This window comes from Citrobacter sp. TBCS-15, from assembly GCF_005280815.1.
Taxonomy (GTDB): Bacteria; Pseudomonadota; Gammaproteobacteria; order Enterobacterales; family Enterobacteriaceae; genus Citrobacter; species Citrobacter werkmanii.
The window spans coordinates 1-115,343 of sequence record NZ_SZWK01000313.1 but is presented as its reverse complement, the minus strand read 5'-3'; the positions used below and the strand labels follow the sequence as shown (position 1 = coordinate 115,343).

At 53.8% G+C, this 115,343-nt stretch carries 99 protein-coding genes and 2 pseudogenes (1 of these 101 running past the window's edge); 38 read left to right on the top strand and 63 right to left on the bottom strand.

The features are described 5' to 3' along the window. Positions 1-269, top strand: partial view of a beta-barrel assembly-enhancing protease gene (gene bepA / locus FDW96_RS23285; protein ID WP_137366381.1) — the final stretch only. Its footprint begins 1,195 nt before the window's first position; only the last 269 of its 1,464 coding nucleotides appear in the window; its start codon lies beyond the left edge, outside the window; its stop codon occupies positions 267-269. 11 nt (positions 270-280) lie between these two features. Beyond that, positions 281-640 (top strand): arsenate reductase (glutaredoxin), encoded by a 360-nt coding sequence (gene arsC / locus FDW96_RS23280; RefSeq protein WP_042306866.1) that lies wholly within the window; start codon positions 281-283, stop codon positions 638-640. 35 nt (positions 641-675) lie between these two features. Here arsC and FDW96_RS23275 read toward each other — a convergent pair whose 3' ends face one another. From FDW96_RS23275 to upp, 3 genes are all read right to left on the bottom strand, one after another. After that, positions 676-1,377 (bottom strand): DnaA inactivator Hda, encoded by a 702-nt coding sequence (locus FDW96_RS23275; RefSeq protein WP_211924219.1) that lies wholly within the window; start codon positions 1,375-1,377, stop codon positions 676-678. A 95-nt stretch (positions 1,378-1,472) separates the two neighbouring features. Beyond that, complete coding sequence (uraA, locus tag FDW96_RS23270; RefSeq protein ID WP_042306864.1) at positions 1,473-2,762, bottom strand: uracil permease; 1,290 nt, start codon at positions 2,760-2,762, stop codon at positions 1,473-1,475. Positions 2,763-2,858: 96 nt separating this feature from the next. Beyond that, positions 2,859-3,485 carry a uracil phosphoribosyltransferase gene (gene upp / locus FDW96_RS23265; protein WP_003835110.1) on the bottom strand — a complete coding sequence of 209 codons (627 nt, stop codon included), beginning with the start codon at positions 3,483-3,485 and terminating at the stop codon, positions 2,859-2,861. Between the two features lie 521 nt (positions 3,486-4,006). Between upp and purM the strand changes: the two genes are divergently transcribed. The 4 genes from purM (at position 4,007) to ppx (ending at position 9,474) form a co-directional block, all read left to right on the top strand. Beyond that, positions 4,007-5,044 carry a phosphoribosylformylglycinamidine cyclo-ligase gene (gene purM, locus FDW96_RS23260; protein ID WP_061382236.1) on the top strand — a complete coding sequence of 346 codons (1,038 nt, stop codon included), beginning with the start codon at positions 4,007-4,009 and terminating at the stop codon, positions 5,042-5,044. Next, positions 5,041-5,682, top strand: a complete 642-nt coding sequence (gene purN, locus FDW96_RS23255) for a phosphoribosylglycinamide formyltransferase (protein ID WP_042306860.1) — start codon at positions 5,041-5,043, stop codon at positions 5,680-5,682. The genes purM and purN overlap by 4 nt, the downstream gene beginning before the upstream one ends. A 179-nt stretch (positions 5,683-5,861) precedes the next feature. Further along, a complete protein-coding gene (ppk1, locus tag FDW96_RS23250) occupies positions 5,862-7,928 on the top strand; it encodes a polyphosphate kinase 1 (RefSeq protein WP_042306859.1) in 2,067 nt (688 codons plus the stop codon). 4 nt (positions 7,929-7,932) lie between these two features. After that, positions 7,933-9,474, top strand: coding sequence for an exopolyphosphatase (ppx, locus tag FDW96_RS23245; RefSeq protein WP_061382182.1), 1,542 nt, complete (start codon positions 7,933-7,935; stop codon positions 9,472-9,474). Here ppx and FDW96_RS23240 read toward each other — a convergent pair. Beyond that, on the bottom strand, positions 9,454-11,724 hold the full coding sequence (locus FDW96_RS23240; RefSeq protein ID WP_042306853.1) for a sensor domain-containing phosphodiesterase: 2,271 nt from the start codon (positions 11,722-11,724) through the stop codon (positions 9,454-9,456). The genes ppx and FDW96_RS23240 overlap by 21 nt on opposite strands. Before the next feature lie 350 nt (positions 11,725-12,074). Between FDW96_RS23240 and FDW96_RS23235 the strand changes: the two genes are divergently transcribed. Beyond that, on the top strand, positions 12,075-12,278 hold the full coding sequence (locus FDW96_RS23235) for a YfgG family protein (protein ID WP_032939486.1): 204 nt from the start codon (positions 12,075-12,077) through the stop codon (positions 12,276-12,278). Positions 12,279-12,646: 368 nt separating this feature from the next. Continuing rightward, positions 12,647-13,525: a small-conductance mechanosensitive channel MscS gene (mscS, locus tag FDW96_RS23230; RefSeq protein ID WP_137349343.1), complete on the top strand. Its 879-nt coding sequence runs from the start codon at positions 12,647-12,649 to the stop codon at positions 13,523-13,525. Positions 13,526-13,633: 108 nt separating this feature from the next. On the opposite strand, the gene guaA is transcribed toward mscS, so the two are convergent. Next, the gene (gene guaA, locus FDW96_RS23225) at positions 13,634-15,211 is read right to left on the bottom strand and encodes a glutamine-hydrolyzing GMP synthase (protein ID WP_137366380.1); all 1,578 of its coding nucleotides are present in this window, start codon (positions 15,209-15,211) and stop codon (positions 13,634-13,636) included. Between the two features lie 69 nt (positions 15,212-15,280). Further along, a complete protein-coding gene (gene guaB / locus FDW96_RS23220; RefSeq protein WP_061382184.1) occupies positions 15,281-16,747 on the bottom strand; it encodes an IMP dehydrogenase in 1,467 nt (488 codons plus the stop codon). 160 nt (positions 16,748-16,907) lie between these two features. On the opposite strand from guaB, the gene xseA reads away from it, so the two are divergent. Next, on the top strand, positions 16,908-18,281 hold the full coding sequence (gene xseA, locus FDW96_RS23215; RefSeq protein WP_137349344.1) for an exodeoxyribonuclease VII large subunit: 1,374 nt from the start codon (positions 16,908-16,910) through the stop codon (positions 18,279-18,281). Here the strand turns inward: xseA and FDW96_RS23210 are convergent. From FDW96_RS23210 to FDW96_RS23155, 12 genes are all read right to left on the bottom strand, one after another. Then, positions 18,278-18,493, bottom strand: coding sequence for a zinc ribbon domain-containing protein (locus FDW96_RS23210; RefSeq protein WP_072276969.1), 216 nt, complete (start codon positions 18,491-18,493; stop codon positions 18,278-18,280). The genes xseA and FDW96_RS23210 overlap by 4 nt on opposite strands. 139 nt (positions 18,494-18,632) lie before the next feature. After that, positions 18,633-20,174, bottom strand: coding sequence for a peptide MFS transporter (locus tag FDW96_RS23205; RefSeq protein WP_042306756.1), 1,542 nt, complete (start codon positions 20,172-20,174; stop codon positions 18,633-18,635). A 300-nt stretch (positions 20,175-20,474) separates the two neighbouring features. Then, the gene (gene der / locus FDW96_RS23200) at positions 20,475-21,947 is read right to left on the bottom strand and encodes a ribosome biogenesis GTPase Der (protein ID WP_038642605.1); all 1,473 of its coding nucleotides are present in this window, start codon (positions 21,945-21,947) and stop codon (positions 20,475-20,477) included. A gap of 116 nt (positions 21,948-22,063) precedes the next feature. Beyond that, a complete protein-coding gene (gene bamB / locus FDW96_RS23195) occupies positions 22,064-23,242 on the bottom strand; it encodes an outer membrane protein assembly factor BamB (protein ID WP_137366379.1) in 1,179 nt (392 codons plus the stop codon). Between the two features lie 10 nt (positions 23,243-23,252). Beyond that, positions 23,253-23,873: a YfgM family protein gene (locus FDW96_RS23190; protein WP_042306752.1), complete on the bottom strand. Its 621-nt coding sequence runs from the start codon at positions 23,871-23,873 to the stop codon at positions 23,253-23,255. 13 nt (positions 23,874-23,886) lie between these two features. Next, a complete protein-coding gene (gene hisS / locus FDW96_RS23185; protein ID WP_042306750.1) occupies positions 23,887-25,161 on the bottom strand; it encodes a histidine--tRNA ligase in 1,275 nt (424 codons plus the stop codon). Between the two features lie 110 nt (positions 25,162-25,271). After that, complete coding sequence (gene ispG / locus FDW96_RS23180) at positions 25,272-26,390, bottom strand: flavodoxin-dependent (E)-4-hydroxy-3-methylbut-2-enyl-diphosphate synthase (RefSeq protein WP_016154000.1); 1,119 nt, start codon at positions 26,388-26,390, stop codon at positions 25,272-25,274. 26 nt (positions 26,391-26,416) lie between these two features. Further along, positions 26,417-27,415 (bottom strand): cytoskeleton protein RodZ, encoded by a 999-nt coding sequence (rodZ, locus tag FDW96_RS23175; protein WP_137366378.1) that lies wholly within the window; start codon positions 27,413-27,415, stop codon positions 26,417-26,419. A 285-nt stretch (positions 27,416-27,700) separates the two neighbouring features. Continuing rightward, a complete protein-coding gene (locus tag FDW96_RS23170) occupies positions 27,701-28,867 on the bottom strand; it encodes a bifunctional tRNA (adenosine(37)-C2)-methyltransferase TrmG/ribosomal RNA large subunit methyltransferase RlmN (protein WP_003037713.1) in 1,167 nt (388 codons plus the stop codon). Positions 28,868-29,061: 194 nt separating this feature from the next. Next, positions 29,062-29,493, bottom strand: coding sequence for a nucleoside-diphosphate kinase (gene ndk, locus FDW96_RS23165; protein WP_003037710.1), 432 nt, complete (start codon positions 29,491-29,493; stop codon positions 29,062-29,064). 149 nt (positions 29,494-29,642) lie between these two features. Then, complete coding sequence (pbpC, locus tag FDW96_RS23160) at positions 29,643-31,955, bottom strand: peptidoglycan glycosyltransferase PbpC (RefSeq protein ID WP_137366377.1); 2,313 nt, start codon at positions 31,953-31,955, stop codon at positions 29,643-29,645. Then, positions 31,956-36,890: an alpha-2-macroglobulin gene (locus FDW96_RS23155; protein ID WP_137366376.1), complete on the bottom strand. Its 4,935-nt coding sequence runs from the start codon at positions 36,888-36,890 to the stop codon at positions 31,956-31,958. It lies immediately after the preceding gene. 206 nt (positions 36,891-37,096) lie between these two features. Between FDW96_RS23155 and sseA the strand changes: the two genes are divergently transcribed. Next, positions 37,097-37,948 carry a 3-mercaptopyruvate sulfurtransferase gene (gene sseA, locus FDW96_RS23150; protein ID WP_042306741.1) on the top strand — a complete coding sequence of 284 codons (852 nt, stop codon included), beginning with the start codon at positions 37,097-37,099 and terminating at the stop codon, positions 37,946-37,948. A 233-nt stretch (positions 37,949-38,181) separates the two neighbouring features. On the opposite strand, the gene sseB is transcribed toward sseA, so the two are convergent. The 11 genes from sseB to trmJ all read right to left on the bottom strand — a co-directional run bounded on the left by sseB (position 38,182) and on the right by trmJ (position 46,989). Further along, on the bottom strand, positions 38,182-38,958 hold the full coding sequence (sseB, locus tag FDW96_RS23145; RefSeq protein WP_042307197.1) for an enhanced serine sensitivity protein SseB: 777 nt from the start codon (positions 38,956-38,958) through the stop codon (positions 38,182-38,184). Between the two features lie 70 nt (positions 38,959-39,028). Then, on the bottom strand, positions 39,029-40,312 hold the full coding sequence (gene pepB, locus FDW96_RS23140) for an aminopeptidase PepB (RefSeq protein ID WP_137366375.1): 1,284 nt from the start codon (positions 40,310-40,312) through the stop codon (positions 39,029-39,031). 61 nt (positions 40,313-40,373) lie between these two features. Continuing rightward, positions 40,374-40,574, bottom strand: coding sequence for a Fe-S cluster assembly protein IscX (gene iscX / locus FDW96_RS23135; protein WP_003037694.1), 201 nt, complete (start codon positions 40,572-40,574; stop codon positions 40,374-40,376). A gap of 11 nt (positions 40,575-40,585) precedes the next feature. Beyond that, positions 40,586-40,921 (bottom strand): ISC system 2Fe-2S type ferredoxin, encoded by a 336-nt coding sequence (gene fdx, locus FDW96_RS23130; RefSeq protein ID WP_003037690.1) that lies wholly within the window; start codon positions 40,919-40,921, stop codon positions 40,586-40,588. A 1-nt stretch (position 40,922) separates the two neighbouring features. Next, a complete protein-coding gene (gene hscA, locus FDW96_RS23125) occupies positions 40,923-42,773 on the bottom strand; it encodes a Fe-S protein assembly chaperone HscA (RefSeq protein WP_042306737.1) in 1,851 nt (616 codons plus the stop codon). Positions 42,774-42,788: 15 nt separating this feature from the next. Then, entirely contained in the window at positions 42,789-43,304 is a 516-nt protein-coding gene (gene hscB / locus FDW96_RS23120) for a co-chaperone HscB (protein WP_042306735.1), read from the bottom strand. A gap of 74 nt (positions 43,305-43,378) precedes the next feature. Beyond that, on the bottom strand, positions 43,379-43,702 hold the full coding sequence (gene iscA, locus FDW96_RS23115; protein ID WP_003037681.1) for an iron-sulfur cluster assembly protein IscA: 324 nt from the start codon (positions 43,700-43,702) through the stop codon (positions 43,379-43,381). A 20-nt stretch (positions 43,703-43,722) separates the two neighbouring features. Then, positions 43,723-44,109, bottom strand: coding sequence for a Fe-S cluster assembly scaffold IscU (gene iscU / locus FDW96_RS23110; RefSeq protein WP_002913991.1), 387 nt, complete (start codon positions 44,107-44,109; stop codon positions 43,723-43,725). 26 nt (positions 44,110-44,135) lie between these two features. Further along, a complete protein-coding gene (gene iscS / locus FDW96_RS23105; RefSeq protein WP_003835233.1) occupies positions 44,136-45,350 on the bottom strand; it encodes a cysteine desulfurase in 1,215 nt (404 codons plus the stop codon). 242 nt (positions 45,351-45,592) lie between these two features. After that, positions 45,593-46,084 carry a Fe-S cluster assembly transcriptional regulator IscR gene (gene iscR / locus FDW96_RS23100; protein WP_003037674.1) on the bottom strand — a complete coding sequence of 164 codons (492 nt, stop codon included), beginning with the start codon at positions 46,082-46,084 and terminating at the stop codon, positions 45,593-45,595. A 173-nt stretch (positions 46,085-46,257) separates the two neighbouring features. Beyond that, positions 46,258-46,989, bottom strand: coding sequence for a tRNA (cytosine(32)/uridine(32)-2'-O)-methyltransferase TrmJ (gene trmJ, locus FDW96_RS23095; protein WP_042306733.1), 732 nt, complete (start codon positions 46,987-46,989; stop codon positions 46,258-46,260). A gap of 118 nt (positions 46,990-47,107) precedes the next feature. Between trmJ and suhB the strand changes: the two genes are divergently transcribed. Continuing rightward, positions 47,108-47,911: an inositol-1-monophosphatase gene (suhB, locus tag FDW96_RS23090; RefSeq protein ID WP_003835237.1), complete on the top strand. Its 804-nt coding sequence runs from the start codon at positions 47,108-47,110 to the stop codon at positions 47,909-47,911. A gap of 67 nt (positions 47,912-47,978) precedes the next feature. Here suhB and FDW96_RS23085 read toward each other — a convergent pair whose 3' ends face one another. Both FDW96_RS23085 and FDW96_RS23080 read right to left on the bottom strand, forming a co-directional pair. Next, positions 47,979-48,959, bottom strand: coding sequence for a nickel/cobalt transporter (locus tag FDW96_RS23085; protein ID WP_042306731.1), 981 nt, complete (start codon positions 48,957-48,959; stop codon positions 47,979-47,981). Further along, positions 48,950-49,588 (bottom strand): DUF1007 family protein, encoded by a 639-nt coding sequence (locus tag FDW96_RS23080; RefSeq protein ID WP_042306729.1) that lies wholly within the window; start codon positions 49,586-49,588, stop codon positions 48,950-48,952. Before FDW96_RS23080 ends, FDW96_RS23085 begins: the two co-directional genes overlap by 10 nt. Positions 49,589-50,005: 417 nt before the next feature. On the opposite strand from FDW96_RS23080, the gene FDW96_RS23075 reads away from it, so the two are divergent. The 7 genes from FDW96_RS23075 to csiE all read left to right on the top strand — a co-directional run bounded on the left by FDW96_RS23075 (position 50,006) and on the right by csiE (position 58,687). Then, complete coding sequence (locus FDW96_RS23075) at positions 50,006-50,989, top strand: autoinducer 2 ABC transporter substrate-binding protein (RefSeq protein WP_003037665.1); 984 nt, start codon at positions 50,006-50,008, stop codon at positions 50,987-50,989. Between the two features lie 103 nt (positions 50,990-51,092). Next, positions 51,093-52,601 carry a sugar ABC transporter ATP-binding protein gene (locus FDW96_RS23070; protein ID WP_042306726.1) on the top strand — a complete coding sequence of 503 codons (1,509 nt, stop codon included), beginning with the start codon at positions 51,093-51,095 and terminating at the stop codon, positions 52,599-52,601. Then, positions 52,594-53,583 (top strand): ABC transporter permease, encoded by a 990-nt coding sequence (locus tag FDW96_RS23065; protein ID WP_042306725.1) that lies wholly within the window; start codon positions 52,594-52,596, stop codon positions 53,581-53,583. Before FDW96_RS23070 ends, FDW96_RS23065 begins: the two co-directional genes overlap by 8 nt. Before the next feature lies 1 nt (position 53,584). Then, positions 53,585-54,538: an ABC transporter permease gene (locus FDW96_RS23060; RefSeq protein ID WP_061382195.1), complete on the top strand. Its 954-nt coding sequence runs from the start codon at positions 53,585-53,587 to the stop codon at positions 54,536-54,538. 17 nt (positions 54,539-54,555) lie between these two features. After that, positions 54,556-56,193 carry an FGGY-family carbohydrate kinase gene (locus tag FDW96_RS23055; protein ID WP_137366374.1) on the top strand — a complete coding sequence of 546 codons (1,638 nt, stop codon included), beginning with the start codon at positions 54,556-54,558 and terminating at the stop codon, positions 56,191-56,193. Next, entirely contained in the window at positions 56,190-56,792 is a 603-nt protein-coding gene (locus tag FDW96_RS23050) for an SIS domain-containing protein (RefSeq protein WP_137366373.1), read from the top strand. The genes FDW96_RS23055 and FDW96_RS23050 overlap by 4 nt, the downstream gene beginning before the upstream one ends. 617 nt (positions 56,793-57,409) lie before the next feature. Further along, entirely contained in the window at positions 57,410-58,687 is a 1,278-nt protein-coding gene (gene csiE / locus FDW96_RS23045) for a stationary phase inducible protein CsiE (protein WP_137366372.1), read from the top strand. On the opposite strand, the gene FDW96_RS23040 is transcribed toward csiE, so the two are convergent. The 4 genes from FDW96_RS23040 to FDW96_RS23025 form a co-directional block, all read right to left on the bottom strand. Continuing rightward, positions 58,682-59,830 carry a 3-phenylpropionate MFS transporter gene (locus FDW96_RS23040; RefSeq protein WP_137366371.1) on the bottom strand — a complete coding sequence of 383 codons (1,149 nt, stop codon included), beginning with the start codon at positions 59,828-59,830 and terminating at the stop codon, positions 58,682-58,684. The two genes, csiE and FDW96_RS23040, sit on opposite strands and share 6 nt — an antisense overlap. 88 nt (positions 59,831-59,918) lie before the next feature. Then, complete coding sequence (locus FDW96_RS23035) at positions 59,919-60,761, bottom strand: aldose 1-epimerase (protein ID WP_137366370.1); 843 nt, start codon at positions 60,759-60,761, stop codon at positions 59,919-59,921. Beyond that, positions 60,761-62,200 (bottom strand): sugar porter family MFS transporter, encoded by a 1,440-nt coding sequence (locus FDW96_RS23030; RefSeq protein WP_042306711.1) that lies wholly within the window; start codon positions 62,198-62,200, stop codon positions 60,761-60,763. The genes FDW96_RS23035 and FDW96_RS23030 overlap by 1 nt, the downstream gene beginning before the upstream one ends. Before the next feature lie 72 nt (positions 62,201-62,272). Then, positions 62,273-65,539: a DUF5107 domain-containing protein gene (locus FDW96_RS23025; protein WP_137366369.1), complete on the bottom strand. Its 3,267-nt coding sequence runs from the start codon at positions 65,537-65,539 to the stop codon at positions 62,273-62,275. Between the two features lie 114 nt (positions 65,540-65,653). On the opposite strand from FDW96_RS23025, the gene FDW96_RS23020 reads away from it, so the two are divergent. Beyond that, entirely contained in the window at positions 65,654-66,847 is a 1,194-nt protein-coding gene (locus FDW96_RS23020) for an ROK family transcriptional regulator (RefSeq protein ID WP_061382201.1), read from the top strand. Between the two features lie 3 nt (positions 66,848-66,850). On the opposite strand, the gene hcaR is transcribed toward FDW96_RS23020, so the two are convergent. Then, positions 66,851-67,744 (bottom strand): DNA-binding transcriptional regulator HcaR, encoded by an 894-nt coding sequence (hcaR, locus tag FDW96_RS23015; protein WP_061382202.1) that lies wholly within the window; start codon positions 67,742-67,744, stop codon positions 66,851-66,853. A 135-nt stretch (positions 67,745-67,879) separates the two neighbouring features. Here hcaR and hcaE point away from each other — a divergent pair, with 135 nt between their 5' ends. The 5 genes from hcaE to hcaD are packed head-to-tail and all read left to right on the top strand — an operon-like array spanning position 67,880 to position 72,097. Next, positions 67,880-69,241: a 3-phenylpropionate/cinnamic acid dioxygenase subunit alpha gene (gene hcaE / locus FDW96_RS23010; RefSeq protein WP_137366368.1), complete on the top strand. Its 1,362-nt coding sequence runs from the start codon at positions 67,880-67,882 to the stop codon at positions 69,239-69,241. Then, on the top strand, positions 69,238-69,756 hold the full coding sequence (hcaF, locus tag FDW96_RS23005) for a 3-phenylpropionate/cinnamic acid dioxygenase subunit beta (RefSeq protein ID WP_042306702.1): 519 nt from the start codon (positions 69,238-69,240) through the stop codon (positions 69,754-69,756). The genes hcaE and hcaF overlap by 4 nt, the downstream gene beginning before the upstream one ends. Continuing rightward, positions 69,756-70,073 (top strand): 3-phenylpropionate/cinnamic acid dioxygenase ferredoxin subunit, encoded by a 318-nt coding sequence (gene hcaC, locus FDW96_RS23000; RefSeq protein ID WP_079223117.1) that lies wholly within the window; start codon positions 69,756-69,758, stop codon positions 70,071-70,073. The genes hcaF and hcaC overlap by 1 nt, the downstream gene beginning before the upstream one ends. Continuing rightward, complete coding sequence (gene hcaB, locus FDW96_RS22995; protein WP_061382205.1) at positions 70,073-70,885, top strand: 3-phenylpropionate-dihydrodiol/cinnamic acid-dihydrodiol dehydrogenase; 813 nt, start codon at positions 70,073-70,075, stop codon at positions 70,883-70,885. The genes hcaC and hcaB overlap by 1 nt, the downstream gene beginning before the upstream one ends. A gap of 9 nt (positions 70,886-70,894) precedes the next feature. Continuing rightward, positions 70,895-72,097 carry a phenylpropionate dioxygenase ferredoxin reductase subunit gene (gene hcaD / locus FDW96_RS22990; RefSeq protein ID WP_137366367.1) on the top strand — a complete coding sequence of 401 codons (1,203 nt, stop codon included), beginning with the start codon at positions 70,895-70,897 and terminating at the stop codon, positions 72,095-72,097. 78 nt (positions 72,098-72,175) lie between these two features. Here the strand turns inward: hcaD and glyA are convergent, their stop codons facing one another. After that, positions 72,176-73,429, bottom strand: a complete 1,254-nt coding sequence (gene glyA, locus FDW96_RS22985) for a serine hydroxymethyltransferase (RefSeq protein WP_032939458.1) — start codon at positions 73,427-73,429, stop codon at positions 72,176-72,178. Positions 73,430-73,755: 326 nt separating this feature from the next. Between glyA and hmpA the strand changes: the two genes are divergently transcribed. Both hmpA and FDW96_RS26345 read left to right on the top strand, forming a co-directional pair. Next, the gene (gene hmpA, locus FDW96_RS22980) at positions 73,756-74,946 is read left to right on the top strand and encodes an NO-inducible flavohemoprotein (RefSeq protein WP_137366366.1); all 1,191 of its coding nucleotides are present in this window, start codon (positions 73,756-73,758) and stop codon (positions 74,944-74,946) included. 4 nt (positions 74,947-74,950) lie between these two features. Continuing rightward, a pseudogene (locus FDW96_RS26345) lies at positions 74,951-75,046 on the top strand (hypothetical protein); the annotation flags it as partial. On the opposite strand, the gene glnB reads toward FDW96_RS26345, so the two are convergent. The 5 genes from glnB to purL form a co-directional block, all read right to left on the bottom strand. Further along, entirely contained in the window at positions 75,043-75,381 is a 339-nt protein-coding gene (glnB, locus tag FDW96_RS22975; protein ID WP_000717694.1) for a nitrogen regulatory protein P-II, read from the bottom strand. The pseudogene FDW96_RS26345 and the gene glnB sit on opposite strands and share 4 nt — an antisense overlap. A gap of 60 nt (positions 75,382-75,441) precedes the next feature. Continuing rightward, positions 75,442-76,776: a two-component system response regulator GlrR gene (gene glrR / locus FDW96_RS22970; RefSeq protein WP_305764176.1), complete on the bottom strand. Its 1,335-nt coding sequence runs from the start codon at positions 76,774-76,776 to the stop codon at positions 75,442-75,444. Further along, positions 76,776-77,519: a two-component system QseEF-associated lipoprotein QseG gene (gene qseG / locus FDW96_RS22965; RefSeq protein ID WP_079223109.1), complete on the bottom strand. Its 744-nt coding sequence runs from the start codon at positions 77,517-77,519 to the stop codon at positions 76,776-76,778. The genes glrR and qseG overlap by 1 nt, the downstream gene beginning before the upstream one ends. Before the next feature lie 22 nt (positions 77,520-77,541). Beyond that, a complete protein-coding gene (gene qseE, locus FDW96_RS22960; RefSeq protein ID WP_137349370.1) occupies positions 77,542-78,972 on the bottom strand; it encodes a two component system sensor histidine kinase QseE/GlrK in 1,431 nt (476 codons plus the stop codon). A gap of 579 nt (positions 78,973-79,551) precedes the next feature. After that, positions 79,552-83,439 carry a phosphoribosylformylglycinamidine synthase gene (gene purL / locus FDW96_RS22955; protein ID WP_137366364.1) on the bottom strand — a complete coding sequence of 1,296 codons (3,888 nt, stop codon included), beginning with the start codon at positions 83,437-83,439 and terminating at the stop codon, positions 79,552-79,554. A gap of 257 nt (positions 83,440-83,696) precedes the next feature. Here purL and mltF point away from each other — a divergent pair, with 257 nt between their 5' ends. After that, entirely contained in the window at positions 83,697-85,247 is a 1,551-nt protein-coding gene (gene mltF, locus FDW96_RS22945; RefSeq protein ID WP_061382211.1) for a membrane-bound lytic murein transglycosylase MltF, read from the top strand. Positions 85,248-85,287: 40 nt separating this feature from the next. Here the strand turns inward: mltF and tadA are convergent, their stop codons facing one another. Genes tadA through murQ form a run of 4 tightly spaced genes read right to left on the bottom strand, consistent with a single transcriptional unit; the run spans position 85,288 to position 88,749 of the window. Beyond that, the gene (gene tadA, locus FDW96_RS22940) at positions 85,288-85,785 is read right to left on the bottom strand and encodes a tRNA adenosine(34) deaminase TadA (protein ID WP_061382212.1); all 498 of its coding nucleotides are present in this window, start codon (positions 85,783-85,785) and stop codon (positions 85,288-85,290) included. Positions 85,786-85,842: 57 nt separating this feature from the next. Then, on the bottom strand, positions 85,843-86,478 hold the full coding sequence (yfhb, locus tag FDW96_RS22935; protein ID WP_038642689.1) for a phosphatidylglycerophosphatase C: 636 nt from the start codon (positions 86,476-86,478) through the stop codon (positions 85,843-85,845). Between the two features lie 3 nt (positions 86,479-86,481). Next, positions 86,482-87,846, bottom strand: a complete 1,365-nt coding sequence (locus FDW96_RS22930) for a PTS transporter subunit EIIC (RefSeq protein WP_137349366.1) — start codon at positions 87,844-87,846, stop codon at positions 86,482-86,484. 9 nt (positions 87,847-87,855) lie between these two features. Further along, the gene (gene murQ, locus FDW96_RS22925; protein WP_137366363.1) at positions 87,856-88,749 is read right to left on the bottom strand and encodes an N-acetylmuramic acid 6-phosphate etherase; all 894 of its coding nucleotides are present in this window, start codon (positions 88,747-88,749) and stop codon (positions 87,856-87,858) included. Between the two features lie 117 nt (positions 88,750-88,866). Between murQ and FDW96_RS22920 the strand changes: the two genes are divergently transcribed. Both FDW96_RS22920 and FDW96_RS22915 read left to right on the top strand, forming a co-directional pair. Beyond that, positions 88,867-89,715: a MurR/RpiR family transcriptional regulator gene (locus tag FDW96_RS22920; RefSeq protein WP_042306662.1), complete on the top strand. Its 849-nt coding sequence runs from the start codon at positions 88,867-88,869 to the stop codon at positions 89,713-89,715. Positions 89,716-89,770: 55 nt separating this feature from the next. Then, entirely contained in the window at positions 89,771-90,031 is a 261-nt protein-coding gene (locus FDW96_RS22915) for a YfhL family 4Fe-4S dicluster ferredoxin (protein ID WP_038642696.1), read from the top strand. Here FDW96_RS22915 and acpS read toward each other — a convergent pair. From acpS to rseD, 12 genes and pseudogenes are all read right to left on the bottom strand, one after another. After that, the gene (gene acpS, locus FDW96_RS22910; RefSeq protein WP_137360552.1) at positions 90,028-90,408 is read right to left on the bottom strand and encodes a holo-ACP synthase; all 381 of its coding nucleotides are present in this window, start codon (positions 90,406-90,408) and stop codon (positions 90,028-90,030) included. The two genes, FDW96_RS22915 and acpS, sit on opposite strands and share 4 nt — an antisense overlap. Then, positions 90,408-91,139 (bottom strand): pyridoxine 5'-phosphate synthase, encoded by a 732-nt coding sequence (pdxJ, locus tag FDW96_RS22905; protein ID WP_137366362.1) that lies wholly within the window; start codon positions 91,137-91,139, stop codon positions 90,408-90,410. Before pdxJ ends, acpS begins: the two co-directional genes overlap by 1 nt. Before the next feature lie 11 nt (positions 91,140-91,150). Then, positions 91,151-91,879 (bottom strand): DNA repair protein RecO, encoded by a 729-nt coding sequence (recO, locus tag FDW96_RS22900; protein ID WP_042306658.1) that lies wholly within the window; start codon positions 91,877-91,879, stop codon positions 91,151-91,153. An 11-nt stretch (positions 91,880-91,890) separates the two neighbouring features. Then, positions 91,891-92,796 (bottom strand): GTPase Era, encoded by a 906-nt coding sequence (era, locus tag FDW96_RS22895; RefSeq protein WP_042306656.1) that lies wholly within the window; start codon positions 92,794-92,796, stop codon positions 91,891-91,893. Then, positions 92,793-93,473 (bottom strand): ribonuclease III, encoded by a 681-nt coding sequence (rnc, locus tag FDW96_RS22890; RefSeq protein WP_003037579.1) that lies wholly within the window; start codon positions 93,471-93,473, stop codon positions 92,793-92,795. Before rnc ends, era begins: the two co-directional genes overlap by 4 nt. A gap of 269 nt (positions 93,474-93,742) precedes the next feature. Further along, a complete protein-coding gene (gene lepB, locus FDW96_RS22885) occupies positions 93,743-94,717 on the bottom strand; it encodes a signal peptidase I (protein ID WP_038642704.1) in 975 nt (324 codons plus the stop codon). A 15-nt stretch (positions 94,718-94,732) separates the two neighbouring features. Next, positions 94,733-96,532 (bottom strand): translation elongation factor 4, encoded by a 1,800-nt coding sequence (gene lepA, locus FDW96_RS22880; RefSeq protein ID WP_042306650.1) that lies wholly within the window; start codon positions 96,530-96,532, stop codon positions 94,733-94,735. Positions 96,533-96,802: 270 nt separating this feature from the next. Further along, a complete protein-coding gene (gene rseC, locus FDW96_RS22870; protein WP_042306646.1) occupies positions 96,803-97,267 on the bottom strand; it encodes a SoxR-reducing system protein RseC in 465 nt (154 codons plus the stop codon). Further along, a complete protein-coding gene (gene rseB / locus FDW96_RS22865) occupies positions 97,264-98,220 on the bottom strand; it encodes a sigma-E factor regulatory protein RseB (RefSeq protein ID WP_042306644.1) in 957 nt (318 codons plus the stop codon). The genes rseC and rseB overlap by 4 nt, the downstream gene beginning before the upstream one ends. Continuing rightward, positions 98,220-98,870: an anti-sigma-E factor RseA gene (rseA, locus tag FDW96_RS22860; protein WP_008785497.1), complete on the bottom strand. Its 651-nt coding sequence runs from the start codon at positions 98,868-98,870 to the stop codon at positions 98,220-98,222. The genes rseB and rseA overlap by 1 nt, the downstream gene beginning before the upstream one ends. A 31-nt stretch (positions 98,871-98,901) precedes the next feature. Beyond that, on the bottom strand, positions 98,902-99,477 hold the full coding sequence (gene rpoE, locus FDW96_RS22855; RefSeq protein WP_003037573.1) for an RNA polymerase sigma factor RpoE: 576 nt from the start codon (positions 99,475-99,477) through the stop codon (positions 98,902-98,904). Continuing rightward, positions 99,474-99,639, bottom strand: a pseudogene (gene rseD, locus FDW96_RS22850) (rpoE leader peptide RseD). The gene rpoE and the pseudogene rseD overlap by 4 nt, the downstream one beginning before the upstream one ends. A gap of 262 nt (positions 99,640-99,901) precedes the next feature. Here rseD and nadB point away from each other — a divergent pair. Beyond that, complete coding sequence (gene nadB / locus FDW96_RS22845) at positions 99,902-101,524, top strand: L-aspartate oxidase (RefSeq protein WP_137366361.1); 1,623 nt, start codon at positions 99,902-99,904, stop codon at positions 101,522-101,524. On the opposite strand, the gene trmN is transcribed toward nadB, so the two are convergent. Next, positions 101,509-102,246 (bottom strand): tRNA(1)(Val) (adenine(37)-N(6))-methyltransferase TrmN, encoded by a 738-nt coding sequence (gene trmN, locus FDW96_RS22840; protein ID WP_137366360.1) that lies wholly within the window; start codon positions 102,244-102,246, stop codon positions 101,509-101,511. The genes nadB and trmN overlap by 16 nt on opposite strands. A 130-nt stretch (positions 102,247-102,376) precedes the next feature. Here trmN and srmB point away from each other — a divergent pair, with 130 nt between their 5' ends. After that, a complete protein-coding gene (gene srmB, locus FDW96_RS22835) occupies positions 102,377-103,705 on the top strand; it encodes an ATP-dependent RNA helicase SrmB (protein ID WP_137366359.1) in 1,329 nt (442 codons plus the stop codon). 18 nt (positions 103,706-103,723) lie between these two features. Here the strand turns inward: srmB and FDW96_RS22830 are convergent, their stop codons facing one another. After that, entirely contained in the window at positions 103,724-104,620 is an 897-nt protein-coding gene (locus FDW96_RS22830) for a LysR family transcriptional regulator (RefSeq protein WP_137360549.1), read from the bottom strand. A gap of 102 nt (positions 104,621-104,722) precedes the next feature. On the opposite strand from FDW96_RS22830, the gene eamB reads away from it, so the two are divergent. Further along, positions 104,723-105,310 (top strand): cysteine/O-acetylserine transporter, encoded by a 588-nt coding sequence (gene eamB, locus FDW96_RS22825; protein ID WP_137366358.1) that lies wholly within the window; start codon positions 104,723-104,725, stop codon positions 105,308-105,310. A 78-nt stretch (positions 105,311-105,388) separates the two neighbouring features. Here eamB and grcA read toward each other — a convergent pair whose 3' ends face one another. Further along, positions 105,389-105,772, bottom strand: coding sequence for an autonomous glycyl radical cofactor GrcA (grcA, locus tag FDW96_RS22820; protein ID WP_005121223.1), 384 nt, complete (start codon positions 105,770-105,772; stop codon positions 105,389-105,391). 317 nt (positions 105,773-106,089) lie between these two features. On the opposite strand from grcA, the gene ung reads away from it, so the two are divergent. Further along, the gene (ung, locus tag FDW96_RS22815) at positions 106,090-106,779 is read left to right on the top strand and encodes a uracil-DNA glycosylase (protein WP_042306632.1); all 690 of its coding nucleotides are present in this window, start codon (positions 106,090-106,092) and stop codon (positions 106,777-106,779) included. A 33-nt stretch (positions 106,780-106,812) separates the two neighbouring features. Here ung and FDW96_RS22810 read toward each other — a convergent pair whose 3' ends face one another. Further along, complete coding sequence (locus tag FDW96_RS22810; RefSeq protein ID WP_137366357.1) at positions 106,813-107,892, bottom strand: tRNA/rRNA methyltransferase; 1,080 nt, start codon at positions 107,890-107,892, stop codon at positions 106,813-106,815. A gap of 207 nt (positions 107,893-108,099) precedes the next feature. Here FDW96_RS22810 and trxC point away from each other — a divergent pair, with 207 nt between their 5' ends. From trxC to FDW96_RS22785, 5 genes are all read left to right on the top strand, one after another. After that, on the top strand, positions 108,100-108,519 hold the full coding sequence (gene trxC / locus FDW96_RS22805; protein WP_003037559.1) for a thioredoxin TrxC: 420 nt from the start codon (positions 108,100-108,102) through the stop codon (positions 108,517-108,519). 69 nt (positions 108,520-108,588) lie between these two features. Next, positions 108,589-109,287 (top strand): tRNA-uridine aminocarboxypropyltransferase, encoded by a 699-nt coding sequence (gene tapT, locus FDW96_RS22800; protein WP_137366356.1) that lies wholly within the window; start codon positions 108,589-108,591, stop codon positions 109,285-109,287. A gap of 36 nt (positions 109,288-109,323) precedes the next feature. After that, on the top strand, positions 109,324-111,984 hold the full coding sequence (pat, locus tag FDW96_RS22795; RefSeq protein WP_042306626.1) for a protein lysine acetyltransferase: 2,661 nt from the start codon (positions 109,324-109,326) through the stop codon (positions 111,982-111,984). A 114-nt stretch (positions 111,985-112,098) separates the two neighbouring features. Beyond that, on the top strand, positions 112,099-113,454 hold the full coding sequence (pssA, locus tag FDW96_RS22790; protein ID WP_038642732.1) for a CDP-diacylglycerol--serine O-phosphatidyltransferase: 1,356 nt from the start codon (positions 112,099-112,101) through the stop codon (positions 113,452-113,454). 32 nt (positions 113,455-113,486) lie between these two features. Continuing rightward, positions 113,487-113,822: a YfiM family lipoprotein gene (locus FDW96_RS22785; protein WP_373562177.1), complete on the top strand. Its 336-nt coding sequence runs from the start codon at positions 113,487-113,489 to the stop codon at positions 113,820-113,822. Here the strand turns inward: FDW96_RS22785 and FDW96_RS22780 are convergent. Further along, a complete protein-coding gene (locus FDW96_RS22780) occupies positions 113,819-115,117 on the bottom strand; it encodes an MFS transporter (protein WP_137366355.1) in 1,299 nt (432 codons plus the stop codon). The two genes, FDW96_RS22785 and FDW96_RS22780, sit on opposite strands and share 4 nt — an antisense overlap. Positions 115,118-115,343: the final 226 nt, after the last annotated feature.

Below are 115,343 nucleotides of genomic sequence, written 5' to 3'. Positions count from 1 at the left end.
TGAATCGTTATACGTTTAACCACAAGGATGACCCTAACGGCTGGGATTTGTTAGCGCAAACGGAGGCCGGTCTCGGTAACCGCGATCAGGAACTGGCGGCTCGCGCGGAAGGGTATGCCCTTGCAGGGCGTCTGGATCAGGCGATTTCGATGCTCAGCAGCGCAAGTTCGCAGGTTAAACTAGGAAGCCAGCAGCAGGCCAGATACGATGCCCGTATTGACCAGCTACGCCAGTTGCAAGAGCGCTTTAAACCGTATACGAAAATGTAACAGGAAAAAAAATGTCAGACGCGATTAAAATCTACCATAACCCACGTTGTTCCAAGAGCCGCGAAACGCTGGAATTACTGAAATCCAACGGCGTGGACCCGGAAGTGGTGCTGTATCTGGACACTCCGGCTGACGCCGCAACCCTGCGTGAACTGCTGCAGATGCTGGGGATGTCCAGCGCGCGTGAACTGATGCGCCAGAAAGAAGATCTCTACAAGTCGCTTAACCTGGCGGACAAAAATTTGAGTGAAGATGCGCTGATTCAGGCCATGGTAGACAACCCGAAACTGATGGAGCGCCCAATTGTGGTGGCCAAAGGCCAGGCGCGGATTGGACGTCCGCCGGAGCAGGTACTGGAAATCGTCGGTTAAGCTGAAGCCAGCCGCAGTCTTTTCGGCTGCGGCGTTTACAGTTTCAAAATCTCTTTTACGAACGGAATGGTCAGCTTACGCTGGGCGGTGATCGATGCGTGATCAAGCTGATCCAACGTCATAAACAGCGTACGCATTTCCCGATCCAAACGTTTAAGCAGGAAACGTCCCACATCTTCCGGCAGTTCAAACCCACGAAGTCTGGCGCGTAATTGTAACGCCTGCAGCTTATCTTCATCAGAAAGCGGCTGCAGCTTGTAGATTTGTCCCCAGTCCAGGCGCGAAGCGAGATCCGGTAACCCCAGATTGAGCTGCCTGGGTGGGCGATCGCCGGTGATCAGCAATCGCGTTTTTCCCGACTCCAGAATACGGTTATAGAGATCAAAGATCGCCATTTCCCACAGCGAATCACCGGCCACACATTCGATGTTATCGATGCATACCAGCGATAAATGCTCCATACCGTCGAGCACCTCGGGAACAAACCAGGTGCGCTTATCGAGCGGCACGTAGCCTACCGCGTCGCCGCGTGCAGACAGTTCCGCACAGGCTGCATGCAGCAAATGACTACGGCCAGCGCCTTCACGCGACCAGAGATAAATATACCCGCTATGTTCCTGACGCAGCACGTTTTGCAGTGCAGCCAGTAAAGAGGAGTTATCCCCCGGCCAGAAACTTGCAAACGTTTCGTCGTCAGGAAGATAAAGTGGCAGAGAGAGCTGTGCCGGTGTGTTCAGAGATACCTCAACCCAGGATTTCATAAAATCGCGTTGAGTTTAACACAGAAATACGTCGCGATAGAACCGGGCAGCGATGCCACCCGGTCAGAGACTCACTGTTGCGGGCTGTCTGCATCTTTTGCGTCGAGCACCACTTCTTCCGGACGCAGCAGGCTGATGACTTTGAAAATCAGGCTCAGGCAGACGCCGACAATGGTCGCCAGCGCCATACCTTTCAGCTCTGCGGCACCGATATGAACTTTCGCCCCACTCACACCAATGATCAAAATGACAGAGGTCAGGATCAGGTTCTGAGCTTTGTTGTAGTCAACTTTTGATTCGATCAGTACGCGAATACCGGAAGCGCCAATCACGCCGTACAGTAACAGCGATACGCCGCCCATGACCGGCAGTGGGATGATCTGAATCGCCGCCGCCAGTTTGCCCACACAGGAGAGCAGGATGGCAAAAATCGCGGCGCCGCCAATAACCCAGGTACTGTATACGCGGGTAATCGCCATGACGCCGATATTTTCGCCATACGTGGTGTTCGGCGTAGAGCCGAAGAAACCGGAGATCACCGTAGACAGACCGTTGGCGAACATGGAACGATGCAGGCCAGGATCGCGAACCAAATCTTTTTTCACGATATTTGCCGTCACCACCAGGTGTCCGACGTGTTCAGCAATAACCACCAGCGCAGCAGGCAGGATGGTCAGAATGGCAACCCATTCAAAACGCGGCGTGTAGAAAGTCGGCAGCGCAAACCAGTGCGCCTGGGCAATCGGCGTAGTGTCCACGACGCCCATCACAAAAGAAAGTGCATAACCGGCTAACACCCCAATCAGAATCGGGATAATCGCCATAAAACCGCGGAATAGTACGGAGCCAAATACCGTCACCGCCAGCGTCACCATTGAGATGATGATGGTTTTCGAATCCGGTAATTGCCCTTCGGCAGGCAGTAACCCCGCCATGCCTGCGGCGACGCCCGCCAGTTCCAGGCCGATGACGGCAACGATTGCGCCCATCGCCGCCGGAGGGAACATCACATCCAGCCAGCCGGTGCCTGCTTTCTTAACGATGAAAGAAACCAGGCAGAACAGCACGCCGCACATAATGAAACCGCCCAGCGCCACTTCATAACCTAACGGCAACAGCAGCAGCACCGGAGAAATAAACGCAAAGCTGGAACCGAGGTACGCGGGGATTTTACCCTTACAGATAAAGAGATACAGCAACGTACCAATGCCGTTAAACAGCAAAACGGTAGCCGGGTTGATGTGGAACAGGACTGGCACCAGTACCGTTGCGCCAAACATGGCGAACAGGTGCTGTAAACTAAGCGGGATTGTCTGTAAAAGCGGCGGTCTTTCACTTACCCCGATAGCACGGCGCGTCATAGTGTTTTCCTCTGAGTGTTGTTTGTTATTAGCGATTAGGTTGTTGTATTCAAAAAAAAGCCGACTCTTAAAGTCGGCTTCTTTTCACTTATTCGTTTACTTGGTACCAAAAATCTTATCGCCGGCATCGCCAAGCCCCGGAATAATGTATCCGTGCTCGTTCAGCCCCTGATCGATGGAGGCCGTGTACAGCTCAACATCCGGGTGCGCTTTTTCCAGCGCCGCGATACCTTCCGGCGCCGCAACCAGCACCAACACTTTGATGCTGGTGCAGCCTGCATTTTTCAGCAGGTCAATAGTGGCGATAACGGAACCGCCGGTCGCCAGCATCGGGTCAACGATCAGCGCCATACGCTCATCGATGTTAGAAACCAGCTTCTGGAAATACGGAACCGGCTCCAGCGTTTCTTCGTTACGGTACATACCGACAACGCTGATACGCGCGCTCGGAACGTTTTCCAGTACACCTTCCATCATACCCAGACCGGCACGCAGGATTGGCACAACGGTGATTTTTTTACCTTTGATTTGGTCTACTTCAACCGGACCGTTCCAGCCTTCAATGGTCACCTTTTCGGTTTCCAGGCCTGCGGTTGCTTCATAAGTCAGCAGGCTGCCAACTTCCGAGGCGAGTTCACGAAAGCGTTTAGTGCTGATATCGTTTTCACGCATCAGTCCCAGCTTGTGTTTGACGAGTGGGTGTTTGACTTCCACGATCTTCATACTCTTCTCCTTTCCTCAGACGAGTGGCAACCACAAAAAAAATCGCCGGATTATACCGCTTTTCGTCTCTGGCGCAACACTGCATCCGCTTGATATGGATCAACCAAAGTCGTTTACGTCTGGATGATGAGTATAAAACAAGGTCCGAGCTAATGGCGGACCCTGCATTCAATACCATGAATTTTAAAGATATTAAGCATTATTCTGGATGACGTGTTGATACCATGAAAAAGATTTCTTAGGCGAGCGTGCTAAGTCCCACTACCGTCATTATTTTTATCGATGAAGATAAGCCCGCAGCTTGCTCTGTGCAAAACACTCTCCGTGAGGTCCGTAACAGAAAAAAGAAACCGGTTTCATTTTCGTGGCGTGATTCAAACAAATAGATAAATGACTGTAAAATGCTGAAAAAATCAGCAGATAAAACTTGATGCAGAGCACGCTCGCAAACGTTTGCTTTCCCTGTTAGAATTGCGCCGAATTTAACTTTTACTGCAAGTAAACATGTGGGGAAGCAGGCAGTGACCGATAAAACCTCTCTTAGCTACAAAGATGCCGGTGTTGATATTGATGCAGGTAATGCTCTGGTTGATCGAATCAAAGGCGTAGTAAAGAAAACGCGTCGCCCGGAAGTGATGGGTGGTCTGGGTGGCTTCGGTGCGCTGTGCGCATTGCCGCAAAAATATCGTGAACCGGTGCTGGTTTCCGGGACGGATGGCGTTGGCACAAAACTGCGTCTGGCGATGGACCTGAAACGTCACGACACTATTGGCATCGATCTGGTCGCAATGTGCGTCAACGACCTCGTGGTTCAGGGCGCTGAGCCGCTGTTTTTCCTCGACTACTATGCGACAGGCAAACTGGATGTGGATACCGCAGCCAGCGTCATTAATGGTATTGCCGAAGGCTGTCTGCAGTCAGGCTGTGCGCTGGTGGGCGGTGAAACGGCTGAAATGCCGGGAATGTACCACGGTGAAGATTACGACGTGGCTGGCTTCTGCGTTGGCGTCGTCGAAAAATCCGAGATTATCGACGGTTCAAAAGTGGCTGACGGCGACGTGCTGATTGCGCTCGGCTCCAGTGGTCCACACTCCAACGGCTATTCCCTGGTGCGTAAAATCGTTGAAGTCAGCGGTTGCAATCCGGAAACCACTGAGCTTGACGGTAAACCGCTGGCCGATCACTTACTGGCCCCGACCCGCATTTACGTTAAATCCATTCTGGAACTGATCGAGAAGGTGGATGTGCATGCCATTGCTCACCTGACCGGCGGCGGCTTCTGGGAAAATATTCCGCGCGTCCTGCCAGACAACACGCAGGCAGTGATCGACGAATCCTCATGGCAGTGGCCAGCCGTCTTTAACTGGCTGCAAACGGCGGGTAACGTCAGCCAGCACGAGATGTATCGCACCTTTAACTGCGGCGTCGGCATGGTCATCGCCCTGCCAGCTTCGGAAGTTGACAACGCCCTCGCTTTGCTCAATGAGAAAGGTGAAAACGCATGGAAAATCGGTATTATCAAAGCCTCTGATTCCGAACAGCGTGTGGTCATTGAATGAAAAACATTGTGGTGCTCATTTCCGGTAACGGAAGCAATTTGCAGGCGATCATCAACGCCTGCGAACAGAAAAAAATCAATGGCACCATACGTGCAGTATTCAGTAACAAGGCCGATGCGTTCGGCCTTGAACGTGCACGAGAAGCGAATATTCCGGCACATTCGCTGGAAGCCGCTCAGTTTGCCAGCCGCGAAGCATTTGACCGCCAACTGATACAAGAGATTGACGCCTACGGCCCCGATGTCGTGGTGTTGGCCGGTTATATGCGCATCCTCAGCCCAGCGTTTGTCGCTCACTATTCTGAACGATTGTTGAATATCCACCCTTCGTTGTTGCCAAAGTATCCCGGCCTGCATACACACCGTCAGGTACTGGAAAACGGCGATGAACAGCATGGAACCTCAGTCCATTTCGTAACGGATGAACTGGACGGCGGACCGGTTATTCTCCAGGCGACAGTACCGGTATTTGAAGGCGACAGCGAAGATGATGTCACTGCCCGGGTTCAGGCGCAGGAACATGATATTTACCCGCTGGTGATTAGCTGGTTTGCCGACGGCCGACTGAAAATGCGCGATAACGCCGCGTGGCTGGACGGTAATCGCCTGCCACCACAAGGTTATGCCGCCGACGAATAATCACATCCTCCGGTAGGCCTGAGGGCGCTTCGCTTATCGGGCCTACTCTTCTTCCCCTCTTTCTCTTTGCTATCAGACAGTTTATTGTCATATTTTTCTGGCACAGTTGGACATCTGAGAGCAATGCTCGCCATAATAAATCGGTAGTGTCCCGTGAATGAAACGGAGTAAAAGTGGTAATGGGTCAGGAAAAGCTATATATCGAGAAAGAACTCAGCTGGTTAGCGTTCAACGAACGTGTACTCCAGGAAGCTGCTGATAAATCAAACCCGTTGATCGAACGGATGCGTTTTTTAGGCATCTATTCCAATAACCTCGACGAGTTTTACAAGGTTCGTTTTGCCGAACTGAAGCGCCGAATCATCATTAGCGAAGAACAGGGTTCAAACTCTCACTCCCGCCATTTACTCGGCAAAATCCAGGCCCGCGTATTAAAAGCCGATCAGGAATTTGACGGCCTGTACAACGAATTACTGCTGGAGATGGCGCGCAACCAGATTTTCTTAATCAACGAACGCCAATTGTCGGTGAATCAGCAGAGCTGGTTACGCCATTACTTCAAGCAGTATCTTCGCCAGCACATTACGCCGATCCTGATTAACCGCGAGACGGATTTAGTCCAGTTTCTGAAAGATGACTATACCTATCTGGCGGTGGAGATTATCCGTGGTGATACGATCCGCTATGCGCTACTGGAAATCCCTTCTGACAAGGTTCCCCGTTTTGTGAATTTGCCGCCGGAGACCCCGCGCCGTCGTAAGCCGATGATCCTGTTGGACAACATTTTACGTTATTGCCTTGACGATATTTTCAAAGGGTTCTTTGATTACGATGCGCTGAACGCCTATTCGATGAAAATGACCCGCGACGCCGAATACGATTTAGTGCACGAGATGGAATCCAGCCTGATGGAGCTGATGTCATCCAGCCTGAAACAGCGTCTGACCGCCGAACCTGTGCGCTTTGTTTATCAGCGAGATATGCCTAATGCGCTGGTCGAGGTGCTGCGTGAAAAACTGACCATTTCTCGCTACGACTCCATCGTTCCCGGCGGGCGTTACCATAACTTCAAAGACTTTATTAACTTCCCCAACGTTGGCAAAGCTAACCTGGTGAATAAACCGCTGCCCCGTCTGCGTCATATCTGGTTCGATAACGAGAAATTCCGTAACGGATTTGATGCAATCCGCGAGCGTGATGTACTGCTTTATTATCCGTATCACACCTTTGAGCATGTGCTGGAACTGCTGCGTCAGGCTTCTTTCGACCCAAGCGTGCTGGCGATAAAAATCAACATCTACCGTGTGGCAAAAGACTCGCGCATCATCGATGCGATGATCCATGCCGCGCATAACAGTAAGAAAGTCACTGTCGTCGTGGAACTGCAGGCACGCTTCGATGAAGAAGCTAACATTCACTGGGCCAAACGTCTTACCGAAGCGGGCGTGCACGTCATCTTCTCCGCCCCAGGCCTGAAAATTCACGCCAAGCTGTTTCTTATCTCACGTAAAGAAGGCGATGAAGTCGTGCGCTATGCGCATATCGGGACCGGGAACTTCAACGAAAAAACGGCGCGACTGTATACCGACTACTCATTGCTTACCGCCGATTCGCGCATTACCAACGAAGTTCGTCGGGTATTCAACTTCATTGAAAACCCATATCGTCCGGTCACGTTTGATTATCTGCTGGTTTCTCCGCAGAACTCACGTCGCCTGCTGTACGCCATGATCGACAAAGAGATCGCCAACGCACAGCAAGGGTTACCTTCAGGTATTACGTTAAAACTGAATAACCTGGTCGATAAAGGTCTGGTGGATCGTCTCTATGCGGCCTCAGGCTCGGGCGTGCCGGTCAATTTATTGATTCGCGGTATGTGTTCTCTGATCCCGAACCTTGAAGGCATCAGCGATAATATTCGCGTTATCAGCATTGTTGACCGCTACCTCGAACATGACCGGGTCTATATTTTTGAGAACGGCGGCGATAAGCAGGTGTATCTCTCCTCGGCTGACTGGATGACAAGAAATATCGACTATCGTATCGAAGTCGCTACCCCGCTACTTGACCCACGCCTCAAGCAACGCGTGCTGGATATCATTGATATCCTGTTTAGCGATACGGTGAAGGCTCGCTTCATCGATAAAGAACTGAGTAATCGCTACGTGCCACGTGGAAACCGCCGTAAGGTTCAGTCACAATTGGCGATTTACGACTACATCAAATCACTCGAGCAACCTGACTAACGATATGCCAATACACGACAAGTCACCGCGACCGCAGGAATTTGCTGCGGTCGACCTGGGTTCAAACAGTTTTCATATGGTCATTGCCCGCGTGGTTGATGGTGCAATGCAAATTATCGGACGACTGAAACAACGCGTACATCTGGCGGATGGGCTCGGCGCAGACAACAAGCTGAGCGAAGAAGCAATGGAGCGCGGATTAAGCTGTTTGTCACTTTTCGCCGAACGACTGCAAGGCTTTCCCCCATCGAGCGTATGTATCGTGGGAACCCATACTCTACGTCAGGCGCTGAATGCGACCGATTTTCTCAAGCGCGCAGAAAAAGTCATCCCCTACCCGATTGAGATTATTTCCGGTAACGAAGAAGCCCGACTGATTTTTATGGGCGTTGAACACACCCAGCCGGAAAAAGGCCGCAAGCTGGTTATCGATATCGGCGGCGGCTCAACGGAACTGGTGATCGGCGAAGATTTCGAACCCAAACTGGTTGAAAGCCGCCGTATGGGCTGCGTTAGTTTTGCTCAGATGTATTTCCCGGGCGGCGCCATTAGCCGGGAAAACTTCCAGCGCGCCCGCATGGCGGCAGCGCAGAAACTTGAAACGCTAACCTGGCAGTTTCGCATTCAGGGCTGGAACGTTGCGCTGGGCGCGTCGGGGACCATTAAAGCGGCACACGAGGTGCTGCTGGAGATGGGTGAAAAAGATGGTTTTATCACCCCCGAACGTCTGCAAAAACTGACCGCTGAAGTGCTGAAGCACACGTCATTCGATGCGCTCAGTTTGCCGGGACTGTCAGAAGAACGAAAAGCGGTGTTTGTACCTGGGCTAGCTATTTTGTGTGGCGTTTTTGATGCGCTGGCTATTCGCGAACTTCGACTGTCCGATGGCGCGCTACGTGAAGGCGTGCTGTATGAGATGGAAGGCCGTTTTCGCCATCAGGATGTACGCAGCCGCACCGCCAGCAGCCTGGCTAATCAGTACAACATCGACAGTGAGCAAGCCCGCCGTGTGCTGGAAACCACCATGCAGATGTATGACCAGTGGCATAACCAGCAACCAAAACTGGCCAATCCGCAGCTGGAAGCATTACTGCGCTGGGCTGCGATGCTGCATGAGGTTGGGCTGAACATCAACCACAGCGGTCTGCATCGCCATTCTGCTTACATTCTACAAAATAGCGATTTACCTGGATTTAATCAGGAACAACAGCTGATGATGGCAACACTAGTTCGTTACCATCGTAAAGCGGTGAAACTTGATGATTTACCCCGCTTTACGCTGTTTAAGAAAAAACAGTTTCTGCCGTTAATCCAGCTGTTGCGTCTGGGGGTATTGCTAAATAATCAGCGTCAGGCGACAACTACGCCGCCGACTCTGACCCTGTTAACCGAAGACAACCACTGGACCTTACGCTTCCCGCATGACTGGTTCAGCCAAAATGCGCTGGTCCTGCTCGATCTGGAAAAAGAGCAGCAATACTGGGACGCAGTAACCGGCTGGCGTCTCAAAATTGAAGAAGAAAGCTCACCCGATCTCGCCGCATAAGCTCTCAACAGGTGCCGGCTCGTCTGGCACCTGCTCCTCCAGAGTTTCATGCAGCGGCTGCGGTTTGCCAATCAAATACCCCTGCAAGTAATCAATCCCCAGCGAAACCACTGCACTGCGTATTTCTTCGCTTTCGACGTACTCCGCAACCACCAGCATTCTTTTCATCCGCGCCAAATGACAAATGGAGGCCACGATTTGGTAATCGAGGCTGTTCGAAACGATATTACGAATAAAACTGCCGTCAATTTTCAGGATATCGGCATTCACATTTTTCAGTCGCGCATAGCTGGCATATCCGGTCCCAAAATCATCAATCGCAATCTGACAACCCAAAGCCTGCAGCTGTAGTAACGTCGCCTGCGCCTGGTCCGCATTGGTTAAGGCATTGCTTTCCGTCACCTCAAAGATGAGTTGCCAGGCTTCAACTTTGTATTTCGTCAGTAACTGATTGATGTCATGCGGAAGCCGGGCGCGGCATACCGATGTAGGTGATAAGTTAATAGCAAACCGACGGGCAGGCATTTGTTCCCGATTCTGCGCCATAAATTTCAGCGTATTTTCAATCACCCACATGTCGATGCTGGATGACAAGCCAAACTCGTGCGCTACTGGCAAGAAATTATCCGGGGCGATAATTTCACCGTCATCCCCATGAAGTCGCAGCAGAATTTCGTGATAGACATCGCCACGCACGCCAGCGATCGGCTGCGCCATCAGGAAAAAACGATTGTGCTCCAGTGCCTGCTGCAGACGGTTCATCATCGCAACCTTATCTTTCAGGTCACGTTGTAAGTGCATCACGCCGCGCCGCTGCATATTTTCTGGAGAATTGGTCGCCAGGGAGATCTCAGCAATGGTGCTTAACTCACCGAGCAACAAATAAATGTGGTTAACCGGAGCACGAACATAGCAAAAGCTGATGCCTACCTGCGGCTGTAAAGGCATGCCATCCCAGATAAAGCGGAATTGCTTAATATGCCTGTCCAGTGCTTCAATACGTTCCTGATGAGCCTCTGTGTTAAAACGTAAAACGAGATCATTGCCCGATAATTGATAGACATGCTCATCCAGTTCTAACAGAGGTGTTATCCACTGAGCGAGTTTTTGCTTGTACTGGATACGCAGCATAATACCGTAATTTTTCACCAGCAGTTCCATGCCGGGAACCCGCAAAAAACAAAGCACTGACCAGGGCGCTTTTTTCAAATCCCGATTCAACGCGCGCAGGTTAGGAATATGTACCATCGGATCAAAGTATGCCAGACGATGGTTCCGTCGGGTAACGAACCGCTGTCGCGTTGCCAGTACGGCAATGAAATTCACTATAAAGGAGAAAACCAGATAGCTCGATGAGGTAATGGCAAGCTGGGTGTCATAGCCCGAATACCAGGGCATATAGCGCTGATAATAATGAATTGCAGTAATAAGTACGACTGACCATACCAACGAAATAAACCTGTACCCGTAACGCATTGCGCCCCAAAGCATAACGGGCAGTAACAGCGACAAGGTGTAATTCGTGCTAAATATTGAGCTTTGTTCATTTAACGGCATGCATAACATAGACATCAGTGCCATTAATATAATCGACCAGACTGCAAGCTCTGTCTTGGTGACTTTGCTATCAAACTGCTGCTTTAATTGAGAAAAATAGCCTCTAAGGTGCAAAGGATTACGTATCGTTCGAATAATAAGATAGCACAGTGGAACCCCAACAAGATTCCCTACCAGCAAGGCCTGATAATTAATCAACGTACCAGTATTGAAGGGCATTACGCCCACCATGCCTGATTTGCTCTCATAGACGCCCACAAAGGCGGCAAACTGGAAGAGAATCAGAAACAGCGTTGCCGGGCAGAACACCTGCCAGAACATTCGCTGAAACATCAAGTGAGAATCGCCGTGCGAAACATTATTGCGTCGGGGAGTAAATACCTTATACCCGCCCCAGCTAAGCACTAACGTAACTATAAAGTGCGAAATTATTGAGAGTGTTTCAAATAGGCCAACCTGCGGATATTTATACCAGATAATGGAAATGATAATTCCTGGCAATGCCGCCCAGCCAAAAAAAAGCATCAGACTAATCATCAGCGCCAATGGCAGATAGAAAAGTACTACGGTCCCTGTACTAATATGGGCATAGGTGTTGGCGGTGCTCAATATAGGCAACAGTAAAGAAGGTAAGATGAGAGGTAACGCCCACCATCTATCTCTAATACCAATATATTTTTTATTGAGTTTCATAGATGCTCAGTAGAATCCCACACATCCTGTAGGGGGTATTCAGACAGGCATCCCACCTGACTTTAAAACGATAAAGTAAAATACATCATAAGGGCTCATCAATTTTAGTTATTAGCAAAGGGTGGCGTTTGATACATATCAAAAAAAACACCCCTCATTAATCAATTATTACTCTTTTCATTGTTTTTTATCGTTAATTCATTATTCATGTAAATAATAATATTAATTTTCATAACATAAGAGGATAAAACAACTGAAGCAATTTTACATAACGAAGAATTGACCATTCCCTCACAGTATGCCTTAATGTAAGTATCGCCCCTCGTCGGGTACACAACAAGGAACCTTTTGTGAGCCAGGTTACCAGCCTACGCAAACGACACCGATTTAACAGTCGCATGATCCGGATCGTACTGCTTATTAGCTTTCTCTTCTTCTTCGGACGCTTCGTCTACTCCGCCATTGGTGCGTGGCATCACCACCAGGACAAAAAAGAATCTCAGCAGTTAACCCAGCCGCAACAGACATCGCCAACGCAAACCGACGTACGTTGATCGCGCTTGCCTGCAATCCCCCAGCATTAAGATTCCTTACCGGATGGCTAATCGCCTGACAATTAACCATCCGGTAAGGGATTTGAGTGACGGCACTACTCATCATCTTGCCCTCGACACGCATTGAAAATACAGATAATCATCCCCTGCTTTTCGCACAAATACACAATCTTTTAATCCGGCTTCACCGCACCATTCGCGCTAATTTCTTACGCTCCCGTTTACTGGACATAAACAAGACAAAGTCAGTTCAAATAGTCTTTAATTAATATCACCAGAAAATATCACTGGCGATAACATTAATATTTCGTATGAAATTAAGACCTTATTTGAACTGTTAACATTTTTAAATACTACAGAGCAATACTATGAATGGTTTTTCATTATTCCCGAAAATAAGAAACGGAATTGAGTGGATCGCCGGTCACAGCGATGCCGTTATGCAATTCGGCTGGAATATCGTTGCTGCCGTGATTTTACTTTTTATCGGTAAATTTATCTCTCGACTGCTCTCCCGTGGACTGGAAAAGTTGCTGTTAAAACGTAAAGTTGACCGGACCATCATTCAGTTCTTCACCGCCCTGGTACGTTACATCACGATCGCCTTTTTCGTGGTCGCTGCGTTGGGGAGAGTCGGTATTGAAACATCCTCCATTATTGCCGTCATTGGCGCCGCCGGACTGGCTATTGGCCTCGCGCTACAAGGATCGCTCTCCAACTTCGCCGCTGGTGTACTGTTGGTTTCCCTGCGACCTTTCCGCGCCGGAGAAATCGTGCAGATTGGCGCAGTCACCGGGACAGTTGAAAAGGTGCACATTTTCTCTACCACCCTACTCACCGCTGACAGCAAAGAAGTGGTGATCCCAAACGGCAAGATCATCGCAGATAATATTATTAACTATTCCCGCCACCCTTTTCGTCGTATCGATCTTGTGATTGGCGTGGGTTATCAGAGTCGGATCGCAGATGTTAAGCGCGTGATTAACCATATCATCGAGCAGGACAGTCGCATCGATAAGCAACGAGGGGTAACCGTTCGTCTGGGTGAGTTAGGTGCCTCTGCGCTCAATTTTTACGTCCGCGTGTGGGTGCCTAATATTGAGTACTGGAACACCTATTACGATTTGCTGGAAAACATTAAAGAGGCCCTGGATGCTAATCATATTGACCTGCCGTATCCGCAGATGGATATTCGCGTGGAGAACGTGGCATCCCACTCTCAACCTCAGCTTCAACTGGTTGATTAGAACATCATCCATCAGAATTTCCTTCTGAAATGAGAGCAATAAAAAACCCTCTATAATCAGAGGGTTTTTTGATATTACGAATTCAGAAACCGCTTACAGAGAGGGATATTATTCCCACTCAATGGTAGCCGGCGGCTTACCGCTGATGTCATACACCACACGGGAAATACCGTTCACTTCATTGATGATGCGGTTAGACACGCGGCCTAAGAAATCATACGGCAGGTGCGCCCAGTGTGCGGTCATAAAGTCGATGGTTTCAACCGCGCGCAGGGAAACAACCCAGTCGTACTTGCGGCCATCGCCCATTACGCCAACGGAGCGAACCGGCAGGAATACGGTGAACGCCTGGCTCACTTTGTTGTACAGGTCAGCTTTGTGCAGCTCTTCGATGAAGATAGCGTCCGCGCGACGCAGCAGGTCGCAGTACTCTTTCTTCACTTCGCCCAGCACGCGAACGCCCAGACCCGGACCCGGGAACGGGTGACGGTACAGCATGTCGTACGGCAGACCCAGTTCCAGACCAATTTTACGCACTTCGTCTTTAAACAACTCACGCAGCGGCTCAACCAGACCCATCTTCATCTCTTTCGGCAAGCCGCCCACGTTGTGGTGAGATTTGATGACGTGTGCTTTACCGGTCGCGGAAGCGGCAGATTCAATTACGTCTGGGTAGATAGTCCCCTGCGCCAGCCACTTCACATCTTCCAGCTTCAGCGCTTCTTCGTCGAACACTTCCACGAACACACGACCGATGATCTTACGTTTGGCTTCCGGATCGTTCTCGCCTTTCAGCGCGTCGAGGAAGCGCTGCTCGCCTTCCACGTGAACAATGTTCAGGCCAAAGTGGTCGCCGAACATGTCCATCACCTGCTGGGCTTCGTTCAGACGCAGCAGACCGTTGTCTACGAACACACAGGTCAGGTTTTTACCGATTGCGCGGTGCAGCAGCATGGCGGTTACGGAAGAGTCCACGCCGCCGGAAAGGCCGAGGATCACTTTGTCGTCGCCAACCTGCTCGCGAATACGGACAACGGCATCGTCGATGATTTTCGCCGGAGTCCACAGGGCTTCACACTGGCAGATATCGCGTACGAAGCGCTCCAGCATGCGCATGCCCTGACGGGTGTGGGTCACTTCCGGGTGGAACTGCACGCCGTAGAAGCGTTTTTCTTCGTGCGCCATAATGGCGAACGGGCAGGTCTCGGTGCTGGCAACGGTAACGAAGCCTTCCGGGATCGCGGTCACTTTGTCGCCGTGGCTCATCCATACGTCAAGCAGCGGTTTGCCGTCGGCGGTCAGAGAATCTTCGATACCGCGAATCAGTGCGCTGTCGGTCTGTACCTCAACCTGGGCGTAGCCGAATTCACGCTCGTTAGAACCTTCAACGTGGCCACCCAGCTGCATTGCCATGGTCTGCATACCGTAGCAGACGCCGAAGACCGGCACACCTGCGTTGAAGACGTACTCAGGCGCACGCGGGCTGTTTGCTTCGGTGGTGCTTTCCGGGCCACCGGAGAGGATGATGCCGCTCGGGTTGAACTCACGGATTTGTGCTTCAGTAACATCCCATGCCCACAGTTCACAGTAGACGCCCAGTTCACGTACGCGACGTGCAACCAGTTGGGTGTACTGCGATCCGAAATCGAGGATGAGAATGCGATGTTTATGAATATTGTCTGTCATTTGACGATAATTCCGAGGCAAGTGAAACAATAACAAAACGCCCGGTTTAAAACCGGGCGCGGAAACTTATCAGGAGCCCAAGCGGTAGTTCGGGGACTCTTTGGTAATGGTCACGTCATGAACGTGGCTTTCCTGGATACCCGCACCGCTGATACGCACGAATTCAGCCTTCGTACGCAGCAGGTCGATGGTACCACAACCGGTCAGACCCATACAGGAGCGCAGGCCGCCCATCTGCTGGTGAATGATCTCTTTCAGGCGGCCTTTATACGCTACGCGACCTTCGATACCTTCCGGCACCAGTTTGTCAGCGGCGTTGTCGCTCTGGAAGTAACGGTCGGAAGAACCTTTGGACATCGCACCCAGAGAGCCCATACCGCGGTAAGATTTGTAAGAACGGCCCTGGTACAGTTCGATTTCGCCCGGGGATTCTTCGGTACCGGCCAGCATCGAGCCAACCATGACGGCAGCGGCGCCAGCGGCAATCGCTTTGGCTATGTCGCCGGAGAAACGGATACCGCCGTCAGCGATAACCGGAATACCGGTACCTTCCAGCGCTTCAACCGCGTCAGAAACGGCAGTGATCTGCGGAACGCCCACGCCAGTAACGATACGAGTCGTACAGATGGAGCCAGGGCCGATACCGACTTTCACCGCGCTGCAACCGGCTTCCGCCAGTGCGCGAGCGCCAGCGCCAGTGGCGACGTTACCGCCGATGATTTGCAGGTCAGGATATTTAGCACGGGTTTCACGGATACGTTGCAGCACGCCTTCAGAGTGACCGTGAGAGGAGTCGATCAACAGCACGTCAACGCCCGCAGCAACCAGCGCGTCAACACGTTCTTCGTTACCTGCACCAGCGCCTACAGCTGCACCGACGCGCAGACGACCATGCTCGTCTTTACATGAGTTCGGTTTACGTTCCGCTTTCTGGAAATCTTTAACGGTGATCATGCCGAGCAGATGGAAGCTGTCATCAACAACCAGCGCTTTCTCTACACGCTTTTCGTGCATTTTGGCCAGCACGACATCACGTGCTTCACCTTCACGCACAGTCACCAGACGCTCTTTTGGCGTCATGTATACGCTAACCGGCTGGTTCAGGTCAGTCACAAAGCGCACGTCACGGCCGGTGACGATGCCAACCAGTTCGTTGTCTTCAGTCACTACCGGGTAGCCCGCAAAACCGTTACGTTCAGTCAGTTCTTTCACTTCACGCAGGGTAGTGGTTGGCAGTACGGTCTGTGGGTCAGTTACCACGCCGGATTCGTGTTTTTTCACGCGGCGAACTTCTTCAGCCTGGCGCTCGATAGACATGTTCTTGTGGATAAAACCGATGCCGCCTTCCTGTGCCAGGGCAATTGCCAGGCGCGCTTCCGTCACGGTATCCATTGCTGCGGAGAGCATAGGAATGTTCAGGCGAATGGTTTTCGTCAACTGGGTGCTGAGGTCAGCAGTATTCGGCAGAACGGTAGAATGAGCGGGAACGAGGAGGACGTCGTCAAACGTCAGGGCTTCTTTTGCGATACGTAGCATGGGCAATATCTCACCTGGGAGGTTATTAAATATTGCCGCGGCATTATACAGAGCGTAACCGATTGCATCCACACTTTTTTGCAAAAAAACCTTGCGCTCCTCTGTGAGCATGTTACTTTCGACTGAATAACCTGCTGATTTAGAATTTGATCCCGCTCACATGTTATCCTCTCAGACCACCTCAATTTTTACCGTAAGCCGCCTGAACCAGACGGTTCGTTTGCTGCTTGAGCAGGAGATGGGACAAGTGTGGATCAGCGGTGAAATCTCGAATTTCACTCAGCCGTCCTCCGGTCACTGGTATTTCACGCTCAAAGATGACACCGCCCAGGTACGCTGCGCGATGTTTCGCAACAGCAACCGTCGGGTAACATTCCGCCCGCAGCACGGGCAACAGGTGCTGGTGCGCGCCAACATCACGCTGTATGAGCCACGCGGCGACTACCAGATTATCGTCGAGAGTATGCAGCCTGCGGGCGAAGGGCTATTGCAGCAAAAATATGAGCAGTTGAAAGCCAAACTGCAGGCGGAAGGATTGTTCGATCAGCAATATAAGCAGCCTCTGCCCTCCCCGGCCCACTGTGTCGGGGTGATTACCTCGAAAACCGGTGCGGCACTGCACGATATTCTCCACGTTCTAAAACGCCGCGACCCATCGCTGCCGGTGGTGATTTACCCCACCGCGGTACAGGGCGACGATGCGCCGGGGCAGATCGTGCGCGCGATTGAACTGGCCAACGCCCGCGGAGAGTGCGACGTGTTAATTGTCGGGCGCGGCGGCGGCTCGCTGGAAGATTTATGGAGTTTTAACGACGAACGCGTGGCGCGGGCAATCTTTGCCAGCCGCATTCCGGTGGTTAGCGCCGTCGGCCACGAAACCGACGTCACTATCGCTGATTTTGTCGGCGACCTGCGTGCGCCGACGCCTTCGGCAGCGGCAGAAATTGTCAGCCGCAACCAGCAGGAGTTGTTGCGTCAGATCCAGTCCATCCAGCAGCGTTTGGGCATGGCGATGGACTACTACCTCGCCAACCGTACTCGTCGATTTACCCAGCTTCATCACCGTTTGCAACAGCAACATCCGCAACTGCGTCTGGCCCGTCAGCAAACGTCGCTGGAGCGGTTGCGCCAGCGGATGGGATTTGCGCTTGAAAATAAGATTAAACAGGCAAATCAGCGTCAGCAACGCATGCTGCAACGTCTCAATCAGCAAAACCCGCAGCCACGCATTTATCGCGCACAAACCCGTATCCAGCAACTGGAATATCGCCTGGCCGAATCCATTCGCGCGCGCCTCAGCGAACAGCGCGAACGTTTTGGTAATGCGGTTACTCATCTCGAAGCGGTCAGTCCGCTGGCGACCCTGGCGCGCGGCTATAGCGTTTCTACCACCACTGGCGGCGGCGTACTGAAACAGATCAAACAGGTCAGCGCAGGCGATGTCATCACCACCCGACTAGCAGATGGCTGGGTGGAAAGCGAAGTTAGGGGCGTAACGGCGGCGAAAAAAACGCGGAAGAAAAAGCCGGTTTAAACCGGCACATACTCCACGCGTTTTTTCGAAATAAGCCCATGGCCATGCTGACAGAAATAATCTATCGCGCCACAGGCCTTTAGTACTTCGAGTGGTTGATGGCACTCTGGGCAACGTGCTTCCAGTTGAAGATCTTTTTGACAACTCTCACAGTGCGCCGCACCGTTGTGTGGTTCCAGTTCAGCGTGGCAATCCGGGCAAATGATAGACATAACAACTCCAGTACAGGGCTCCATTCTTGTGTTGAGTTTAACACGCTACGCTGAATGTCGCCCAGGCCCAACAAAACGTCATACCTCATCAATTGAATGACCGGGGCATAGCCTCTGCCCCGGCACAATCGAGGTGTTATCAGGCGCTGGTTGCCGGTTTAGTTTGCGTATTCTCCAGCATGCGACGAATCGGCACAATGAGGACGATCAGGACCGCGGCGCAGATCAGCAGCGCAATCGAGCAGCGAGCGAAGAGATCCGGCAGCATATCCAGTTGGTCAGCCTTCACATGACCGCCAATCAGACCTGCGGCCAGGTTACCCAGCGCACTGGCACAGAACCACAGGCCCATCATTTGCCCACGCATTCTTTCCGGTGCCAGCAGCGTCATGGTCGCCAGACCGATCGGGCTCAGACACAGCTCGCCGAGCGTCAGCATCAGGATACTGCCCACCAGCCAGAATGGAGAAACGCCCGCCCCGCCGTTGCTGAGAACGTTTTGCGCCGCCAGCATCATCAAGCCAAAGCCTGCCGCCGCACACAAAATGCCGATAACGAACTTAGTGATACTGCTCGGGCGAATGTTCATGCTCGCCAGCTTCGGCCACGCCCAGCTGAATACCGGCGCCAGCAGGATGATAAACAGGGCGTTTATCGACTGGAACCAGACCGCCGGAATTTCAAAATCACCGATCATACGGTTAGTGTAGTCGTTGGCGAACAGGTTGAACGAGGTTGGCTTTTGCTCAAACGCCGACCAGAAGAATGCGGCGGAAACCAGCAGGATAAAGCAAACCAGCAGTCTGGCGCGCTCTTTGCGATTCAGGCCGGCAAAGATGAACAGGTAGATAAAGTAGAGCGCAACAGAGGCGGCAATCACGTACACCAGTATGCTGGCAACCGCGACCGGATTAATCACAATCACGCCCTGCGCAATCAGCGTAACGATAACCGCCACACCGACAGCCAGCGCGAGTAGCCATGCGCCCACACCGTTACGCTTCACTACCGGGCTGTTCCAGGTCGAGTCCAGTCCCACTTCGCTGTCGTAGCGTTTCATCGACGGAACGGCAAACACACGGAAGATGATTAACGCCACCAGCATGCCGATACCACCGATACCAAAGCCCCAATGCCAGCCATGGGTTTTAATCAACCAACCGGAGATCAAGGGGGCGATGAATGATCCCATATTGATGCCCATGTAAAACAGCGAGAAACCGCCATCACGACGCGCATCGCCTTTTTTATACAATGTGCCAACCATGACCGAAATACAGGTCTTAAACAGACCGGAACCGAGCACGATAAACATCAGGCCGATAAAGAACAGGTTGTTACCCATAATGGCCGAAAGCGCAATCGACAGATGACCAAGCGCAATCAGGATGGAGCCGTACCATACCGCTTTCTGTTGGCCGAGCCAGTTATCCGCCAGCCAACCACCCGGCAGCGCAGCGAGATACATCGTACCGGCAAAGATACCCACAATCGCCGAGGCGTTTTCACGCGCCAGCCCCATGCCGCCGTCATAGACGGTAGCCGCCATAAACAGGATCAGTAATGGGCGAATGCCATAAAACGAGAAACGCTCCCACATCTCTGTGAAGAACAGCGAGCCGAGCGGATAAGGATGACCGAAGAAAGTTCGGCTTTCTTTTTGATTAACAGAGGATTGCATAATTCTCCCGAAAGTTATGTCGTCGTGCGTGTAAACACCGCGATGTACGCCAGCCAGTTACGTATCTGACCGATTTTTTACATGCGGCGAAAAGTTATTTAACCATTTGATAACTTAAGGCTAGTTTTGTCTAGTACCAGCCCCCGGACTTTAAGATGAAAACTCGACAAATGTCTACTTTCTTAGATTTAAACTTGGTAAAAAACGAATAGTGATTGACATCGCACGGGCTGAAGCTGGCGATGGAATACCGAAAAAAAACCCGCGACAAGCGCGGGTTTTTATCAACATCAGCAACGATTATTTGCTTTTTTTAATGTGCTTAATCAAACGCTTACGTTTACGCATCTGGGTCGGCGTCAGCGTATTACGTTTATTCGCAAACGGGTTTTCCCCTTCTTTGAACTGAATGCGAATCGGTGTCCCCATCACGTCCAGAGTTTTGCGGAAGTAGTTCATCAGATAGCGCTTATATGAATCCGGCAGATCTTTCACCTGATTACCATGAATCACCACAATCGGCGGGTTATAACCGCCGGCATGGGCATATTTCAGCTTCACGCGACGACCACGTACCAGCGGCGGCTGATGATCTTCTACCGCCATGGTCATGATACGCGTCAACATCGCGGTACTAACGCGACGGGTGGAGCTGTCGTACGCTTCGCGGACCGATTCAAACAGATTACCGACACCGCTACCGTGCAGTGCAGAGATAAAGTGTACGCGCGCAAAATCAATAAAGCCCAGACGGAAGTCCAGCGTTTCCTTGACCTGCTCTTTCACTTCCTGCGTCAGGCCGTCCCATTTGTTGACGACAATAACAAGTGAGCGCCCACTATTGAGGATAAAGCCCAACAGCGACAGGTCCTGATCGGAAATACCTTCCCGCGCATCAATCACCAGCATGACCACGTTGGCATCTTCAATCGCCTGCAGCGTTTTGATGACTGAGAATTTTTCTACCGCTTCGGTAATTTTCCCGCGCTTACGCACGCCCGCGGTGTCGATCAGCACATATTCACGTTCGTCGCGTTGCATCGGAATATAAATGCTGTCACGCGTGGTCCCAGGCATGTCGTAAACCACCACGCGGTCTTCGCCCAGAATACGGTTAGTCAGTGTGGACTTACCTACGTTCGGACGACCCACAATCGCCAGTTTGATCGGCAGATCCTGCGGGTTGAAGTCGTCTTCAGGCTCTTCTTCACCGTTTTCTTTGGCTTCCAGCTGCGCCCAATATTCCGCATCTTCATCGACTTCTTCCTGCGGTGCAACGTCATCCATCCACGGCAGCAGAACATGCTCCAGCAGGCTGAGAACGCCACGACCATGGGAGGCAGCAATCGGATAAATTTCACCCAGACCCAGCGAGTAGAAATCAACAACCGCCTGATCGGGATCCAGTCCGTCAGTTTTGTTGGCCACCAGGAACGTCGGTTTCTGGCGTGAACGCAGATGTTTAGCAATGGCTTCATCCGCTGGCATCAGGCCAGCACGCGCATCCACCATAAACAGCACAACGTCCGCTTCTTCGATAGCCAACAGAGACTGTTCAGCCATGCGGGTTTCAACACCGTCTTCGGTGCCATCAATACCGCCGGTATCAATGCAGATAAACTCGCGGCCTTCAATTTCCGCACGACCGTACTTACGGTCACGAGTCAGACCCGGGAAATCCGCAACCAGCGCATCTCGGGTGCGAGTTAGACGGTTAAATAACGTGGATTTGCCAACGTTAGGGCGCCCGACAAGCGCGACCACAGGTACCATGTTTAAAGCCTCATTTAAAAAATCATCAGACAACGGGCACATTTTGCGCCGTTGTTAAAAACAGTAAAACGGCCCCTGCACCAGGAGCCGTTTTTCAAAGCGAGCGGCCAGGACGATTAACGCGTAATGGAGTACAGCGTACCGTCTTTCGCCTGGATCAGCAGTTTACCATCAGCAGAGACTGGCTCAGTCAGGAAACCGGAGCTGTCGACTTTCTGCTGGGCAACAAAGCGACCATCTTCAACGTTAATCCAGTGCAGGTAGCCTTCGCTATCGCCCACAACTAAATTGCCGTTATACAATACCGGAGACGTCAGCAGACGGTGCAGCAGATCGCTTTGCGTCCACAGCGTCACGCCGCCGTCGGTAGTCAGCGCCAGGATGCGGTCGTTTTGATCGACCAAGTAGATACGGTTTCCGTCGACGATGAAATCATTCACCGAGCCCAGTTCACGTTTCCACATAATCTGGCCACTGCGCAGATCCAGCGCGGTCAGGTTACCATTATAAGCCAGCGCGTAAACAACGCCATTGACGATAACCGGCGTGGTATCAACGTCACTCAGACGATCGATTTCCGTTGGGCCTGTCGCCTGAGAAATACGTTGCTGCCAAATCATCTGACCCTGCTGCATCAGCACGGCGCTTACGCGACCGTTATCACCGCCAACAATAGCTGCGCCAAAGGCCGTCGCAGGGGCAGATTCGCCACGCAGAGACAGGGATGGCATATCGAGGTTAACGGTCCACTTGATGGCGCCGTCAGCTTCGTTCAACGCCTGCAATTGACCGTTACTGGTGTGGATTAATACCACGCCATCGCTCACAACCGGACGAGACAGCGCTTCACCGGCAACTTTCGTCTGCCATGCGGTGGTACCATCGCTGGTATTCAACGCATAAACCTGCGCTTTTTCACTGCCAATGTAAACATGACCACCGGACACGGTTACGCCGCCAGAAAGCTGTGCAGATGCACGGGAGAACCAACCGTCTTTCTCACCCAGATTAACAGCCCACACTTCTTTACCGTCGTCTGCGTTTAACGCTTTCACGACACCTGCGCGATCGGCTGCATAGACAACGTTATCCGCCAGCGCAGGATGAAGATTGGAATAAAAATCACCAATACCGTTGCCCACGGAAGTGCTCCAGTCCGTAGATGGAGTAAACTGGTTTTCAACCACCGGTAATGGGGACATCTTAACGACATCTTCTTCGCCACTAAACAGTGAACAGCCGCTCAATAGGGTAACGGAAAGCAGCCCTGGCAGAAGTAATTTACGCAATTGCATCGGGTCCCTCTCAGATGGACAAATTATTGATTTTCATCTGCATCATTTCGCTCAGAGCAGGAGAGGCATCGCTTTTCACACCCGCTTCCCATGCGCTACGCGCACCTTGTTTGTCGCCCTTGCTCAGCAACGCTTCACCGCGCAGATCGGCAACAATGGCCGTCCACCCTTCACCTTTAATGGTGTCGAGTGTTTTCAGCGCGGTATCAGCCTGTTTAAGCTGAACCTGAACACGAGCCAGACGCAGGTTAATCACCGCTTTGAGATTATCATCGCTGGTTGCAGCCAGGCCTTGTTGCAGCTGGCTGGCGGCTTTCTCAAGTTCATTTTGGTCAACAAACTGCTGCGCAAGTTCCAGTGAAGCTAACGCGCCGTAGGTATTTTTATTCTCTGCTGCAAATTTCTCTGCCGCAGGAATGCTATCCGCTTTACCCGCACTAACCGCGGTCACCGTATTTTGGTATGCCAGAGAAGCAGAGCGTGCGGACTCCGTCTGATGGCTGGTCCAGTAACGCCAGCCAACCAGCGCGCCAACCCCTAAAATTATCCCAACCGCCAGCGCTTTGCCGTTTTCGGCAAAGAAGCGTTTTACCGCATCAACCTGGTCGTGTTCGTTCTCGTAAATTTCCACGCTGTCCTTCTCCTTAGCCCAGTAGAGTGCGCAAATGCGCGGCAACGCCATCCTGCGCTACTGCCGTTTGCTCACCAGAGCGCAAATCCTTCACTACAACGGTACCGTCAGCCACTTCGGACTCACCCAGTACCAGTGCAACGCGGGCGCCCCACTTATCGGCACGGGCAAACTGTTTCTTAAAGTTGCCGCCGCCGTGGTTGGTCATCAGTTTCACACCAGGAACTTCATCACGCAGACGTTCTGCAAGCCGCATTGCCGCCGACTGCGTGTCTGCGCCTGAAGCAACCAGGTATATATCGACAACAGGGGAGGCAATAAATTCCGGATTAACTGCCTGAACTAATAAAACAAGTCGTTCCAGGCCCATGGCGAAGCCCACAGCAGGCGTTGCGCGACCGCCAAGTTGCTCTACCAGACCGTCGTAACGACCACCGGCACACACGGTACCCTGCGAGCCCAGACTGCTGGTAACCCACTCAAATACGGTGCGGTTGTAGTAATCAAGGCCACGAACCAGACGCTGATTGACGGTGTAGGCAATCCCTGCGGATTCCAGCAGTTTGCACAGACCCGCGAAATGCTCGCGAGAGTCGTCATCAAGATAATCACCCAGCGCAGGTGCATCGTTGAGCAGCGCCTGCACTTCTGGGTTTTTGGAGTCAAGCACACGCAGCGGGTTAGTGTACATGCGACGTTTGCAGTCTTCGTCCAGCTTCTCTTTATGCTGTTCCAGGTAGGCGACCAGCGCATCACGGTAGTTAGCGCGGGCTTCAAGCGAACCAATTGAGTTCAGCTCCAGGCTGACATGCTGAGATATACCCAGCGCGCGCCACCAGCGAGCGGTCAACATAATCAGTTCAGCATCGATGTCCGGGCCCTGCAGACCAAACACTTCGACACCCAACTGATGGAACTGACGATAGCGTCCTTTCTGCGGACGTTCGTGGCGGAACATCGGCCCGATATACCACAGACGCTGTTCCTGATTGTACAGGAGACCATGTTCGATGCCGGCGCGTACGCAGCCCGCTGTCCCTTCAGGACGCAGAGTCAGGCTGTCGCCATTTCTGTCCTCAAAGGTATACATCTCTTTTTCAACCACGTCGGTGACTTCACCGATCGCGCGTTTGAATAACGGGGTCTGCTCTACAATCGGCAAGCGGATTTCACTGTAACCGTAGCTACCGAGCACGTTTTTGAGAGTGCCTTCAATGCGCTGCCAGATGGCGGTTTCGCCAGGCAGATAATCGTTCATGCCGCGAATGGCTTGAATGTTTTTTGCCACGTTTATTCTCTTTATGAATATAAAAATGAACCCTCAGCGCTAACCCGAACAATGCGGGCGCCATGCGGGTTCAATCATACACGGGAAGCACGCCGCTTCCCATCACGTTGTTATTTTTCAAGCTGCTGCACGTCGATACGACGCGCTTCGTCCAGGATACTCGCTTTGGCGCGAATACGGGCTTCAAGCTGCGTGATCATATCGTCGTTGTCGAGTCTGTCCTTACGCACACCGTCTTCGTACAGGCCGCTTTTCTTGTTACCGCCCGTCACGCCCAGCGTAGAAACCAGCGCTTCGCCAGGACCGTTTACCACGCAGCCGATGATCGAAACATCCATTGGAGTAATGATATCTTCCAGACGTTGCTCCAGCGCGTTAACCGTACCGATAACGTCGAATTCCTGACGTGAGCAGGTTGGACAAGCGATAAAGTTGATCCCGCGCGCGCGAATGCGCAGCGATTTCAGAATATCGAAGCCCACTTTGATCTCTTCCACCGGATCGGCGGCCAGAGAAACACGCAGCGTATCGCCGATCCCTTCGGATAGCAGCAATCCTAAACCGATCGCGGATTTCACCGCCCCGCTACGTGCGCCACCGGCTTCGGTGATCCCCAGGTGCAGCGGTTGATCGATCTGTTTCGCCAGCAGGCGATAGGATTCTACGGCGAGGAAAACGTCAGAGGCTTTAACGCTGACTTTGAATTGATCGAAGTTCAGACGATCCAGATGATCCACATGACGCATAGCGGATTCCAGCAGCGCCTGCGGCGTCGGTTCACCGTATTTTTCTTGCAGATCTTTTTCCAGCGAGCCGGCGTTTACGCCGATGCGGATAGGGATATTTTTATCGCGCGCGCAGTCAACCACCATGCGGATACGCTCTTCATTACCGATATTGCCTGGGTTAATACGCAGGCAATCGACACCGTATTCCGCGACTTTCAGCGCAATGCGGTAATCGAAGTGAATATCGGCAACCAGCGGCACATTAACCTGCTGTTTGATCAGCTTGAACGCTTCTGCGGCATCCATTGTCGGTACAGAGACGCGAACAATGTCTGCGCCTACGCGTTCCAGCGCTTTAATCTGATTAACCGTCGCTTCCACGTCAGTGGTACGCGTATTGGTCATAGACTGTACGGCGATGGGCGCGCCATCGCCGATCGGCACGTTCCCAACGTAAATGCGTGTCGATTTTCTACGTTGAATTGGAGCCTGGTTATGCATTAAAAAATCTCCCGCATTGCCGTCTGTTACTGAGCCGGTGATTGTTCGGCATTAACGGTCAGACGTGCAACCTGGTTAGTTCTGATAAAACGACTCAGATCGACAGGTTTCCCCTGGAACTGAATCTGCACTGCCGCCGGAGCGCCAATTTTCAGTTTGTACGGCGCCTGACCGGTCAGATTGAGATTGCCGTCTTTACGCTGCATACCGCTGAACAGTTTTTTACCGGTCGCATCGGTCACTTCCAGCCAGCAATCAGCGGTAAAATTCATTACCAGCGCGTTAGGATCGGTTGCCGGGGTAGTGACACCCGCCTGGTCAGTCGGCAGCGGTGCCGCATTCGCTGGCGCTGTTGGCGCGGCGGTTGCGGTATCGACGTTGGCCTGAGAAGGCGCCACTACGGCGTTCTGTTGCGCATCCGCGGCTGGTGCCGGGGCTGTCGGGGCATCAGTCGCTGGCGCTGCGTCCGCCACCGCGCCATCGCCCGCAGCCGGAGTTGTCTCCTGACCTGCTGCGGCGCTGGTATCTAACGGTACATTCTGCGCAGTGTCTTTACCGGCATTCAGTTCAGCGGAAGATTGATCGGCCATGGTGCTGATCTCTTCCTGCTGCGCTTTATGGTTCTGCCACCACCAGGCCCCTGTCAGTCCGACAACGACAAACAGCACCAGCCAGGTGAAGGTCATTAACCAGCCATCGCGCTTTTTACGACGCTTACCGAGCGAGAAGCTCTGCATCGGCGCGACTTTAGCAGGACGAATTGGAGCCTGTTTTTCCAGCCCTGGCAACAGTTCTTCTTCAGGAATATGCACCAGACGCGCATAAGAACGGATGTATCCACGCAGGAATGTTGAAGCGAGATCGGCTGGTGCCTTATCTTCTTCAATATCACGTACCGTGGAGACCTTCAGGCACAGTCGCTCCGCGACTGCCTGCTGGCTGAATCCGAGTTGTTCACGGGCATTGCGCAGACGAACGCCGGTGGAGAGTGCTTCATTTTTGTCGTGCGTGGCTTCAGTATTCATTCGCTACAGCTGCGTAAATTTGGGTTCTGGCGCCGGCGAGTCACAATGCTCACCCACACCGCGAAACATCTGGTCAGTTAACCTTCGTCAGACAGTATAAAACGGTCAGACTACCAATGACAAAAAAGCGTAAACCTGAGGGCTAAACTCTTGTTGCGCCGTTACATACTGCCTTAAAGTCGACAAAAACGCACCGTTATTATTGACCTGACGACAACAACCAAAGAACCTCATCTGGCTTACATTGCACCACGGTACATGAATTATACCGTAGTGCACTCGACATCAAACGGTTTTGATGTCGATAGCATCACCCTGCATACGCTTGCGCAGAGTACGCTTGGTACGGTCGATAACATCGCCGGCCAATTGACCGCAGGCTGCATCGATGTCATCGCCACGTGTTTTACGCACGATGGTGGTGAAACCATAGCTCATCAACACTTTGGAGAAACGATCGATACGGCTGTTAGAGCTACGACCATACGGTGCGCCAGGGAACGGGTTCCATGGGATCAGGTTGATCTTACACGGTGTATCTTTCAGCAGTTCAGCCAGTTGATGCGCGTGTTCGGTACCGTCATTGATGTGATCCAACATGACATACTCAATGGTCACACGACCCTGGTTGGCGTTGGATTTCTCCAGGTAACGACGTACTGCCCCGAGGAACGTTTCGATATTGTACTTTTTGTTGATAGGCACAATTTCGTCACGAATTTCATCGTTTGGCGCATGCAGAGAGATCGCCAGCGCGACGTCAATCATATCGCCCAGCTTATCCAACGCAGGTACAACCCCTGAGGTGGAAAGCGTAACGCGACGCTTGGACAGCCCGAAACCGAAGTCATCCAGCATGATTTCCATCGCCGGCACCACGTTAGTCAGGTTGAGCAGCGGCTCGCCCATCCCCATCATCACCACGTTGGTGATAGGACGTACGCCCGTTGCTTTGACCGCGCCAACGATTTTCGCCGCACGCCAAACCTGGCCAATGATTTCCGACACTCGCAGGTTACGGTTAAATCCCTGTTGCGCCGTAGAGCAGAATTTACACTCTAATGCACAACCAACCTGTGAAGAAACACACAGGGTCGCGCGATCGTCTTCAGGAATATAAACAGTTTCAACGCGCTGATCGCCAACCGCGATAGCCCATTTGATCGTGCCGTCAGAGGAACGCTGCTCTTCCACCACTTCCGGGGCGCGAATTTCAGCGACTTCTTTCAGCTTGTTGCGCAGCACCTTATTGATGTCAGTCATGTCATCAAAGTTGTCGCTGCAATAGTGGTACATCCACTTCATGACCTGATCGGCACGAAACGGCTTTTCGCCCATCTCTTTGAAGAATTCGCGCATTTGCTGACGGTTCAGATCCAGCAGGTTAATTTTTCCATTTTTATTTGGAACCGCAGGAATGACGACTTCAGAGGTGTTAACTAATTCAGACATAATTTTTTCCGGCCTCGTTGTTACACGTTGTGGCCCGTGGAGGGTTAAAAAGAAACGCCCCGGCAAGCGGTCTGCTCTTCCGGGGCGTTGCATTGTACAAAGTCTGGCGCAGGGATGCCACGTTTGCACGAAGCATTAGCGAAAATAATATGTAAATCGCTAATTCATCTCAACGGCGTTATAGACGCAGGAGATTAGCGCGTACGCGGGCAAACCTCGCCCTCACCAAAGAAATAGGCGATTTCGCGAGCGGCAGATTCAACGGAATCAGAACCGTGAGTCCCGTTCTCGGTGAAGCTGTCAGCGTAGTCGGCACGCAGGGTACCGGCCAGCGCGTTCGCCGGGTTGGTAGCGCCCAGCAGATCGCGATGACGCTGTACGGCATTTTCGCTTTCCAGAACTGAAACAACGATCGGACCGGAGGTCATGAATTCAACCAAACCGTCAAAGAACGGCTTGCCGTCGTGCTCAGCATAGAAGCCACGCGCCTGCTCAACGGTCAGGTGCAGCATTTTAGTCCCGACAATCTTGAACCCTGCAGCTTCAAAGCGCGCAAAGATGCTCCCAATAACGTTTTTTGCCACCGCGTTTGGTTTAATGATGGAAAAAGTACGTTCAATAGCCATTGATAACCTCTGTAATATGTTCTGTTGTTGTCTATATAGATGTACGACCTGGCGCGGATTATAAAGAGCATCCCGGCAATTGACTATTGATGAAGGTAACATTTCTTTAAAATAAGATGAGTTTTAGCAACAAATAGTCAGCAACTGGTCTACTGCAACGAAAATCTCACCGTCGCCACCTGTCCGGCGTCATCCATCACTAGCAGTTGGTAATCCCCTTTGACCGTCAGACGTAGCGTCAGGTGACGCCCGCGCTCGTCCAGACGTTGTCCGTTAAGAAACCACCAGCGATCGCCTGTTCCACCGCTGGTTTGCACCGGCAATGAAGCCTCTGGAGAACCAGGTAAACGCTTCACAATCGCGCCATCGCGCAGACCTGTCAACTGCAACGGTAACGCGGGATCCTGCCCCAACGGCGGACATGTGGCAGAAACAGGCGGTAATCTTGCCCCACGGCGCTCTGATTCCGGCAGCCATGGCTCCAGCGGCAACGGCCATACGATAAGCGTCTGTTCGCGCGCCTGTGGGCAATCCGCCGCCACGCGTTTGCCCTCGCCGTCCAGCCAGACAGGGAAACGAATGCCGTTAACGCCTTCCTGCTCGGGTAATAACAGCGTTGGCGGCTGACTGCCTTCCAATAACCAGGTTGCCAGACGGCGGCGACAGTTGCTGTCTCCAGCCGCAAGAGATTGCCCGCCCGGCCAACATACCACGCCGCGGCTAACGGATTCAGGACGAGGATCTTCCGGCTGATTCGTCCCGCGAGAGAGCAGAAGATTGTTGACCTGATTGAGCAGCGGTACGGCGCTGGCAAAGCCAAACTGCCCCACCACCGGCGTACCGTCGGGCCTGCCGGTCCAGATGCCAATCACATAACGGGCGTTAATCCCAATCGCCCACGCATCGCGATAGCCATAGCTGGTGCCCGTTTTCCACGCCAGCGGAACCACTCTGCTCAGTGCGTTATCCGGTAGCGGTTGTGCTTCGTCAGCCATAATCCGGCGAATAATCCACGCCGCACCAGCCGACATCAGCGGGCGCTCCAGTAGCGGGTCTGACGGCTGCAGGCGCAGTTTACCCGCCTTCCCGTGGCGGGCAAAGGCGCTATAAGCCGCCGCCATATCATCAAGCCTTGCCCCCGCACCGCCCAAAATCAGCGACAGATTCGGCGCAGCCCCTGCAGGCAGATATAACGGTAAACCGACGTTACGTAACGATGCGGCAAAACGCTTCGGACCATAGGCTTCCAGTACCTGGACCGCGGGTAAATTCAGTGAACGTACCAGCGCCTCACTCATGCTTACCGGTCCGTGAAAACCACTGTCAAAATTCCCCGGTCGATAATCACCGGTTCGCCGTGGTACATCCTGCAACAACGAAGCGGGATGAATTAATCCGTCATCCAGCGCCAGACCATAGATAAACGGCTTCAGCACCGATCCCGGTGAGCGGATCGCATTCACCATATCCACATGACCAAAGCGGGAGTCATCATTCATATCAACTGACCCCACCCAGCCACGCACGCTCATATCGGTATGATCGACCACAATCATCGCCAGCGAACTACGCGCCGGTAACCGCCCTTTCCAGTTTTGCGCCAGTTCTTCAAGTTGCCGCTGCAACCCGGCGTCAAGGGTTGTCACGATTTTGTCGCTGCGGCTTTTTCCCAGCATCATGCGCGAAAATAACGGCGCTAACTGCGGCATCTGCCTGGGAGCCAGCCAGACCGGCTCTTCGCGTGACTCCTGCACCTGTTTTGCGGGCCAAATGCCCTGAATTGCCATACGTTCGAGCACTTTATTACGCGCCGCTTCAGCGCGGTCCGGCCAACGGTCCGGACGCAGACGACTCGGCGCCTGTGGCAGCACAGCCAGCAGTGCGGCGTCGGAGTAGCTCAGTTGTGCAGGCGATTTGCCAAGATAGGCCCAGCTTGCTGCGCCCACACCTTGCAACGTGCCGCCAAACGGCGCACGGTTAAGATACAGCGTCAGAATGTCGCGCTTGGACAGATGCCATTCCAGCTGCAAAGCGCGCCAGAGCTGGCGAAACTTGCCGCCAAAGGTGCGTGGGTGGGGGTCGAGTAAACGTGCCACCTGCATGGTGAGCGTACTGCCGCCCGAAACAACACGCCCTGAGGAGAGGTCCTGCCATGCGGCGCGCAGCACTGAAAATGGATTGACGCCAGGATGTTTCCAGAACCAGCGGTCTTCGTAGTTGATTAAGGCCTCAAGGTAGCGGGGTGATACCTCATCAATCGTCACCGGATAACGCCAGATACCGTCCGCGTCGGCGAAGCGCCAGAGAGGCGTACCATCGTACGCCACCACGACACGTGCGGGATCCACCTCGTGAAGCGGCAGTGGCCAGATTTTATCTGCCGCCCAAATTGCCGTCACCAACACTAGCGCAACGACTGCCAGCCAGAGCCAGCAGCCGCGTTTACCCAACCTGCGCATCATTTACGGTCTGACAATCAAAAGCCCCTCTGCCGCACCGGTTGCCCGCCACTGTGGAACATACATTGATTCCACCTGTGGGACGGGAACCTGATACGTCCCCGGCGTTACTGCCCGCGCCAGGTACATCAGCGTAACCGGCTGTCCTTCATTGACCGCCACCGCAGCAACAAAGCGATCGTCTCGGAACTCAATATGCTGGATATCCGCCTGCTGCATCTGATTGAGCAGATTCGCCACTTCGCTACCGCTATCCTGCAGGCTGGCGCTGCCGTTGGCCAGATTTTGGTTTTCCAGCTCCAGTCCGGCAGGCAGTAAGTCGACGACCAACGCATCCGGCACGTTCTGGCTGGCTTTCACTTCCAACCAGACCAGCACCAGCTCGCCGCTGCGCAGAGAATCCAGTGATTTGCTGCTCCCGTCGAGTCCCAGGATCTGACGTTCAATATGCAGGACGTTGCTGGCAGGCGTAGGTGATGTTTGCGGATACCCGTTGACATCCAGACGCAGCCACAGCGGCAGATTACCGGTATTCGTGACGCTCAACGTGGACAGCTCGTCGGCATCCAGATTCCTGGTTTGCGATTTCTCACCTGCTAACGGCTGTTCAGAGAGTGATGTTTGCGCCTGCCACGTGCCTGGTAAATCCTGTAGCGTACGTGCGGCAAGGAACAACGCATTATTTTCCTGAGTAGAAAGCCAGCGCTGACCAAAGGCCTGTTCTGACAAGGTATTCAGTAACGTGTTCTGCTCTTCAGGTTTGAGCTTGTTCTCTTCCAGCAAGGCCAGCATCAGCGCGTTGTCGCGTAGCTGACTGCCGTAATCCGCCATCCACTGCTGTGCATCGCGACGCGGAGTATTCAGCGCCAACGTAAGCGCCTGTTCACTACGATTAGCATCGCCCATGTTTTTCAGCGCGATCCCCAGTTGCAACAGCGGTAAACCAGAAGCCGCCTGAGCGCGGCGCTCCCAGATTTCACGCAGTGCGCCAAGCGGGGCTTTTTGCTGACGAGCCAGCACCAGCGCGGCGTAGGCCTGTACAGCAAACCGGCTTGCAGACGAGTCATCAGTATAACGAATCGACATCATCCCCGGATCCTGCAAATAACGCAGCAGCCGCTCATTACCCCGGTTAATCACCTCAACTGGGACGCTGTAGCCTTGTTCGTTCGCACGGACGAGGAAATCCATTACATACGCGGTCAGCCAGTACTCTTCTGATCCGTTCTTATCCCACAGCGCAAAACCGCCGTTATCGCGCTGCATTTGCAGTAAACGGGAGATGCCAATCTCTACTGCCGCACGGCGTTTTTCATCACTGTCGCCCGCGATACCTAACGCCTTCAGTTGCGCGGCATTGGTGTATAAGGAGGGGAACAACCCGCTCGCCGTTTGCTCAAGGCAACCGTAAGGGTAAGCTTTCAGTTCACGGATGTAGCGCGCCAGATTCAGCGGCGGCTTACCGCTGAAAAGCAGTTGCCCCTGCATCGTCACAGGAGAGAAATTAGCCAACTCTTCGCCTGGCAGCTGCCAGGTTGCCCCCGGCTGGAGCGCAACGCCATTATTGACGGTTTGCGCAGGGAACGCCGGGCGCACGCCAATCTTCCACTGTTTTTGCTGCACAGGCAGCGTTTCCCCTGGCAGGGACAGACCGCTAATCTGCGCCTGAATGTCGCCCTCGCCAAAGCCTTCCCGCGCGCGCACCGGAATAAACAGCGTAGTCCGTACGCCTGGCGCCAGATTCACAGGCGTAGGATCTTGCCCTATCAGTTCCAGTAAACCACTGGCCGCGAGCTTAATATTCAGCGTCTGCGGTTTATCGGTCAGGTTGGTCACGTCCAGCGTCAGGCGCGAAGTATCTCCCCCGGCCAAAAAGCGCGGCATGTTCAGTTCAGCAATCACCGGCGCGGCGACAATCACTTTGCTTTCGCTGCTGCCAAAGTCATCCGCCGTCCAGGCCTGCGCCATGACCCGCAGCTCGCCGTTGAAATCACCAATCGGTAACGTCACCGTACCTTCGCCCTGCTCGTTAAGCGTGACCGGCAACGCCTGTTGCGCCACGATATTGACGTGATTGACCGGAGGCTTACCGCCACGCTTTAACTCATCGCCATCGCCACCAAAGCGCAGCGCCGCCAGACGACCTTGCCCTTCGATAACCTGACCGTAAATATCATAAATATCCGCGCCATAGCGTTTTTGCCCGAAAAACGCCTGCCATGGGTCGGGCGTGACGTAATCAGTGATGTTCAACACCCCGCTATCAACGGCAGAGACCAGTACGTTAACCTGCTTTGGCACGTCGCCATTTTTAACGCTGGCTTTAATCTTGACGGTTAACGGCTGATTTGGACGTATTTTCGCCGGACTTTCCAGCGCCAGTCCCAGACGACGATTTTCATCGCCCAACGGTAAATGCAGCAACCCAACCGCCCGTTTTGGCGTCGCCGAACGGGATTTGTCGCCAGGACGAACCACCAGCGCACTGAGATACAAATCGTGGCGATTCCAGGTTTTATCGACCGGAATAGTGAGATCCAGGCCATTCGCAGGCACGTCTATTTCTTGCCACCACAGCGGTCCTTCGCTGGACTCCACCATCGCATAACCTTTGCCAGCCGCGGGGGCGGCAATATGCAGCTTCATGGTATCGCCAAGACGATAGCCGGGTTTATCCAGTTTCAGGGTTACACGATCGGGACGAACAGAGCCACTGCCGTCGCTATTATCCTGCCAGCTATAACCGGCCCAGAAGCGCACGCTGCTCACCGCATCATTCGGCGCTTTTACTTCCAGACGATAGGCGCCCCACTCAACCGGGAAGCTCACTTTACCGGTTTCATCGGCCTTAAGATCCAGCGTCTGCTCACCTTCGATCAGATCTTTTTGATCAAACTGTGATTGCCAGCCCTCGCCTTCAGTCCAGTTCCAGTAATAATCACGACGTTCCCGGATCAAACGCACCTGCAAGCCGGACACCGCTTTTTTATCGCCTTTTGCATCGGCATAAACGATATCGAAAGCGGCATTGCTGTCTTCATCGACGATAGGCTGGTTCACCGTGGTGTCAGTGCGATAATCATAAACGGCTTTCGCCGCAAACTGTGGTCGAATCCCCGGCAGCGTATCCGCAGGCCAGATGGCTTGTTCAACCCGACGCGTCACCGGGCGGCCACCCGACTCCAGCAGGCTGGCTTGCAACACCACCTGTAACGGGGAGTGCGTCTCCTGCCACTGGCTGGCGGTGGTCACTTCGCCACGACCGTGATCGTCCAGCGTGAGCTGAACTTCATCAAGGCTGCGGGAAAGGTTTTCTTCGGCAATATTACCAAACTGGAACCCTGGCAACGCCTGCACCGCCTCGCGCAATGGCCGCAAGAAAAGCTGCCCTTGCAGCGCGTTGCCGTTGGCGGGCGCGCCGTACAGGTAGTAACCCACCACCGAGAATTTCACTTCATCAGTTGGCGCTACCGGCATTTTGCTGGCGGTGAGATTGAGCGCCATCCGCTCTGGCATAAAATCTTCGACGTGGAAATCCCACATCCGCGTCTGGTTGTCGCCAGTATTGGCGCGAATATGCCACATCCCGGTCGGCGCGCTGCTGTCCAGCGGCCAGCTAAAGCGGTACAGACCGTTCTCCGGCTGGCTGACAACCGAGCGTAAAACCTGTCCGTCGGGCTTAACGACTTCCAGCTTCACCGGCTGGTCGGGCAACGTTTTACCGTCGCTGTCACGTAGTAATCCATTGAGGATCACCGTTTCACCGGGGCGATAGAGATCGCGCGGACCAAACATAAAGAACTGTTTGCTGTATCCCGGCGCGCCGGCAATATCAAACTCAGCCAGATCCAACGCCGGAAGTTTCAGGTCAAGCAGCGTGGTCTGCCCGTCTTTGCGGGCCAGCAATAAGGCAGCTTCTTTATCCGTCTTAAGCTGTACATGACCCTGTGCGTCGCTGGTGGCCTGCGCCAGCGTCTGCCCTTTTTCGTTGAGTAATGTAACTTCAATGCCCTGCTGCGCTGCGCCGTTTTCCAGACTCTGCGTAAAGACATCCAGTTGATTGTGGTAGCGATGCGCCGATACACCAATATCGCTGAGCGTAAACAGCGTCGCGGCATTACTGTAGTTGTATTTTCCGGCCTGATTCATCACCGCGATGTAAACGCCGGCCTGCTGCAACGGTTTGATTTCGCTCAGCGGGAGCAATAGCTTTTCGCGCGTGTTACGCGCAGGGTTGAGATCAAAGCGTCCGGTATAGACCAGTTCCGCCATTTTCAGCAGATTATCGGATTCCCAGTTCGACAACGAATTGCGGTATTCCCACTGGCTGACGAACGCGCCAAGCGACTCTGGCTTCACGCGATAAAAATTCACATCCACACTGTTAACGTTGAGCGCCATCACCGGCAGCCCTTCAATCACTTTTCCCGGCAGTAGCGAACCGCGACTGGCGAAGCCTACGCTCGGCTGGACGTCACGCGTGGTGATGTTTTTTTCATAATCGATGCCAAACGTCGCTTTATTCAGCGCCAGTAAATCACGCTCAATGGTAACCACCAGTTCCCGGTTAGGTTCGAGGTGGCGTAAGCGTAGCTCTTTCAGGTTTGGCGCCAGTTCCCACGCCCCATCGACTTTGCCGCTTTTTTTATCGACAACGTGCACTACACGGGAAAAATCTTGTTCCGGATCGAGGGGAATGGAGAAGGTCAATACGAGCGTTGCTGCGCCGTCGAGTTGGACCTCTGAGGCATCCAACAGCGTCAGCGACTTGCCCTGACTTTGTTGCATCAGCTTTTCTAACTGAGCCTTGTCTTTTGCGGGCGCGGTCTGCGGCGCAGGTGCATCCGGCTTCGCAGCCGTCGTCGATTTTTCGTTATTATTATCGCACCCGACAAGTGCCAGCATCAGCATGCAGGCCGCTACGCGTAAATGTTTCATTGTTCATCCCTGGCCGTAGTGGCCCGTTAGCTACGTAGAACAACTATTATGCGTTAGTTTTCAGGCTGTGGAAGCCAGTAAATGAACAACGTTGTCCTAATTTTCGTGATTAATGTGGATTCGCCTGCCAAATCAGCCTCTTTTACTTGTCGCTTTGCACTAAACGTCCGACAATTTGCCAAAACCTGGTAAAAATGGAGATGCCTATGACCACCGCCTTCTTTGTCGCTGCCGACTGGCTTGCCGAACACATTGACGACCCGGAAATACAAATCCTTGATGCCCGGATGGCACCTCCAGGTCAGGAAGATCGCGATGTTGGCGAGGAGTATCGTGCGGGTCATATTCCTGGCGCCGTTTTTTTTGATATTGAAGCGCTTTCTGACCATACCTCGCCGTTGCCGCACATGATGCCGCGCCCGGAAGCCTTCGCTGTCGCGATGCGCGAATTGGGTGTTCATCAGGATAAACATCTGGTTGTCTACGATGACGGCAACCTTTTTTCCGCCCCCCGCGCATGGTGGATGCTGCGGACTTTTGGCGTTGAGAATGTCTCCATTCTGGCGGGCGGTCTTGCTGGCTGGCAGCGCGATGAGCTAATGCTGCAGGAAGGAAACGAGGAGTTACCCGAAGGCGAATTTAACGCCGCATTTACGCCTGAAGCCGTGGTGCGCGTCACTGATGTGCTGCTGGCCAGTCATGAAAAAACGGCGCAGATCGTCGATGCCCGCCCGGCTGCACGTTTTAATGCCGAAGTTGACGAGCCGCGTCCTGGTCTGAAGCGTGGTCATGTGCCTGGTGCGCTTAACGTACCGTGGACAGAGCTGGTTCGTGACGGCGAACTGAAAACTACCGACGAACTGGATGCTATTTTCTTCAGCCACGGCGTGAGCTTTGACCGCCCCATTATCGCCAGCTGCGGCTCCGGCGTAACGGCTGCCGTGGTGGTACTGGCGCTTGCCACTCTGGATGTTTCGAACGTCGCATTGTATGACGGGGCGTGGAGCGAATGGGGAGCGCGCAACGATTTACCAGTAGAACCGACTGAGGCTAAATAAAATCTGATTTACCCTTCTTTTTCGCCGACAAAAAAACCGCTCAGTTGAGCGGTTTTTTTGTGCCAGTCCGGTTCGCGGCCTTTCTGGCAGGCTGTGTTGCCATAGCAACGCAGGCACATCGTAGTGATTTAATACTCCCTTTTAAGGGAGTAAAAGTCAAGTTAGTTAGCCGAGAAATTATTCACAACGTGAGATATTATTCTCCGTGGCCCTTCGGGACGGCTTTCCTTTACTCAGATAATCCGGTTCTGTTTAAAATCGCGCAGGAAGCCGCCCCAGCGGCGTTCGTAGAACGGTGCGATATGCTCGGTGATAAAGTGGCTGACACCCTTCTCGCCTTTCTTCACCTGGCAAATATCAATCGGTTCATCGCCCGGTAATGTGTCGGTCGCGACGCTGCCCGCAGCATGGATGATCTCTTCAATATCACCGTCAGCTTCAATCCCGATCAACAGGTTTGGCTGAGCTTCCGCACTTTCTTTGATTGAGCAAAGAAACGCACGTTTTACCGGCTTGATGGTTTTAAACAGCGTGGTCAGCGAGTCAATCATCTGCGCTGGCGGTTCAGCGACTTCAGAGAGGATCAGCGATTCCCCCCCTTCCAGAACCTCCTGGGTGCTTAGCGGACTCCCCTCTTCACCGATCAGCAGACTGATTTCACGCGGCATAAACTCTTTGCCGGTCGGCAGTTTCGCGTTGAGAAACAGCGTTTCGCCAAGCGTCATTTCAAACAACGTACGCACCGGCATAACGACAAATGCTTGCTCATCTTCAACCGCCTGCTGCAAAGCCTCAAGGGAAGTAAAGAACGGGATCACGGTTGTGCCGTCTTCTTTTTCCCAGTGCTGCAGATCGAGAGCGCTGTCTTCAACCACCGCCTCGCCTTCTGCAGCAGTACCCGGCACCCAAACGGTGGATTCAAGTAAAGTACGGAAAAATGCCGGTCGATGCGCAGGCTCTGTCGCCGCTTGTTCCAGCAACGTTTCTAATTCATTTTTTGTTTCGGTCATAAGGATCACAAATTGGATGAATACATGTAGGCCGGATAAGCGTCGCGCCATCCGGCAATACAGTCATGAATTATGCGGTCAGCAGATTCGCGATGGTGCGCACACCCAGACCGGTTGCGCCCGCAGACCACTGCTCAACCGGCGCTTTGCGATATGTTGCAGAGCAGTCGATGTGCAGCCAGCCTTGCTGGTAGTTTTCCACAAAATGGGACAGGAAGCCCGCCGCCGTGCTCGCACCCGCCGGGTAGGCCGCGCTACCGGTGTTGTTTAGTTCAGCAAAGTTAGATGGCAGTTGACTACGGTGGAACTCAGCCAACGGTAGACGCCAGAACGGCTCGTTTTCTTGTGCCGCGCTTGCCAGCAGACGGGCAGCCAGCTTGTTGTCAAAGCTGAACAACGCGTGATAATCGTTACCCAGGGCGGTTTTCGCGGCACCGGTCAGCGTAGCTGCATCAATAATCAGCTCCGGTTTCTGCGCGCTGGCGTCGATCAGACCATCCGCCAGCACCAGGCGTCCTTCCGCATCGGTATTCATCACTTCAACTTTTTTGCCGTTGCGATAGTGAATAATATCGCCCAGTTTAAAGGCGTTGCCGCTGATCAGGTTATCCGCGCAGCACAGGTACAGTTTCACACGCTTGTTCAGACCACGGGTAATGGCAAACGCCAGCGCGCCAGTGACCGTTGCCGCACCGCCCATATCGGACTTCATTGAGTCCATAAATGCGCTTTGCTTGATGCTGTAACCGCCGGAGTCAAAGGTAATTCCCTTACCAACCAGGCAAGCATAAACCGGGGCTTCTTTATCACCGGTAGGATTGTAGTCCAGCGCCAGCAGCACCGGAGGACGCTCAGAACCGCGCCCCACGGTATGCAGTCCCATGTAGTTCTGCTCGCGCAGATCTTCACCTTTGGTGATGCGGTAAGAGACGTTATCGCAGGCCACCCCGCACAGCAGGTCGACCGCGCGCTGCGCCAGTTGTTCCGGACCCAGTTCTTCCGCCGGGGCGTTAATGGTATCGCGCACCCAGTCAATAATCTTCAGACGGTTATCCAGCTCTTTGCGCTGTGCTTCGTCCAGGGTAGCCCACTCAACTTTGCGGGTGCCTTTTGGTCCTTTATAGCCCTGCCAGAAAGCCCAGCTGCGTTCGGTATCCCAGCCTTCACCGTCCAGTTGAACGTGTTTAATACCCAGGCCGTCGATTTTACGCGCGGCGCGCTGGATAAGGCCAAGGTCATCTTTTCCGTTCAGGTGCAGGGTAATGCCTTCATTATTAATGCTGTATGTAGCCTTTTCACCCCAGCGGGCATCGGCAGGTTGCGTGGAAAGCGTAATTTTCATGGCTTCTGTCATTTTATTTATCCTTATTTTCGCGCATACAGGAAAACGGGCCACCCGTGGGCAGCCCGTTGACTTATTCGGCTTCGTCCAGCCAGACCAGCAAAATGGCCTCAAGGATTTTTTCGTTCGATGCCTGTGGATCATCATCGAACTCTTCCAGGTCACAGATCCATTGGTGCAGATCGGTGAAACGAACGGTCTTGGGATCAAGATCGGGGAAGGCGTCGTACAGCGCTTCACCGATTTCACGGCTATCGGTCCACTTCAGTCCCATACTACCCTCTGTTAATGCTCACGTGCATGATTGATTGTGTAACGTGGGATTTCGACCACTAAATCGTCCTCGGTTACCCGCGCCTGGCAGCTTAAACGGCTTTCCGGCTCCAGACCCCAGGCTTTATCCAGCATGTCGTCTTCTTCTTCCGTGCTTTCCGGCAAAGAATCAAAACCTTCACGTACGATGCAGTGACAGGTCGTACAGGCACAGGATTTTTCACAGGCGTGTTCAATTTCGATACCGTTACGCAGGGCAACGTCGAGAATGGTTTCGCCGGTCTCAGCTTCCAGAACTGCGCCATCGGGACAGAGATCCTGATGAGGCAAAATAACAATCTTTGGCATATTAAACCTCGTCCACGGAATGGCCTTTCAGCGCGCTACGGACGGATTTGTCCATGCGGCGAGCGGCGAATTCCTGGGTTTGTTTGTCTACGTTTTTAATGGCTTGTTCTATCGCGTCAACATCGTCACCCTGCGCAACCTCGCTCAAGTGCGCGGCGGCGGTGTCGATAGCCTGACGTTCTGCGGCGCTTAACAGCGCGGCATCAGCGTTCAGCGCACCGGATAAACTTTCCAGTACACGTGCCGCTTCGACTTTCTGTTCTGCCAGCATACGGGCTTTGACGTCCTGCTCGGCAAAACTCATCGAATCCTGAATCATGGAGGCGATTTCGCCGTCAGTCAGACCGTAGGACGGTTTAACCTGGATTGAGGACTCAACGCCTGTGGATTTCTCCATGGCGGTGACGCTCAGCAGCCCATCGGCATCCACCTGGAAGGTCACGCGGATATGCGCGCCGCCTGCTGGCAGCGCCGGAATACCGCGCAGCGCAAAACGCGCCAGTGAACGGCAGTCCTGCACCAGCTCACGCTCGCCTTGCATCACGTGGATGGACATTGCGGTCTGGCCGTCTTTAAAGGTGGTAAAGTCCTGCGCACGCGCCACCGGGATAGTGGTATTACGCGGGATCACTTTCTCCACCAGGCCGCCCATGGTTTCCAGTCCCAGGGACAGCGGGATGACGTCCAGCAGTAGCATTTCGCTGTCCGGTTTATTTCCGACCAGAATATCCGCTTGGATTGCCGCACCGATAGCGACCACTTTGTCCGGGTCAATAGAGGTCAGCGGCGTACGGCCAAAAAACTCACCCACGCGTTCACGTACCAGCGGTACGCGCGTTGAACCACCGACCATCACCACTTCCAACACATCCTGCGGCTCAACACCCGCATCTTTCAGCGCGCGACGACAGGCCAGCAACGTACGCTTAACCAGTGCGGAAATAAGTTCATTGAAGGTTTCACGGGTGATTTCACCCTGCCATCCCGCCACGTTAACCGCCACAGAATCGGCGTCGCTGAGCGCAATTTTCGCCGCAATGGCGGCATCCAACAGTTCACGCTGTACGCGGTTGTCGCTACGATCGGTAACTCCCGCCTGCTCGCGAATGTAATCGGCGAGCAGATGGTCAAAATCATCACCGCCGAGTGCGGAATCACCGCCGGTCGCCAGCACTTCGAACACGCCGCGGCTCAGGCGCAGAATAGAAATATCAAAGGTACCGCCGCCAAGGTCATAGACCGCGATCACGCCTTCCTGACCGGAGTCCAGGCCATAAGCAATCGCCGCAGCGGTCGGCTCATTCAGCAGACGTAATACGTGCAGGCCAGCCAGACGCGCGGCGTCTTTGGTCCCCTGACGCTGCGCATCGTCAAAATATGCCGGAACGGTGATCACGACGCCGTCCAGTTCACCGGACAGCGATTCGGTTGCCCGCGCGGCCAGCGCTTTCAGAATGTCAGCGGATACGCGCACCGGATTAAGTAAACCGGCAGCGGTTTCAATCATCGGCAGGCCGTTTTCACTGGCCTGAAATGTATAAGGCTGATGCGGATAGCGCGCCTGGATATCCGCCAGAGAGCGGCCCATCATGCGTTTTACCGAACTAACGGTATTGGCCGGGTCAAGCGCGGCATTGGCGCGAGCATCGTAACCGACAGAGTATCCCTGCGGCTGATAGTGAACCACTGACGGCAACAGGTGGCGACCTTCGTGATCTGCCAGCGTTTCGGCCTGGCCGCTGCGTACGGTCGCAACCAGGGAGTTGGTGGTGCCTAAATCGATGCCTACCGCCAGACGACGCTGATGCGGCGCGGCGCTCAGACCAGGCTCACTAATTTGTAATAAGGCCATTTTCGCTTCCGGAAATTAAAAATCGAGCAGTTTTTCTTCGAGTTGTTCTGCACTGCTTCGCAGTTTATCGAGAAAACGCAGCTTACGCACGGTATCCGCCGCCGCGTCCCACATCTCGTTATCCAGCTGTTCAACCATCAGTTGATGGCGACTTTCAAACATTTTTTTCACGCGCTGGATAAAGCTTTCCAGTCGCGATTCGTCTTTCGCCTGCTCAATCTCGTCAAGCTCTTCCCGCAGCTCCAGTTGCTCCATCAGGAACGCGGTATCACGCACCGTGTGCTGCTCATTGCGAATATCAAAGCCGTGTAAAGACAATAAGTATTCGGCGCGCATCAAGGGATGACGCAGCGTTTGCCAGGCCTGGTTAATGGTGGCGGACTGCGAAACCGCAGCAAGTTGCTCCGCCTGAGAACCGCTGGCGAATTTATCAGGATGATACTGACGTTGGAGATCCTGAAAACGGATCGTCAGAGCCTGGAGATCAATAGGATATTGAGCGGGTAATCCGAAGAGAGTGAAGTAATCCATAACTATCTCAGGGGTAGCCTGTTAGAACAAACCCCACACGTAAAATCATGCGTGTGGGGTTATCGGTGAGCGCGTTATACGTGGAAGCTTTCGCCGCATCCACATTCGTCTTTCACGTTCGGGTTAGTGAACTTAAACCCTTCGTTCAGACCTTCTTTGACGAAGTCTAACTGCGTACCGTCGAGAAATTGCAGGCTCTTCCCGTCGACCACAACTTTAACGCCTTTGTCTTCAAACACGGTATCTTCAGCCGCCGGCTCGTCAACAAATTCCAGTACATAGGCCATACCTGAGCAGCCGGAGGTTCTCACGCCCAGACGCAGACCAAACCCTTTACCGCGGTTTGCCAGGAAGGTATTTACACGCGCTGCTGCACTGTCGCTTAAGGTAATCGACATAATAAAACCTCAACTCTTAATTATTTTGCTTCACGTTTGCTTTTGTAATCCGCAATCGCGGCTTTAATCGCGTCTTCAGCCAGGATAGAGCAGTGAATTTTCACCGGTGGCAGTTCAAGCTCGTCGGCGATATCGGTGTTTTTAATCGCCTGTGCTTCGTCCAGTGATTTCCCTTTTACCCATTCGGTAACCAGAGAACTGGAGGCAATAGCGGAACCGCAGCCGTAAGTTTTGAAACGCGCGTCTTCAATGATACCCTCATTGTTGACTTTGATCTGCAACTTCATCACGTCGCCACAGGCTGGTGCACCGACCATGCCGCTACCCACGTTCTCATCGCTGTTGTCAAAAGAGCCCACGTTACGTGGATTCTCGTAATGATCGATAACTTTTTCGCTGTAAGCCATGTTGAATTCTCCTTATCGGTGCCGAATTAGTGATGTGACCATTCAATACTGTTCAAATCCACGCCCTGTTTGAACATTTCCCACAGTGGAGAAAGGTCGCGCAGACGGCCAATGGAGTTGCGAACCAGATTGATGGCATAGTCAATCTCTTCTTCGGTAGTGAAACGACCTAAAGAGAAACGAATTGAGCTGTGTGCCAGCTCGTCGGTCATACCCAGCGCGCGCAGCACGTAGGATGGCTCCAGGCTTGCTGAAGTACATGCAGAACCGGAGGATACCGCCAGGTCTTTCAGCGCCATAATCAGCGACTCGCCTTCAACAAAGTTGAAGCTGACGTTGAGAATGTTCGGCGCGCCCTGTTCGAGATCGCCGTTCAGATACACTTCTTCCATGTCCTTCACGCCGTTCCACAGACGGTTACGCAGGCTGCGCAGACGCGCCATCTCGGTTTCCATCTCTTCTTTAGCGATACGGTACGCTTCACCCATGCCCACGATCTGGTGAACAGGCAAAGTACCGGAACGCATGCCGCGCTCGTGACCACCGCCGTGCATCTGCGCTTCAATACGAATACGCGGTTTACGACGCACGTACAGCGCGCCAATACCTTTCGGGCCATAGATTTTGTGGCCGGAGAAGGACATCAGGTCAACTTTCAGCTGGCTCAGGTCGATCGGCAGTTTGCCCACGCTCTGAGTGGCGTCAACGTGATAGATGATGCCGCGCGCACGGCACATTTCGCCGATAGTCGCGATATCCTGCACCACGCCGATTTCGTTGTTCACGTGCATGATGGACACGAGGATGGTGTCGTCACGCATTGCCGCTTCAAGTTCTTTAAGATCGATGATGCCGTTACGCTGCGGGGCGAGGTAGGTAACTTCGAACCCTTCGCGCTCCAGCTGACGACAGGTATCCAGCACGGCTTTGTGTTCGGTTTTGCTGGTGATGATGTGCTTGCCTTTTTTCTGATAAAAGTTGGCTGCACCTTTAATCGCCAGGTTATCGGATTCAGTCGCACCGGAAGTAAATACGATTTCACGCGGGTCAGCGCCCACGAGGTCGGCAATCTGGTTACGGGCGATATCTACCGCCTCTTCAGCCTGCCAGCCAAAACGGTGTGAACGGGAAGCTGGGTTACCAAAGTTTCCGTCCAGGGTCAGACACTGCATCATTTTCTCGGCAACACGCGGGTCCACCGGCGTGGTTGCGGAGTAATCGAGATAGATCGGTAATTTCATTGCTCTATAAACTCCGTACATCGCTTCAATGCAAGGAACCAGGCAACCGGCTGGATGTACGACCGAGTTAACGGGGCGTCGAACACCCCGGCCTGATTCTAATATCTTATTATCTTTGCCCTAAATAGTTCGTGTTGCAGCAAGGCGGCAAACTTGAGAGTGCCCAGGAGCTTACATCAAGTAAGTGACTGGGGCGAGCAAGTGCGGCCAACGCAGTTGCGGCACGAAATATAACGGGCAAATTATGCGCGCAACTTAACGTCGATCGCGTCTTGAGCACGATTAGTGCGTGGAGCGTCATGCGTGTGCTGGCGACCAGACACATCCAGGACTTCCTGATTATTCACCAGTTCGCCCAACGTAATGTTGTTGAGGAAACCGGTCAGACGATCGCTCAGATCGCGCCACAGCGCGTGGGTCAGGCATTTATCGCCGCCCTGACAACCGCCTTTGCCCTGGCAACGGGTCGCATCTACAGACTCGTCGACAGCGCTAATGACTTCACCTACTGCGATGCTCCCGGCATCTTTACCCAGCAGATACCCGCCGCCAGGTCCACGTACGCTTGAAACCAGACCGTTTTTACGCAAACGGGAAAACAGCTGCTCCAGATATGACAGGGAAATTCCCTGACGTTCAGAAATATCAGCCAACGGTACCGGGCCCGTTTCGGAGTTGAGCGCAACGTCCAACATTGCGGTCACGGCGTAACGCCCTTTTGATGTCAGTCTCATGTCTTACTTAGCCTCAAACTCGCCCCTGCCCGGGGTTTTTTATTGTAAAATGGGGGTATTGCATAGCAGGGGCAAGTCTGACATTCCCGACTAAATCAGTCAACTATTTACTTGACTAATTTAGTCAGGTATTTAACCTTCAGTGCCGTTTTCACTTGCAGGAGGCGTTTCGCTTACTTGCCTTTATTCTGCTGTTCAATCGACGCCAAAATTCCGCGCAAAATGTTCAGCTCCTGACTCTCAGGACGCGCACGCGTAAACAGACGACGCAGCTTGTTCATCACTTGTCCCGGATGGCCTTCGCGAATAAATCCGGTCGACAGCAGCGTTTGTTCCAGATGACCGTAAAAACGCTCTAAATCATCCACCAGCGGATACTCAGCTTCTTCGTATTCGACGGTCTTATCACCTTCCTGCGTCGCCAGCCAGGCCATGCGGACTTCATAAGAGATAACCTGCACCGCCATCGCCAGGTTGAGCGAACTGTATTCCGGGTTCGCGGCAATGGCGACGTGGTAATGGCATTTTTGCAGTTCTTCGTTGGTCAGGCCAACGCGTTCACGGCCAAATACCAGCGCCACCGGCGTATTCGCCGCTTCAGAGACGCTTTTTAAGCCGCATTCGCGCGGGTCCAGCATCGGCCACGGCAACGTACGGGAACGCGCGCTGGTGCCTACTACCAGACTACAACCCGCCAGCGCTTCATCGAGGGTATCGACGATCTGCGCGCTGCCAATCACATCGCTGGCGCCTGCCGCCAGGGCGATGGCCTGCGAGTCCGGTTTGACCAGTGGATTAACCAGCCACAGATTGGTTAAACCCATGGTTTTCATTGCGCGGGCCACAGAGCCCATGTTGCCAGTGTGAGAGGTTTCCACCAGCACAATTCGAATATTTTGCAGCATTGTATTTCTTCGGCTAAAGATTATTCGGGCATATTATCATAAAACGAAGACATATTCCGAACTCGCTGCTATACTCTGCGCCGTTTTCCCGTTCTTTAACATCCAGTGAGAGAGACCGATGCATCCGATGCTGACCATCGCCGTGCGCGCAGCGCGCAAGGCGGGTAATGTAATTGCCAAACACTACGAAACCCCAGACTCTGTAGAAACCAGCCAGAAAGGCAGCAATGATTTCGTGACTAACGTCGATAAAGCCGCCGAAGCGATTATTATCGAAACGATTCGCAAATCTTACCCACAGCACACCATCATCACCGAAGAAAGCGGTGAACATGTTGGTGAAGATTTGGATGTTCAATGGGTTATCGATCCACTGGATGGCACTACCAACTTCGTAAAACGTCTGCCGCACTTCGCGGTATCTATCGCAGTACGCATTAAAGGCCGTACTGAAGTTGCCGTTGTTTACGATCCAATGCGTAATGAACTGTTCACCGCAACCCGCGGCCAAGGCGCTCAGCTTAACGGTTACCGTCTGCGTGGCAGCACGGCTCGCGATCTGGACGGCACCATCATTGCCACCGGCTTCCCGTTCAAAGCGAAACAGCACGCTGCTTCTTACATGAAAATCCTTGGCAACATGTTTACCGAATGCGCTGACTTCCGCCGCACCGGCTCTGCCGCGCTGGATCTGGCCTACGTTGCCGCAGCCCGCGTTGACGGTTATTTCGAAATTGGTCTGCGCCCGTGGGATTTCGCCGCAGGTGAGCTGATTGCTCGTGAAGCCGGCGCACTGGTTTGCGACTTCACCGGCGGCCATAACTACATGGCAACCGGCAACATCGTTGCAGGTAACCCGCGCGTAGTGAAAGCCATGCTGGCTAACATGCGTGATGAACTGAGCGACGCGCTGAAGCGTTAATCTGCTGTGGTGCCGGATGCGACGCTTTCGCGTCTTATCCGGCCTACAATTCCTGCCGCTCACTAATCTAAAACGGTCTTAATCCCCTACCTACCGGCACCGCGCTCATCCACATCACCACCGCCGCCGCAATCAATATCGCCCCACCGGCTAATGCCAGCGTTGTCCAGCCAATCTGTCGCCACAGCACCGGCGCTTTATGCCCGCTAAGTCTTACCGCCAGCGAGCGGAAACTGTGTACCAATAAAGCCAGTGACGTAATCGTCAAAGAAGTTCCCGCCGCCATCGCCAGCGCCGAGGCCATGCCCCAGCTAAAGACGCCAATCACTTTACTGAACAGCAGCACCATGATAGCCCCGGAGCATGGGCGCATCCCCATAGACAGAATAATCATCAACCGGGCGCGCCAGTCATCACCGCTTTGCAACTGTTCCGGCTGCGGTAAATGCTGATGCCCGCAGCCACAGCCGTCGTGATGCACATGGTGCGGTGTGAAAGCGGTAAACGTTGGCCGTTTTAGCAATGAGCGCAGTTTTTTCAGCGCCCGCCAGCACAGCAGCAGGCCCAACACGCCTACCAGCACATAGCTCCCTCTTTCCAGCCAGAAGCTGCTCATATGCAGCTGCCGCGCAGGTAACTGCAAGACGGTGAGCACGATAACGACCAGACCAATCGCGACCAGTCCTTGTAATAAAGACGACGCCAGCGTCAGGCCGATACTTGATTTGAGTTTTGACGGGTGCGTCGCAAGCCAGGTAGTAATCACCACTTTTCCATGACCCGGCCCCAGTGCATGCAGGACGCCATAGAGAAAACTAAACAGTAGCAGCGATCCCCCTGCCTGGGTCGGACTGGCAGCAACCGCTTTCAGCAATCCGCTCATCTGTTGGTTTACTTCGCGCTGCCAGACGATGCTTTTCATCATCACCTGCGGCCAGGCCTGCCATAGCCACAGTATGCCGCCTGCCGCCAGCAGGAAAAATAGTGCCAGCGGCCACAGCGTAAGCCAGCGGCGTCCGGCGGGGCGTGGCTGATAAATTACTGACATTGCAGCGTTACCGTTTGTGCGAACTGTTTACCCAACTCCATATCCTCCGGCGGGGCGTCTTCTTTATCCAGCGACTGGGCAAAGCTCAGCGTTTGTTCATTCGGCGTCGGGGTATGGACAGTGAGTCGGCATTGCTGGCTAATGGCCTGCCCCAGCATAGCGTCGCTGTCCTGGTCATAGCTCATATCAACGTAGTAGGTCGGATCGAAGGTTGAAATGGTATATTTTTGACCACTCAGCGGCTGCGGTTCAGCTAATGGTAAAACGAACGTTAGCACCGCCTGATGTTCCTCCCGTTCCATGCCGTATTCCGTCGGCCTGTTTTTAAACTTTACCTTTTGCCCGTCATGCCACACTTCGGTGAAATAATGCTGCCCAAGCACATTCGCCATCACTTCCGCCGCCAGTTTTTTCCAGATCTCCGAGCCAGGTTTGGCATTCCCCGCATCGTAAAGCAGATCAGCCGAGGTGATTTCATCCATCGTCCAGCGCATTTTCAGCGCCACGAACTGATTATTCTCGCTCACGATCTCAGTTTTCAAATGGATAAAGCTATGGGGATGAGCGCCTGCGTCAAAAGACAGGACAGCAAGAAACAACGTGACAATGATGCGTTTAACGCGCTGCATGGCTTCTCCACGATAAAAATCCAGGCTGCCAGAAATAATGGTATGTTTGGCGAAAGAGTGCTGAGGATATCATTGAACGAAAAAATGTTGAGCACCCTTTTCCGGTATCGATTCAGTTCTCAATTTCGAGATTTCTTTTTCCAGCAACACCCGTCTAAATCCCTTCTCGCCACCACAATTTACGCAAAATGATAATTAATTGTTAATTTATGGTTTCATTTTAATAATCCATTAACAATAACTTTGCTGTCATGGATATAAAACCCCTTTAATTTAACCAATTTTTAACCATTACTTTTCCATAAATTCACAATACTGGGCATAGATCACATTCATGAAACTCATGATTCATTCCCTCTTCCATTCGTAGTTAACTTCACCCCGTGACATGTCCTGCCCCCTACGAAAGGTACAACTATGAAATTCAAACTCGCATTACTCAGTGCAACCCTGGTTTCTGCATGCATGTTGTCCGGCACGTCCTTTGCGGCGGAAAAATATGAAATTGCTGTGGTTGCCAAAGTCACCGGGATCCCATGGTTTAACCGCATGGAAACCGGCGTGAATGAAGCAGCAAAAAAATTGGATGTGAATGCTTACCAGACCGGGCCTTCCACGCCAGATCCGGCTCAGCAGGTGAAAGTCATTGAGGATCTGATCGCCAAAAATGTTAACGCAATCATCGTGGTGCCGAATGATGCCAAGGTCCTTGAGCCGGTGCTGAAAAAAGCGCGCGACAAAGGCATCGTGGTGCTGACGCACGAATCCCCGGACGAGCAGATTGGCCAGTGGGATATTGAAACCATCGACAGTGAAAAATATGCGCAGGCTAACGTCGATGAATTAGCAAAAAACATGGGCGGCAAAGGCGGGTATGCCATCTATGTCGGTTCGCTGACGGTCCCACTTCATAACGCGTGGGCAGATTATGCAATTAAGTACCAGAAAGAAAAATATCCGGAGATGTTCGAGGTCACTTCACGTCTGCCGGTCGCGGAAAGCATCGATAAATCCTACGCCACCACGCTGGACCTGATGAAAACCTATCCGCAGATGAAGGGCATTATCGGCTTTGGCTCGCTGGGTCCTATCGGTGCGGGTCAGGCGGTACAGAAAAAACGCGCCAAAGATAAAATCGCCGTCGTCGGGATCGCCATGCCAGCACAGGCTGCACCTTACCTGATGCGCGGTGATATTAAGAAAGCGCTGCTGTGGGATCCAAAAGACGCGGGCTATGCGCTGGTAACGGTGGCCGATCAGCTGTTGCAGGGTAAAGAAGTGAACGCTGATCTGAGTATCGATGGTTTAGGGAAAGCCGATATCGACACGGAGAAGAAAGTGATCCGCTTTAACAAGATCCTCGAAGTCACCAAAGACAACGCACAATCACTCGGTTTCTAAGGCTTTAGCCGACACCAGGGAACCTTAACGCCGACCGTCTGGTCGGCGCTATCAACCAAACTAACACTTAGCGTCCATGCGGACGTGCGCAGGGGTATTGTCCATGACAGACACCACCGCATTTATCACTCTTGAGAATATCAGCAAACAATTCCCGGGCGTGCTGGCGCTGGATAACGTGAATATGACGCTGAGAAAAGGCGAAGTTCACTGTCTGGCGGGTCAAAACGGCTGTGGTAAAAGCACCATTATTAAAGTGATCTCTGGAGTGTATCATCCGGAAAAAGGCGCGCAGATTTTACTCGATGGCAAATTATTCCATCACCTGACGCCGCAGCTTTCTTCCCATTATGGTATTCAGGTTATTTATCAGGACCTGTCGTTATTCCCTAACTTTAGCGTCGCTGAAAATATCGCGGTCAACCGCTATCTGCCCGGTGGCGATATCTGGGTGCGCCGTGGCGCGATGAAACAGCAGGCGCTGGCCGCTATGAAACGCATCGGCGTGAACATCGATCCCGATAAAAAAGTCGAAAAACTGTCGATTGCCGACCGGCAACTGGTCGCCATTTGCCGGGCTATTGCCGCCGATGCGCGTCTGGTGATTATGGATGAACCCACCGCTTCGTTAACCCGCCAGGAGGTCAATGGCCTGCTACGGGTCGTCAACGAACTGAAAGCGGCCGGGATTTGCGTGGTGTTTGTCAGCCACCGTCTGGATGAAGTGATGGAAGTGGCGGACCGTATCAGCGTGATGCGCGACGGCAAACTGGTGGGGACTTACCCGGCCAGCGAACTCGACAGTCACGAACTGGCCTTCCTGATGACCGGACAACGCTTCCACTACAGCCCGCTGCCGGAAAGACCTGCTATTGAGCAAGAGCCGCTGCTCGAGCTGCGCAACCTCAGCCGCCGGGGGAAATACCAGAACATCAATTTATCGCTACATAGCGGTGAGATTGTCTCCATTGTCGGTCTGCTGGGTGCCGGTCGCACCGAGCTTTGCCTCAGTTTGTTCGGCATGACCCAGCCGGAAAGCGGCGAAATGCGCATTAACGGCCAGCCGGTTACTCTGCGCAATAATCATGACGCCATCAAACACGGGATCGGCTATGTCTCAGAAGATCGCCTGACGCAGGGGCTGATCATGGAGCAGTCGATCTATGACAACACCATCGTCACGGTGTTTGACCAACTGCATACCAGCAGCGGTCTGCTCGATCATCGTAAAGCGCAAAAGCTGGTCGCCGATTTGATCCGCGAGTTGAACATTAAAGTCTCCGATCCGCATCTGCCGGTCAAAACGCTCTCCGGCGGTAATGCCCAACGCATTGCCATTGCCAAATGGGTGGCAACCCATCCGCGCATCTTAATCCTCGACTCCCCTACCGTCGGCGTGGATATCGCCAACAAAGAGGGGATTTACCAGATAGCCCGCGATCTGGCGGAACAGGGAATGGCGGTGCTGATGATTTGCGATGAAATCCCGGAAGCGTATTACAACAGTCATCGTGTGCTGGTGATGCGCCGCGGCAAGCTGGTAGCGGAATTTAATCCTCATCACTGCCGTGAAGAGGAGATTGCTGAAGTGGTCGAGGTAATCAATGAATAGTCTGCGTCTCTCCCGTTTAATCGGGCAACATGAATTCTGGCTGGGCCTGCTGGTCGTGGCGCTCGCCGTCGGACTGAGCGTCAGTACCGATGAGTTCCTGTCGCTGGGCAACCTCACAGATGTCGCCACCAGCTACGCGATTCTCGGCATTCTCGCCTGCGGGCTGTTTGTGGTGCTGATTTCCGGCGGGATCGACATCTCATTTCCAGCGATGACCGCGATTGCCCAGTATGCGATGGCCAGTTGGGTGATCGCTCACGGCGGCAACTTCGTACTGGCTTTAACCATCGCAATGGCGGTAGGTCTGCTGCTTGGGCTGATTAATGGCTTCCTGGTCTACTGGCTGCGCGTTCCGGCGATCATCATTACCATCGCCACGCTGAACGTCTACTACGGCCTGCTGGTTTATGCCACCAAGGGTACCTGGCTGTACGGCTTCCCGGACTGGTTTATGAACGGTATCAACTGGTTGTCGTTCACCGCGACAGACGGCTACGACTACGGTTTAACCCTGCCCCTGCTGTGCCTGGCTGCGGTGATCATCTTTACCGCCGTACTGATGAACTATACCCGTCTTGGCCGTCAGGTTTACGCCATGGGCGGCAACCGCGACGCGGCCTCGCGCCTGGGGCTGAATCTGCTGAAGCTGCATTTCTACGTCTATGGCTATATGGGCATTCTGGCAGGTGTTGCCGCCGTGGTTCAGGCGCAAATCACCCAGTCTGTTGCCCCCAATTCACTGCTCGGCTTTGAGCTGACGGTGCTGGCGGCGGTCGTTCTCGGCGGCACCAGCATGAGCGGCGGGCGCGGTACGTTAACCGGAACGCTACTGGGTGTTGTGCTGCTGGCGTTCTTGCAAAATGGTCTGACGCTGCTGAGCGTCTCCTCTTACTGGCACACCGTGTTCAGCGGCGCCATTATCCTGGTCAGCATTAGCGCCACGGCCTGGAACGAAAAACGTAAACTGGCAAGGGAGCTTTGAGATGAAAACAATCGCCAGATTTTTACCCGGTGATGCCATCATTCGTCTGCAATGCGTCATTATTGTGGTCGTCGCCCTGGTCTTCTCGGCCCTGCTCGGCAGCCGTTTTTTCAGCGTCGCTAACTTCCAGTCGATCGGCTCGCAGTTGCCAATCCTCGGCATGCTGGCCCTCGGGATGGGCATGACCATGCTGACCGGCGGCATTAACCTGTCGATTATTGCCGGTGCGAACGCCTGCTCGCTAGTGATGGCGGCGATTATCGTCACCCACCCGGATAACCCGCTGTTTCTGGTGCTGGCATTGGTTGCTGGCGCAGCGGTGGCGGTGGCTATCGGCACGCTCAACGGCGCTTTAATTGCCTGGGTCGGCGTCTCGCCTATTCTCGCCACCCTCGGCACGATGACGCTGATCTCCGGGCTGAATATTTTGCTTTCCAACGGGACGGTGATTTCAGGTTTCCCGACTGCCATTCAGTATCTTGGCAACGCCACAATTGGCGGTATTCCGGTGGCGCTGCTGCTCTTTTTCCTCGTGGCAATCCTGCTGTGGGTGCTGCTGGAGCACACCACGCTTGGGCGCAGCCTGTATCTCGTCGGCTCCAATGAGCAGGCTACCCGCTACAGCGGCGTGAATACCGTACGGGTACAAATTTCGGTGTACGTTATTTCAGCCCTGCTCGGCTGGGTCGCCGCCATTCTGATGATGGCAAAATTCAACTCGGCCAAAGCCGGATACGGTGAATCCTACCTGCTGGTCACCATCCTTGCCTCTGTGCTCGGCGGCATTAACCCGGATGGCGGCTTCGGACGCATTATCGGCCTGGTACTGGCGCTGATTGTGCTGCAAATGCTGGAAAGCGGCCTTAACTTGCTGGGGGTCAGCAGCTATCTGACGATGGCGCTGTGGGGCGCGGTGCTGATCCTCTTTATCGCATTACAGAATCGTAAAGCCTGATTTCAGGAGAAAAAATTATGGCAAGTTACTTTATTGGTGTGGATGTCGGAACCGGAAGCGCCCGTGCTGGCGTGTTTGATCTCAACGGCAGAATGGTCGGTCAGGCCAGTCGGGCCATCGAGATTTACCGTCCGCAGGCCGATTTTGTTGAGCAGTCTTCCGATAACATCTGGCAGGCTGTGTGTAACGCGGTTCGCGATGCGATTAACCAGTCGGATATCAATCCTATTCAGGTGAAAGGTCTAGGCTTTGACGCTACCTGTTCATTGGTGGTGCTGGATAAAGAAGGTAACCCACTGACCATCAGCCCTTCCGGGCGCAGTGAACAGAACATTATTGTGTGGATGGACCACCGCGCCATTACTCAGGCCGATCGCATTAACGCCTTGCATCATCGGGTACTGGACTACGTCGGCGACATTATCTCCCCGGAGATGCAAACGCCAAAACTGCTGTGGCTGAAGCAGCATATGCCCAATACCTGGGCTAACGCCGGTTACTACTTTGACCTGCCTGATTTCCTCACCTGGCGCGCAACGGGCGATGACACACGCTCATTGTGCTCGACGGTGTGTAAATGGACCTATATGGGCCATGAAGATAAATGGGATGCCAGCTATTTCCGCCAGATTGGGCTGGAAGATTTGCTGGAACACGATGCCGCTAAAATTGGCCGCTACGTGAAAACCATGGGCGAACCGCTCGGTCATGGGCTGTCAGCGCGCGCCGCCAGCGAAATGGGACTCATCCCCGGCACCGCGGTCAGCGTATCGATTATTGATGCCCACGCCGGTACCCTCGGTACGCTCGGTGCCAGCGGAGTTTCCGGCGAGGTGCCGGATTTCGACCGTCGTATCGCACTGATTGGCGGCACCTCCACCGGACACATGGCGATTTCCAAAGAGCCGCGTTTTATCGGCGGTGTCTGGGGGCCTTACTACTCTGCCGTACTGCCGGAATACTGGCTCAACGAAGGCGGGCAGTCGGCAACGGGGGCGTTAATCGACCACGTAATTCAGTCGCATCCGTGCTACGACACCCTACTGGCGCAGGCTAAGTCCCAAGGGCAGACCATTTATGAAGTGCTGAATGCGTTGCTGCGTAAAATGGCCGGTGAGCCGGAAGATATCGCGTTCCTGACCCGCGATATGCATATCCTGCCCTATTTCCACGGCAATCGCTCGCCGCGCGCCAACCCTACGCTCACGGGGACAATCACCGGACTTAAGCTGTCGCGCACGCCGGAAGATATGGCGCGACAGTATCTGGCGACTATCCAGGCCATTGCCCTCGGTACGCGGCATATCATTGAAACGATGAATCAAAGCGGCTACACCATCGATACGATTATGGCCAGCGGCGGCGGCACTAAAAACCCGATCTTCGTTCAGGAACACGCCAACGCCACCGGTTGCGCCATGCTGTTGCCGGAAGAGAGTGAAGCCATGCTGTTGGGCGGTGCCATGATGGGAACAATCGCCGCAGGTGTATTTGATACCTTCCCGGAAGCGATGTCGGCGATGAGCCGGATTGGTAAAACGGTCACCCCGCAAACCAACCGTATTAAGCAGTACTACGATCGCAAATATCGGGTATTCCACGAGATGTATCAGGACGATATGAAATACCGCCAGCTGATGCAGGAGGACGCATGAGTGACTCCTGGTCTCAGGCCACCGGCGTATTCCAGATCTACAGCGATGCCCTTGCGGGACTGGGACAGCATCTGACTGAGCCGGTCTGGCAGTCGCTGATGGCGGAACTGCGCGGATGCCAGGGGAAAATCGTCGTTACCGGCGTCGGCACCTCCGGCATTGCGGCGCGTAAAGTCGCGCATATGCTCGCCTGCGTGGAGCGCCCGGCGATTTATCTCAATGCCACCGATGCGGCGCACGGCGATCTGGGTTTTTTACGCGCCGACGACCTGGTTATTATGCTGTCACGCGGTGGCAATTCGGATGAACTTACCCGGCTGCTGCCTGGGCTGGCGGCGAGAAATGTGCCGATCCTGAGCGTGACGGAAAACGCTGATTCGGCCATCGCTAAAGCGTCGAGGCTGGTGATTTCCACCGGCGTCCAGCGTGAGGCCGACCCGCTGAACATGCTGGCGACGACCTCAATTCTGCTGGTACTGGCGATCTTTGACGCCGCCTGCGCCTGTTTGATGAGTGAAAGCGGCTACTCAAAGGAGACACTGCTGGCAGTGCATCCCGGCGGCGATGTGGGATTAACGCTGAGCCGTGGGCAGGCGTGATGGAGAACATGTAATTCCGGCTCAGGGTTCCGTTCACCTCAACGCTCTGACTTTCAGCTATATCCTTTTTGCTGTTCAAACATGTTCAAATAAAAATACAGATGGTCAGGCGTGGCTGGTCCGGCTGAAAATTGCCGACGTGTTTCCGTAAGGCCGGGAGAGCCAGCATGGATGCTGGCTCAGGGCGCGCTTTACAGGGACGTTACATCGCGCCCGCCCCGGTAGCCTGGAGGAATAAGCGGAGGGAACCGCGGAGCGGCAATTTTCCCGCCGGGAGCCGGGATTGTTAAGGGTGCGGCGATAGCACCCTTAACACGTTCACTGGCGTTCAGTGTACAGAAAAGCGATGAACATGAGGTGAACGGAACCTTTCTCTGCGATAGCATGTTTATACCTCCCTCCGCCGCATTCCCCCCTCTGGCATTTTTTATATCCCAACTAAAGATAAAACAGTGAAAAAGCGGATTAACGCGCTGCGTTTCACTACCGCTATCTTTTCCGCACGTTAAAAATTCTGTGACGCTCCCCAGCATTCCTGGCGTAAAGCTTTCCATTCCTCAAATCTATGCGCAAACTTTAACTATTCTTATCAAACATACTCACGGGAGATTCTACAGATGATGTCAACGCTCGCCCCGCCATCTGTACTTTCCGCTCCCCAACGCCGTTGCCAGGTGCTGCTGACGCTTTTTCTGCCGGGGCAGATTGCTACCGCGCAGACCTTCAGCAGTCTCAATGGCGTCGATGATGCCACCGTTCAGGAGGATATCATTGGCGCGGGGCTCGAAATCCAGCGCTATCATCGGCTCGCCATTACTTCCGCCCAGAATGGCGGCTATACGATCGAAGGGGCCCCGCTGAACCAGCGTCTGTGCCTGTTGCATTGGCTGCGCCGTGGCCTGCGGATCTGCCCGACGTTTATCACGCAACATTTCACACCCACATTGAAAATGGCGCTGAAACAGCAGGGCATAGCGCGCACGTTGTATGATGACACCAATCTGCATGCGCTGATTAACCTCTGCTCCCGACGCTTGCAAAAGCCCTTTGAGTGCCGTGATATCCAGTTCCTGCGGCTGTTTTTACAATACTGCCTGCTGCAACATCACGCGGGGAGCACCCCGGAGTTTAATCCGCTCCAGCAGCGCTGGGCGCAATCCTGCGCGGAGTACGCTCTGGCTGAGGAGATCGCCCGCCACTGGCAACGTCACGTCATGCAAAGTGCGCCGCCGGGCGAATCGCTGTTTATGGCATTGCTGTTCTCAATGATTCGCATCCCCGATCCCATCCGCGATAACCACCAGCAGGATCGCCGTTTGCGTCTGGCTATCGCGCGGCTGGTGCTGCGTTTTCGCGAGTATGGCAACGTTCGCTTCAGCGATGAACAAGGGCTGAACGACCAGTTGTATATCCACCTTGCCCAGGCGCTGAACCGCAGTGTGTTTGCTATTGGCATTGATAACACGCTACCGGAAGAGTTCAGCCGACTTTATCCCCGGCTGGTACGCACCACCCGCGAGGCGATACACGGATTCGAAGCGGAATACGATGTGCAGTTTTCAGAAGAAGAGATCGGACTGGTGGCGGTGATTTTCGGTGCCTGGCTGATGCAGGAGAAGGATTTGCACGAAAAGCAGATTATCCTGCTGACCGGTAGTAACGAACAACTTGAAGCGCATATAGAACAGCAGCTACGCGAACTGACGCTACTGCCGCTCAACGTAAAACATATGCCGATGCAGGACTTTCAAAAAGAGGGCGCGCCGCGTGGCGTAACGCTGATCGTCACACCGTACACTACGCCGCTGCCGCTGTTTTCACCGCCGTTGATTCATGCGGATCTGGCGCTGACGTCTCACCAGCAGCAGCAGATCCGCAAAATCCTCGAATCATAACGTCGCAGGCTGCGCCACCACTTTCGGGCGCAGCACGATAGCCGGGAGCGCCACCAGCGCCATCACCCAGAATACGCCGCTGCCCAGGTTCTGGTACAGGTAGCCGGCGAAAACGGTCATGATGGCGATACTGCCGCCCATCGCCACCGCGGAATAGACCGCCTGCAAACGAATCACTTCGCTGCCCTGTCGCGCCGCGATATAGCGCATTGCCGCCAGGTGACAGACGGTGAAGGTGCCGCAGTGCAGGATCTGCACCACAATCAACCACGGCAGCTCGGTGCTCCAGCCCATCAGCCCCCAACGCGCCACGCCGCAAACGGCGGAAAGCAACAGCAGATCGCGGGCGCTAAAGCGGCGGAACAACTTGTGACTCAGCGCGAAGATGATCACTTCCGCCACAACGCCCAATGACCATAAATAGCCCACCGCCGAGGCGGAATAACCGGCGGATTGCCAGTAAATGGCGCTAAAACCATAATAGGCGGCATGTGCGCCCTGCAGCAGACTCACGCAGGCAAGAAAACGCCAGCTTTGCGTTATTAACGCGCGCCAGGCGGGCCATCCCGCACTCTCCTGCTGACGGGTTTCACCTGCTGGCTGCACGCTCGGGCGAATCATCATGCCCAGCAGCATAGAGGCGACGCCAAGCGACAGCAGAATAAGGATCACCCGATAGTCAAACAGGCTCACCAGCTTACCGGTCAGCGCAGAGCCAATCACAAAGGCCACGGATCCCCACAGTCGAACCCGCCCATAGTCCATGGTTATCTGTTTTTGCCAGGTATTGGCCAGCGCATCCGTCAGCGGCACCAGCGGTGAGAAAAACAGGTTAAATCCGACCATCACCACCATCAGCCACGCCACGTTGGTCCCCGCCCAGAAAGCCAGCGCAAACACCAACGTCAACAGAGCCAGAATACGTAAAGCGGTAATCAGACGAGAGGGATCGCTCACGCGCGGCGCAATCATCAAGCTACCGAGAAAACGGGCAATCAGCCCCGCGCCCAGCAGTAAACCAATGGTTTCCGGCGTCAGCCCCAGCCCTTCGAGCCAGACGCTCCAGAAAGGCAGAAAAATACCGTAGCTAAAGAAATAGGTGAAATAACCGAGCGCCAGCCAGCGCGTGGAATGCAAAGCCATGAATCCCTCCCGTTTGGAGACGGTAGTCTGGCGATAAACTCTGGCTGGCGCAAGAGACCATTAACAGGCAGATAACATGATTTTCGCCCTATTCGATGCAAATTTGCATCGCAAAATGACAGCGTTCTTCCTGCGCTAAAACCTGCAATCCCGGCTGCCCCTGCATGTGGTGGGCATTCACCGGATGCGTCTGCGGCTCCAGGCACAGGAATGGTTCACCCGACATTCTGAACAGCATCAACCACGGAGTTTGCGCTAAAATCGTGACTTTCATCACATCATGCTGAATAACGGCCCGCCCGCTCCAGCCAGAATAACCCACATTCAACCAGGCATCTTCACCGTATTGCGCATGCATGAAATCTGCTGCGGGTGGAATATTACTTTGCCAGTCCAGTGGCAGATGCTGTTCCCCCTCCGGCCAGTAGCCGCTGGCGGTGAACTGGGCCGTACTGTGCGTATCAAAGGCGAAAAACGGATGGAACCCGCAGCCATAGATCATCGGTCGTTCCCCGCAATGGGTGAGCGTCAATGAAGCATGCAGGCTTGACGCTTCCAGTTGGTAGCAAAGCTGCGCCGTATAGTCGTAACCACAGGGATGCCAACTGCGCAACTGTAGCAAACAACCACTTTGCGTAGCGGTGATAACCTGCCAGCGCTGCAGCCAGCCGTCACCATGCAGGAAGAAGTGTGCATCCGCCCCATGGTGCGGTAGCACAACCTCTTCCCCACGTAACATAAAACGATTGCCCGCCACCCTATTTGCCACCGGTAACATCGGGAACAGGCCGCAATCACCGGGCTGCTGACCATGACCTTCACGTAATATTGCCTGTTGATGTTGTAACGAAACCAGACTCAATAGCGAACCGCCCTGTGGATCTACGCACATCCGTAGATGTGCGTTTTGTAACATCAGCAGAGGGTTCATTAGCGGGCGCTTCGTTGCTGGCTTGATGCGCCAACTTTCGTATGCTGTGCCGCCAGCCGTTCTTCCAGCGCTTCCAGCGTCACGCCTTTGGTTTCCGGCACATTACGCAGAACATAGATAAAGCCCATCGCACAAATCACACCATAGAGCAGGAAACTTCCCGATGCGCCCAGACTCGCATTCAGCAGTGGGAAGGTATAGGTCAGCAGGAAGCAGGCAATCCACAACGCCAGCGTGCCGAGCGACATCGCTAACCCGCGAACACGGTTGGGGAAAATTTCGGACAGCAGCACCCAGGTTACCGGGGCCAGCGTCAGGGCGTAAATGGCAATCGCCGCCAGCACCAGAACCAAAACCGGCCAGCCCAGAATGCCCAACCCGTATGCCCCGGCAATGAGTACGTAGATAACCGTCAGCCCTGATGCACCAAACAGCATCAGTTTACGACGCCCAATTTTGTCCACCAGCGGCAGAGCGGCAAGGGTAAAGACCAGATTGATGATCCCGGTCGCTACGATCGATTTTAACGTGCCGTTGATGTCGAATCCGGCGGAAGCAAATATCTCCTGCGCATAGTTGAAAATAACGTTGATCCCACACCACTGCTGGAACACTGCCAGCACCATGCCAATAATCACTATCGGTTTGATCTGCGGTTGTAACAGTGATGACCACGCGACCTTGTGGTTATCTTTTTGTAGCGTATGTTCAATCTCTTTCAGCGTTTGCCCGGCATATTCTGCCGAACCAATGCGCTGCAGCATGGTGCGCGCACGTTCGGCTTTTCCTGCCTTCACCAACCAGCGCGGCGATTCAGGGACAAAGAACATCAGCACCAGGAATATTACCGCGGGCACTAATTCAGCGCCAAACATCCAGCGCCAGCCCGTCTGACCGTTCCAGCTTTCCACAATCGCCTGCTGCGTAGCGCCTGTGGCGACAGGTTCGGCAATCATCAGGTTGATAAGCTGCGCCGCCAGGACGCCAATCACGATGGTGAGCTGGTTAACGGCAACAAAGCGACCACGCTTTTCCGCCGGGCTGACCTCAGCGATATACAGCGGGCTTAGCGCGGATGCCAGACCAATCCCCACGCCGCCAACGATGCGATAGACAACAAACATGTCAAAATTGCTGGCAACTGCGGTCCCCCAGGCTGAAGCGCTAAAGAGGATCGCCGAGAGAATCAGCGGCATCTTTCGGCCAAATTTATCGGCGCACCAGCCGGAAATCAGCGCACCAAAGATACAACCAACCAGCGCCGAGCTCATCGCCCAGCCAGATTGCGCCGGATCGGTAATCGAGAAATAAGCTTCATAGAAGGGCTTTGCCCCGCCGATTACCACCCAGTCATAGCCAAACAGTAAACCACCGCAGGCGGCAACCAGGCAGATAGTCCAGACGTAACCAATCTTTAAATGTGTCTGCGCGTTATTCATTATGATTCCTCTTTCAGGGAAACGCAGGGGACAGAAGGTTTCGGGTGAGGTTGCCCCCACCCGTTTCGGGTATTACTGGAACAGCCTTACGTTTATGGCGTGACGCAGCAGTAACGCCTTGTCATGCGCCGGATTGAGTTGCAGAAGCTCATCAAGATCGCGCTGGCAAGCAGAACTATTTCCCAGTCCCAGATGCCCAAGCGCATTGATAAACAAGCAGTGTTGCTGGTGTTTTGCTTGTGCTGAGGTATCCAGTACCACCAGATCGGGCAGCGATACGGCAAAGAAATCGACATCCGGGATGTTGTCGCGATGCGACTCAACCCATTGCAGGAAGCTGTTGAACAGAGCGTCCGCCTCTGCATCATCGCCAAGTTTTCTCTGCGCCATCCCCTGCCAGAAGAGATAGTCCACCGGCTGGTCGTTGTAGTAACGTCCGGCATCCAGTGAGCTACCGCCACGCGTGGCACGGGAGAAGTAACGCTGGGATTCCTCGAAATGCCCCTGCTGCTGGGCGCAATAACCCAGCAAATACCAGATGTCATTATCCGTTTGCCCAGGCAGACGCCCCTCCCCAAGGTTTTGCGGGTAGTGCAGCGCCTGTTGCAGTTGCGTGATGGCGGTTTGCGGGTCGCCCGCCTGAACAGCCTCCAGTGCGCGATGCATCTGATTCAGCAGATATTGCCCGGTGGCTTTGCCTTCTCCCCCCTCCCACGGATGAAATACACGCTCACGTAAGATTGCCGCGGCCTCGTCGTAGCGCCCCAATCCATTCCACAGACTAAGCAGTTCCACCGTCAGATCGTCACGATGGAAGACAATATCTTTGCTGGCTTCCAGTCGCTGCAAACGCTGTTCAGCCGGTTGCGCCATCAGCTTTTTGAGATAGTCGAGTTCGAACAGGAAACGGGCATTTTGCGGCTCCAGTGCTACGGCCTGCGACAGATACTGTATCGCCTGCTGTGCATCGTGCTGTTTGTTCCAGGCATAGATCCCCAATAAGCGATGCACTGGGGCAAAATCCGGCTCCTGCGCAAGGGTAAATTGCCAGCAGGAGACCGCCTCGTCATAGCAGCGTTTGCTGTACCAGAAACAGCCGAGCAAATAGCGGGCAAAAGCGCTCTGCTCGAGGGTTTGCAGCATCTGTACTTCATCCAGCGTATTGGGAAAACGGACGCGATTTTGCAGACACTTACGCGCTCGTTCGATGAAAGGTTGCGGATTGTCGCTCAACGAAGCACGCCACAGCATCGGTAGCGTTTCCTGGCTGTCGAGCAGTTCCAGCACGCCACGGGCAGCATCTTTTTGCCCCAATGCGATCAACCAGCCAGCCAGTTCACACGCGTTGGTACCGCGCCGCCCGGTAATCGAGATTAGCGCCTGTGCAGTCGCTTCATCCTGGCAAATAGCCCAGCGCGCATAGTGCAGGGTGTAACTCAGCGGATAATCAACCAGCTGTTGGCAAATGTATTCCAGCGCTTGCGCATTGCGATCAAGCTTAGCCAGCGCCAGCGCTTTCAGTCCCATCGCCAGGTTATTACTGCCGTTAAAGCGCAGGCTCTGCTCGACCTTTTCCAACGCGCCGGCATAGTCCTGACGTTTCATCGCCAGGCGCGCTAACGACCAGAAAGCCGCGTCCCGGCAGTTGCCGCTCCAGCTCGCCTTATAATAATTATCCCAGGCGCTGTCATCGTCTCCCTGGCGTTCCTGCGCGGCGGCCAGCAGCATACTCGCCTCGCCATCACGTGGATTCTTATTGAGCTTGTGCGCCCGTTCCAGCGCCTTGCCCGCGCAATGGGTTGCTAATGCCCAGTCCGCGCGGTTTAGCGCCAGCGTCCCCAGCGCCACATTATTTCGATAATCAAGCGGGTCGACCTCCAGCGCGCGGCGGTAATAGTCTTCAGCATAGCGGCTGGCGTGGTTGTACTGCTCCAGATGCTGACCAATAAAATAGAGTTCATCGGTATTAGCAAGCGCTTCTGGCTGAGCTGGCGCGCTGGCCGCCGAGGGTAGTGGTAATTCTTGCGCCAGGTGCTCTTCGTACTGCAACAGCACAGTGCCATCGGCGCGAGTGACGGTCATCGTTACCCGGGCGTGGCCATTGTCAGATACATCGGCTAACCAGCTCTGCCCCGGCTCAAGGGAGAGTGTATTCTCAAAGAACGGCTGCCCGTGTACCGCAAGCGTAATCTGAACATCGCGTAGCGGCGCTATCGCATAAACGCCCACTGAAAGCTGGCTTCCCTCACGCACCAGCCGAAGCGCCAGTTGCGTGCTGGCGTTTTGCACCATGCCAAGTTCGCTGTAGGGCAGGAAGTTTTGCACGAAAACTTTCTCTTCGTACGGCGCAAGCCAGGTGAAATCCGGTTGGTTATCGGTAAAGACCCCGGTCATCAGTTCGATATACGGACCGTTGTCATCGGTGAGATTACGATCCCAGGCAACGCCAAAGTCGCCGTATCCCCAGGTCCACTGTTTTTTCCCCGGCGAAACATGGTGGTCCGCGACGTGCAGTAATCCACCGCGTTCGCCGTGGTGCCAGGCACCGACAAAGTCATAATCCGATTTTTCCGCCATATAAGAGGTCGGAACGGGTACGTTTTTGTAGCGAGAGATATCCACACCCGCCGAGTAATCCACTTTGTAGTAGGTGCCAGTAGCGATAGGAAACGCTGAAACATCGCGCTTGCCGTGGTCGAATACCGCGGTTACATCCGGCGGAAACACGCTCTGATGATCGTCGCCGCCTTTCACCGCCGGATTCGCCCACCACAGGAAGTGGCGCGGGGTAGCGTTACCGTTAAACACCTTCCCGGTTATTTCGATCAGCGCGCGATCTGGGTACAGTGTGAACCCGGTCATCACCTGTAAACCACGCATGGGTTCAACCTCCCCCATCCACACGGTATATTCGCCCTGCTCGCCCTGCTGCTGCGTAAAATCAACCGGCATAAAGGTGGTTGGACGATGATGCTGCGGCCAGTTGAACTCAATGCCGCCAGAGATCCATGGCCCAAGCAGGCCAACCAACGCAGGTTTCACTACTTCGTTGTAGTAGACGAAATCACGCTGCTGCACTTTGTCATACGCACGATGGATGCGTCCGCCTAATTCCGGCAGCAGCATGATGCGAATGAAGTCATTCTCCATCCACACAGCCTGATAGTTGCGCATTTCACGCTTGCCGGTCAGGGTATCAATCACGCCGTAGGGATAAACCGCACCGGAGGATCCCTGATACACCCTTTTCTCCAGAAACATCGGGTTAGCGTCTTCTTCACCCACCGTCCACGTTGGGAGGGTGATCGTTTCCTGCCAGACTTTAACTGAACCGTACATGCCGCTCTCCACTCAATAAACAAAAGTAAAAATTTAACCTGAGGCTATTCTGCAGCAGTTAAGTGGCGTTAAAATGCACAATGCTCACGCAATATAGTAAAGGGAGTTAAGTGTATGCAGCGTTTGGGATTCAATAACGCCAGGGTGCGTCAGGCAAATAAACAGATCTTTTTGTCGCATCTATGGCGGGAAAAACAGCTTAGCAAGTCGCAGTTGGCGCAGCTCACCAGTCTGTCAATCCCGGCGGTCAGCAATATTCTTGAAGAGCTGATGGATGAAGGGAGAATCAGCCATTCGCGAGAGACGTTAAGCCAGCGCGGTTTGAGTAGCGGCAGTTATCATTTGCCAGAAACAGGCGCCTGGACGCTCTGCATCAACGTCACCCCCACCAGCATCACCAGCCAACTGGCGGACGCGCGTCTGGTGGCCGTCGGCGACTGGCGCCATGAGGTCATTAAACCTGATACGCCAAAAGCGCTACTGGCGGCATTGGCGACACACTGGCGGGAATACCATCGGCAATTTCCAGAGGTTACGATTAATCTGGCGCTAGGCGTGCACGGCCAGGTTGATCCGATTACCGGCGCATCAAAAACCATGCCTCAGGCTCCGTGGAAAACACCGGTGGAAATAAAATACCTGCTTGAGGAGATGCTTGGTGTGCAGGTCCGGCTGGACAATGACTGCGTGATGCTGGCGCTGGCGGAAAAGTGGCAAAATCCGGCGGCTAAAGGTGATTTTTGTGTGATTAACGTTGATTACGGCATTGGCTCATCGTTTGTGATTAACGATAACATCTGGCGGGGCAGTTTGTATGGCAGCGGTCAGATTGGCCATACAATAATTCATCCGGACGGCGTTGCCTGTGACTGCGGTCGTTATGGGTGTCTGGAAACGGTAGCGTCATTAAGCGCACTGAAAAAGCAGGCTCGCGTGTGGATGAAATCGCAACCGGCTTCCCTGTATGATCCGGAAACGTTGACCACCGACCAGCTTATTGATGCCTGGAGGCACGGAGACGTCCGCATTCAGGCGTGGGCTGAACATGCCGCCAGCGCTATTGGCCTGAGTCTTTATAACTTTTTGAATATACTGAATATTAACCAAATATGGTTATATGGGCGGAGCTGCGCATTTGGCGAGAGCTGGCTCAATACGCTGGTACAACAAACCGGATTCAATCCGTTCGATCACGGCGATAACCCGCGAGCCAGGGCAACGCAGATCGGTTTCGGTAAACTGACTCGCGCTCAGCAACTCATGGGAATTGGCTATCTGTATGTAGAATCACAACTTAGCGAGCTGTAGTCGTTAATCCACAACGCTCACGGCTAAACGTTCATGCACCGTGGCGATAAAGTCGGTCAGTGCCGGTTTCAGTGCCCCCTTTTTCCACGCCATCAGCAACGCGATGGTTGGAACATCACCAATAATGGGGCGAAAAACCACCTGTCCGGTATTAAAATTATTCATATAACCGGGTATCAAAGTCACCCCCAACCCCATGCCAACCAGGTTCATGGTCACCAGAATATTGGTCGCCACCTGCACGATATTGGGCTGGCTTTTTTGCTGCTGAAACCAGTTTTTTACAATCATTGCTAACGCGCCGGAATAAGCGGGATCGGTGCCGACAAAATTGACGCCGTGCAGTTGCTGTGCCGATATCGCTTTCTCATTAGCCAGCGGATGATTCACCGGTAACACTACCACCAGCGGCTCATGAATCAGCTCCAGATAATCCAGCTCTGGGCTGTAAACCGGATGACGCATTAAGCCAACGTCCAGCTCTCCGCGCAGGATCTTCTCCTCCTGCTCGGTGGTGATCAAACTGACCAGTTCAATATGCGTATCCGGTTGTTTTAAACGAAACAAAGGCAGCACCTTGGGCAACAGATTTACCTCTGCGGAAGGGACAAAGCCGATAGCGAAATGGTTATCTTCCAGCCCCGTTTTACGGGCGCGAACTTTGGCATTTTCCGCCTGTTCGAGGATCACCAACGCATCCTGTAAAAAACATTCACCTGCTGCCGTTAACGCAACTTTGCGCTTGTCCCGCACCAGCAAGGGAACCCCCACGCAGGCCTCCAGATCGCGGATCTGACTGCTTAACGAGGGCTGAGAGGTATGCAGTTTTTCTGCCGCCCGGGTGAAATTCAGCGCCTGCGCCACCGCTACAAAATAGCGTAAGTGCCTCAGTTCCATGCCCTTCTCCTTGTTATCGAAAAAATGTCTCAACTGGTAGAAATTTACTATTTCACAGATTGATAACTAACCAGCAACATCCTTAGGGTACAAAAAAAGAAGGTCAATACATCTTAGCTTTCAGGATTAAAAAATATGACCACACCCTCAAATTTAGACATCTACCAACTGATTGATACCCAACACGGTCGCGTAACCCCACGAATTTATACCGACCCTGACATTTACCAACTGGAGCTGGAACGCATCTTCGGACGCTGCTGGCTGTTTCTCGCCCACGAAAGCCAAATCCCCAAACCGGGCGATTTCTTTAACACTTATATGGGCGAAGACGCCGTGGTGGTGGTGCGCCAGAAGGACGGCAGCATCAAAGCGTTTCTCAACCAGTGCCGCCACCGCGCGATGCGCGTGAGTTATGCCGACTGCGGTAACACCCGCGCCTTCACCTGCCCGTATCATGGCTGGTCGTACGGCATTAACGGCGAGCTGATCGACGTGCCGCTGGAGCCGCGCGCCTACCCGCAAGGGCTGTGCAAATCCCACTGGGGCCTGAACGAAGTACCGTGCGTCGAGAGCTACAAAGGGCTGATTTTCGGTAACTGGGATACCACCGCGCCAAATCTGCGCGATTATCTCGGCGACATCGCCTGGTATCTCGACGGCGTGCTGGATCGCCGTGAAGGCGGCACTGAAATCGTCGGCGGCGTGCAGAAATGGACCATCGACTGTAACTGGAAATTCCCCGCTGAACAGTTCGCCAGCGACCAGTATCACGCGCTGTTCAGCCACGCTTCCGCCGTGCAGGTACTGGGCGCGAAGGATGACGGCAGCGACAAACGCCTCGGAGACGGTCAAACCGCTCGCCCGGTCTGGGAAACCGCCAAAGACGCGCTGCAGTTCGGCCAGGACGGGCACGGCAGCGGCTTCTTCTTTACCGAGAAACCAGACGCCAACGTCTGGGTCGACGGTGAAGTCTCCAGCTACTATCGCGACACCTATCAAGAGGCCGAGCAGCGTCTGGGCAAGGTACGCGCGCTGCGTCTCGCCGGTCACAATAACATTTTCCCCACGCTCTCCTGGCTGAACGGCACCGCCACGCTGCGCGTCTGGCATCCGCGCGGACCGGACAAAGTCGAAGTATGGGCGTTCTGCATCGCCGATAAAGCCGCTTCTGATGAAGTCAAAGCCGCTTTTGAAAACAGCGCCACCCGCGCCTTCGGCCCGGCGGGGTTCCTTGAGCAGGATGACTCGGAAAACTGGTGTGAGATTCAAAAACTTCTGAAAGGCCACCGGGCACGCAACACCAACCTGTGCCTGGAGATGGGTCTCGGCCAGGAAAAACGCCGTGAAGACGGCATTCCGGGGATCACAAACTATATCTTCTCGGAAACCGCCGCCCGAGGCATGTATCAGCGTTGGGCCGATTTATTAAGCAGCGAAAGCTGGCAGGAAGTGCAGGAAAAAACCGCCGCATACCAGCAGGAGGTGATGAAATGAGCGCGTTAGTCTCCCCTGAGCTGCATCACCGCATCAGCCAGTTCCTGTATGAAGAAGCGCGTCTGCTGGACGACTGGCAGTTTCGCGACTGGCTGGCGCAACTGGATGAAGGCATTCGCTACACCATGCGGACCACGGTGAATGCCCAGACGCGCGACCGCCGTAAAGGCGTACAGCCGCCGACCACCTGGATTTTCAACGACAACAAAGACCAGCTTGAACGCCGTATCGCGCGGCTGGAAACCGGCATGGCGTGGGCCGAAGAGCCGCCTTCTCGCACCCGCCACATGATCAGCAACCTGCAGGTGAGCGAAACCGACCAGCCGGACGTGTTCGCCGTGCGCCTGAACTATCTGCTGTACCGCGCACAAAAAGAGCGTGACGAGACGTTCTACGTCGGCACGCGCATGGATAAAGTCCGTCGTCTGCCGGGCGACGAATGGCGCTTACTGGAGCGTGAGATCGTGCTCGATCAGGCGGTGATCAGCTCCCACAACCTGAGTGTACTGTTCTGATGAGCCGCATATTTGCCTGCTCCGCCACGGAGCTACCGGAAGGTGAAGCCCTCCGGCTGGAAACCTCTCCCGTTATCGCGCTGTTTAACGTTGGCGGTGAGTTTTATGCCATTAACGATCGCTGTAGTCACGGTAACGCCTCGATGTCAGAGGGCTATCTGGAAGACGACGCCACGGTGGAGTGCCCGCTGCACGCCGCCAGCTTCTGCCTGAAAACCGGCAAAGCGCTGTGCCTGCCCGCCACCGATCCGCTGACCACCTATGCGGTACATGTGGAAGGTGGCGAAGTGTTTATCGATATTCCCGAGGAGGCCTGATGAGTGATTTACGCGATAACGTTGTGTTTATTACCGGCGGTGGCTCCGGGCTGGGGCTGGCACTGGTAGAACGCTTTATTGAAGAAGGTGCGAAGGTTGCCACGCTGGAACTTTCGCCAGCCAAAGTCGCCAGCCTGCGCCAGCGTTTTGGCGATCATGTGCTGGCGGTAGAAGGTAATGTCACCTGTTATGCAGACTACCAGCGCGCGGTGGATCAGATTCTCAGCAATTTTGGCAAACTGGACTGCTTTATCGGCAACGCCGGGATCTGGGATCACAACGCTTCCCTGGTTAATACGCCTGCGGATGCGCTGGAGAGCGGCTTCCACGAGCTGTTTAACGTTAACGTACTGGGCTATCTGCTGGGCGCGAAAGCCTGCGCTCCCGCACTTATCGCCAGCGAAGGCAGCATGATTTTTACCCTCTCTAACGCGGCCTGGTATCCGGGCGGCGGTGGGCCGCTGTATACCGCCAGCAAGCACGCGGCCACTGGGCTGATTCGCCAGTTGGCCTACGAACTCGCCCCCAAAGTGCGGGTGAACGGTGTCGGCCCATGCGGCATGGCCACCGATCTGCGTGGCCCGCAGGCGCTCGGTCAGAACGATACCTCAATAATGCAGTCGCTGACGCCGGAGAAAATTGCCGCCATTCTGCCGCTGCAGTTCTTCCCGGAACCGGCTGACTTCACCGGCCCGTACGTGATGCTGGCTTCACGCCGCAACAACCGTACGCTAAGCGGCGTGATGATCAACGCCGATGCCGGGCTGGGGATCCGTGGGATCCGCCACGTGGCCGCCGGTCTGGATCTGTAAGGAGCGAGCATGAGCGAACAGATTATTGCCATTATCGGCGGCGGCCAGGCGGGAGCGATGGCCACCGCTGCGCTGCGACAGCAGGGGTTTAGCGGGCCGCTGCATCTTTTCTCCAACGAAATGCATTTACCTTACGAGCGCCCACCGCTCTCGAAGGCCATGCTGCTGGACGATAACCCACAGCTTCAGCCAGTTCTGCCCGCCAACTGGTGGCAGGAACACAACGTGCAGTTGCATATGGGCGTCACGCTACGCGAGATTGATCGCGCCTCGCGTACGTTAACGCTCGCCGACGGGCAAACCTACCGCTGGACGCAGCTGCTGCTGGCGACCGGGGCCGCCGCCAGGCCGCTGCCGCTGCTGGATGCGCTGGGCGATCGCTGTTTTACCCTTCGTCATGCGGGCGATGCCGAGCGCCTACGCACCGTTCTACAACCAGGGAAATCAGTGGTCATCGTCGGCGCGGGCACCATTGGCCTGGAGCTGGCGGCCAGCGCTACCCAGAGCGGTTGCCGGGTGACGGTAGTCGAACTGGCGGATACGGTGATGGGCCGCAATGCGCCTGCGCCAGTGCGCGACTATCTGTTATCCCGCCATCAGCAGGCCGGGGTGAGAGTGCTGCTCAATAGCGCCATTGAGCACGCCGAAGCGGGCGAGTTCCTCTCGCTTACCCTGCAAAATGGCGAAACACTACAGGCTGATGCCGTGGTTTACGGCATCGGCATCGTGGCGAACGATGCGCTGGCACGCGAGGCGGGGCTGGAAACCGCTAACGGTATTATTGTCGATAGCACCTGTGCCACCACCGACCCAGCCATTTTCGCCGCCGGTGATGTGGCGCTCATTCGCCAGCCGGACGGCTCGTTAAGGCGCATCGAAAGCTGGGAAAATGCCAACTTCCAGGCGCAGGTTGCCGCTGCTGCTATGCTCGGTTTACCCCTGCCAGAAGCCACGCCGGGCTGGTTCTGGACCGATCAATACAGTGATAACCTGCAATTTGTTGGTGAAATGCAGGGAGAAAGTTGGCTCGTACGTGGCGATCCTGATGCGCAGAAAGCAATATGGTTTAGTCTGCAGAATGATGTCATTGTCGGCGCAGTGACGTTGAACCAGGGCCGGGAAATGCGCTTATTGCGGAAATGGATTCAGGCTAAGAAAAAGCCGCCAGTGGCAGCTTTAGTCGATGAAACAATCTTGCTGAAGTCACTATAACTGGCGGATGTCTCTTCGTTTATCCGGCCTACACATGAGTTACCTGTAGGCCGGATAAGGTCCAGCAATCAATATGACTTACGCGTAAACCGGGAAGCGTGCGCAGATATCCAGCACTTTACCTTTGATGCGCTCAATTACCGCTTCATCATTGATATTGTCCAGAACATCACACATCCAGCCAGCCAGCTCTTTCACTTCCGCTTCTTTAAAGCCACGGCGAGTGACAGCCGGAGAACCGATACGGATACCGGAAGTCACAAACGGGCTCTTCGGATCGTTCGGTACGCTGTTTTTGTTGACGGTGATGTTAGCACGGCCCAGTGCGGCGTCAGCTTCTTTACCTGTCAGGTTTTTATCAACCAGATCCAGCAGGAACAGGTGGTTTTCAGTCCCACCAGAAACCACTTTGTAGCCGCGGTTCAGGAACACTTCCACCATCGCTTTGGCGTTTTTCGCAACCTGCTGCTGGTAAACTTTGAACTCTGGCTCCATCGCTTCTTTCAGCGCCACGGCTTTCGCCGCGATCACGTGCATCAGCGGGCCGCCCTGCGCGCTTGGGAACACGGCGGAGTTCAGTTTTTTGTACAGCTCTTCATCACCGCCTTTCGCCAGGATCAGGCCACCGCGCGGACCCGCCAGGGTTTTGTGCGTGGTGGTGGTGACAACGTGAGCGTGCGGAACCGGGTTCGGGTAAACGCCAGCGGCAATCAGACCGGCAACGTGCGCCATGTCGACGAACAGGTATGCGCCGATGCTGTCAGCGATTTCACGCATTTTTGCCCAGTCAACCACGCCGGAGTAGGCAGAGAAGCCACCGATGATCATTTTCGGCTTGTGCTCTTTGGCCTGCTTAGCCATGTCTTCGTAGTCAATTTTACCGGACTCATCAATGCCGTAAGGAATGATGTTGTACAGTTTGCCGGAAAAGTTAACCGGGGAGCCGTGAGTCAGGTGGCCGCCCTGCGCCAGGTTCATACCCAGCACGGTATCGCCCGGCTGCAGCAGCGCGGTGTAGACAGCGAAGTTAGCCTGAGAGCCAGAGTGCGGCTGTACGTTAGCGTAGTCTGCGCCAAACAGCTCTTTCGCGCGATCGATAGCCAGTTGCTCAACGATATCAACGTATTCGCAACCGCCGTAGTAGCGCTTGCCCGGATAACCTTCAGCGTATTTGTTGGTCAGCTGAGAACCCTGCGCCTGCATTACACGCGGGCTGGTATAGTTTTCGGAGGCGATCAGTTCGATGTGCTCTTCCTGACGTACTTTTTCCTGCTCCATAGCCTGCCACAGTTCGGCATCATAATCGGCAATGTTCATTTCACGCTTTAACATCCGCATCTCCTGACTCAGCTAACAATAGAATTTCGGCCTAAAAAGGCAGTCCCGTTGGACGACGGCCAACAGTATAACCGAATCATTCTTCGATAACAGGTCTTGACAAAGGATTTTACGCAAACGATTACCTTCGCGGTACGCAAGGCTTTGGAGAACAAAGGTCTGCCGAATTTCAACGGATTTCTTTTCAGGTTTGTGATGCAGATTTTTCACGATGTAACCTTTACAACGCAAAGTTACAAAGAACCATTTACAATGCAGGGGTATTTTTTATAAGATGCATTTGACATACATCATTAAAGTTTCAGATAAAGGAAGACCGTATGCTTGACGCACAAACCATCGCTACAGTGAAAGCCACCATTCCCCTGCTGGTTGAAACTGGTCCGAAGCTGACCGCCCATTTCTACGATCGCATGTTTACGCATAACCCAGAGCTGAAAGAAATTTTCAACATGAGTAACCAGCGCAATGGCGACCAACGTGAAGCGCTGTTTAACGCCATTGCCGCGTATGCCAGCAACATCGACAACCTGGCAGCACTGTTGCCAGCCGTTGAGAAAATCGCGCAGAAACATACCAGCTTCCAGATTAAACCAGAGCAGTACAACATCGTAGGAAGTCACCTGCTGGCCACGCTGGACGAAATGTTCAGCCCGGGCCAGGAAGTGCTGGATGCGTGGGGCAAAGCATACGGCGTGCTGGCGGGCGTGTTTATTAACCGTGAAGCGCAAATCTACAGCGAAAACGCCAGCAAAACCGGCGGTTGGAAAGGTACGCGTCCTTTCCGTATCGTGGCGAAAACGCCGCAAAGCCGCGCGATTACCAGCTTTGAGTTTGAACCCGTCGACGGCGGCGCTGTGGCTGAATACCATCCGGGTCAATACCTGGGCGTCTGGCTGAAACCAGAAGGTTTCCCGCATCAGGAAATTCGTCAGTACTCACTGACCCGTAAGCCAGATGGCAAAGGCTACCGTATTGCCGTGAAGCGCGAGGATGGTGGTCAGGTTTCAACCTGGCTGCATAACCACGCCAATGTCGGCGATGTGGTTCACCTGGCCGCGCCTGCAGGCGATTTCTTTATGGACGTTGCGACCGATACGCCGGTGTCGCTGATTTCCGCAGGCGTGGGCCAAACGCCGATGCTGGCAATGCTGGATACGCTGGCAAAAGCGCATCATACGGCGCAGGTTAACTGGTTCCACGCGGCGGAAAATGGCGATGTACATGCTTTCGCCGATGAAGTAAAAGAACTCGGCAAAACGCTGCCACGCTTTAGCGCACATACCTGGTATCGTGAGCCAACCGAAGCCGATCGCGTGAAAGGTGCGTTTGATAGCATTGGTCTGATGGATCTGAACAAACTGGAAGGGGCAATCAGCGATCCGGCGATGCAGTTTTATCTGTGCGGCCCGGTCGGCTTTATGCAGTTCGCCGCGAAGCAACTGGTCGGTCTGGGCGTGAAAAACGAGAACATTCATTACGAATGCTTCGGCCCGCATAAAGTATTGTAATCACGTCATGCCGGATGGCGCTGCGCTTATCCGGCCTACGGGATGTTGTAGGCCGGATAAGGTGTTTACACCGCCATCCGGCAAGCATGACGTGGCTTAGATTGCCGCGTCGTCTTCTTCACCGGTACGAATACGAATAACGCGCGCCACGTCGAAAACAAAAATCTTACCGTCACCGATTTTACCGGTCTGCGCGGTACGGATAATGGTGTCAACGCAGGTATCGACGATGTCGTCGGGAACCACAATTTCAATTTTTACCTTCGGCAGAAAATCCACCATGTATTCCGCACCACGGTACAACTCGGTATGGCCTTTCTGGCGGCCAAACCCTTTCACTTCTGTCACTGTCATACCGGTAATGCCGACTTCAGCCAGCGCTTCACGGACGTCGTCCAGCTTGAAAGGTTTAATAATCGCATCAATCTTTTTCATGCTATTCCTTGAAAAGGTCGCCTGTCTTTTGATCGAATAAAACTAACATAATCCGCAGATTTATTCTTTGAAATCGTTTGCATCCAGCTCATGGCGAGAGAGCAACTTGTAGAATTCGGTGCGGTTGCGCCCCGCCATTCGCGCCGCGTGGGTCACATTGCCTTTTGTGATTTGCAGCAGCTTGCGCAGGTAGTTGAGTTCAAACTGATTGCGCGCTTCAACAAACGTCGGCAGCGCGGTGTTCTCCCCTTCCAGGGCCTGCTCCACCAGCGCATCGCTGATCACCGGCGAAGAGGTCAAGGCCACGCACTGCTCTATCACGTTGACCAACTGACGCACGTTGCCCGGCCAACTGGCGGTCATCAAGCGCTTCATGGCGTCGGTAGAAAAGGCGCGCACAAACGGCTTATGCCGTTCTGCAGACTGACGCAGCAGATGGTTTGCCAGCAACGGAATATCTTCCGTACGCTCGGCCAGCGCCGGGATCTTCAGGCTTACCACGTTGAGGCGATAATACAAATCTTCGCGAAACTCGCCCCGCACCATCGCTTTCGGCAGGTCGCGGTGGGTAGCGGATATAATGCGCACATCAATGTCGATATCGCGGTTACTGCCCAGCGGCCTGACCTTGCGCTCCTGTAAAACGCGCAGCAATTTGACCTGTAACGGCGCGGGCATATCGCCAATCTCATCAAGAAACAGCGTCCCGCCTTCCGCCGCCTGAAACAGGCCCTCACGATTGCTTACCGCCCCGGTAAAGGCACCGCGCGCATGCCCAAACAGTTCGGACTCCAGCAGTTGTTCCGGTAACGCGCCACAGTTAATGGCAATAAAAGGCTTGTGACTACGCGGGCTGGCATTATGAATCGCCTGGGCAAACACCTCTTTCCCGGTTCCGCTCTGACCGTTAATCAATACGCTAACATCTGATTGCGCGACCATCCGCGCCTGTTCTAACAAACGCAGCATCAGCGGACTGCGGGTGACGATGGACTCACGCCAACTGTCATCAGTGGCTGGCGCAGACTGTTCCAATGCGCCATCAATCGCGTGGTATAACGCGTCTTTATCCACCGGCTTGGTGAGAAAACTGAACACCCCTTGCTGCGTCGCGGCAACGGCGTCAGGGATGGAACCGTGAGCAGTGAGGATAATAACCGGCATTCCAGGCTGCACTTTCTGGATTTCAGTAAACAGCTGCATGCCGTCCATTTCATCCATGCGCAGGTCACTGATAACCAGATCCACTTTTTCGCGGTTCAGCACCCGTAACCCTTCCTGCCCACTTTCGGCGGTTACTACGCTGTAGCCTTCGCTGGTCAGTCGCATACCGAGCAATTTCAACAGGCCCGGATCGTCATCCACCAGCAGCAGATGTGCGGGCTTACGGCTTATCATGGTGTGACCTCATCGGCAGATGGCGCAGTGCCATCCTCGTTATCAGGCGTGGTGAGTTTATCATTTCCGTGCGGCGCATCAGGATTGTAGCTGCCGGCAGGTTTGCGCGTGGAAAGCTGACGTTCAATATCGGTCAGATTTTCCAGCTTACGGGTTGTGAGATCGAGCTGGGACTGCAAATGCTGCTGCTGTTGACGCAGAGTATCCAGATCACTGTCCGATGTTTGCTGGAGTTTGCTGTAGCGCATACGCTCTTCGGCAAGTTGCAGTTGTAGCGTTTGGCTGCTGAGCCAGACCTGATACAGGGGTCTTACTTGCGGCGGAATTTGTGGACTTAATGCCTCGAGGCGCGAAACAGCTTCCCGCCTTTCAGGTGGCGTAATGTTAGCGTTATCCAGCAGAATCCCGCGCCTGAAAGCCCCCTGCCAGGTATCTGGCACCATCATACTGGCTTCACTGCGCGCCTGTACCGGCATCAGGCGATTGGCGCAATCCATCGCCCGCAGCCAGTATAGCGGATTGGTGTCTGTGGGCTGACCAGACAGCGACCAGATATCGCTACAGTCGGTTGCAAGATAGTCCGCCAGTTGGTAAGGCGGAATTTTCTCCTGCGAGGGGTCGCCGATAATATGATTCACCGCGTTCGGCACGCACCCGGCCAGCGCCAGACACGGCAGGCTTGCGAGGATGATGCGGCGGAAAAAATGTCGTTTAAGCATTCGGACAACAACGTGTGGCATACTCACCAGACTTAGGTTTATTTTAGTGATTTTTTGCAGCAGATAGCGGCAATTCTATGCGAAAGCAAACGCTTTGCGCATAGTCATCAACCAGATACAGTTTGCCTCGCATACGGCGGATGCAATCTCTGGCAATGCTCAGCCCCAACCCGCTTCCTTTTACCGCCCCTTTTCGCTGATGGCTACCCTGGAAAAAAGGCTCGAAGATCATGGTCTGTTCTGCTTCTGGAATCGGTGTACCGGTATTCGTTATATCGATGTATACCGTTGAGCCATGCAAACTGCTGCGGATCCAAATGTTACCGGATTCAGCGCCATAGTGCACCGCATTGGAATAAAGATTGTCCAGCACGCTCATCAACAGCATCGGTTCTGCCAGGCAGGTGTTCGCCTCAAGCGCTACCTCAGTATGTATCATTTTGCCGCGAGCAGGCAGACTATGTGCAGAAACAACGCTTTCAACCAGCGGCGCGATTTCCACACTCTCAAGCTCAACCTCGTCATCCGCCAGCTTGCGGTTGTAATCAAGAAGCTGCTCAATCAGCTTTTGCAGGTTACGGCTGCTGTCATCCAGAATACCGACCACCTCTTTTTGCTCCGGCGTTAGCGGTCCCACAACCTGATCGGCCAGCAACTCCGTCCCTTCGCGCATACTCGCCAGCGGCGTTTTCAGCTCATGGGAAAGATGACGTAAAAACTGATGCCGTTGCGACTCAAGCCAGGAAAGACGTTCGCTCAACCAGATAATGCGCTGACCGACAGACCTCAGCTCACGCGGCCCGGTAAATAATACGCTGTCGCCCAGCGAACGCCCTTCCCCCAGCCGATTGATCATCCGTTCTATGCCTTTCACCGGGCCGATAATCATGCGAGTGAACAGCAGTACCATCGCCAGACTGACGAGAAACAGCACCAGCGCCTGCCAGCCAAAGAACTGCCCACGTTCGGCAATTTCCTGCTGTAGCTGCTGACCACGAGAAAAGACCACGGTGCGCGTTGCTTGTACCATCTCGGTATTGGCATTGGCGAACGCTTCCAGCCGGGCTGCCGCTACGCTATCTGGACCGCTGTTATTGCACTGTAATTGCGCCAGGTCGTTGAGATCCTGACGTAATGCCTGATAAAGCTTGGTATCCGGCAACACGCCCGCATGCGCATCCAGCATGTCGCTATAGCGTTTACGCTGACTCTGGTAGACCTTTGCCAACGTTGAATCATCAAGCACACAATACTGCCGGTAGCTACGCTCCATCTCCAGCGCGGCGTTGGTCATCGCCTCACTGCGTCTGGCGTCAATCAGCGTGGTGCGGTTCGTCAGCGCCGCCTGCGCGCTCAAAGCATTCAGGCTTTGCCACGCCTGCCAGGCCAGAACTAACAACGGCAGCAGAATCAGCAAGAATGCCAACATAACCAATTGACGTAAAGATCGGGGGAAAACTGACCAGCGCTTCAAGACGTTACTCTCATTGGACAGGAATAACTTGATGCTAACTGAGGGGAACGCCAGATACAACAAAGCCGGGATTACCCCGGCTTTGTTGTGGAATAAGGCGGTGCCTAACTCGACGTTTCGCCCGGAGGTTGATATGAGCCATGCTAATATCAGATGTTGGACGGCAGGCACCTTGTTGTGCGTCATTCGAAGTTTATGTAGCGCTTCCCGAAGGGGCTGACATAAGAAGGTGAATGAGCCACTGGTTAATATTATGCAGTATCTGTGCCAATATTCAAAACACTTTGTTAACACAATGATAGATATGAAAAATATCGTTATTCACGTTAAAAATGGTTCTGCCGTTTTTTTGCACTTCCTGTCGCCAATCAGCAACACCTGTAGCACATAAAAACAAAACCATTTTAAATCAAATAGTTAAATGTCTCTTTTTGGCGACAACCTACTCCCACCTATGTCGGGGTTTCCCGACACTTTAATTTTGCGGTGCAAGCGCTGAGTTTATTGCCGGATGGCGGCGTACAGAGAGACAGGCAAAAAAAGCCCCTCGCAGGAGGGGCTTAATGGCTATCGGGCTAATTAACCGAGCTGTTTACGCGCGTTGCGGAAAATACGCATCCACGGGCTGTCTTCGCCCCAGTTTTCCGGGTGCCAGGAGTTAGCCACGGTGCGGAACACACGTTCCGGGTGCGGCATCATAATGGTGACGCGACCGTTTTCAGTGGTAACGGCAGTAATACCGTTCGGTGAACCATTCGGGTTAGCCGGGTAAGTTTCGGTCACCTTACCGAAGTTATCAACGTAGCGCAGCGCCACCAGGCCTTTGCTCTCAAGCTGAGCCAGATGCGCGTCGTCACGCACTTCCACACGGCCTTCACCGTGAGAAACGGCAATCGGCATCATTGATCCAACCATATCGCTGAGCAGTAAAGATGGGCTTTGCGTCACTTCGACCAGGCTGAAGCGGGCTTCAAAACGATCGGAGTGGTTACGCACAAAGCGCGGCCACAAGTCGCTGCCCGGGATCAGCTCGCGCAGGTTAGACATCATCTGACAACCGTTACACACCCCAAGCGCCAGCGTTTGCGGGCGATGGAAGAAGGTTTCAAACTCGTCACGCACGCGGTTGTTGAACAGAATCGACTTCGCCCAGCCCTCCCCGGCACCAAGCACATCGCCGTAAGAGAATCCGCCGCAGGCTACCAACGCCTGGAAATTCCCCAGACCGATACGCCCGCCCAGCAGATCGCTCATGTGTACGTCGATAGCATCGAAGCCCGCACGGTGGAAAGCTGCCGCCATCTCGACGTGGGAGTTCACCCCCTGCTCGCGCAGTACGGCGACTTTTGGACGTGCGCCGGTGGCGATATACGGCGCGGCAACATCGTCATTGATATCGAACGTCAGTTTAACGTTGAGGCCTGGATCGGCGTCGTTGGTTTTAGCGTCGTGTTCCTGATCGGCACATTCCGGGTTGTCGCGCAGACGCTGCATCTGCCAGGTGGTTTCTGCCCACCACATACGCAGGGTGGTACGGCTTTCGCTGAACACAGACTGTCCATTAGCGGAGAGAGTGAAGCGGTCGCCTTCGACGGCTTTACCGAGGTAGTGTACGCAGTCTGCCAGGCCGTTGGCCGCCAGAATGGCTTCCACCGCATCACGGTCAGCGGCGCGAACCTGGATCACCGCGCCCAGCTCTTCGTTAAACAGCGCCGCCAGGCGATCGTCGCCCAGGGTGCTGATATCAGCCTCAATACCACAGTGCCCGGTGAAAGCCATTTCCGCCAGCGTCACCAGCAAGCCACCGTCGGAGCGGTCGTGGTAGGCCAGCAGCTTGCGCTGTGCGACCAGCGCCTGAATGGCGTCGTAGAAGCCTTTCAACTGCGCCACGTCACGTACGTCGGCCGGTTTGTCGCCCAGTTGACGGTAAACCTGCGCCAGCGCCGTTGCGCCCAGTGCGTTGTGGCCCAGACCAAGGTCAATTAACAACAGGGCATTATCTTCAGTAGAGAGCTGTGGAGTAATAGTGTGACGCACATCTTCCACGCGGGCAAAAGCGGTGATCACCAGCGACAGCGGCGAGGTCATTTCTCGCTGCTCGTTGCCTTCCTGCCAGCGGGTTTTCATCGACATCGAGTCTTTACCTACCGGAATAGTCAGGCCAAGCGCCGGACACAATTCTTCCCCAACAGCTTTTACCGCTTCGTACAGGCCGGCATCTTCACCAGGGTGACCCGCGGCCGCCATCCAGTTAGCGGAGAGTTTAATGCGTTTGATGTCGCCAATCTGTGTTGCCGCAATGTTAGTCAGCGCTTCCCCTACCGCCAGACGGGCAGAAGCTGCGAAGTCCAGCAGAGCGACTGGCGCACGTTCGCCGATAGACATCGCTTCACCATAGTAGCTATCAAGGCTGGCGGTGGTCACCGCACAGTTAGCCACGGGGATCTGCCACGGCCCGACCATCTGGTCACGCGCCACCATACCGGTAACGGTACGGTCGCCGATGGTTACGAGGAACGTTTTCTCAGCGACCGTCGGCAGGTGCAGTACGCGGTTCACCGCATCGGCAATCGAGATTTCGCCACGATTCAGGGCATCGCCCTTAGCTTTCAGCGTCTGCACGTCGCGGGTCATCTTCGGCGTTTTGCCCAGCAGCACGTCCAGCGGCATATCGATCGGCTGATTGTCGAAGTGGCTGTCGCTCAGGGTCAGATGCTGCTCTTCGGTGGCTTCGCCAATCACCGCGTACGGCGCGCGCTCACGCTTACACAGCTCGTCAAACAGCGGCAACTGGTCAGCGGCAACCGCCAGCACGTAGCGCTCCTGAGATTCGTTACACCAGATTTCCAGCGGGCTCATACCCGGCTCGTCGCTGAGGATATCGCGCAACTGGAATTTACCGCCGCGACCGCCATCGCTGACCAGCTCCGGCATGGCGTTAGACAAACCGCCCGCACCGACGTCGTGAATAAACAGAATCGGGTTGGCATCGCCCATCTGCCAGCAGCGGTCGATAACTTCCTGGCAGCGGCGTTCCATTTCCGGGTTATCGCGTTGTACGGAGGCGAAGTCGAGGTCGGCATCAGACTGACCAGAGGCCATAGAGGACGCGGCCCCGCCGCCGAGGCCGATGTTCATCGCCGGGCCGCCGAGAACGATCAGCTTCGCGCCGACGACGATCTCGCCTTTCTGCACGTGATCGGCACGGATGTTGCCGATCCCGCCCGCCAGCATAATCGGTTTGTGGTAGCCGCGCAGCTCTTCACCGTTGTGGCTGTTAACCTTCTCTTCGTAGGTACGGAAGTAGCCGGTCAGCGCCGGGCGACCAAATTCGTTGTTGAACGCCGCACCGCCCAGCGGGCCATCGGTCATGATATCCAGCGCGGTAACGATACGTTCCGGTTTGCCGAAATCTTCTTCCCACGGCTGTTCGAAGCCAGGAATACGCAGGTTGGAAACAGAGAAGCCCACCAGCCCGGCTTTCGGCTTCGCGCCGCGCCCGGTAGCGCCTTCATCACGAATTTCACCGCCGGATCCGGTTGCCGCGCCCGGCCATGGAGAGATGGCGGTTGGGTGGTTATGGGTTTCTACCTTCATCAGGATATGGGCTGGCTCCTGATGGAAATCGTAGCGACCGGTTTCGTGGTCGGCAAAGTAACGTCCGACTTCGGAACCTTCCATCACCGCGGCGTTGTCTTTATAGGCAGACAGCACGTGGTCCGGCGTGGTTTCAAAGGTATTTTTGATCATCTTAAACAGCGACTTCGGCTGCTGTTTACCGTCAATAACCCAGTCGGCGTTAAAAATCTTGTGGCGGCAGTGCTCAGAGTTAGCCTGCGCAAACATATACAATTCGATGTCGTTCGGGTTGCGCCCCAGTTTGCTGAACGCATCCTGCAGATAGTCGATTTCGTCTTCCGCCAGCGCCAGACCCAGACGCAGGTTAGCATCGATCAGCGCCTGGCGTCCCTGGCCGAGCAGATCGACGCTGGAGACCGGTGCAGGCTGATGATGCGCAAACAGTTTTTCGGCATCGTTTAGCGCAGAGAAAACCGTTTCCATCATGCGGTCGTGCAGTACGTCGGCAACCTCCTGCCACTGCTCCGCAGTCAGCGTAGAAGCTTCGACATAGTAAGCAACGCCACGTTCCAGGCGGCTAATCTGTTGTAGGCCGCAATTATGGGCAATATCAGTCGCTTTAGAAGACCACGGGGAGATGGTGCCCGGACGAGGGGTAACCAGCAGCAGTTTGCCCTCAGGAGCGTGACTGTGAAGAGCTGGACCATATTTCAGCAGGCGTGCAAGCTGTGCGTGCTCATCCTCATTCAATGGTGCGTTCAGATCGGCAAAATGGACGTACTCGGCGTAAATATTGTGGACCTGGAGGTTGGCAGCCTGAAAACGTGCCAGCAGTTTGTTAATACGGAATGCAGACAGTGCAGGTGAACCACGCAGAATTTCCATCATAAGTCTCTCGTCTTCTAAGCTTTCGGTGTGCCCAAGTGGGGGAAACGGGCGGTATTATAAAGAATCTACCGCGCCGACGAAACCGTTTGCGTCGAAATAAAATCGCGGTCTCGTCTTATCATCAAATGCGGTCTGTATTCTGAATAAGTTGCCAACTGACGCAAGTTTAAGCAAAATGCCGCTCATTAATGACGATTTCACTTCTTAAACAACACCACAGCAGGCAGAGACAACGTACGGTTCAGAGAATTAACTAATTGAAAAAATTAAAGATTAATTATCTGTTCATCGGCATATTAACGCTGTTGTTGGCAGCGGCCCTCTGGCCATCCATTCCCTGGTTCGGTAAAGCCGAAAATCGTATCGCCGCCATTCAGTCGCGGGGAGAACTGCGCGTCAGTACCATTGACTCGCCATTAACTTATGCAACCCTCAACGGGAAAAAATTCGGTCTGGATTATGAACTGGCCCAGGCGTTCGCCAACTACTTAGGCGTGAAGTTAAAAATCACTGTGCGCCAGAACATCAGCCAGCTGTTTGACGACCTGGATAACGGGGATGCCGATCTGTTAGCCGCAGGTCTGGTGTATAACAGCGAGCGGGTGAAAAATTACCAGCCCGGCCCGACCTATTATTCGGTTTCACAACAGTTAGTGTATCGGGTCGGTCAATATCGCCCCCGAACCCTGGCCACCGTGAACGATAACCAACTGACCATAGCCCCGGGGCACGTGGTGGTTAACGACCTCCAGCAGCTAAAAGAGAAAAAATTTCCCGATCTGAGCTGGAAAGTGGATGACAAAAAGGGCACCACTGAACTGCTGGATGATGTTATCGCCGGTAAGCTGGATTACACCATTGCCGATTCCGTCGCCATCAGCCTGTACCAACGCGTACACCCTGAGCTGGCCGTCGCGCTGGACGTCTCCGACGAACAACCGGTGACCTGGTTTAGTCGACTGGACGATGACAACACTCTGTCCGCCGCCCTGTTGGATTTCTTTAATTCCATGAATGAAGATGGCTCTCTGGCGCGACTGGAAGAGAAATACCTCGGGCATGGCGATGATTTTGACTATGTCGACACCCGCACCTTTTTGCGCGCCGTCGATAGCGTGTTGCCAGACCTTAAGCCGCTATTTGAAAAATATGCGCAAGAAATAGACTGGCGGCTGCTTGCCGCAATCTCGTATCAGGAGTCGCACTGGGACGCGCAGGCCACCTCCCCGACCGGCGTACGCGGGCTGATGATGTTGACCAAAAATACCGCCCAGAGCCTCGGGCTGACTGACCGTACCGATGCAGAACAGAGCATCAGCGGCGGCGCGCGTTATTTGCAGGATATGATGAGTAAAGTGCCGGATACTGTCCCGGAAGGAGAACGGATCTGGTTTGCGCTTGCCGCCTACAATATGGGTTATGCGCATATGCTGGACGCACGGGCGCTGACGGTCAAAACCAAAGGCAATCCGAATAGCTGGTCCGATGTAAAACAGCGGCTACCGCTGCTCAGTCAAAAGCCGTATTACAACAAGCTGACCTATGGTTATGCGCGTGGTCATGAAGCCTACGCCTATGTGGAAAATATCCGTAAATACCAGATAAGCCTGGTGGGATATCTGCAAGAAAAAGAAAAGCAGGCGCAGGAAACGCAGCAGCTGGCGCAGGATTACCCGGCGGTGTCGCCCGCGGAGTTATTAGGTAAAGAGAAATTCCCGCTTTCCGCGTTTCTGTCTCAGACGTCGTCAAACTACCTGACGCACTCCCCTTCTCTGCTATTTTCAGCGCAAAAGAAAGAGGAAAAGTAGTCTTATCGGCCTGATAAACATCAGGCAATCAGACCGGCATTTACGCATTGGGGGATTTTTTCAGGGCTTTAATTTCCTGACGACGCATACGAAAGAAATCGCTGAGCAGCGTGGCGCATTCATCCCGCAGGACTCCCTCTGTCACTTCAACCCGATGATTCATTCCAGGGTGATGCAGCACGTCAATTAATGAACCCGCCGCCCCCGTTTTCGCATCGCGCGCGCCAAACACCACCCGGCCGATACGACTGTGCACCATCGCGCCAGCGCACATCACGCACGGCTCCAGAGTGACGTACAACGTGGCATCCAACAGACGGTAATTTTGCAGCACCAGGCCGCCCTGACGCAGCGCCATAATTTCAGCATGGGCCGTGGGATCATGGTGACCAATCGGTCGGTTCCAGCCTTCGCCAATGACGCGGTTATTATGCACTAATACCGCGCCCACCGGGACTTCACGTTCATCCCAGGCGCGCTTAGCCAGCGTTAAAGCATGACGCATCCAGTATTCGTGGCTAAATTCAACTTCAGACAAAGGGGGTAACTCCAGTAATCAAAGCGGGCGCATTATACACAGACGCTATCGTTTACTCTATTCGAGTTGTTGCAGTTCCCCACGCGGCGTGACGCGCCAGCGATGCTGACAAAAAGAGAGCAGCGGGTTGTCCTGCTTACTGTCGCTATAACCACTATAAAGTTGCAGCGGCGCGCCAATCTGGCGTTCCAACTGTGTCACTTTCTCATGCCCCAGACAGCGCAGAGGCAGCACCCAGCCACCGTATCCCCGCGCCATTTTACTGGCGATCAGATTGACGCGCGGTAGCCACGGAGTATCAAAGTAAACCTGCTCCACCAGCGACTGTGGGGAGCCGGTAATAAGCCAGATGTCGGCGTCAGAACTCAACAGATAAGTGGTCAGACGCTGCTGTACGAGCGGAAACGCCGTCACGTTATCGCGAAACCAACGTACAAAATCGGCCTGGTGCGCTTTCAGACGCGCCTCGCTACGACCAAAAGTGCATCCCCACAACAGCAGACTCATTGGCCAGCGGGCCGCGCGTCCTTTTATCAACAACGCCAGCGCAATCACCGGTAACAGAGGCAGCACAAGCAGCACGTTCAGCGGCTGGCGGCGCAGCAGATAACGAATAAAACTCCCGAACATATCCTGCTGATGTAACGTGCCATCCAAATCAAAAAAGACAACGCGGCGCTGGTGATTGGTCAAACTTTATTCCTCTGGATCGTTGAACCCCAATAGCCAGGTAAACAGAAACCCGGCAATAACTGCTACCAGATAGCCTAACAGATAGAGCATCACTTTTCCGGTAACAATCGTTAATGCCAGCGGTAATCCTGAGATACCAAAGGTGATAACCGTCGCCACTTTCCAGTAGCTTATCAGCGCCCCGCCTACCGCTCCGCCAAGACAGGCACCAATAAACGGCTTACCCAACGGTAGCGTAACGCCAAAAATCAGCGGTTCGCCAATCCCCAATAATCCAACCGGCAACGCCCCTTTGATCACCTTTTTTAGTCGTGCGTTGCGGGTTTTCATCAGCACCGCAATCGCAGCACCGATTTGCCCAACACCCGCCATTGCAAGGATTGGGAAGAGCGCGTTATAACCGTGCGCCTGCACCAGTTCGACGTGGATAGGCACTAACCCCTGATGAAGCCCGGTGAGCACCAGCGGCAGGAAGGTTCCCGCCAGTATAGCGCCGACCAGAAAACCGCCGCGATCGATAGCCCAGGATGCGCCGTGAGCGATAGATTCGGAAATCCAACCACCCAACGGTTGCAGCGCCACTATCGCAATAGCCCCGGTAATAATGGTGGTCAGCAGTGGGTTAAGGATCAGTTCCAGTGATTCCGGCAGCAGTTCACGGAATTTGCGTTCGATCCAGCACATCAACGCTACCACCAACAGCACGGCGATTACCCCGCCGCGCCCCGGCTGCAACGTTTCGCCAAACAGGGTAATTTGCGCCAGTTGCGGGCTGGAGAGGATCCCCGCCATCACTCCGCCCATCGCCAGAGAACCGCCGAAGACTTTAGCGGTATTCACCCCGACCAGAATATTCATAATGGCAAACACGGCGCTGCCAAATATGCCCATCAGTCCAAGTAAATTCGGATAGTGGGTCGCAAAATCCCCGACGATATCCGGCCGCTTAAGGATGTTAATAATGCCGGTAATTAAACCGGAGGCGATAAACGCCGGAATAAGAGGGATAAAGACGTTCGCCAGCTTACGCAACGCATCGCTCATCGGCGCTTTGTATTTCGCTTTAGCCGCTGACTTCGTGCGCTCGATATCATGTACATCGGTGCGCTCGCCGTCATCGGCAATCAGGGAGCGCATAGCATCCACCACCCTGGCGGCTTTACCGGGGCCGACGATGATCTGGTGCTGCGCGCCCTGCTTCACGTAGCCGCTGACGCCGGACAGTTGCTTGAGCCGGGATACATCGAGCTGACCCTCATCCCGGACTTCCACCCTGACACGGGTCATACAGTTTTCCAGGCGCAGAATATTTTTCTCTCCGCCAACGCCCAGCAGAATGTCGCTGGCCAGCACCGCCGTCTTATCCATATACACCTCTTAGTGTTCTAACGCCGCGCGTAAAAAACCCTGGTGAGCGGCAAGCTTTTCGCGGGCGGCAGCGGCGTCCAGGCCGGTGAGCGCCATAAAAATGGCGGGCTTAACCTCAAAGTCAGTCTGCTTTAACAGTGCTTGCGCCTGCTCACGCGCAATACCCGTGGCTTCAACCACCATGCGACACGCCCGATCGACCAGTTTGACGTTGGTGGCCTGCATATCCACCATCAGGTTCTGATACACCTTGCCAAACTTCACCATCGCACCGGTGGAGATCATATTGAGCACCAGTTTTTGCGCGGTGCCGGATTTCAGTCGAGTAGACCCCGTCAGGGCCTCCGGCCCCACCACGGGGGAGATGGCAATATCCGCTTCATGAGCGATAGGAGAGTCCGGATTGCAGGAAATCGCCACCGTCGTACAGCCCACCGTCCGGGCATATTTCAGCCCGCCAATCACATACGGCGTACGACCTGAAGCCGCCAGACCAACCACCAGATCCACTGTGGTAAGGTTGATCGTACGCAGATCGTCTTCACCTAACTGCGGGTTATCTTCCGCGCCCTCAACCGCCTTCAGCAACGCGCCCGGTCCTCCGGCTATCAGGCCAACCACCAGACCGTGCGGTACGCCGAAAGTCGGTGGGCATTCAGACGCATCCAGAACCCCAAGACGCCCACTGGTACCCGCGCCCATGTATATAATGCGTCCGCCCGCTTTAAGCGCATCAGCCGCCGCATCGACCGCTAGCGCAACTTCAGGAAGAGTGGCTTTTACTGCTTCTGCTACCAGCGTATCCTGTTGATTAAAACGATGAACCAACTCCAGCGTGGAGAGCGCATCAAGATCCATGGTCTGAGGATTACGGGTTTCTGAAACTAATGCACCGAGATTCATTTTTTGGTCCTTAGGAATTTTTAATTCATAATAATCTGTCATAATGGAATATTATATTCATCCAGGCGAGTGAAATTTTGTTTTGTAATCGCCATCACGTTTTCGCCAGGAGACAGCATGAACTGTTTAATTCGCATTCGTCAGCGTTACCCGGATCTCGCGCAAAGCGATAAAAAACTTGCGGATTATCTCCTCGCTCAGCCGGATACCGCGCGTCACCTCAGCTCACAGCAGTTGGCTTTTGAAGCGGGCGTCAGCCAGTCCAGCGTGGTGAAGTTCGCGCAAAAATTAGGCTTTAAAGGATTTCCGGCACTCAAACTGGCGATTAGCGAAGCGCTGGCCAGCAATCCCAACCCCCATTCTGTTCCGGTGCATAATCAGATCCGAGGTGATGACCCTATGCGGCTGGTGGGTGAAAAGCTGATTAAGGAGAACGTGGCGGCGATGCATGCGACGCTGGATATTAACAGCGAAGAAAAACTGTTGGAGAGCGTCACGATGCTGCGCTCTGCCCGACGAATTATTCTGACCGGTATTGGCGCATCGGGTCTGGTAGCGCAGAATTTTGCCTGGAAGCTGTTGAAGATTGGTTTTAACGCGGTGGTTGAACGCGATATGCACGCGCTGCTGGCGACGGTGCAGGCGCTTTCGCCAGGCGATCTACTGCTGGCTATTTCGTACACCGGTGAACGCCGCGAGCTTAATCTGGCGGCAGATGAAACGCTGCGTACCGGGGCCAAAATTCTCGCCATCACCGGATTTACGCCCAATGCCCTCCAGCAACGCGCAAGTCATTGTCTGTATACGATTGCCGAGGAGCAGGCCACGCGCAGCGCCGCGATCTCCTCCACCCATGCGCAAATGATGCTCACCGATTTACTGTTTATGGCACTGGTGCAGCAGGATCTGGAGCATGCTCCGGAACGCATTCGTCACAGCGAAGCGCTGGTAAAAAAACTGGTCTGAGCAAAGAATGCGCGTATAATGCCCGCCCGATTTGTGATGTTTTGAGAGTTTCCTGATGGCCCTGTTAATCACTAAAAAATGTATCAATTGCGATATGTGCGAACCTGAATGCCCGAATGAGGCGATTTCGATGGGTGACAGCATTTACGAGATTAACAGTGACAAATGTACGGAATGCGTAGGCCATTATGACACGCCAACCTGCCAGAAGGTGTGCCCGATCCCCAATACTATTTTGAAAGATCCGGCACATTTAGAGAGTGAAGAGCAGTTGTGGGATAAATTCGTCCAGATGCATCACGCGGACAAAATCTAACTTTCAATAATCACCGTGGCGCAGGCGTAGTGACGCTCATCGGCCAGCGTCACATGCATATGTGCGACACCGAGTTTTTCCGCCAGGCTTAACGCCTCCCCCCATAACCGCAGACGCGGCTTACCGAGTTCATCGTTAAAGACCTCGAACTGGTTAAACGCCAGGCCGTTGCGAATACCCGTACCAAAGGCTTTTGCTGCTGCCTCTTTAACCGCAAAACGCTTCGCCAGAAAACGCACCGGCTGCTGATGCGTTTCCCAGATTGCCCATTCGTTGTCGCTGAGCACGCGTCTTGCCAGACGGTCACCGGAGCGGGAGATCACCGCTTCAATGCGGGCAATCTCCACGATATCCGTACCTAATCCCAAAATCGCCATTAACCACGCGCTTCCAGCATCAGGCGTTTCATTTCTACTACCGCGTCTTTCAGACCGCTCATCACTGCGCGTCCGATAATGGCATGACCGATGTTCAGTTCGTGCATTTCCGGGATCCGCGCGATGGCCTTAACGTTGTGATACGTCAGACCGTGACCCGCATTCACCTTCAGGCCAAGGCTTGCGGCAAAAGTTGCCGCTTTCGCAATACGCGCCAGTTCGCTGGCCTGTACCGCGTCAGTTTTCGCATCAGCGTAACAGCCGGTGTGAATTTCAATAAACGGCGCGCCAACTTCAGCAGCGGCTTTGATCTGTTCTTCATCGGCATCGATAAACAGTGAAACCAGGATGCCGGCATCCGCCAGGCGTTTACAGGCGTCACGCATCTTGTCGCGTTGACTGGCGACATCCAGACCACCTTCAGTGGTAACTTCCTGGCGCTTTTCCGGCACCAGGCAGCAAAAATGCGGCTTAGTCTCAACGGCAATCGCCAGCATCTCTTCGGTGACCGCCATTTCCAGATTCATACGCGTATCCAGCGTCTGACGCAGAATACGCACGTCACGGTCGGTGATATGGCGACGGTCTTCACGCAGATGTACGGTAATACCGTCTGCGCCCGCCTGTTCAACGATAAACGCTGCCTGAACCGGATCCGGGTATGCGGTACCGCGAGCATTACGTAAAGTGGCAATGTGGTCAATGTTGACGCCTAACAGTAATTCAGCCATGACAATCCTCGTTAATCATTTTTAATTTTTACTGCGCGTTTTGGCATAAATTGCCGGAACAGTTCCCGGCTTTTTAACGGCTTACCACCAAGATACGGCTTTAACGCCATGCGGGTAAAGCGTTTCGCAGCGCGAAGCGTATCAACATCCGGAAATTCACGCGACTCAAGCGCTTTCAGATGGCGTCCGGTAAAGGTGGCGTTATCAATCACGACGCTTGCGATAAATCCTTTCTCTTCCCGATAGCGATAGGTCATGGTGTCATCTACCGGCTCGCCGCTGCCCGCGCAGTGGGTAAAATCCACGCCGTAACCCAGATGACCGAGTAAAGCCAGTTCAAAGCGGCGTAGGGCGGGTTCGGGCGACCCCGTCGCGCCTGCCAGCGCCTGAATACAGTTCAGGTAGTCGAAAAAGAGTTCAGAAAAGCGAGTCTCGTATTCAAGCACGCGCGAGATAAGCTCGTTGATATACAGGCCGCTGTATAACGTAATACCGCTTAGAGGGAGTGCCAGAGAGACGGCTTCGGCGCTACGCAAGGTTTTGACCTCACCACGCCCACCAAAGCGAAGCAGTAACGGAGTAAAAGGCTGGAGTGCGCCTTTGAGATTAGAACGTTTGGAACGCGCGCCTTTGGCAACAAGGCGCACGCGGCCCGATTCTTCCGTGAAGACGTCCAGCACGAGACTGGTTTCGCTCCACGGGCGGCTATGCAGGACAAAAGCGCGTTGCCAGCCCTCCATCGGGGTTATTCTCAGAGATCGTCGCCGTAACCGAGGCTGCGCAGCGCGCGTTCGTCATCGGCCCAGCCGGATTTCACTTTCACCCACAGTTCGAGGTGAACAGGCGCTTCGAACATTTCCTGCATGTCTTTACGCGCTTCAATACCGATAGTTTTAATTTTGGCCCCTTTGTTGCCAATCACCATCTTCTTCTGCCCTTCACGTTCGACAAGGATCAGACCGTTGATATCGTAGCCGCCGCGCTCGTTAGAAATAAAACGCTCAATCTCAACGGTGACGGAATACGGCAGTTCAGCGCCCAGAAAACGCATCAGCTTTTCACGGATGATTTCAGAAGCCATAAAGCGTTGAGAACGGTCAGTAATGTAATCTTCCGGGAAGTGATGAATTGCTTCCGGCAGATGCTTACGTACGATACCCGCAATGGTATCAACATTCAGACCGGTCTCGGCAGAGATCGGCACGATGTCGAGAAAGTTCATCTGGCTGGCCAGGAACTGCAGGTGCGGCAGCAGATCGGCTTTTTCCTGAACGTTATCGACTTTGTTCACCGCCAGAATTACCGGGGCTTTACCATCACGCAGCTTGTTGAGCACCATTTCGTCGTCCGGCGTCCAGCGAGTGCCTTCCACAACGAAAATCACCAGCTCAACATCACCAATCGAGCTGCTCGCCGCCTTGTTCATCAAACGGTTAATGGCTCGTTTTTCTTCCATATGCAGGCCCGGGGTATCAACATAAATCGCCTGATACGCGCCTTCGGTATGGATGCCAACAATACGGTGACGTGTTGTCTGAGCCTTACGAGAGGTAATAGAAATCTTCTGCCCAAGCAGATTATTCAACAGGGTTGATTTACCAACGTTCGGGCGGCCGACGATGGCAATAAATCCGCAGTAAGTTTTATCGATGCTCATTCCAGCTCCAGTTTTTTCAACGCCTGTTCGGCGGCAGCCTGCTCAGCCTTACGACGGCTAGAACCTGTGCCAACCACCGGTTCACTCAGGCCGCTGACCTGGCAGTGGATAGTAAATTCTTGATCGTGTGCTTCACCACGGACCTGCACCACCAGATAGGACGGCAGCGGCAGGTGGCGACCCTGCAAATATTCCTGCAGGCGCGTTTTCGGATCTTTTTGTTTGTCGCCTGGGCTAATTTCATCCAGACGGGTTTGATACCAATTCAGGATCAGTTGCTCAACGGTTTGAATATCGCTGTCGAGGAAGACGCCGCCGATCAAAGCTTCAACGGTGTCCGCCAGGATCGACTCACGACGGAAACCGCCGCTTTTCAGCTCGCCTGGGCCCAAACGTAAACATTCACCGAGGTCAAACTCACGGGCTAATTCTGCCAGCGTATTACCGCGAACCAACGTCGCGCGCATGCGGCTCATATCGCCTTCATCCACACGCGGGAAACGGTGATATAACGCATTAGCGATGACAAAGCTCAAAATAGAGTCGCCTAAAAATTCTAAACGCTCGTTATGTTTGCTGCTGGCGCTACGGTGAGTTAATGCCTGCTGCAACAGCTCCTGATGATTAAAAGTGTAGCCCAGCTTCCGTTGAAGCCGATTAATTACGATGGGGTTCATGCGATACCAATAAATGAATGCGTCAACAATTCAGCACACGAAACAGACCTGATATACGCCATTCATTTAGCCATCTGGCATCGTCTGAATGCTTTTGTATACAAACCAACGCTGTTTCGTGTGCCGTGGCAACCTGTCGGTGCCAACCTAAAACTTCGGGGGAATATTCTATACACAACGACAAGGGATGTCGTTAGTCTGCGGGAATTTATCCGAGAAATAATTCACGCTGTCGCCATAATGACGACAACGTGAACGATTATTAGCAATTAATGAATACCACCAATACGGCTTAAACGCACGCCGGTCGGCCATTCACCCTCTTGCTTGTCGAAGCTCATCCAGATTGCAGTCGCTTTACCCACCAGATTCGCTTCCGGCACAAATCCCCAGTAACGGCTGTCCGCGCTGTTGTCACGGTTATCACCCATCATGAAGTAGTGTCCCGGTGGGACGATCCAGGTCGCTAACTGCTGGCCAGGCTGACGGTAGTACATCCCTACCTGATCCTGCGCGATTGGCACGGTAAGAATGCGGTGCGTTACCTCACCCAGCGTTTCTTTACGTTCGGTGAGGCGAATACCGTTTTCTTTCGTTTCGTTCAACGGAACTTCAAAGAAACCGCTGGTCGCTTCCCCGCCATTACGACGAGCAAAGGTCTGAACAAAATCACTCGGCTGAACATCAGAGTAGGTTACCGGCAGCGCATTTTCACACGCCTGACCGGAGCTGCAACCAGGCTGAATAGTCACCTCTTTTGCCACCGGATCGTACGTCACTTTGTCTCCCGGTAAACCGACAGCGCGTTTGATGTAGTCCAGGCGCGGATCTTCCGGGTATTTAAACACCACGATATCACCGCGTTTCGGATGGCCGGTTTCGATCAACGTTTTCTGGTAAATCGGATCTTTAATCCCGTAGGCGAATTTCTCCACCAGAATAAAATCACCAATCAACAGCGTCGGCATCATCGAACCTGACGGGATCTGGAACGGTTCATAAATAAACGAACGCACCACCAGCACGATAGCTAATACCGGGAAAACGGATGCGCCCGTTTCCAGCCAGCCCGGCTTAGGGGCCACTTTTTTCAGCGTTGCTTTATCCAGTGAATCACCAGCAGCAGCTTGCGCTGCTGCCTGACGCTCCCGGCGTTTTGGCGCGAAAATGAATTTATCTACGCACCATAAAATGCCCGTCACCAGTGTGGCAATCACCAGAATCAGGGCAAACATGTTCGCCATGCCAACTCCTTAAGATTATTTGCTGTCTTTACCGACATGCAGAATGGCGAGGAAGGCTTCCTGCGGCAGTTCGACGTTACCGATCTGCTTCATGCGCTTTTTACCCTCTTTCTGTTTTTGCAGCAGCTTTTTCTTACGGCTGATATCGCCACCGTAGCATTTCGCCAGAACGTTTTTACGCAGCTGCTTCACCGTTGAACGCGCGATGATGTGCGTGCCGATGGCCGCCTGAATCGCGATATCAAACTGCTGGCGCGGGATCAGATCTTTCATCTTCTCGACCAACTCACGGCCACGGCTCTGGGAGTTGTCGCGGTGAGTGATCAGCGCCAGCGCATCGACACGTTCGTTGTTGATGAGGACATCAACGCGCACCATGTCAGACGCCTGGAAGCGCTTGAAGTTATAGTCCAGCGACGCATAGCCGCGGGAGGTCGACTTCAGGCGGTCAAAGAAGTCGAGTACCACTTCCGCCATCGGAATTTCATAGGTCAGAGCGACCTGGTTACCGTGATAAACCATGTTGGTCTGTACGCCACGTTTCTCGATACACAGCGTGATGACGTTACCAAGGTACGCCTGCGGCAGCAGCATGTGACATTCGGCGATCGGCTCGCGCAGTTCGTAGATGTTGTTCAGCGGCGGCAGCTTAGATGGGCTATCGACGTAGATAGTCTCTTTCGCCGTGGTTTCCACTTCATACACTACGGTCGGCGCGGTGGTGATCAGATCCAGATCGTATTCACGTTCCAGACGTTCCTGAATGATCTCCATATGCAACAGGCCGAGGAAGCCACAGCGGAAGCCGAAGCCCAGTGCGCTGGAGCTTTCCGGTTCGTAGAACAGGGAGGCGTCGTTCAGGCTCAGCTTGCCGAGCGCATCGCGGAAGTTTTCATAGTCGTCAGAGCTCACCGGGAACAGACCGGCGTAAACCTGAGGCTTCACTTTTTTGAAGCCTGGCAGCGGTTTGTCTGCCGGGTTACGCGCGGAAGTTAAGGTATCACCAACCGGGGCGCCAAGGATGTCTTTAATCGCACAAACCAACCAACCTACTTCGCCGCATTTCAGCTCGGTACGATCAACCTGTTTTGGCGTGAAGATGCCCAGACGGTCGGCGTTGTAAACCTGACCGGTGCTCATCACTTTAATTTTGTCACCTTTACGCATGGTGCCGTTTTTAATACGCACCAGCGAAACCACGCCCAGGTAATTATCGAACCAGGAGTCGATAATCAGCGCCTGCAACGGGCCTTCCGGATCACCTTCCGGCGGCGGAATGTCGCGCACCAGACGTTCAAGAACGTCGGTCACACCTACGCCAGTTTTCGCCGAGCAGCGTACTGCGTCGGTGGCGTCGATACCGACGATATCTTCAATTTCTTCCGCTACGCGCTCAGGGTCAGCGGCCGGCAGGTCAATTTTGTTCAGTACCGGCACCACTTCCAGATCCATTTCCATGGCGGTGTAGCAGTTGGCCAGCGTTTGCGCTTCTACACCCTGCCCGGCGTCAACCACCAGCAGTGCGCCTTCACAGGCGGCAAGCGAGCGGGAAACTTCATATGAGAAGTCGACGTGGCCCGGGGTGTCGATAAAGTTAAGCTGATAGGTTTCACCATCAGATGCTTTGAAATCGAGCGTCACGCTCTGCGCTTTGATAGTAATACCGCGCTCACGCTCAAGATCCATCGAGTCGAGAACCTGCGCTTCCATTTCACGGTCAGACAGGCCACCGCAGATCTGGATAATACGGTCAGACAGCGTCGATTTACCGTGGTCGATGTGAGCTATGATTGAAAAGTTACGTATGTTCTTCATATAGAGTAATTATTGTGCCTTACGCCCGCCTGAGCAGGCTCTGAGAAGTCGCTGATCTGAGCTTAACGTCTGTTTAAGTGAAACGCCGCATTCTACACTACAACGCTGAGGCGAGGAAATGTTCATAGAGCAAGGATAGCGGGAACTGGAAACAACCTTACAAAGTCGGTGAAACTTTTGCCGGATGGCAGCATAAACGCCTTATCCGGCCTACGCCTGCATCTGAAAACGCGGTAGGCCTGATAAGCGCAGCGCCATCAGACAAAAATATCACTGCTGGGTTTCGACGCGAATAAGATCGGGCGGGAGGGCAACGTTCAGAATGACCGGCTGCCAGGCTTCACGTTCAGCAAGCTTACGGGAATATCCGCGGGCGATCAGGAATCCACCCACGCCACCCAGTACAGCCCCGCTTAATGCCGCCAGATCGGAGCCAAATAGCACCTGGAACAGTGCCGCGAAAAGAAAGAGACCCGCCAGTGGAGACATATAAACCAGCATCGCCGATCCCAACAAGCTCCTCTCGGCAATGCCCAGCTCAACTTTTTGACCAGGGGCCAATGGCTCATCGCTGGGTACCACAATAGTATGTGTGGTCTGCGGTCCAAGTTTATTCAGCACGCGGCTCCCACACCCGGCCCGGGAAGCACAGCTGCTACATGACGCTTTCACATCACAGCTGACCGTCGCCAGACCATTTTGCCAGGAAACGACTGTTGCCCACTCTTTGATCATTGTGCGGCCCTGAACTTGATATTGTCTGCGATACGCTTCGCCGTTTGTGGTGGAAGCTCGCCAACTATCGTAATTTCCGCGTTATCACGCACGCTGGTGCTGACCGTTCTACGCCCGGTTCGCAGCAGTTGATCGGTGCTGTTTTGCGTCGCGCGGTTTACGTTCACGGAGAAACTGAACAGGCCATCCGAATAAAGGCGTGATTCAATCGGCATGTTATCCATGGTCGGCAGCGGGCGTCGACTGCTGGAGACCTCACTAAAGCCTTGCGGCAACCATGACGGGCTCCAGTTGAAGTTGGTTTTTTCACCCGCAGGAACCGACAGCAACGGCGGTAGATTGGCTTTCGCCAGCGTCTGCATGCTATCGCTAACGCCGTTGTTTACGGTAAAGGCGATGACGCGGAACTGTTCCAGCGTTTCACCATCACGATCGAGGAGATCGACACGCATCGGTAGTTTGGTCTCCGTGTCCATCCAGACGATATAGCTGTAACGGGTGCCGTCACGAGCGACAACGCGGATCACTTCACAGAGCCGATCAGCAATGCGGGTGCGGCCTACTGAGATAAAATCATAGTAGGGTGCAAGGCGTTTGAAGTCGGTATAAATCAGGGATGGCAGAGAGTCAACGATATAGTCGCCGTTCAGCGTGAACGGTTCGAGCCCAGGCTCGAAATAGCTAATTTCATTGCCACGTTGCACCACTTCCCGGCGCGGTCCATCCAATTGCAGCAGTTGTGCTAACGGACGGTTATCCTGGCGGGCATGGCGATAACGTAGGGATTCAACACCCTGTTTATTGATGCTGACAAATGACAGCTCATAGGTTAGCGACTGGCTGGCCAGATTCATCTGCTGCAACAACGCCCCGGACGCAGGATTGGCCGAGGCGTTTACAGAGAAGAACAGGCTACCAGCCACAAGTGACATGGCAAACCAAAGTTGCTTCATTACTGCGATTGCGTTCCTAAAGTTTGAATTCCTGGCACCTGCACAGCGGCTTGCTGTGTTTGCGCCTGCTCAAACTGAAGCTGTTCAGAGTGCAGTCGACGTTGCAGTTCGTAATCCTGCAACATGGCATTAATACGACGACGCTGCTCCTGTACCTGCTGTTGCTGACCGCCGCTGGCTGTCGCGTCAGAAGGTACACCCAGGCTTACCGGACTGGCTTTACCCATCATCGGTAATGTATTGAATACCGGCGTTTCGGGCTGCTGGGACGTTTCAGATTGACCATTATAGTGCTGGACGCCAACAATAACTGCAAGTGATACACACGCAGCCACGCCCATTTGGGTAAGCTGCGCGGCCCACGGACGCATTTTCTTCCAGAATGGCATTTTCTGCCACTGGTGCGGTGCTGGCTGGGCCTCAGGAATCAATGGCGCCGTCTGACGTACTGGCTCATCCTGGATGGCAGCCATTACGCGGGCGGAAATATCGAAATGGAGAACGTCGGCGGTATCACCTCGCATGGAATCGCGAATCAGGTGATAACTCTCCCAGGTTTTTTGCATTTCCGGGTCATGAGTTAGCTCTTTAAGCAACTCAGTATCCAGCGTTTCGCCATCCATTAAAGCGGAAAGTTTTTCTTTCTGCATGCCTAATACCTTTTCCAGTATCCCGCTATCGTCAACGCCTGATAAGCGGTTGAACTTTATTATCAATAGCTTCCCTCGCTCGGAAGATACGTGAACGCACCGTACCTACCGGACAATCCATGATAGCGGCTATCTCTTCATAGCTCAGGCCATCCAGCTCCCGCAAGGTTATTGCCATGCGTAAATCTTCCGGGAGGGACTCAATAGTTCGGAAAACTATCTGTCTCAGTTCTTCTGACAACATTAAGTTCTCAGGGTTCGAAATTTCTTTCAGTGCACCGCCACTTTCGTAGTTTTCTGCTTCAATCGCATCTATATCACTGGAAGGTGGACGACGCCCCTGAGCGACCAGGTAATTCTTCGCTGTATTGACTGCGATACGATACAGCCAGGTATAAAAAGCACTATCCCCCCGGAACGAGTCCAGCGCACGATAGGCCTTGATAAATGCTTCTTGTACTACATCGGGTACATCGCCCGACGGTACATAGCGAGAAACCAGACTCGCCACCTTATGCTGATAGCGGACTACCAGTAGGTTAAAGGCTTTCTGATCTCCCTTCTGGACCCGTTCTACCAGGACCTGGTCCGTTAACTGCTCGCTCATCCGAGGTAAAGTCTCCCCAAACCAAATTTCCACGCGCTGTCGAAACGCCACTCCATAAGCTTCACTATGAGCAAGCAAATGCTTAGAGTGCTCAAGTTTCGTAAAGTTCCGTTACGCATTTGTTTTTTGTTTGTCATGTTGTAGACAGGTCTTATCTCTCATTATAAGTCTACATAACCCGATCAACGCACTATCTGTAAGAAATGCCCATTTCACCGCTTGCAGAGTAACCCAACGGCCACTTTATTTCATCACATAATCTGATGCTAACGGCCTGCTTCACAAAATAATTTTGCTCATTTCATCCTCGTCTTACTTTTCTTTCATGTTTAGCCATTGCAACACATTTAAAAATAAAACGTGCAGTAACGCGCGTCGTGGTGCTATTGTGAGCAAACAGTGTTTAGTAAATTAAACAAAAATCATGAATACAACTCCTGAATTATCCTGTGACGTGCTGATCATTGGCAGCGGAGCTGCCGGACTCTCACTGGCGCTGCGGCTGGCTGAGAAACATCAGGTTATTGTACTGAGCAAAGGTCCTGTTAGCGAAGGCTCGACGTTTTATGCTCAGGGCGGTATTGCCGCGGTTTTCGATGAAACCGACAGTATCGACTCCCACGTTGAAGACACGCTGGTTGCCGGGGCCGGACTGTGCGATCGTCATGCGGTTGAATTTGTCGCCAGCAATGCCCGCACCTGTGTGCAGTGGCTTATCGATCAGGGCGTGTTGTTTGATACACAGGTTCAGCCCAACGGTGAAGAGAGTTATCACCTGACCCGTGAAGGTGGTCATAGCCATCGACGCATCCTGCATGCTGCGGATGCCACCGGTAAAGAAGTCGAAACCACCCTTGTCAGCCGGGCGCAAAATCATCCCAACATTCGGGTTCTTGAACGTAGCAATGCCGTAGACCTGATTGTCTCCGATAAGATCGGTCTGCCGGGAACGCGTCGGGTGGTCGGCGCCTGGCTCTGGAATCGTAATAAAGAAGCTGTCGAAACCTGCCATGCGAAGTCAGTGGTGTTAGCTACCGGCGGCGCGTCAAAAGTGTATCAGTACACCACCAATCCTGATATCTCCTCGGGGGACGGGATTGCGATGGCCTGGCGCGCAGGATGTCGTGTCGCCAATCTTGAATTTAACCAGTTTCACCCAACTGCGCTGTATCATCCGCAGGCGCGCAATTTCCTGCTGACCGAGGCGCTGCGTGGCGAAGGCGCACACCTGAAGCGCCCGGACGGCTCGCGCTTTATGCCCGATTTTGACGAGCGTGGCGAACTGGCTCCCCGCGATATTGTCGCCCGTGCCATTGACCACGAGATGAAACGCCTGGGCGCTGACTGCATGTTCCTCGACATCAGCCACAAACCGGAAGCATTTGTTCGTCAGCATTTCCCGATGATTTATGAAAAACTGCTCGGACTGGGCATCGATTTGACCAAAGAGCCGGTCCCTATCGTTCCTGCCGCGCACTATACCTGCGGCGGCGTGATGGTTGATGACTTTGGCCGCACGGACGTCGACGGTCTGTATGCCATCGGCGAAGTGAGCTACACCGGCCTGCATGGCGCCAACCGTATGGCGTCGAACTCATTGCTTGAGTGCCTGGTTTACGGCTGGTCAGCCGCTGAAGATATCGACAGGCGAATGCCTTACGCACGCGGCGTCACCACACTTCCCGCCTGGGATGAAAGTCGTGTGGAAAATCCGGATGAGTTGGTGGTGATTCAGCATAACTGGCATGAGCTGCGCTTATTTATGTGGGACTACGTCGGAATTGTGCGTACAACCAAGCGCCTGGAACGCGCTCTGCGCCGTATCACCATGCTGCAACAGGAAATCGACGAGTATTACGCTCATTTCCGCGTGTCGAACAATTTGCTGGAACTGCGCAACCTGGTGCAGGTTGCCGAGCTGATTGTACGCTGCGCCATGATGCGCAAAGAGAGTCGGGGCCTGCACTACACGCTGGATTATCCTGAACAACTTCCCGAGTCAGGCCCGTCCATCCTCTCACCGCTAAGTCATCACATAAACAGATAAAACGCCTGGGTCAGCGCCGTGTAACCTTCAGAGTAACGTTGGTCTGGCCCACGGATAACCAACCTGTCGCTAAAGCACTCCCCGGCCTGCGGGGAGAATGCCAACAATACACGATGCGGTAGCCGGGCCTCAGTTTCTGCCACATCCGTACGTAAACGCAAATGCCAGCCCATACTTAATGCCCGCTGGGTAAAGGCATTACCAATTTGTTCCGGCAGCACGACACAAAAAAAACCATCTTCTGTAATACTCCCCGCCGCCAGTGCTAGCAATGCTTCATGATCAAGTGCGGTCGTATAACGTGCCTGCTCGCGCTGCGGCGTGGCGCATTCCACTCCCTGTTCATAATAGGGTGGATTGCTGATAATCAAATCAAAACGCACGGTCTGGCGCGGTATCCATTGCTGCGCATCTGCTGTATGAACGCTGACGCGATGCATCCACGGAGATTGCGCGATGTTCTCCTGCGCCTGCTGCGCGGCGTCAACATCAAGCTCCACGGCGTCAATGATGACATTTTCATCAGTGCGCTGGGCCAGCATCAGCGCCAACAGGCCGCTCCCGGTACCAATATCCAGGATCCGTTTTACGCCCGCAACGGGGGCCCATGCCCCTAATAAAATACCGTCCGTTCCGACTTTCATTGCACAACGATCGTGTGCCACAAAAAACTGCTTAAATGTAAATCCATTACGTCTAAGTACGGATGTAGACTGGGGCATGAAGAACAACCTTCCTGGAAAAAAAACGATAGCATAGGATAAAAACAATACCTGAGAAGCTATATCCATACAAACAGATGAAGATTGCAGCCGTAACGTCTATAATCAGCGCCCCACACAGAGGTAGAACATGACTGTAACGACTTTTTCCGAACTTGAACTCGATGAAAGCCTTCTGGATGCCCTCCAGGAAAAAGGTTTCACTCGCCCGACCGCCATTCAGGCTGCCGCCATTCCGCCTGCGCTCGATGGCCGTGATGTACTCGGTTCTGCGCCGACAGGCACCGGTAAAACGGCGGCATATTTGCTGCCAGCGTTGCAGCACCTGCTCGACTTCCCGCGCAAAAAATCTGGCCCACCGCGCATTTTAATTCTGACGCCAACGCGCGAACTGGCGATGCAGGTTGCCGAACACGCCCGCGAACTGGCGAAGAATACGCATCTGGATGTCGCCACGATTACCGGCGGCGTGGCTTACATGAACCACATGGAAGTCTTTAGCGAAAACCAGGATATCGTGGTCGCCACCACCGGTCGTCTGCTGCAATACATCAAAGAAGAGAACTTCGACTGCCACGCGGTTGAAACGCTGATCCTCGATGAGGCAGACCGTATGCTGGACATGGGCTTTGCCCAGGACATCGAACATATCGCCGGTGAAACCCGCTGGCGTAAGCAGACGATGTTGTTCTCTGCCACGCTGGAAGGCGACGCGATTAAAGATTTTGCCGAGCGCCTGCTGGAAGATCCGGTCGAAGTATCGGCGGATCCATCGACCCGCGAACGCAAGAAGATCCACCAATTTTACTACCGTGCCGATGACATCGAGCACAAAACGGCTTTGCTGATCCATCTGTTAAAACAGCCGGAAGCAACCCGTTCGATTGTTTTTGTACGTAAGCGTGAGCGTGTGCACGAACTGGCAGGCTGGCTGCGCCAGGCTGGCATTAATAACTGCTATCTCGAAGGCGAGATGGTACAGATTAAGCGTAACGAAGCGATCAAACGCCTGACCGATGGTCGTGTGAACGTACTGGTTGCGACCGATGTTGCCGCCCGCGGGATCGATATTCCTGACGTTAGCCATGTGTTTAACTATGACATGCCACGTAGTGGTGATGCCTATCTGCACCGCATTGGTCGCACAGGTCGCGCTGGCCGTAAAGGTACCGCGATTTCTCTGGTTGAAGCGCACGACCACCTGCTGCTTGGTAAAGCGAGCCGCTATATCGACGAACCTTTGAAAGCACGCGTTATTGACGAGCTGCGTCCGACGACTCGCGCACCAAGTGAGAAATCTAACGGCAAGCCGTCCAAGAAAGTGCTGGCGAAGCGCGCCGAGCAAAAAGCCAAAGAAAAAGAGAAACCGCGCGTGAAGAAACGTCACCGCGACGCCAAAAATATCGGCAAACGTCGTAAGCCGAGCGGAGCTGCTCCCCAGCAATCCGACAAAGAGTAAAACCGTATGCCGGGCCGTTTAGCCCGGCATTTTTTCATGCGTCGCAAAGCTCTCTTCAATACACTCAATAAACACCCGCATCGCCGGGCTAACGACTTTTCCAGCATGGTAACCGCACAATGCCGTAATTAACTCCGGCTGTTCGCTGAACGGTAACTCAACCAATTCCCCTGAACGGAGCTCCTTCTCAATGGTAAAACGCGGCAAAAAACTGACGCCAAGATTTGCCGATACGCAGTGCTTGATGCTCTCAATACTCCATAATTCAATCGTATTTTCCAGCGTAATCTGACGCTTACGCAGTAAGCCCTCGAAGCGTTGTCTGAAAATACATTGCGGCTCATTAATGATAAAGCTGCAGGGAATGTGCTGGTTATGCCGGGTGAAATCAACATGCTGCAGCAGAGGCGACGCAACCAGCGCCAGTGACTGATCGCCCAGCGCTATCATCTCAAGTGCATCGTCATTACCAACACGATAAAACACGCCCAGATCAACCTCATCACTAAGCAACGCATCGCGAATGACATAGCAGTTGAGCGACTGTAAGGACAACCGCACATGAGGCGCGCGTTGTTTAAAACGCTGTAATACCTGCGGCATTTTATACGCCAGCAGTGTTTCGCCGGTCGCAACGCGTAGCTCGCCGCTCGGCTGCGCATCCTGCTGCGCTGACTGGCGAATCGATGCCATCACGCGGGTCAGGTCGTGTATATGCGGCATCAACCGTTTACCCTCACTGGTGAGACACATTCTGCGGCCAATTTTTTCGAACAGCTGCACCGATAGCTCTTGCTCAAGCTGTTGAATATGAAACGTGACGGTCGATTGCGTACAGCAAAGTTTTTGCGACGCCCGCAGGAACGAGCCCTCTTCCACCACCGTTTTTAACGTAATAAACCGACGTAAATCCATCCGCACCAACCCATCGAAATCATCGAACTGAGAATGCAAAAACATTCATTTTTTTAAATGTTTTAACTCGGGTACTGTCTACCAAAACAGAGGAGATGACAAGTGACCCCCATGCTTTTAAGTGCATTCTGGACCTATACATTGATTACCGCGCTAACCCCCGGACCCAACAATATCCTTGCGCTCAGTGCTGCGACGTCACACGGTTTTCGCCAGAGTACGCGCGTGCTTGCCGGGATGAGTCTGGGCTTTTTAATCGTCATGCTGATGTGTGCCGGGATTTCGTTTTCGCTTGCCGCGATGGATCCGGCCATCATCCACTGGCTCAGTTGGGCAGGCGCGGCATATATCTTATGGCTGGCATTGAAAATCGCCACCAGCCCGGCGGCAAACGATAATTTGCAGTCCGAACCGATCGGTTTCTGGGCGAGTTTTGGCTTGCAGTTTGTTAACGTCAAAATCATTTTGTACGGCATTACTGCGTTATCCACGTTTGTACTGCCCTATACGCAGGAAGCTCACTGGCTGATTGGGGTGAGTATTCTGCTGGCGCTGATCGGCACCTTTGGTAATGCATGTTGGGCGCTGGCAGGCCATCTTTTTCAGCGTCTCTTTCGCCGTTACGGCCGACAGTTGAACATCATTCTGGCGCTGCTGTTAGTGTATTGCGCAGTACGAATTTTTTACTAACGGATATAAAAAAGCGGAAGACGCGCTGGCATCTTCCGCTTTTGATTCTCTGCTAAACGGGGTTATTCCCCGCGAGCCTTACAGGCTCTCAGTAAAGGTACGAGCAATAACGTCGCGCTGCTGTTCTGGGGTCAGAGAGTTGAAACGTACCGCATAACCAGACACACGGATGGTCAGCTGCGGATATTTTTCCGGATGCTTAACCGCATCTTCCAGCGTTTCGCGACGCAGAACGTTCACGTTCAGGTGCTGACCACCTTCCACGCGGACTTCCGGCTGTACGTCTACCGGCACTTCACGGTATTCGATTTCACCCAGTTTGCTGACGGCAACGACGTCATCTGCATTGAAACCTGCTTTCGCAACGATGCAGCGTGCTTCGCCTTTTTCGCTGTCCAGCAGCCAGAAAGAGTTCAGCAGGTCGTCGTTTGCAGCTTTAGTAATCTGGATACCTGTAATCATTTGATGCCTCCCCGGCAAAATTATTTGATCTCGGTTGGCCGTCATCCGGCCAATTGGTAAAACCATTGTTGCTTGAGTGTATATATACCCCTCACACACCCTCGAATCTTTGATTTAAATCAACAAAAACCACACATGAAAAGTGGTGATTGGTGGATTTTATTGTTTTACATCAACTTACGCCACGTACACAGCTAAACTTTTTACATAAATTTTCAACTATCTTTAGGACCCAGGCCGTTGAGAAACGTAGAGAATTTTGCGACGTAGTAAGAAGCAGTTAAGCTAGAGGGATTGAAAATTCGCAGGAGAGCGAGATGGCCACCGAATTAACCTGGCACGATGTGCTGGCAGATGAGAAACAGCAGCCTTATTTTGTTAACACGCTACATACTGTCGCTGGCGAGCGTCAGTCGGGTATGACAATTTACCCGCCGCAAAAAGATGTGTTTAACGCTTTTCGCTTTACCGAACTTGGCGACGTGAAAGTCGTCATCCTGGGGCAGGATCCTTACCACGGTCCAGGCCAGGCACACGGTCTCGCGTTCTCTGTTCGTCCGGGTATTGCCACTCCCCCATCGCTGCTGAACATGTACAAAGAGCTGGAAGCGACGATTCCTGGCTTCACGCGCCCAACGCACGGCTATCTGGAAAGCTGGGCACGTCAGGGGGTGCTGTTACTTAATACCGTACTCACTGTCCGCGCCGGCCAGGCACATTCTCACGCCAGCCTGGGCTGGGAAACCTTTACCGATAAAGTCATCAGCTTGATTAATCAGCATCGCGAAGGCGTCGTTTTCTTGCTCTGGGGTTCACACGCACAAAAGAAAGGCGCGATTATTGATACCCAACGTCACCATGTGTTGAAAGCGCCGCATCCGTCACCGCTCTCAGCACATCGCGGTTTCTTTGGCTGCAATCACTTTGTACTGGCCAATGAATGGTTGGAACAACGAGGTGAAAAACCGATTGACTGGACGCCGGTGTTACCAGCAGAAAGCGAGTAAAAAAATGCCAGCGATTCGCTGGCATTTTTATTATCAGGCTTTGTTCTGACGCCACCACTCCGCGAGCAGTACGCCGGTTGCCACAGATACGTTGAGCGTTTCAACGTTACCCGTACCGTCAATCGCCACGCACAGGTCGTCAGCTGAGCATGCCGCTTCCGGCAGCGCTTCACGCTCGCGCCCTAATACCAGCACCATTTTTTCCGGCAGCGTGGTAGTAAACAACGGTTTGCCTTTCACGCTTGAGGTCATCACTACCGTGTAACCTGCCTTACGGAAGTCGTCCAGCACATCGACAATGCTGTCACCGGTGATCGGCTGAACGTGCTCTGCGCCACCTTCAGCGGTACGGATTGCCGCACCTGATTCCAGCAGCGCCGCGTCCTGTACCACCACGCCTTTCACACCAAAGTGGGCGCAGCTACGCATCATTCCGCCCAGGTTGTGCGGGTTAGCGATGTCTTCCAGAGCCAGTACGCAATCCTGCGCCTCAGCCTGACCCACCCACTGCTTAACGGTGGTACCGTTACGTTTTTTGATCAGGAAGCAAACACCGCCATGGTGCTCAGTACCGGAAGCTTTCGCCAGCTCAGCTTCGTCAACCACATGGTAGGCTTTACGGTTTGCCGCCATCCAGCGTAATGCTTCTTTAAAGCGCGGGGTGACGCTCTGCACAAACCAGGCGCGAACAATAGCGTCCGGGCGACTCTGGAACAAAGCCTGACAAGCATTCTCACCGTAAACGCGGGTTTCTTCCGCGCGCTGACGACGTAAGACTTCAGGATCGATAAAACTCTTGCCGCTAATACCGCCATGCTCGGCTTTATCCGCAACATCATCATTCGGTGCGCGGGACACGGTACGCCATGGTGAATCTTCACGTCTGCGATCGCGTTCTGCATCGCGGTCACGACCACGTTCACGACCGCGTTCGCTGTTCGGCCCCTTTCTGTCATCACGGGCAGGGCGACGACCGCCTTCGGCTCGGGAAGTACCGGGGCGTCCGCCGCCTTTACCAGTACGTGGATTTTGGGTGCGTTTATCCGAGTCATCGTCACTGCGGACGTACATCACTTTGACCTTGCCGTTTTTGTTCTTCAGTTCGTCGCTCATGTTTTTCTCCACCTGCTCTGCGCGAAGCGCGCAGATTACCCGATGTGCACGTCGTTAGCCATTATTTCATTTAAAAGCTAAGGACTATTGTACTCATTGAATAAAACGCATTGTTGTTTAGAACAGACTCCCCGATAATATGTAACATAATAGAAACATACTGGCGTCACTGCCATGAAGTCCACACTACTCATCCAGAGGTTAGTTATGAATACCGTTTGTACCAGCTGCCAGGCTATCAACCGCATTCCCGACGATCGTGTCCAGGAAGCGGCTAAATGCGGACGCTGTGGTCACGACCTGTTTGATGGGGAGGTGATCAATGCGACCGGTGAAACACTGGATAAACTGTTAAAAGACGATCTCCCGGTGGTGGTTGATTTTTGGGCCCCCTGGTGCGGGCCATGCCGTAACTTTGCCCCAATTTTTGAAGATGTCGCGGAAGAGCGTAGCGGTAAAGTGCGTTTTGTTAAAGTGAATACGGAAGCCGAGCGTGAACTCAGCGCCCGCTTCGGTATCCGCAGTATTCCGACCATCATGATCTTCAGAAAAGGTGAAATCGTCGACATGCTCAATGGCGCCGTCCCTAAGGCACCGTTTGATAGCTGGCTTAACGAATCACTATAATCTCTGCGGGGCGCATCTTGTGCCCCGTTTTCACCTCTGCGACAATAGCGTTTTTCAACGTGTTCCCCCATGACCGATAACGCAGTTCTTCAGTTACGCGCTGAGCGCCTCGCGCGCGCCACGCGTCCTTTCCTCGCCCGAGGTAACCGTATTCGTCGCTGCCAGCGCTGCCTGCTGCCGCTAAAGCTCTGCTTATGCGCAACGTTAGTACCGTCTGAGGCCAAAAGCCGTTTTTGTCTGGTCATGTTTGATACCGAGCCAATGAAGCCCAGCAATACGGGACGTTTAATCGCCGATATTTTGCCAGATACCGCGGCTTTTCAGTGGTCACGCACCGAACCGCCGCAGGCGCTGCTTGATCTGGTGAAAAATCCTGATTACCAGCCGATGGTCGTGTTCCCGGCTTCATATGCGGGCGAAAAGCGCGAAGTGATTTTCACGCCGCCAACCGGTAAACCACCATTGTTTATCATGCTCGATGGCACCTGGCCGGAAGCGCGTAAAATGTTCCGCAAAAGCCCGTACCTCGACAACCTGCCGGTGATCTCCGTTGATTTATCGCGCCTTTCTGCTTATCACCTGCGTGGTATTCACGCCGAAGGGCAATACTGTACTGCCGAAGTGGCTATCGCTTTGCTGGATCTGGCTGGTGATACGCAAGCTGCGGAAGGGTTAAGCGATCACTTCACTCGCTTTAAAACCCGTTACCTGGCAGGAAAAACCCAACATCAGGGGAGCGTCACAGCAGACTCCACAGAAAGCGTTTAAAATCATTCGGTCACTGGAGTCATTAAGGAAGCCGATATGAGTCAACGTGGTCTGGAAGCACTACTGCGACCGAAATCCATTGCGGTGATTGGGGCGTCGATGAAGCCTAACCGCGCGGGTTACCTGATGATGCGTAATCTGCTTGCCGGCGGTTTCAATGGGCCAGTTCTACCGGTGACGCCCGCCTGGAAAGCGGTATTGGGTGTACTGGCCTGGCCCAATATCAGTAGCTTGCCTTTTAGCCCCGACCTCGCCGTATTGTGCACCAATGCCAGCCGTAACCTGGCATTACTCGAAGCACTTGGCGAGAAAGGCTGTAAAACCTGCATTATTCTTTCGGCTCCCGCGGCCCAACATGCAGAACTGTTGGCCTGCGCCTCACGCTATAAAATACGCCTGCTGGGTCCCAACAGCCTGGGACTTCTCGCCCCCTGGCAGGGGCTTAACGCCAGCTTTTCCCCCGTCCCGATTAAGCGCGGCAAGCTGGCTTTTATCTCTCAATCCGCCGCCGTATCCAATACCATACTCGACTGGGCACAGCAGAGAGAAATGGGCTTTTCTTACTTCATCGCGCTGGGTGACAGCCTGGATATCGACGTTGATGAACTACTGGATTACCTGGCACGCGACAGCAAAACCAGCGCGATATTGCTCTATCTCGAACATTTGAGCGATGCCCGGCGCTTTGTCTCTGCCGCCCGTAGCGCCGCGCGCAACAAACCCATTCTGGTGATTAAGAGTGGCCGTAGCCCGGCAGCGCAGCGTTTACTGCACACCAGCGCCGGAATGGACCCAGCCTGGGACGCAGCTATCCAGCGCGCCGGTTTATTGCGAGTACAAGACACTCACGAGCTGTTCTCAGCGGTCGAAACCCTGAGTCACATGCGCCCGCTGCGTGGTGACAGGCTGATGATCATCAGTAACGGCGCCGCACCTGCCGCACTGGCATTGGATGAGCTATGGTCGAAAAATGGCAAACTCGCCACGCTGAGTGAAGATACCTGTCAGAAATTACGCGATGCGCTACCAGCCCATGTTGATATCGGCAACCCGCTGGATCTGCGTGACGATGCCAGTAGCGAACACTATGTAAAAGCCCTGGATATTTTGCTCGCCAGTCAGGACTTCGACGCGCTGATGGTGATTCATTCGCCCAGCGCCGCCGCCCCCGGGACCGAAAGCGCACAAGCGTTGATCGAAGCAGTAAAGCAGCATCCACGAGGGAAATTTATCTCCTTACTGACCAACTGGTGCGGGGAGTTTTCTTCTCAGGAAGCCCGTAGGCTATTTAGCGAAGCAGGGTTGCCCACCTACCGTACGCCGGAAGGGACCATCACCGCGTTTATGCATATGGTCGAGTATCGGCGTAACCAGAAGCAACTGCGAGAAACGCCTGCGCTACCGGACTACCTGACCACTAACACCGCCGAGGCGCATAATCTGTTACAGCAGGCGATTGCCGAAGGAGCCACATCGCTGGACACCCATGAAGTGCAGCCGATTTTACAAGCTTATGGCTTACACACGCTCCCGACCTGGATCGCCAGCGACAGCGCGGAAGCTGTGCATATCGCAGAGCAGATCGGCTATCCGGTGGCGCTCAAGCTGCGTTCACCTGATATCCCGCATAAGTCGGAAGTTCAGGGGGTAATGCTCTACCTGAGAACGGCAACAGAGGTACAGCAGGCCGCGAACGCGATTTTTGATCGGGTGAAAATGGCCTGGCCGCAGGCGCGCATCCACGGTTTATTAGTGCAAAGCATGGCGAATCGCGCTGGCGCTCAGGAGCTTCGCGTCGTCGTTGAACACGATCCGGTATTTGGCCCACTGATTATGCTGGGTGAAGGTGGGGTTGAGTGGCGACCAGAAGAGCAAGCCGTGGTGGCATTGCCGCCATTGAACATGAATCTGGCGCGTTATCTGGTGATCCAAGGGATCAAAAATAAGAAGATCCGCGCTCGTAGCGCACTACGCCCACTGGATATCGCCGGACTAAGCCAGCTTCTGGTGCAGGTATCCAACCTGATCGTCGATTGTCCGGAAATTCAGCGTCTGGATATCCATCCGCTGCTGGCCTCCGCCGGTGAATTTACCGCGCTGGATGTCACGCTGGACATTGCCCCCTTCACAGGCGATAACGAAAGCAGATTGGCTGTACGTCCCTACCCTCATCAGCTTGAAGAGTGGGTGGAGTTGAAGAACGGCGAGCGCTGCCTGTTCCGCCCCATTTTGCCAGAGGATGAACCTCATCTGCAGCAGTTCATTTCTCAGGTAACAAAAGAAGATCTTTATTATCGCTATTTTAGTGAGATCAACGAATTTACCCATGAAGATTTAGCCAATATGACACAGATCGACTACGATCGTGAAATGGCCTTTGTCGCTGTGCGTTGTAGAGATAATCATGAAGAGATCCTCGGCGTGACGCGAGCTATCTCGGATCCTGATAACGTAGATGCCGAGTTTGCCGTCCTGGTTCGTTCTGATCTCAAAGGACTTGGACTGGGTCGCCGATTGATGGAAAAATTAATTGCCTATACCCGAGATCACGGACTTAGACGTTTGAATGGTATTACGATGCCAAACAATCGCGGTATGGTCGCCCTGGCCCGGAAACTCGGGTTCGTTGTTGACGTCCAACTCGAAGAGGGGATTGTTGGGCTAACGCTTAATCTGGCCCAATTTGAGGAATCGTGAGTAAGGTACTGGAAATGTTGACCACATTAATGGGTACTGGTGGTATCATTGCCCGCTTATGTCGTCTGCATAGCACAGAGGACCCTTCAATGAACAGAGAAGAAATGCACTGTGATGTTGTCAAAATTTAAGCGTAATAAACATCAACAACACCTTGCCCAACTACCCAAGATTTCTCAGTCAGTTGATGATGTAGATTTCTTTTATGCTCCCGCTAATTTCAGGGAGACTCTGCTGGAAAAAATAGCCAGCGCGACGCGACGGATCTGCATTATTGCGCTGTACCTGGAACAGGATGACGGTGGCAAAGGCATACTCGACGCGCTCTATGCGGCAAAACGGCAGCGTCCTGAACTGGATGTCCGGGTGCTTGTCGACTGGCACCGAGCCCAACGCGGGCGCATTGGTGCTGCGGCATCAAATACCAACGCTGACTGGTATTGCCGCATGGCGCAAGAAAACCCTGGTATCGATATTCCTGTCTATGGCGTGCCGATTAACACGCGCGAAGCCCTTGGCGTTCTGCATTTCAAAGGCTTTATCATCGATGACAGCGTCCTGTATAGCGGTGCCAGCCTGAACGATGTTTATCTGCATCAGCATGATAAATATCGCTACGACCGTTATCAGTTGATTCGCAACGCGCAAATGGCCGATATCATGTTCAATTGGGTGGCGCAAAACCTGATGAATGGTCGCGGCGTTAATCGTCTTGATGATATCAATCGCCCTAAAAGCCCGGAAATTAAAAACGACATTCGCTTGTACCGTCAGGAACTGCGGGATGCGTCATTCCATTTTCAGGGGGATGCGGATAATGAACAGCTTTCTGTTACGCCGCTGGTTGGACTCGGAAAATCCAGTCTGTTAAATAAGACTATTTTCCACCTCATGCCCTGCGCAGAGCACAAACTCACGATCTGTACCCCTTATTTCAACCTGCCCGCCATACTGGTGCGCAATATCATTCAGCTGCTGCGTGAAGGGAAAAAGGTCGAAATCATTGTCGGTGATAAAACTGCCAACGACTTTTACATCCCGGAAGATGAACCTTTTAAAATCATCGGCGCGCTGCCTTATCTTTATGAAATTAATCTGCGCCGTTTTCTGAGCAGACTGCAATATTATGTGAATACCGATCAGTTGGTCGTGCGCTTATGGAAAGATGATGACAACACTTATCATCTGAAAGGCATGTGGGTTGATGATAAATGGATGCTGCTCACCGGCAACAACCTCAATCCTCGAGCCTGGCGTCTGGATCTGGAAAACGCCATCCTTATCCACGATCCTAAGCAAGAGCTGGCGCCCCAGCGCGATAAAGAGCTGGAGCTTATCCGCACGCATACCACCGTGGTGAAGCACTACCGCGACCTGCAAAGCATTGCTGACTATCCAGTCAAGGTGCGCAAACTCATCCGTCGACTACGCCGTATTCGTATCGACAGATTAATTAGCCGTATTCTGTAACCAAGACCCCGTCCAGTGACGGGGTTTTTCCTATGGAGGCAACGGTGCGCCTGTTTATTCTTACCAGTGTCCTGGCTATTTCGGGCTGCAGCCACATGGCAAACGACCGCTGGAGCGGACAAGACAAAGCTCAACACTTTATCGCCTCCGCCATGCTTGCCGCAGCCGGCAATGAATATGCCCAGCATCAGGGTTACAGCCGCGATCGCAGTGCGGCTATTGGTTTGATGTTCTCAGTCAGCCTGGGCGCATCAAAAGAGCTGTGGGACAGCCGCCCCGCTGGGAGCGGCTGGAGCTGGAAGGACTTTGCCTGGGATGTTGCGGGCGCCTCAACCGGCTATGCAGTCTGGCAACTGGCACATCATTAGAGGCGCAGCCCTTTCCCCTTGCCATGCAGCATCAGCGATACTAAAAATGCGATGACTGCCAGCGCGGTAACGTACCAGAAGAATGTCGTTTCCATACCGATGGATTTCAGGGATAAGGCAACATATTCGGCTGAACCACCAAACAGGGCATTCGCCACTGCATAAGATAACCCAACCCCCAGGGCGCGCACCTGCGCCGGAAACATCTCTGCCTTCAGAATGCCGCTGATAGACGTATAGAAACTCACGATTAACAAGGCACACATTACCAGAGCAAACGCCATATACGGAGACGTCACGTTTTGCAACGCTGTCAGAATGGGAACGGTAAAAATCGCGGCTAATGCGCCAAAGCATAGCATGGAAGTACGTCTGCCAATTTTATCTGACAAAGCGCCAAACAATGGTTGTACCAGCATGAATACACACAGTGCCGCCGTCATAATCCCGCTGGCTACGTTGGCATGCATACCGGCGGTGTTAACCAGGTACTTCTGCATATAGGTTGTGAAGGTGTAAAAACACAGCGAGCCAGCAGCGGTAAAGCCAAGCACCATGACAAAGGCTTTGCGATTACGCCACAGACCTTTCAGAGAGCCCGCTTCTTTTAATGCACGAACATCCTGTTTCGAGGTTTCATCCAGCTGACGACGCAGCCATAGCGTGACAATAGCCAGCACTGCACCCAGCGCAAATGGAATACGCCATCCCCACTCTCTGAGCGCAGAGTCTTCTAACGTTTGCTGCAAAATGACCACAACCAGCAATGCCAGTAGCTGCCCGCCAATTAACGTTACGTACTGGAATGAAGCATAAAAACCTTTCTTACCTTCAATAGCCACTTCACTCATGTAGGTAGCGCTGGTCCCGTATTCACCGCCGACAGACAGCCCCTGAAATAATCTGGCCAGCAGCAGTAGCGCAGGAGCCCAGGTACCAATCGTTTCATACCCCGGAAGACAAGCGATCACCAACGATCCCATACACATCATACAAACTGACAACAGCATGGATTTTTTACGCCCGTGCTTATCGGCGATGCGACCAAACAACCATCCGCCGATAGGGCGCATCAGAAAGCCTGCGGCAAAAACGCCGGCAGTTTGTAAAAGTTGGGTGGTGGTGTTTCCTGAGGGAAAAAAGATATGTGCAAAATAGAGAGAGCAGAAAGAGTAGATATAGAAATCAAACCATTCGACCAGATTCCCTGATGATGCTCCAACAATCGCCCAAATACGGCGACGAGTATCGCCGTCTGTCAGCGCCCCGTTCTCAGTTACACTGCTATCAGCCATTCGAATTATACCCCTGCCAAGGATCGCGTGAATTTATCAATGCTAGTTGTGTCTTTTTTGGTAAATTAAATGTTATATAATTGTTATAATTAATTATGAGATATAAGTCACGGTTTTAATTAGCAGAGAAAGGATTCAGATATGTTTGAGGAAATAGAGTCGAAGGTCGGATAAGGCAACGGGCAGGTTTCATTTCGCACAGACGCAAAAAAGCCCATCCGGCAGG

Bases quoted from the DNA above. Each gene is read 5' to 3' on its own strand.
- suhB (WP_003835237.1), top strand. From the start codon at position 47,108: ATGCATCCGATGCTGACCATCGCCGTGCGCGCAGCGCGCAAGGCGGGT.
- lepB (WP_038642704.1), bottom strand. From the start codon at position 94,717: ATGGCGAACATGTTTGCCCTGATTCTGGTGATTGCCACACTGGTGACG.
- hmpA (WP_137366366.1), top strand. From the start codon at position 73,756: ATGCTTGACGCACAAACCATCGCTACAGTGAAAGCCACCATTCCCCTG.
- pdxJ (WP_137366362.1), bottom strand. From the start codon at position 91,139: ATGGCTGAATTACTGTTAGGCGTCAACATTGACCACATTGCCACTTTA.
- FDW96_RS23025 (WP_137366369.1), bottom strand. From the start codon at position 65,539: ATGTACGGTTCAGTTAAAGTCTGGCAGGAAACGATCACCCTCCCAACG.
- FDW96_RS23210 (WP_072276969.1), bottom strand. From the start codon at position 18,493: ATGTCTATCATTTGCCCGGATTGCCACGCTGAACTGGAACCACACAAC.
- pssA (WP_038642732.1), top strand. From the start codon at position 112,099: ATGTTGTCAAAATTTAAGCGTAATAAACATCAACAACACCTTGCCCAA.
- FDW96_RS23075 (WP_003037665.1), top strand. From the start codon at position 50,006: ATGAAATTCAAACTCGCATTACTCAGTGCAACCCTGGTTTCTGCATGC.
- FDW96_RS23030 (WP_042306711.1), bottom strand. From the start codon at position 62,200: ATGAATAACGCGCAGACACATTTAAAGATTGGTTACGTCTGGACTATC.
- hcaD (WP_137366367.1), top strand. From the start codon at position 70,895: ATGAGCGAACAGATTATTGCCATTATCGGCGGCGGCCAGGCGGGAGCG.
- iscS (WP_003835233.1), bottom strand. From the start codon at position 45,350: ATGAAATTACCGATCTATCTCGATTACTCCGCAACCACGCCGGTGGAC.
- mscS (WP_137349343.1), top strand. From the start codon at position 12,647: ATGAATGGTTTTTCATTATTCCCGAAAATAAGAAACGGAATTGAGTGG.
- FDW96_RS22810 (WP_137366357.1), bottom strand. From the start codon at position 107,892: ATGAGCGACGAACTGAAGAACAAAAACGGCAAGGTCAAAGTGATGTAC.
- hscA (WP_042306737.1), bottom strand. From the start codon at position 42,773: ATGGCCTTATTACAAATTAGTGAGCCTGGTCTGAGCGCCGCGCCGCAT.
- FDW96_RS23155 (WP_137366376.1), bottom strand. From the start codon at position 36,890: ATGAAACATTTACGCGTAGCGGCCTGCATGCTGATGCTGGCACTTGTC.
- FDW96_RS23040 (WP_137366371.1), bottom strand. From the start codon at position 59,830: ATGGCTTTGCATTCCACGCGCTGGCTGGCGCTCGGTTATTTCACCTAT.
- pat (WP_042306626.1), top strand. From the start codon at position 109,324: ATGAGTCAACGTGGTCTGGAAGCACTACTGCGACCGAAATCCATTGCG.
- trmN (WP_137366360.1), bottom strand. From the start codon at position 102,246: ATGCCCCAGTCTACATCCGTACTTAGACGTAATGGATTTACATTTAAG.
- xseA (WP_137349344.1), top strand. From the start codon at position 16,908: ATGTTATCCTCTCAGACCACCTCAATTTTTACCGTAAGCCGCCTGAAC.
- FDW96_RS22830 (WP_137360549.1), bottom strand. From the start codon at position 104,620: ATGGATTTACGTCGGTTTATTACGTTAAAAACGGTGGTGGAAGAGGGC.
- rseA (WP_008785497.1), bottom strand. From the start codon at position 98,870: ATGCAGAAAGAAAAACTTTCCGCTTTAATGGATGGCGAAACGCTGGAT.
- hscB (WP_042306735.1), bottom strand. From the start codon at position 43,304: ATGGATTACTTCACTCTCTTCGGATTACCCGCTCAATATCCTATTGAT.
- era (WP_042306656.1), bottom strand. From the start codon at position 92,796: ATGAGCATCGATAAAACTTACTGCGGATTTATTGCCATCGTCGGCCGC.
- rodZ (WP_137366378.1), bottom strand. From the start codon at position 27,415: ATGAATACTGAAGCCACGCACGACAAAAATGAAGCACTCTCCACCGGC.
- purL (WP_137366364.1), bottom strand. From the start codon at position 83,439: ATGATGGAAATTCTGCGTGGTTCACCTGCACTGTCTGCATTCCGTATT.
- ndk (WP_003037710.1), bottom strand. From the start codon at position 29,493: ATGGCTATTGAACGTACTTTTTCCATCATTAAACCAAACGCGGTGGCA.
- FDW96_RS23065 (WP_042306725.1), top strand. From the start codon at position 52,594: ATGAATAGTCTGCGTCTCTCCCGTTTAATCGGGCAACATGAATTCTGG.
- iscX (WP_003037694.1), bottom strand. From the start codon at position 40,574: ATGGGACTGAAGTGGACCGATAGCCGTGAAATCGGTGAAGCGCTGTAC.
- FDW96_RS23240 (WP_042306853.1), bottom strand. From the start codon at position 11,724: ATGAAACTCAATAAAAAATATATTGGTATTAGAGATAGATGGTGGGCG.
- FDW96_RS23035 (WP_137366370.1), bottom strand. From the start codon at position 60,761: ATGAACCCTCTGCTGATGTTACAAAACGCACATCTACGGATGTGCGTA.
- ung (WP_042306632.1), top strand. From the start codon at position 106,090: ATGGCCACCGAATTAACCTGGCACGATGTGCTGGCAGATGAGAAACAG.
- qseG (WP_079223109.1), bottom strand. From the start codon at position 77,519: ATGCCACACGTTGTTGTCCGAATGCTTAAACGACATTTTTTCCGCCGC.
- bamB (WP_137366379.1), bottom strand. From the start codon at position 23,242: ATGCAATTGCGTAAATTACTTCTGCCAGGGCTGCTTTCCGTTACCCTA.
- hcaC (WP_079223117.1), top strand. From the start codon at position 69,756: ATGAGCCGCATATTTGCCTGCTCCGCCACGGAGCTACCGGAAGGTGAA.
- lepA (WP_042306650.1), bottom strand. From the start codon at position 96,532: ATGAAGAACATACGTAACTTTTCAATCATAGCTCACATCGACCACGGT.
- hcaE (WP_137366368.1), top strand. From the start codon at position 67,880: ATGACCACACCCTCAAATTTAGACATCTACCAACTGATTGATACCCAA.
- der (WP_038642605.1), bottom strand. From the start codon at position 21,947: ATGGTACCTGTGGTCGCGCTTGTCGGGCGCCCTAACGTTGGCAAATCC.
- hcaR (WP_061382202.1), bottom strand. From the start codon at position 67,744: ATGGAACTGAGGCACTTACGCTATTTTGTAGCGGTGGCGCAGGCGCTG.
- rseC (WP_042306646.1), bottom strand. From the start codon at position 97,267: ATGATCAAAGAGTGGGCAACAGTCGTTTCCTGGCAAAATGGTCTGGCG.
- guaA (WP_137366380.1), bottom strand. From the start codon at position 15,211: ATGACAGACAATATTCATAAACATCGCATTCTCATCCTCGATTTCGGA.
- acpS (WP_137360552.1), bottom strand. From the start codon at position 90,408: ATGGCGATTTTGGGATTAGGTACGGATATCGTGGAGATTGCCCGCATT.
- trmJ (WP_042306733.1), bottom strand. From the start codon at position 46,989: ATGCTGCAAAATATTCGAATTGTGCTGGTGGAAACCTCTCACACTGGC.
- nadB (WP_137366361.1), top strand. From the start codon at position 99,902: ATGAATACAACTCCTGAATTATCCTGTGACGTGCTGATCATTGGCAGC.
- rnc (WP_003037579.1), bottom strand. From the start codon at position 93,473: ATGAACCCCATCGTAATTAATCGGCTTCAACGGAAGCTGGGCTACACT.
- FDW96_RS23050 (WP_137366373.1), top strand. From the start codon at position 56,190: ATGAGTGACTCCTGGTCTCAGGCCACCGGCGTATTCCAGATCTACAGC.
- sseB (WP_042307197.1), bottom strand. From the start codon at position 38,958: ATGACCGAAACAAAAAATGAATTAGAAACGTTGCTGGAACAAGCGGCG.
- pbpC (WP_137366377.1), bottom strand. From the start codon at position 31,955: ATGATGCGCAGGTTGGGTAAACGCGGCTGCTGGCTCTGGCTGGCAGTC.
- arsC (WP_042306866.1), top strand. From the start codon at position 281: ATGTCAGACGCGATTAAAATCTACCATAACCCACGTTGTTCCAAGAGC.
- ppx (WP_061382182.1), top strand. From the start codon at position 7,933: ATGCCAATACACGACAAGTCACCGCGACCGCAGGAATTTGCTGCGGTC.
- pepB (WP_137366375.1), bottom strand. From the start codon at position 40,312: ATGACAGAAGCCATGAAAATTACGCTTTCCACGCAACCTGCCGATGCC.
- FDW96_RS23205 (WP_042306756.1), bottom strand. From the start codon at position 20,174: ATGCAATCCTCTGTTAATCAAAAAGAAAGCCGAACTTTCTTCGGTCAT.
- sseA (WP_042306741.1), top strand. From the start codon at position 37,097: ATGACCACCGCCTTCTTTGTCGCTGCCGACTGGCTTGCCGAACACATT.
- tapT (WP_137366356.1), top strand. From the start codon at position 108,589: ATGACCGATAACGCAGTTCTTCAGTTACGCGCTGAGCGCCTCGCGCGC.
- FDW96_RS22785 (WP_373562177.1), top strand. From the start codon at position 113,487: ATGGAGGCAACGGTGCGCCTGTTTATTCTTACCAGTGTCCTGGCTATT.
- uraA (WP_042306864.1), bottom strand. From the start codon at position 2,762: ATGACGCGCCGTGCTATCGGGGTAAGTGAAAGACCGCCGCTTTTACAG.
- iscU (WP_002913991.1), bottom strand. From the start codon at position 44,109: ATGGCTTACAGCGAAAAAGTTATCGATCATTACGAGAATCCACGTAAC.
- FDW96_RS23055 (WP_137366374.1), top strand. From the start codon at position 54,556: ATGGCAAGTTACTTTATTGGTGTGGATGTCGGAACCGGAAGCGCCCGT.
- FDW96_RS22780 (WP_137366355.1), bottom strand. From the start codon at position 115,117: ATGGCTGATAGCAGTGTAACTGAGAACGGGGCGCTGACAGACGGCGAT.
- rseB (WP_042306644.1), bottom strand. From the start codon at position 98,220: ATGAAGCAACTTTGGTTTGCCATGTCACTTGTGGCTGGTAGCCTGTTC.
- hcaB (WP_061382205.1), top strand. From the start codon at position 70,073: ATGAGTGATTTACGCGATAACGTTGTGTTTATTACCGGCGGTGGCTCC.
- iscR (WP_003037674.1), bottom strand. From the start codon at position 46,084: ATGAGACTGACATCAAAAGGGCGTTACGCCGTGACCGCAATGTTGGAC.
- FDW96_RS22920 (WP_042306662.1), top strand. From the start codon at position 88,867: ATGAACTGTTTAATTCGCATTCGTCAGCGTTACCCGGATCTCGCGCAA.
- trxC (WP_003037559.1), top strand. From the start codon at position 108,100: ATGAATACCGTTTGTACCAGCTGCCAGGCTATCAACCGCATTCCCGAC.
- fdx (WP_003037690.1), bottom strand. From the start codon at position 40,921: ATGCCAAAGATTGTTATTTTGCCTCATCAGGATCTCTGTCCCGATGGC.
- glnB (WP_000717694.1), bottom strand. From the start codon at position 75,381: ATGAAAAAGATTGATGCGATTATTAAACCTTTCAAGCTGGACGACGTC.
- FDW96_RS23080 (WP_042306729.1), bottom strand. From the start codon at position 49,588: ATGCAGCGCGTTAAACGCATCATTGTCACGTTGTTTCTTGCTGTCCTG.
- iscA (WP_003037681.1), bottom strand. From the start codon at position 43,702: ATGTCGATTACCTTAAGCGACAGTGCAGCAGCGCGTGTAAATACCTTC.
- grcA (WP_005121223.1), bottom strand. From the start codon at position 105,772: ATGATTACAGGTATCCAGATTACTAAAGCTGCAAACGACGACCTGCTG.
- FDW96_RS22930 (WP_137349366.1), bottom strand. From the start codon at position 87,846: ATGGATAAGACGGCGGTGCTGGCCAGCGACATTCTGCTGGGCGTTGGC.
- rpoE (WP_003037573.1), bottom strand. From the start codon at position 99,477: ATGAGCGAGCAGTTAACGGACCAGGTCCTGGTAGAACGGGTCCAGAAG.
- glyA (WP_032939458.1), bottom strand. From the start codon at position 73,429: ATGTTAAAGCGTGAAATGAACATTGCCGATTATGATGCCGAACTGTGG.
- upp (WP_003835110.1), bottom strand. From the start codon at position 3,485: ATGAAGATCGTGGAAGTCAAACACCCACTCGTCAAACACAAGCTGGGA.
- csiE (WP_137366372.1), top strand. From the start codon at position 57,410: ATGATGTCAACGCTCGCCCCGCCATCTGTACTTTCCGCTCCCCAACGC.
- purN (WP_042306860.1), top strand. From the start codon at position 5,041: ATGAAAAACATTGTGGTGCTCATTTCCGGTAACGGAAGCAATTTGCAG.
- FDW96_RS23060 (WP_061382195.1), top strand. From the start codon at position 53,585: ATGAAAACAATCGCCAGATTTTTACCCGGTGATGCCATCATTCGTCTG.
- ppk1 (WP_042306859.1), top strand. From the start codon at position 5,862: ATGGGTCAGGAAAAGCTATATATCGAGAAAGAACTCAGCTGGTTAGCG.
- recO (WP_042306658.1), bottom strand. From the start codon at position 91,879: ATGGAGGGCTGGCAACGCGCTTTTGTCCTGCATAGCCGCCCGTGGAGC.
- guaB (WP_061382184.1), bottom strand. From the start codon at position 16,747: ATGCTACGTATCGCAAAAGAAGCCCTGACGTTTGACGACGTCCTCCTC.
- hcaF (WP_042306702.1), top strand. From the start codon at position 69,238: ATGAGCGCGTTAGTCTCCCCTGAGCTGCATCACCGCATCAGCCAGTTC.
- ispG (WP_016154000.1), bottom strand. From the start codon at position 26,390: ATGCATAACCAGGCTCCAATTCAACGTAGAAAATCGACACGCATTTAC.
- FDW96_RS23070 (WP_042306726.1), top strand. From the start codon at position 51,093: ATGACAGACACCACCGCATTTATCACTCTTGAGAATATCAGCAAACAA.
- murQ (WP_137366363.1), bottom strand. From the start codon at position 88,749: ATGAATCTCGGTGCATTAGTTTCAGAAACCCGTAATCCTCAGACCATG.
- srmB (WP_137366359.1), top strand. From the start codon at position 102,377: ATGACTGTAACGACTTTTTCCGAACTTGAACTCGATGAAAGCCTTCTG.
- FDW96_RS22915 (WP_038642696.1), top strand. From the start codon at position 89,771: ATGGCCCTGTTAATCACTAAAAAATGTATCAATTGCGATATGTGCGAA.
- FDW96_RS23170 (WP_003037713.1), bottom strand. From the start codon at position 28,867: ATGTCTGAATTAGTTAACACCTCTGAAGTCGTCATTCCTGCGGTTCCA.
- FDW96_RS23085 (WP_042306731.1), bottom strand. From the start codon at position 48,959: ATGTCAGTAATTTATCAGCCACGCCCCGCCGGACGCCGCTGGCTTACG.
- FDW96_RS23020 (WP_061382201.1), top strand. From the start codon at position 65,654: ATGCAGCGTTTGGGATTCAATAACGCCAGGGTGCGTCAGGCAAATAAA.